Here is a 97,466-nt window from a genome sequence, read left to right as displayed (position 1 = left end):
TGGGTATCTCTCTCCGTGGGGGTTTCGGGCAGGTTTCCCACCCCGCCTCGATACGCCGCCTTCAACACACCGTCGTCACCCAATCTCCCGCATAGCTCGCCGGCCCTGGGCCAAGTCCCGTTCGACGCTGAGGCGGTGCGCGCTGATGATCCCCTGCTCCGCCAGGGCCAAGCGGCGAGCGAGACTCGGTGAGTTGCAGGAAATCGGCCCTTTCACCGGCAGCGGGACGACCTCGCCGGCGCGACTGAGCGACCACGTCGTGTCGGCCCCCTGCGTCGGTACGATGGCGCGATGGGCCGTCAGGTCCCTGGGCGCTTTGGGCCGGCCATAGGTATCGAGATAGGCCGGTGCCGCAAACAGTCCGTTTCCGACTTCCGCCACCTTACGCATGATGAGCGAGGTTTCGCGAGGTTCCTCAATGCTCACCGCGAGGTCGTAGTTGCCGCCCACCAAGTCGATCGTGCTGGGTTTCAGATCGACATGAACCCGGATGTGCTCATGGCGCGCGGAGAAGTCCGTGACGATCCTGGATAGGTGATGCAGGACCCAGAAATCCGGCGGAGCGGCGATCTTGAGCAGTCCGCTCGGCCCCTTCGTCTCCGCCACCAGATCGTCGAAGGCCTGTTGTGCCTCTTCGACCAGGCGGGTCGCCTGGGTGAAGTAGGCCTCTCCGTACGACGTCAGAACGAGCCGGCGCGTGGTGCGGTCGAGAAGGCGCAGGCCGACCATCTGTTCGAACATGGAGATCCGCCGTGAGAGCGACGAGATCGGCATTCCCAGCGCTGCGGCCGCCTGACTGAAGCTTTTCCGTTTGGCCACTTCCACGAACAGGGCCATGTCACGCAGCATCTGAGAGTTTTGCATGCTTCCGACGCGTGCTCCTAACCGCCACCGTGTGACCCTGCCTGCACCGCGCTGCCAGGGCCTAGGCATGCAGTGCGAGAGATCTTGCCCTCTCATTTGGCGGCCGGCGCATCTCTCCTCGGTGGGAGGACGCGCGGAGACGGCCACACCTCTGGGTAGCTCCAGATAGCTGGAAACCTATACCTAAGGGAGGTCTGAAATCGTAGAGCGAAGAATTATTTTCAAATACTCAACGGAAAAATGTTTTTCAATTGCGAGCGTCATTATCTCGAGCGACGCAGAATTCTCATTCGATTGCAAGTGATTCTCCTATGTTGTTGATTTTTGTTAATTGTGCGGAACACCTATTCTGTAGGGCTATGAGCCGTTGGTGTCATGTGCCGCCTGATCTTCCTTCACGGACACGCGGGATCGCGGCACGACGTCGTCCGTGAAGGAGTGCCTTTCATATTCGAAATTTCTGGCGCGCATGAGGGGTGTGCAGCTCGGCACTGGACAGGCTGCCGCCCTTGCGGGAGGGGCTGCGACTGAAAGATTGTGCGCAATCTTAAGGCGCGTGCAAAGCCTGTCTCTACTCTTGCGACAGGTGGTTTGAGCCAGATCCATATGTCCGGGCTCGAACTGCTCTTCGTCGCTGCCGATGCGACGTGGCGAAGCCAGGCTGCGAAAGTCCTCGATCGTAAACCAAGTGATTTCGGGCTCACCCTGCGGCCGGAGGCACGGGGAAAGGCGGGAACCTTGCTCCGTACGGCCTTCGAGATACGCGAGCGCGCCCATGCCTCGTGGTGCCGTGAGCCGGAAAAGGCTCCGCTCAATGAGGTTTTCCCGGCGTCCCATTCCCGGTTGAACGCGCCTGAGAGCATGCCCCGCCGTGTGAAGGGCATGGTCGATCGCTGCGGCCACGTCGCCCCCCTACTCCGCAGTGATGGCCCGCGCGGCGATGAGATGGTCGGCGGCGATGTCGAGCTTCGACGCGGCGCTTCCCCTGCAAACGTGACCGACACTCGGACCAGGTCGATTCGGCATGACATTGTTCCGTTTGTCGCCTAAGCGGAAGCGTAGCCATTGGCACGCGATCCCCTGCCATGCCGATCCGGCGCGAGCACCGCTTCTTCTATCCGATCGATTGGCCGCAACTCTCTGCGGTCATCCGCTTCGGCCGCGCCCAGGGCCGGTGCGAGGGGTGCGGGCGCCCTCATGCCGTACGGTATTTCACCTCGGCGACGGGCGGTGGTGGGACGAGGGGGCGGCCTCCTGGCGCGACGGTGCGGGGCGGCCCGTTGGTCTCACCGCCGGCGACGACATCCTCGGGACCGTCCGGACGACGCGGGTAGTGCTCGCCGCCGCCCATCGGAACCATGACACGGCCGACAACCGCCCCGGCAATCTCGCAGCCTTTTGCCAACGCTGCCACATGCTGCACGACCGGCCGGAGCATCGGCGACGGCGATGGCTGACGCTGTTTCGGCGGAAGGCCCTGGGCGACCTGTTCCGCGGTCCTTACGAGTAAGGCCGCTGTATCGTGCCCTGCGAGGGCCGCGACGTCGATCCTGCCTCAGCGTGCCAACACGCGTGCGGCGTCTTTCGTCGTCGCCACTGCACAGCTGCCTTGCCGCCGCCGGAAGCGGATGCGATCGGGAGAGGCGGACGGGCCACTTCCCTGCTACGAGGCTTGCTCGAACTCCTTTCGTGAAACGAGCGGGTGAGACAGATGAAGGACGCCGCCTCTCTCGCGCAGCATGCGCATCAGGTTCTCGATGACGCGGAGATCGCGGGTCTGCCCAACCGGTACCGGGGCAAGGTTCGGGACAATTACGATCTGCCCGACGGCCGCCGGATCCTGATCGCCACCGACCGGATCAGCGCCTTCGATCGACCGCTCGCCGCCATTCCGTTCAAGGGGCAGGTGCTGACGCAGACCGCGCGCTTCTGGTTCGAGCGGACTGCCGACCTCTGCCCGAACCACGTCCTCGCCTATCCCGACCCGAACGTCGTCGTCGGCCGACGGCTCGACATCCTGCCGGTCGAGATCGTGGTGCGCGGCTATCTCGCGGGCACCACCTCCACCTCGATCCTGACCCGCTACCGGCGCGGCGAGCGCGAGATGTACGGCCACCGCCTGCCCGAAGGCCTGCGCCCGAACGAGCGCTTGGCGGAAGCCATCATCACGCCGACCACGAAGGCCTCGGACGGGGCGCATGACGAACCGCTCAGCGAGGCAGCGATTGTGGAGCAGGGTCTGCTGACCGCCGCCCAGTGGCGCACCGTCTCGGAGGCGGCCCTGGCGCTGTTCGCCCGCGGCCAGGCGCTCGCGGCCGAGCGCGGCCTCATCCTCGCCGACACGAAATACGAGTTCGGGACCGATGCCGAGGGGCGGATCGTGCTCGCCGACGAGGTCCACACCCCGGACAGCAGCCGCTACTGGTTCGCGGAGAGCTATCCCGAGCGGCTCGCGGCCGGGACCGCGCCGGAAAGCTTCGACAAGGACTATGTCCGCAATTGGGTCGTGGCGCGCTGCGACCCCTACCGCGACGCCATTCCGGAGATCCCCTCCGAGGTCGTGCTCGGCGCCGCTGCCGTCTACATCCGCGCTTACGAGACCATCACCGGCGAGACCTTCGTCCTGCCCGACACGGCCGAGATGCCGCTCGACCGCATCCGGCGCAATCTCACGACCTATCTGAGCGACGGCGCGTGACAGCACGGGCTGCCGAGCGGCCTCGGCCGCCGGCCTGCCGACGTTCCTGCATATCCCGAATTGCCGGGGCGTGACCGGTATCGATGCCGGCGCCCGGAACATTCCGTGCGAGCCGACGCTACTTCTATGGGATACGCGCCGGGCCCGTGCGGGCCGGAGCTGCCTTCACGGACCCGGCCGGAACGCATCTGGAGCGGCGCAGCTTGAGCCATCGCGACATCATCGTCATCGGCGGATCCTCCGGCGCCACGACGCCGATCAAGGCGATCCTCGGCAGCCTGCCACGAGACCTTCCCGCTGCTGTCTTCATCGTGGTCCACGTCCCGTCCCGCAGCCTCGGGTTCCTCGCCACCATCTCGGCCGCAGCGGTGCATCTGCCCGTCCATGCGGCGGTCGATGGTTTGGCGATCCAGAGCGGTCACATCTATCTCGGCGTGCCCGATCATCACCTCATCCTGTCGGAAGACCGCATCCGGCTCGGATGCGGCCCGCGCGAGAATCTTGCCCGACCGGCCATCGACCCGCTGTTCCGGTCGGCTGCCGCCGCTTTCGGGCCCCGCGTCATCGGTATCCTTCTGAGCGGGATGCTCAACGACGGCGTATCCGGCCTCCAGGCGATCAAACGCTGCGGCGGCGTCACGCTCGTGCAGGATCCCGATGAGGCGATCGCCGATGAGATGCCGCGCAATGCGCTCTCGAACACGGAAGTCGATTTCATCCTGCCGGCGGCCCGCATGGCCGATGTTCTGCCCGAACTCGTGCGCCAGCCGGCGGGGCCGCCCCGGCCCGTACCTGCCGACATCACTCTGGAAGTCGAGATCGCCGCCGGTGGACGGATCGACAGTGAGATCCTGCGGCCCATCGCCAAACCCGTCGCCCTCTCCTGCCCCGCCTGCGGCGGCGTCCTGTCCGAAATCGTGGATGGAGCGCCGTTGCGCTTCCGGTGTCAGGTGGGCCATGCCTACAGCGCCGAGGTGCTTGCTAAGAAACAGGAAGATGCCGTCGACGAAGCCCTGCGCGTGGCCCTGCGCATCGTCGAGGAGCGGGCCGAACTCGTTCGGCGCATGGCCGAGGATGGCCGCCAAGCGGGGCGGATGGCGGTGAGCGAGATGTACGAAGCCCGCGAGGCCGAATACCGTCGCTATGCCGATACGATTCGACAGGCCATCCTCCACTCGCTACCGCCATCGGAGCCATCGGATCGCGGTCGCGGCTGACGCTGACGGAACCGGACGAGAAGCGACAGGGAGCCTCTGCGGCAGCGGGTCATGATGACATCCTCAGAGGATCCTGAGTTTCGCGAGGGCAAGCCGATCGTCGTCGCCCTGTGTGCATCGGCAGCGAACACGTCATCGCTGCTTCACCTTCTCGGGAAGCTTCCGCCGCAACCGAATACGGCGTTCATCGTCGTCTTCCAGCATCGGGAGGTGCTCGACGTCGATGCGTTCGGTCGCGCCCTCCGGGAGGCAGGGCACGAGTTGAGCAGGATCGAGCAGGATATGCCCCTCCTGGCCGGGCGCACCTATCTGCCCGACCCCAATGTGATCGTGAGCATCGAGAGGGACCATTTTCAGCTGAGACTCGCCGAGCAACGGTTCGGTGAACGGGGCACCATCGACAGCTTCCTCGTATCCCTGGTCCGCGACATCGACGGCCGCAGCATCTCGGTGGTGCTCGCCGGCACCGGATCGGACGGAACCCTCGGCTTCAAGGCGGTGAAGGAAGCCGGCGGCATCGCCTTCGCTGAGGAAACGGAGGAATCCCGGTCCGGCGAACTCGCCACGAGCAACATCCCCGCTGCCCTGGCGGATGCGGTCCTGCCGGTTGATCGATTGGCGGAGCGGATCGGCGCCAGCATCCGTCAGCTGTCGTCGGGCGATGTGTCGGCTTCGTCCCTCGAAGAGTCGGAACTCTCGGATGTCCTTGCCAACATCGCCGCCGTCCTGCGCAACAAGACGGGACACGATTTCCACGGCTACAAGGCCGGCACGTTCATGCGCCGGATCCAACGGCGGATGCAGGTCGCGCAGATCAGCGACGGCCAGGCTTACGTCGAGTATCTGCGGACGCAGCCCGGAGAGGCTCAGGAGCTCTTCAACGATCTCCTGATCGGCGTGACACAATTCTTCCGCGATGCGAAGGAGTTCGAGCGCCTGGAGCGCAACGTCATCCCGAAGCTGTTCCAGAACAAGACCCGCAACGACCAAGTGCGGGTCTGGGTCATTGGTTGTTCGACCGGAGAAGAGGCCTATTCCTTCGGTATCCTGCTGCGCGAGCATATGGCGACGCTCGAGGAAGTGCCGCAGGTTCAGATCTTCGCCACCGATCTCGACGGGCGGGCGCTCGCCGCCGCCCGGGCGGCGCGCTACAGCGATGCAGTCATCCGCGATGTCGGCCCGGAACGGCTCGCGCGGTGGTTCGTGCGGGAGGGCAACACCTACTGCATCGTCAAGGAGGTGCGGGAGATGTGCATCTTCTCCCAGCACAGCATCATCAAGGATCCGCCGTTCTCACGCCTCGACCTGATCTCGTGCCGCAACCTGCTGATCTATCTCGATGCCGAGTTGCAGAGCCGCGTCATCCCGGTCTTCCACTTCGCCCTGCGGTCGGAGGGCGTGCTGTTCCTCGGCAATTCCGAGAACGTCTCGCGTCACACGAACCTCTTCGCCCCGATCGAGAATCGTTCGCGCATCTTCCGCCGACTGGAGACGCATAGCCGGATCCTCCCCGACTTTCCCTTCACCGTCGCCTCTCCGCGTCTCGAGAACCGCCCGACATCCCATCTGCCGGCCCGCATGCTCGAGCCGTCCCTCGCCCAGCGCGCGGAACGTTTCGTGGAGCGCTACACGCCGGCCTATGTGATCGTCGACGACGCTCACATGGTGATGCACTTCTCTGGACGGAGCGGCCGCTACATCCATCCGGCCGGCGGAGCGGCCACCCTCAACCTCCTGCAACTGGTGCATCCGGATCTGCGCCTCGACCTGCGATCCGCGCTGGCGCGGGCCACGGAAGAGGACGACACGATCCATCTCGCCAATCGACGGGTCGAGCAGGACGGTCAGATCCTGATGCTCGATCTCATCGTCGAACCCGTGAGGGATGTCGGCAACGCCGCCCGCAGCTTCTTCGTGCTGTTCAAGGAGGGCGGATCGCCTGTCGCGGAGCCCGTCACGACCTCGACGGCGTCCCGAGACCAATACGATCGTATCCAGCAGCTCGAGACGGAGCTGCGCGAGACAAAGGACCGCCTGCAGGCGGTCGCCGAAGAAGCGGAAAGCACGAACGAGGAACTGAAAGCCTCGAACGAGGAATATCAGTCCCTCAACGAGGAGCTGCAATCCGCTAACGAAGAGTTGCAGACCTCGAAGGAAGAGCTGCAATCTGTCAACGAAGAGCTGACGACCGTCAACGGTGAGCTTGGGTTACGTGTGCAGGAACTCGGGCGCATCAACAGCGACCTCAAGAATTTCCTCGAAAGCACGCAGATCGCGACGGTCTTCCTCGACAACGAGTTGCGTGTCATGCGGTTTACGCCGGCTTCGGTCGAGCTGTTCCATTTGGTCGAGTCGGATGCCGGGCGCCCCATTGCCCACATTAAATCCCGCATCGCCTATGACGAACTGCAGGACGATGCCCGGCGTGTCTTGCGGACGCTGAACAGTTCGGAGCGCGAGATCGAGAATGCCGATACCGGCACGCGCTACATGGTCCGCATTCTGCCCTATCGCAGCGTCGATAATTTCATCGCCGGCATCGTCATCACCTTCGTCGACATCACGGCGCGCAAACAGGCGGAGGCGGCCCTGCGCGAGAGCGAGGAGCGCTTCCGGCAATTCGCCGACGCGTCCTCCGATGTGCTCTGGATCCGGAACGCGAAGACCCTGGATTTCGAATATGCGGGTCCGGCCTTCGAGACGCTCTACGGCGCGTCGCTGAGCAATGCAGGCCAGAACGACCTCCGGTCCTGGCTGAAATTGGTCTCGGAAAAGGACCGCAAGGAAGTGCTCGATGCCTTCCGGCGAGTCAGGGCGGGTGCGCGCGTCTCCCATACCTTCCGCATTCGGCGCCCGAGCGACGGCGAGGAGCGCTGGCTCGCCAATGCCGATTTTCCGCTCTTCGACGACAAGGGCCAGGTTCACCGCATCGGCGGCATCACCTCCGACGTCACCGACGCGAAACTCGCCGCAGAACGCCAGGACGTGCTCGTCAGGGAACTCCAGCACCGGTCCCGCAACCTGCTCGGCGTCGTCACTTCCCTGGCCACCCGCACCATCGGCCGGGGGGCGCCGGTGGAAAACTTCACCACCCGGCTGAATGCCCTCGGACGAGCCCAGTCGCTGCTGAGCCGCTCGGGCAACGACACCGTGGAGGTGAGCGCCCTGGTGCGGGCCGAACTCGCCGCCTATGCCGGAAGCAATCTCAAACGCATCACCATTGCCGGGCCGAAGGTGCTGCTGACATCGGCACAGGTGCAGAATTTCGCCCTCGCCCTGCATGAGCTGACCACGAACGCGGTCAAGTACGGTGCCCTGAAGGACGAGTCGGGCCGGCTCTCCATTACCTGGGAACGGCTCGCGGCCGGCAACCGGGGAAAGCGCATGGCGCTCAACTGGGTCGAGAGCGACGTTGAGATTGAACCGAACGGAACGGAGCGGCGCGGCTATGGTCGCGAACTGATCGAAAACGCCCTCGCCTACGCCTTACAAGGCCGAACGGAATACGTTCTGGGTTCCGATGGTGTGCGGTGCAGAATTGAACTTCCGCTGAAGTAACTTACGACAAGCCGCATCGGCGGAAAATCATCTAGAAGGTCGGGCACCGTACGGCGGGAGTCGTCATGAATCCTTCCGATCTGCCTCTGACCGGCTGCCGCATCCTTGTCGTCGAGGACGAGTACCTGATTGCGATCGAGATGGAGAGATGGCTGCAGGAGGCCGGGGCCGTCGTGGCCGGGCCGGTTTCCAAGGCGGTGCAGGCTCTGGCTCTGATTGAGAAAGCAAAGCCCGATGCGGCGGTGCTCGACGTGCATCTCAGCGATGATCTGGTCTATTCCGTTGCGGATCAACTCAGCGCACTCGGCGTGCCATACCTGTTCGCGACGGGTGAGGTGAGGATTGCGGGGCTGTCCGATTACCGCTCGCATCCGGTTCTGGGCAAACCGATCCTCGATACGGAGTTCGTCAGGGCGGTGAGCCGATTGGTGGCCCATTGAGCCTCCCGGCGCCGATCCGAAGATCCCCCGGCGGGATGATGAACGCCGAGACGGCATTGCTGTACAGAGTACCTGTGTGGTCTAGCCTTCCCGAATGCCGCACACGCAAAGTAAACCTGCTGGAAACATCTCAAACTGATCCGGAACCTGGTGGGAGGCACCTATGAACCGGCCACGGCTGAACTCAGTGCAAGCGAAAATCGAGCGGACGTCTCAGCTTGCTTCGGAGATTCGAGCGATCGTCGAGCGCACGAAGATGATGATCGCCACGTCGCGGGCTATTCTTTCGGATCAGGCTCCACGACCCGATGCTTTTGCCGGTTCTGTTGCCCGATCCTTCAAGACGACTCCGCCGGATGCCCTCTGCGCAGCTTTCGACGCGTTGCTCGAAGCCGCTCAACAAGCCGAGAAGGCCGACGACCCTGAACTTTTCGCGCTGGTCGAGCAGGCTCTCCTCCACGCCGGCGACAAGGTCGAACAAGCGGCGGTGATCCTGTCTCGCCGGGAGATGCCGGTGCAGTGAGAAGGTTTCAATTGATGCCGCGGGCGCGCCGCCAGGCGCGGATGGCACGAAGCCGCTCTTCATAGGCTGAGCGAAGCATCGTGTTCGCCTCCCCCTTCAGTTCGAGCCGTGTGCCGTCATCATCCGAAGCGGAGGGGCCGAACTGCATCACGATCTCATGCCGCCAGCACGCATCGGCCAGGGCAAGCTCGATATCTGTCCGGATTACTTCATCATCGTCCATTGGATTTGATCTCTAGTCTGTCATGTCTTCAATCGGCATGCATTCCAGCATTTCTAAGTCCCAGGTCTCCCCAAGCTCAAACTGCACGGGCCTTCCCACGCACTCCTATTTGACCGGAATAAAGTAAACGCCGAGTGAGTATGGCTCATTAACTAACTTAAGTTTGCCGTAACATTTCCAGACGAGATTCGAGCGGTGCATGCACAACCTGCGCCTGTCAGGGTCTTCGTTTCAAGCATACTGATATGGAAATAAGGATACCGCGCCTGCTCAGAGGCAGGCTTTCTGCCGAGCCACGGCCGATCCGGCGAGCGTGTGGCGCATCATGTCGCAGTTCTCGAAATCGGTCCCGCGCGGTTTCATAGGTCTTGGCCGTTCCCCTTCGCGTAAGACCCAGGGTGATCGTCCTGTCCGTGCCCATCGCGGTGTGCCGACATGAGGAGGGTATGCTCGATACAGGGATCTACGACCATCTCCTGCGGACGGCGGCGCTGATTTCGGAGCCCCTGCACGCCGGCATCGCCGCGCTGGGGCCGATAGATGTCACGCCCGGGCCCCATGACAGCGTCGCAGAGCGCCTGTTCGTCGAGGTCGTCAACCAGCAACTCTCGACCAGGGCGGCGCTGGCCATTTGGAGCCGGATCGAGGCGGCGGCCGCGGCGGCGGAGCGGACACCGCGCGACCTGTTCGTGCCGGGCCATGAATCGGTGCTGCGCGGCTGCGGCGTGTCGGCGAACAAGATCCGGGCCCTGCACGCCATCCGCGAGGCCGAGGCGTCCGACCTGCTCGGGCCGGAACTGGCCGCCCTGCCCCACGCGGAACGTTCGGCCGTGCTGTGCCGCATCCGCGGGGTCGGCCAGTGGACCGCGGACATGGTGGGCATCTTCCACTTCCTCGATCCGGACATCTGGCCGGCCGGCGACGTGGCCGCCGTCAGCGTGCTGCGCCGACTGACGGGGATTGCGAATACGGTGGAGGTAGCGGCGCGCTTTGCCCCGTATCGCTCGATCCTCGCCCGCTACATGTGGCGCAGCCGGGGGTGATGCGCCGAACACCCCTCTCCATTGCTAAGCTAAAGATAAATACGATGACACCAAACATGAATAGCGATATGGTTAGAGCTGCTTTGATGTTTGGGTTCTCCGTGAGTGAAATTGAAACAGCACAGTCATTGTGCAAATATGGACCTGTTTTAAAAATTTTCAAAAATGGGCGTCCCTGTGTGTTGAAGAGAACAGGATTTCCACGCTCGTCTGGCCCCGCAATTGCTGATTGGCTTCATGGTCTCGTGAGCCGTGGGGTTCGGTGTGTCGCACCTTTGGATGGTTTTGCCGAGAATCCCCGCCGTTTGCCTGAAGATAAGTGGCCTGGAGATTGGGTTGTATATCCGTTTATAGAAGGAAGATCCTATAGCGGATCCAAGTATGATTTATACAAAGCGGGTGAGCTGCTAGGCGACTTGCATGCAAATGTTTCAGAGTCCGCTGTAGATATGATCAGTGAGCCAAAACTTCCGATACGCGATCTTAACTGGGTCAAGTCTCACCTCGAAATGGCGATGCGGACATGCGAGACTAAGATTAAAGAATTTTTAGCATGGTCTGAACGCGTTCACCGCATTGTTGCAATTCACGAAGAGTGTCGCTTAAATCTTGAAAAACTGGAACTTGTAACTGTTCCTTGTTCTTGGGATTATAAGGCTAGTAATCTTGTATTTGACTCAAAAAATGTTCCTTATTTAATCGATCCAGATCATGCTGGGCGCATTCCGAGGATATATGATCTGGCTATATCGCTCATGCTGTTTCATAACGATCATCAATCGTCACCCGGCAGAATATTCCTGCCCGGAGAGTGGTTTATATTCTGCTCTGGTTATATGTCTAAAGTTGCTTTAGGCCAAGATGAGATGAGTTCGTGGGATTCAGTTTTGGTTTGTGCTTGGGTCGATCAAGCATTGTGGTTACTTGCGCATTGGCCGGAAGGGTGGGATGACGAAAGAGAGGCCCGTTATCTAGGGTCTCTATCATGGTTCAATCCTGATGAGTACAATATTCTACCATCGATGCGGAATTTTGGCGACCTAACGGCAAAGGAGAGGATGAATGTACTGAGTTATTTTATTGATCTGGATGGAAAAATCAACTCTTTGCCAAAAAAGCCTTTGCCGCGGAGAATGATACTTAGATATATTGCTGACAGACTACCATCTTATGGTCATTTGACGGAAAGTGCTGTAAACGATACACTTTCGCAATGGCATACATTTGGAGAACCAGCGCTCTTGCGAAGAGAATTGTGCGAGGCGGGGATTTTGATGAGAGATAGGGGCGGACTAAGTTATTATAAGCCCACGGTAACAGAGATTGAGCAGGTCGCCACTTAAATTCGCCGAGGCAGGCTGATGATACCGTGCCCGTCGCCATCGCTCCGGTTTGAGAGCGATCAGTCGGTGTCGGAAGCGAAGAAGGGCCGGAAATTTTCCAGCCAGCCCCGCAGCCAGATCTCGCAGGCCTGCTGGGCCGCCTCCGCCTCCTGGGCATGGCCCCAGATGTCCTCGACGAGCGGACTCCACCACGTCCACAGACGATTCGAGCCGTCATACTCGACCACGGCGACTTCGACTGCGCCCACCCGCCCGGTGAAGCGGCGCAGGGGCACCTCGGAGAGACCTGCCTGCGTCCAGATGATCTTGCTCGTCGACATGGTCGCTCAACGCCGGAAGCGCGGGCCTCGTTCGACCGGCTTGCTTCGACCGGCTTGCACAGCTTCGGACGGCGGACGGACTTGACGGATGAGAACAAGTCCGGCATGCGCGCGTTGTCCACCCGTCGCTGCCACGTGCGCTTCGGGTGGCTCAACAGGAACTTCCGAACCCTATGCCCGACGACAGTAGTCGATCGACCACGCCGCCTTCGGCCGCCTGCGTGCTCTGCGCCTGATCGTCTGATCCGGCTCACCCGCGACCGGCCTTTGGCGGCTGGTCCGACAAGAGGTGAGCCATGACTGACTCCACCACCATCTCCCGGCGCGCCCGCTCCCGTGCGGCGAAGTCCGGCCGCAACAGCAGCGTCGTTCTCGTCGTAGCGCTGATGATGGCGCTCGTCTTCGTCCCCGTGCTGGCCCTCCATGCCGCCGCTCTCTCGGGGGCGGTCGCCGCCGACGGCGAGGCGCGTCCCGACGAGGTCGCGACCGCTGTGACCCATAAGAAGGTCCCCGGTTAGGCGAGCCCCTCGCCGCACCGGTTTCAGGGCGAGCATCGCAACAAAGACCGAGCGCCGATCCCGGTCCTGCAAGGGACCGGGATCGGCGCTCGTGATTTCATTGGCCGACTTTCGCTGAGTGGCGCCGAGTGCGCCGTGAGGGTCGCCGAAGGTTTCCTAATTTCCAGACGGCTCCTCGGAAGGTGGAACCCATCTTCGTTCATGGACGAGGACCGTGCTCTGTCCGTTGCTGGTGTTCGTTGATGTTGTTCATGGCATTCCGCATAGCGGAGACGAGAAGGCTTTCTTCCGGCTGGCGATATCGAACAACACCGCCGGTTGAGCGTGCGCGCCTTCCCGTTGGCACCGAGCCCGAAAAGGCCTGTTCCGAGGCCGCTCTGCTTTCGTCCGCGCCTGGTATGGCGTAAGGCCGCGCCTGCCCCCTCGGCGCTCCTCCCCTTACGGCACTCTTCCAGGCATCGCGGACGCATGATTCGTCTCGAAAAGATCGGCAAGCAGAACGGTCGCCAGATCGTCTTCATCGAGGCATCGGCCGCCCTGCAGAAGGGAGAGAAGGCCGGGCTCGTCGGCCCGAACGGCGCCGGCAAGACCACGCTGTTTCGCATGATGACGGGGCAGGAGCAGCCGGACGAGGGGCAGGTCTCGACCGATCGCGGCATCACCATCGGGTATTTCAGCCAGGATGTCGGGGAAATGGCCGGCCGCTCGGTCGTCGCCGAGGTGATGGACGGCGCCGGCCCGGTCTCGACCGTCGCCGCCGAGTTGAAGGTGCTGGAGGCTGCGCTGGCCGACCCCGACCGGGCCGACGAGATGGAGACCCTGATCGAGCGCTACGGAGAGGTGCAGGCGCGCTTCGAGGAGCTCGACGGTTACGCCCTCGAAGGCCGGGCCTACGAGGTGCTGTCGGGCCTCGGCTTCTCGCAGGAGATGATGGACGGCGATGTCGGCCGGCTCTCGGGCGGCTGGAAGATGCGCGTGGCGCTGGCCCGCATCCTGCTGATGCGCCCCGACGTGATGCTGCTCGACGAGCCGAGCAACCATCTCGACCTCGAGAGCCTGATCTGGCTCGAATCCTTCCTCAAGGGCTATGACGGCGCCCTGCTGATGACATCGCACGACCGCGAGTTCATGAACCGGATCGTGTCGAAGGTCATCGAGATCGACGGCGGCACGCTGACGACCTATTCGGGCGATTACGTCTTCTACGAGCAGCAGCGCGCGCTGAACGAGCAGCATCAGCAGGCTCAGTTCGAGCGTCAGCAGGCGATGCTGGCCAAGGAGATCAAGTTCATCGAGCGCTTCAAGGCGCGGGCGAGCCATGCCGCTCAGGTGCAGAGCCGGGTGAAGAAGCTCGACAAGATCGAGCGGGTTGAGCCGCCCCGCCGTCGCCAGACCGTCGCCTTCGAGTTCCAGCCGGCTCCACGTTCCGGAGACGACGTGGCGATGCTGAAGGGCGTGCACAAGCGTTACGGCAGCCGCATCATCTACGAAGGCCTCGACTTCTCGATCCGCCGCAAGGAACGGTGGTGCGTGATGGGCGTGAATGGCGCCGGCAAGTCGACGCTGCTCAAGCTGGTGACCGGCACCGCTCAGCCGGATGAAGGCAGCGTCGCCGTCGGCGGCAGTGTCAAGCTCGGCTATTTCGCCCAGCACGCCATGGATCTGCTCGACGGCGATCTGACGATCTTCGAGGATCTGGAGAGCAGCTTCCCTCAGGCGGGGCAGGGCTCGCTGCGGGCGCTGGCGGGCTGCTTCGGCTTTTCCGGCGACGATGTGGAGAAGCCCTGCCGCGTGCTGTCGGGCGGTGAGAAGGCGCGGCTGGTCATGGCCAAGATGCTCTACGATCCGCCGAACTTCCTCGTCCTCGACGAGCCCACCAACCACCTCGACATCGCCACCAAGGAGATGCTGATCGGTGCGCTCTCGGGCTACGAGGGGACGATGCTGTTCGTCTCCCACGACCGGCATTTCCTCTCGGCCCTGTCGAACCGGGTGCTCGAGGTCACCGGCGACGGCATCCGCCAATATGGCGGCGGCTACACCGAATATGTCGCGAGCACCGGCCAGGAGGCGCCCGGCCTGCGCAGCTGACCCGCTGCCGCTACGGATCGAGCGCGAGATCGTCGTAGCGAGTGACGAGGCCCGGCGGCGCGGTGCAACGCCAGGCCAAAAGCAGCCCGCAGCGGAGGGTTTCCTCCTCGCACGCATCGAGGTTGAGGCTCGTCCAGCCGCGGGCCCCCCAGGCGCCCGGTGCCGCCTCGAACGCCATCGGCTCGGCCTCGATCCGTTCCGCCTGCCGCTCCGGTGTCAGCCGGAGGACGACGCGCGCCTCGTCGGTCCACAAGGTGGCGAGGACTCGTCCGCCGACCCGAAAGTCGGGATGGCCCTGATGCGCGCCCTCGCCCACCTCCGGCAGCATCAGGGCGAGGGTGCGCACATCCTCGGGCAGACAGCTCAAGGCAGCGACCCGGCCCGACTCGACGGCGGTTGCCAGGTGGCACCGGGATGCTCGCGCACGTCGCCATTCCTCGTGCCGGTATCGGAATCGCTGATCCACTCGCCGGGCTCGGCGATGTCGACAACCTCCTCCTCGGGATAAGCCGCCTCGACGAACAGACGCGCCTCTCCCTCGGCAGCGGCCCGCACCGTGATCAGCGGGCGCTCGCCTCCCGCGCCGCGCACCCGCGCGATGAACAATTTCGTCACGGCCCGCTCCTTCTCTGCAGCTGAAACGTCAACTGAAACGATCAACGCGCTCCGCGCTGGAGGGATCACCGGTACCGCCCAGGATTCGGCATGGTCGGCTGTGCCGATATTCCGTCGGTGCAACAATCGAACGGATCTGATCGCCCAATCTCTCCGCGACAGGTCGAGCCGTGTCGCGGCAAGCTTGGGATATGAAAAAGAGAGGTAGTGACTATCTTTATATTCAGGTTGCCTCGAAAATAGCGATGAGAGTGGGATAATTATTCATTAGCAAATTCATTACATACAGTGCTTTGATCTCGCTGCATCTCGCCCGGGCTTCCGATGTCAAAATCCCTGTATCGACAGGAGGCGCTTGCCGGGCTCGCACCGCCCGATCGGCTCGACGAGATGGTGCGGGTCACCTCTCCTCTCGGATGGGCCGCCTTGAGCGCGGCTCTGGTCATCGTCGGCGGCTGCCTCGGCTGGTCGATCTTCGGCAGCTATCGGACCACCGTCAGCGGTCAGGGGCTGCTGGTCCCGGCCGACGGCGCCTTCGTCAGCGTCCATGCGCCCAAGGCGGGCTGGATCGAGAGCTATCGTCAGCGCGGCGACACCGTGAAGAAGGGCGATCTGCTGGCCCGGCTCAGTGCGCCGGAGGACGCCGCCCGGCTCGCCGATGTGGACGGGCGGGTGACCCAGCTCTCGCTTCAGCGCACGGCGCTCGCCGCCCGGCTCGAGGATCACATCGCCAAGGAGACGACTGCGGCGGAGCGCAAGCGCGAGGCGTTGCAGGAGACCATCGAGCTCGGAGAGGCGCGGGTGCGCGAGCTGACCGCGCTGCTGGGGCAGCGCGAGCAGCTGCTCACCAAGGGGCTGACCCAGTCGGACCGGGTGATCGAGGCCCGTGAGCGGCTGTTCGCGGCCCGTGAATCGATCTCCCGGGCTCGCACCGATCTGCTCTCCCTCGATGCCGCGCTCCTGTCCCTCCGCCACCGCTCCGACCAGGAACTCGCGGCCTTCGATCGCCAACTCCGCGACGCCGAGGGGCAGCGCAGCCAAGCGCATCTGAGTGAAACCCTTGCGACCACCATCGTCGCGCGCGCCGACGGCATCGTCACGACCAACGAGGCCGGCGATCAGGCCCTGGTGGCGGCCGGGCAGAAGCTGATGGTGATCGAGCAGGGCGGGCCGCGGCTCGATGCCCTGCTCTACGTCCCGGCCGACAGCGGCAAGGAGGTCAAGCTCGGCATGGAGGTGCGGCTCTCGCCCTCCGTCGCCAAGAAGGAAGAGTACGGAACGCTCATCGGCACCGTGATCCAGGTCGACGAGAGCCCCGAGAACGAGAGCGCCATCGCCCACCGCCTCGGTAACCCGGATCTCGCCCGCCTCTTCACCCGCAACGGCCCGCCGCTCCAGCTCGTGGTGCGGCTCAAGCCCGGCGAGAGCGGACCCAACAGCTATGCCTGGACGTCCCGGCGCGGCGCGGAGGTCGCCCTCGCCTCGACGACCCTGGTGGTGGGACAGGTCACGGTGAAATCCGGCCGCCCGATCAGCCTGTTCATTCCGGCCCTGCGCCGCTTCGCCGGGGTGTGAGTACGGGGATGAGCCGCAAGACCAAGCTGCGCTTCCCGCGCACGGCCCGTGTCCGGGTGCCGACGATCCTTCAGATGGAGGCGGTCGAGTGCGGCGCGGCCTGCCTCGCGATGGTGCTCGCCCATTACGGCCGGTGGGTGCCGCTCGAGGAGTTGCGCGTCGCCTGCGGCGTCTCCCGGGATGGCAGCAAGGCCAAGAACATCGTCAGGGCGGCGCGCCGCTACGGCCTGGACGCCGAGGGTTGGCGCACCGATCCGAACAAGCTCGCCGAGAAGCCGCTGCCGGCGATCCTGTTCTGGGAGTTCAACCACTTCGTGGTGCTGGAAGGGATAAGCCGCAGCGGCGTTCATCTGAACGATCCGGTTTCCGGCCCCCGCACGGTCACGCACGAGGAATTCGACCGCGCCTTCACGGGTGTGATGCTGACCATGGTTCCGGGCCCCGCCTTCGAGCGGTCCGGCACCCGCCCGAATGTCTGGCGCTCGGTGCGCGACGGGCTGGCCAATTCCGGTGGCGCCGTGTCCTTCCTCGTGCTTGCCGGGGTGGCGGCTTTGGCCCCCGGCGTGTTCGTGCCGGCGGCGACCAAGATCTTCGTCGACGACATCCTGCTCGATCACCTGACCGACTGGATCAGGCCGCTGCTCCTCGGCCTCGTCTTCGCGGCCCTGCTGAGCGCGACGCTCGGCTGGCTGCAGGGTTACTTCCTGGCACGGCTCAAGTGGAAGCTCGGGGTGTCGCTCGGGCTTCGCCTGATGTGGCACCTGTTGCGGCTCTCGCCGAGCTTCTTCGCCCAGCGCTATGCAGGCGACGTGGCAAGCCGGCTGGCCACAACGGAGCGGGCTTGCGACCTGATCGGCAGCCAGGTCTCGGCGATGCTGGTGACCGGGCTCGCGACCCTCTTCTACGGCGCCCTGATGGCCCTCTACGATCCGGTTCTGGCCGCGATCGGATTGGGACTGGCCGTGATCAACGTCGCGTTCGTCCGCCTCGTCGCACGGCGCCAGGAGAACGCGGCGCGCGGGGTGATGCGCGAGCAGGCGGCGCTCGGCAGCCTGTCGATCAACGGCATCCAATCGATCGAAACCTTCAAGGCGACCGCTACCGAGGACGACTTCCTCAACCGTTGGGCCCATGCTCAGGCCCGCACCATGAACGCGCTGTATCGGATGCAGGTGCCGCTCCAGCTGCTCGGCCTGATCCCCTCCGTGCTCGGTGCCCTGACCATGGCGGCGATCCTCGGCGTCGGCGGCCTGCGCGTCATGGACGGGCTCATGACCGTCGGCACGCTCGCGGCGTTCCAAGCGGTGCTGGGGAGCTTTCTCGGGCAGGTGAGCGGCCTCGTGGGAGTCGCCTCGGGCATGCGCGAATTGCGGGTCGCGATGGAGCGCGTCGACGACGTGCTGCGCCATCCCATCGACCGCCACGCCCTCTCCGGTCCCGGCCTCGCGGCGGCCAACGATGACGCGGCCGTGCCGCTCCGGCGCCTGTCGGGTGCGATGGCGATCGAGAACGTCGTCTTCGGCTACAATCCCCTCGACGCGGCGCTGGTCGAGGATTTCTCGCTCACCGTCGTGCCGGGCGCCCGCATCGCCCTGGTCGGCCCATCGGGCAGCGGCAAATCCACCATCGCCCGCCTCCTCGTCGGCCTCGCCGAACCCTGGGCGGGCAGCATCCGCTTCGACGGCCTGCCCACGGCGTCGATCCCGGAGGGCGTGCGCTGCGCCTCGATCGCCTATGTCGATCAGGGCATCGTGCTGATGGAGGGAAGCGTGCGCGACAACCTCACCCTGTGGGACCCCCGGGTGAGCGATGGGGCAATGGTCGCGGCGGCCCGCGATGCCGGACTTCACGAAACCATCGCGGCGCGCCCCGGCGGCTACGATGCGCCGGTCAGCGAGGGCGGTGCCAACTGGTCGGGCGGGCAGGCGCAGCGCCTGGAAATCGCCCGGGCCCTGGCGCTCGAACCCAGCATCCTCGTTCTCGATGAGGCGACGAGTGCCCTCGACGCCGTGACCGAGGCGCAGATCCTCGACAATCTGCGCCGTCGCGATTGCACCATCGTCCTCGTGACCCACCGCCTCAGCGCGATCCGCGACTGCGACGAGATTCTGGTGCTCGACCGCGGCCGGATCGTCGAACGCGGAACGCATGACAGCCTCTATGGTCAATCCGGCACCTATGCGGAGCTGATCCGTGCTGCATGAGTCTCCCGTGCGGATCGCCGGCACCGCCATGGATGCTGGCGCTCCGCTGATCCTGGCGGGTCAGGGCCTGCGCGTGGTGGCCGGTGCGGCCGATCTCTATGTCGAGCGTCCCGGTCTGGCCGGCCGCCGCCGACACTTCGTCACCCTGGCGGCGGGCGAGATCGCGCTTCCCCTCCTCGGCAGCGACGGGACGATCCGCCTCCTGGCCTTCCCGGCCCCGGAGGCACAGCTCTCGACCGTCGCGACGGACGCCCTGATGAAGCGGCTCGATACCGCTGCGCCGGATGCGATCGCCGAGGTCGAGGTCTGGGTCGAGCGGAGCATCCGGGCCGTCGCCGAGGCGATGCCGGGGCGGCCGGCCGTTCTCGACGAGGGTGATGTCTCCCTCGATCCGGGCGTCACGGTACGGCCCGACCGAGGGCTGCTCTGGGTGACGGTGAGCGAGGGAAGCCTGCACACCGACATTCCGGGCTCTGCTTCCTGCCGGCCGGGTGACCCGCCCCTCGCGGTTACCGCCTCGAGTGCCGGCCTTTCGACGGAAGAGGGTGCGCGCATCCTCACCCGGTCGAGCGCGGCGCTGGCGGCCGAGGGAAGCCTTTCGTCGGCAATCCTCGCTCATCAGGCCCGGCTCGCTCAGGGTTTGGCGGCTTCCGACGCCGCGATCGACGCGAACGAGGCCGCGCTGATCGGGGGCAAGGCGGCGCGCGACCACGCTCTGCTCGCCGCCACCGTGGCCCCGGTGGTGACGGCCGACGACGACGGCGGAGCGGGCGAAGGCTCCCTTGCCGCCGCCTTCCGCGCCGTCGCCGAGGCATGCGCCGCCACCCTGCCCGACGCGCCGCCGCCGGATCCCAGGCACGAGACACAGTCCATCGAGCGACAGCTTGCCGGCCTCGCCGCCTGGGCCGGGCTGCGGCCGCGCCGTATCCGCCTCAAGCCGGGATGGTGGCGCTGGGGCGGTCAGCCGCTGCTCGGCTTTCGCGGCAGCGACGGGTCCCCGGTCGCCTTGATCGCCGGGACCGGCTGGCGGGGCGGCTACCGCATCCGCGAGGGAGGACGTCTGCGCAGGGTCGGCTCTCGTGAGGCTGCGGAGCTGGCCGAGCACGGCTACGTTCTGCAACGCCGCCTGCCCGATACCCCCATCGATGGTCGCGGTCTCCTCCGCTTCGCCTTCCCACTCGCCCTGCCGGCTCTTCTCGCCGTGCTGGGGATCGGGCTCGTCGGCAGCTTGCTCGGCCTCGCGATGCCGATTGCCACCGAGATCCTGTTCGAGACGGTGATTCCGGCAGCCTCGCGTCCGGAACTGGTTCAGCTCGTCGCCGGCATCGCAGCGCTCGGGCTCGGCGGGATCGTGTTCGAGCTCGTCCGCGGCTTCCTGCTCCTGCGACTCACCACTCTGCTCGACACCGATCTGGAAGGCGCGCTGTGGGACCGGCTGCTCCGCCTGCCCGTCGGTTTCTTCCGCGGCTATTCCACCGGCGATCTCGCTCTCCGCGCAGCGGCGATCAACCAGATGCGCGACGCGGTCGGCGGCACGGTGATCGGCACCCTGCTCTCCGCCGTGTTCTCGGTCTCCAGCCTCGCCCTGATCCTGTACTACGAATGGCGCCTCGCCCTGGTGGCGGTCGCCCTCGTCCTCTGCGAGCTTGCGGTCATCACGGCGGTGAACCTGCGTCTGCTCGACTGGAAACGGCGCATTCTGGCGACGGAGGGGCGTCTTCAGGCGCTCTCCCTCCAGCTCATCCAGGGCATCGCCAAGCTCAAGGTGGCCGGCGCGGAGGCGCGCGGCTTCGCCCGTTGGGCGCCGCTGTTCATCGAGCGGCGGGCACTCGAATTGCGTCAGAGCAGTCTCTCGGCCAAGTTTTCGGCTTTCTCGGCCGCCTTCGGCATCGCTGCCACCGCCCTGATGATCGGCATCGTCGGCCTTGGCGGTATCGAGATCGGAGTCGGCCGTTTCGTCGCGTTCAACGCGGCCTATGGACAGTTCATGGCCGCGACCCTCGCGCTCGGCGGTGCCCTTCCCGCCCTGCTCTCCCTGCGCCCGCTCTACGAGCGGGCCGCCCCCTTGCTCGAAGCCACCCCCGAAAACCTCGAATCGCGCGGAGCGGTCCGTGCCCTGCGCGGCGGCATCGAACTGGCCGACATCGTCTTCCGCTACCAAGCCGAGGGTCCGGCGGTCCTCGATGGCGTGTCGATCCATGCACGGCCCGGGGAGTTCGTCGGCATCGTCGGCACCTCCGGCTCGGGCAAATCGACCCTGATGCGCGTCCTGCTCGGCTTCGAGCGCCCGGAGCGCGGCTCAGTGCTGTTCGACGACCAGAACCTGACCAGCCTCGATCTGCGATCGGTGCGCCGGCAGATGGGGGTGGTGCTTCAATCGAGCCGCACGACCGGCGGAACGCTGATGGAGAACATCCTCAACGGTGCGCCCCTGACCGAAGCCGATGCATGGGAGGCCGCGCGGGTCGCCGGCCTCGACGGCGACATCCGGGCGATGCCGATGGGCCTGCATACCTATGTCGGTGAGGATGGCGGCCTTCTCTCGGGCGGCCAGCGTCAGCGCCTCCTGATCGCCCGCGCGGTCGTGCGGCACCCCCGCATCCTGCTGTTCGACGAGGCGACGAGCGCCCTCGACAACCGCACGCAACAGGTCGTTTCCGAAGAGCTGGGGCGGCTCGATGCCACCCGCATCGTCATCGCCCACCGTCTCTCGACCGTGCAGAACGCCGACCGGATCTACGTGCTCGATGCCGGGCGGATCGCGGAACAGGGCAGCTATCGCGAATTGCTGGCGCGTGACGGCGTGTTCGCGGCGTTGGCACGCCGTCAGATCGCCTGATCCGGTGACCTCGACCGGAGCCGGTCGATTGCTGCATCCGTAGGAGGTGAAACCCTGCCCGATGATCGGTGGGGATCGTGTGCCTCCTCAGGACAGGCCGGTCAGTGAAGCAGGTTCGACCCCGCCAAACGAAGACGAGCCGTTTCACAGTCCGCAGAAAACTCAGTCAACAGGTTTCTACTAAATTAAGCATCGGACGCGCAATCCGAGGGCAGTGCTCGTGTACGCGATCACTGAAAGATCTAAGTAATACCTGCGGCCTAGAAATACCCCGCGACGCATCGGAAGCGTCGGAACAGGAGCATGCCATGAGTGCAGTGGACATGAAACTCGACGATGCCGTTCTCGACACCGTCCAGGGCGGCGCCGGCGATGGTGGACATTGGGATCACAGCGGCAAGGTTTCGATGTACGTGACGCCGGTCGCTGGCAACGCCATCATGCCGGCCGGTGAAAACAGAAGCTCCGTGCGTAAGAACGAGCAGGGCGTGTATGTGAAATGGGATCGTGCGCTCGGGCACGAGGTTCCTGCTCCGAAACTGCGTTCCCTGACGTAAGGTCCTGGCCGAGACGGACGGCGCTGCCGAGCGAGAGCTCAGGAGAGAGCATCGTTTGCGCATCGCGGGAATAGGCTGGATCGACGCCGTAGAGCCTTCCTCGGTGTCGTCCGCCTTTCCATGGTTGAAGCGATCTCTCCGATAGGTCCGATGTCTGACGGTCGGCGCCCCGCTGGTTTGCCCCGACCATTCCATGAGGCCATCATTTCCGGAGTAGACTCCGCGGTTCAGGGATCACGCCCGAGAAACGGAATTTCTTTAGTAAAGTCATTGCACACATGATGGAGCGTGCGGCCAAGTCCGCAGCCCTTCACAGATGCTCGCAGATGTCCGAACTTCCTTCGCACCCGCTCCAACGGCCGTTGCCTGACTCCGCGGCCGCAGGAGGCGACCGGACGATCCCGGGCGAGTCGCGCACGATTCCCCTCTGGTTGCTTCTCGTGGGACGGGCCGCGGTTCACCGGCACTGGCATCTCCTTCTCGTCGCGGGCCTCGTCTGCGCCGTCCTGGGGGGCGTGGTGGTGGTGGATGCGCTCGATGGGGCTCTGCACGTCCCGGATCGCTGGTTCGGGATCCTGCTCCTGGCCGACGGTGCGGGTTCGCTCGCGGCGGGCATCGCTGCCGTGGGAGCCGCACGCCGGCTACGCCTCCTCAAGGGGGCCGTACTGCTGGTGATGGCGGTTCTGATCGTCATGGCCACGCGGCACAGCGTCTTCCTGCTCGCCATGATCTTCGGTACCGCCTTCCTGATCGACGGCACGATCCGGATGGTCATCGCGTATCTGCTGAGATTTCCCGGATGGCGCGCCTCCGCCGCGCTCGGTGCGTTCGGCATCATGTTCGGCCTGTTCCATCTCCAGCCCTGGCCGACTTGGTATGCGGGCACCGTCGGATATTGCATCGGGATGTTCCTCATCCTGAACGGTGCCAGACTCGCCCTGGCCGGTCTGCGCACACGGCGCCTATCGGTCGGGGTGTCTCCGGCCGCCGCATCGACGCTCGACAGCCTCACCGTCTACGCCTGGACTCCGACGGGACACGCCTCGACACCGGCCAGGCAGAGGCTCGTCCGCCGCTACGTCGCGGCCGTCGATGCCCGCGGCGTCCTGTCGACGGGGCATGCGGCTCTCGAACAGGGATCGGATCTCTACATCAGCCACTATCCGGCGGTGGAAATCGATCGGTCGATGACCAATCTGCGATCGCAACTGCGTGCCGGCTCGCAGAACGACGTGCCCGGCCGCTTCTTGACCTCCTACAGGGCTGAGGCCGACGATTGGTGCGAGGCGACCGTCGCGGTGACGCTCTCCGGTATCGACGCGACCCGGCTGCGAGCCTTCTGGCAATCCTATCGCCAGGATACGACCTACAATTTCATCGGTCGGAACTGCTCCACCGCTGTCGCTCGCGCATTGGATGCGGCGGTGGAAGGCGTGTTCGCACGCTCCGGCCATCCCTGGCGGCGCCTCGCCGTTGCCGTGACAACGCCCGAGTTCTGGGCGGCGGCGGTGCTGCGGAACGGTGCCGCCAGCATGACGTGGACGCCCGGGCTCGTCCTCGATTACAGCCGCGCTTTGAGCGTGCTCGTCGATCCCGTCGCGTCGCATTCGACCATGGCGTGGGCCAGCGTCGGGCGGCGCTTCATCCGCCACCCGCGCATCGGATCGTTGATCGGATGGTTCAGGATGGCCAAGCGCCGGCCGGTGCAGGGCGCGGGGTCGACCGAGGCGTGACGAACGGGCTCACGCTCGCGCCGACATGGCTCGCCTTCTGGGCTTGCCGGATCCGCGTTCTCGAGCACGGGCCCGATGCGGTCAGTGCGATTTGGCCGCGAGATCGGCAGCGATGGCCTGCATCACCGCGAGGGTATCGGTCTCGTCCTGCTCGGCGCCGTGATCGCTGAGCTTCACGATGACGGTGCCGGTGTTGCGGTTGACGTAGACATATTGTCCGTAGACACCGATCGCCGAAATGTCGTCCTCGTCCCCGTCCGGGGCGTGCCACCACTGGGCCGAGTAGCGCCAGCCATCGACCGATCGGCGGGCAGGCGTCGAGATCCGCTCGATCCAGCGCATCGGAACGATGCGGGCTTCGCCCGCGCGCCCCTGATCGGCCACGAGGAGGCCGAGGCGCGCGAAGTCCCGGGCTGTCGCGTTGATGCAGCAGAACGCTTTCTCGACACCGCCCGGCCGGTCGAGATTCCAGGTCGCATCGGCCTGAGCCCCAATCGGCTTCCAGATCCGCTCCGACAGCAGATCCGCCAGGGGCTTCCCCTCGACCCGGGCCAGGATCAGGCCGAGCACCTCGGTATCGATGCTGCGGTAGCGGCCCTCGCTGCCGGGTTTGAAGGCGAGATGCGCGTTGTCCCGGACGAAGGCGGTGATGTCCCGCGTCAGGTACATTCCGGCCGTGCCGGTCAGAGGATGGCTGGGATCGTAATTCTCCGGCACCGCGATCCCGCTCGTCATGTCGAGCAGATTGCGCACGGTGATCTGACTGAAGACCCCGGGATGACGCAGCTCGGGCAACAGCATCGACACCTTGTCGGTCTCGGACAGCTTGCCCCGCGCGACCGCCGATCCGACCAGAAGCGAGACGATGGATTTCGCGACCGACCAGGATGGGAAGAGCGTCGCCTCATCCCGGCCGGAACGATACCATTCGTGGATCAGCACACCGTCCTGCGCCACGAGAAAGGCATTGGTGTGCGTGGCATCCAGCACCGTCCCGAGCGGGATCGTCTTCCCCTTCCAGACAACGCGGTCGAGGATCGGTCGGGACCTGAACGGAAGTTCGCGGGCCTTCGTCGGCGCCTGCACCACCCGGCTCGGAAACCAGGACCCCACGGCGGAGGGTTTGACGATGGCGAGGGCAGCGAGGGTGATCGGGTTGGGGATGTCGAGGAGCGCCACCGAGATCCAGGCGCCACCCGCCGCCAGCGCCCCACCGATGGCCGTCGAGGCCGCCCAGCGGCGACTGCGCTTGCGGGACGACGAAGGATCGGGAACGGCGGAGGAGGTCGACATGCACGAGGGATGTCACATCAGATCTTGAAGAATTGCTTGACGTCGGTCGCTGATGGCGAGGTTCGAAGCTCCGAGCGACCGTGGGACAAGTTTACAGCCTAAAGTTCATAGAGTTCAAAGCACAAACAGATCCGAGTGCTGTTGAAAATTTGGAAGCGGTTCCGCTCCGCAAGCCGTCGCTTGAAGGAGACGTTCACGGATTTCCCGGAAGATCGGCCGGAACATAGCGCACCGGTGGATGCCGGGATCGCGATGCCGCTCCCACGCCAGGATCCTTTTGTTGTCATGAACTCCTTCCTTATCCTCGGCTTCGCGATCTGTGCGGAGGTGACCGCGACCCTCGCCCTCAAGGCGGCGGACGGCTTCACCCGACCGGGGCCGACCGTGATCGTGGCGCTCGGCTACGGCACCGCGCTCTGGTTGATGTCGACCAGCATGGACATGCTGCCGATCGGCGTCGTCTATGCGATCTGGTCCGGGGTCGGCATGGTGGGTGCGGCACTCGGCGGTGCCCTGCTTTATGGCGAGCCCCTCAACGCGACTTTGTTGACCGGCATCGGTGTGATCGCCGTGGGCGTGACGATCCTGGCCATCGGACAGGGTCAGCATTGAAGGAGCAGGCGCGTCCGTAACGGGCGCGGCAGCTCGCTTCCCGGCCTCGCGAGGCGACGCCGAACGAACCAGGGCTCCGCCCGATCCGAAGAGGTCACGCGGATCGGGATCACCTTTTTCAGAGCACACGACGCGGCGATGGCTGGGTGGGTCGACCGCGTCGCCGCAAGGACAAGCGACACGCCGACAACGTCTACGGTGCGAGAGCCCGAGGACAGGTGTGTCGCGCCCGTGTCATCGTCCCGCGCATTGCCCGCAAGGGCGCCGAGAGCAGCGGGACGCTCGGCCGTCACCGCTGGGTGCTGGATGGTGGAGCGCACCATGCTTGGTTCACCCCGTTCGCCGCCCGCCCACCTGTCATGAGCGACTTCTCCGATTTACCCTCAGGGTAGACCAGGCAGTGCCGTTTAGCGCTCTTAGAGCCTGTTCGAGCCATTTTTCCCAGTATTGATGACGGCCATCGTGCCGAGGATCTGCGCCATCGACTCCTAATCTTCCGCAAAACTTCTTCCGGCGGAGGAATGTCTTGGGATCGACTGTTCCGAGGGGCTTCGAGACTCGCTGCGCGAGCGCCTCAACATGAGGATGGTCGGATTGGCCCAGCAAGGGAGTGCGAACAGGCCCTTACACACCGGCACGCCATAGATCGGCCGTGATCGCTCCCGACCTCTCTGCAGCTGCGGAGGTGGTGCGATGCTCCTTGTATGGCAGAGTCGTGCAAGCATCGGGGTGCGGGCGGCGCTGGTTGCGCTTCATCTCGCGACCGGGGCCGTCGCCCCGGCCTCCGCCGCGTCTCCGGCCGAGGACGCGGCCTTTCTCGATGCCCTGACCTGGGGCATCACAGGTTCCAGCTTCACGGAGCTGCGTGAGAAGGGACGCGATCGCTGGCTCAGGGAGCAGCTCCATCCGCCTCTCGAACCTCGGCTGCCACCGGACGCTGCGAGGCAAATCGCTGCTCTGCGACCGCAGGAACCCCTCGTCGAACGCGTGCGGGCTCTCGAACTCCAGGCGAAGGCCGCAAGTGCCGAGCCGGATCCGGAAGCGAAGAAGATCGCCCAGCAGGCGTATCAGAGCAGCCTCAACGCCGCCGCGCGGGATGCCGCCGCCGCGACGCTGCTGCGCTTCCTCTACAGTTCCGACCAAGTGCGTGAGCGCCTGACATGGTTCTGGTTCAACCGCTTCAACGTCCACCAGGGCAAAGCGAACCTGCGCGGATGGATCGACGACTACATCGACACTGCGATCCGTCCGCATGCCCTGGGGCATTTTCGCGATCTGCTTGCGGCGACTTTGCGCCATCCGGCGATGCTGCGCTACCTCGATAATGCGGAGAACTCGGTCGGCCATCTCAACGAGAATTATGCGCGCGAGATCATGGAGCTGCACACCATGGGTGTCGGCTCGGGCTATACGCAAGGCGATGTCGAGGCCCTCGCACGCATCCTGACCGGTGTCGGCGTGGAGACCCGCGCGGAAGACCCGAAGCTGAAGCCCGAGCGAAAGGCCGACCTGATCCGCGACGGGCTGTTCATCTTCAACCCGAATCGGCACGATTACGGCGACAAGCTCTTCCTCGGCCATGTCATCCGCGGCCGCGGCTTCGGTGAGGTCGAGGAGGCGCTCGACATCCTCGGCCACCATCCGGCTACGGCGCGGAACGTATCGGCCGCGCTCGCCACCTACTTCACCGGAACCGAGCCCTCGGAAGCCCAGCGACAACGGCTCGCCGCAGTCTTTACGCGCAGCGACGGCGATATCGCGGCAGTGATGGAGGCTCTGATCCGCTCCCCCGACCTCACGGCCGGTCTCAGCACGCAGATCAAGGATCCGATCCGCTATCTGCTCTCGGCCCTGCGCCTCGCCTATGACGGACGCGTGATCCTCAATACGGGTCCGATCCAGAACTGGCTCAATCGCCTCGGCGAAGGGTTGTTCAACCGCTCGACGCCGGACGGTTATCCGCTCCTGCCCGCTTCCTGGACCGGGCCGGGCCAGATGACCACGCGCTTCGAGATCGCCCGGCAGATCGGCGCGGGACCGGCCGGTTTGTTCCGACCACCGGGAGCGGATGCCGTCGAAGAGCCCGCTTTCCCGCTTCTGCTGAACGCCCTCTACTTTTCGACGCTCGTCACCACGCTGAGCGAGCCGACCCGCGCCGTCCTCGCACGCGCAGTCTCGCCCCAGGATTGGAACACGCTGTTCCTGTCGTCTCCCGAGTTCATGCGCTGAGGAGGGGCCCATGGATTACCCGGCTCTCGCCGATCCCTTGGACCGTCGCAGGCTTTTGCGTACCGGCCTCGGGCTCGGCCTTTCCACGGTCGCCGGTCGCGTCTGGGCCGCACCGCAGGCCGATGCCCGCCTTCTCGTCATCTTTTTGCGGGGAGCCTACGATGCCGCCAATGTCGTGATTCCGGTCGGAAGCGACTTCTATTATCAGGCCCGCCCTCACCTTGCCGTGGCTCGCCCCAACCCGCAGGACCCGGCCGCTGCGCTGCCGCTCGATGGGGATTGGGGGCTGCATCCGGCCCTGCGTGAGACCATTCTGCCGCTCTTCGCCAAGGGGCAGGCGGCCTTCGTGCCTTTCGCAGGCAGCGACGATCTTACCCGCAGCCATTTCGAGACCCAGGATACGATTGAGCTCGGCCAGGGTACCGGCGCGGGCCGCGACTACAATTCCGGCTTCATGGGCCGGCTCGCCGCCGAACTGACCCGGGCGCGGCCGGTGAGCTTCACCGAGCAGATGCCGCTGGTGTTTCGCGGGGCGGAGGCCGTCCCGAACGTGGCGATCAACGCTGTCGGCAAGCCCGGCATCGATGCGCGGCAGGCGTCACTGATCACGGCGATGTACCGGGACAGCGCCCTGCGCCCCGCCGTCGAAGAGGGGTTTCGCGTGCGCGACGAGGTCTACCACGCGATTTCCGATCATCAGGCCCAGGCCGACCGGGGCGCGGTCTCCCCGAAGGGCTTCGAGCTGTCGGCCCGGCGCATCGGCCGGCTCATGCGCGATGGGTTCAATCTCGGCTTCGTCGATGTCGGCGGCTGGGACACGCATGTGAATCAGGGGGCGGCGAGCGGCTATCTCGCCGACCGCCTGAGCGAACTCGGCCGGGGTCTTGCCGGCTTCGTCCAGGAAATCGGGACTGGGTGGAACGACACCGTCGTGGTCGTGCTCTCCGAGTTCGGCCGCACCTTCCGGGAGAATGGCAGCCGGGGAACCGATCATGGCCATGGCAGCGTCTATTGGGTGCTCGGCGGCGCCGTGAAGGGCGGCCATATCGCGGGGCCACAAGTCCGGATCGACGAGGCCCGCCTGTTTCAGAACCGCGACTATCCGGTGCTCACCGATCACCGGGCGCTGCTCGCAGATCTGTTCGGCCGGCTTTACGGTCTCGGCCCGGCGAGCCTCCGGCGCATCTTCGCTCAGGTCGAGCCGAGCCGGCTCGGCCTCCTGTAGGGTGATGCGACGGGTGAGACGGCATCCGCTTGATCAGAGCGGGTTCCGTCTCGGCCAGCCCGCGCGGCGTGTGAGCGAGGCCGCCATCGCCGCCCCGAAGGGATCGAGCGGATTTGGTATGATTCTCCGAAGCACGGCGTGCGGGCGCCTTCATCGGCGTGTCCGCAGGCTGTGCCGCCGGCTTCGCGCGCGCCTTTAGCCTATCCGACGAAAATCTCCCGGCATCGTAGGATGCCGGGAGCGTTGTCGTCGAAGTGAGTCGGTCGCCCTACAGGCCTCATCGCGGACCGCTGGGGCCCGCTCAGAAGGCGGCCTGCCTTACCGGCTCCTGGACGGGCGTCTTGATCCACTGGACGGCACCGGGGACGGCGAAACCGCCCTGGCGGTGGACGGACAGGTCATCGGTCGCGAGACCACGGGTTTCCAGGGCGAGCGCGCCGACCGTCTTGGTGCCGTGGATGGCGACCATCTCGTCGGCGGTCGCGGAGATCGTGCCGAGAGACATGAACGCCAGGGCGGCGACGGTGGCGAGCGAAACGATTTTCTTGGACATCGGAATCAGCCTCTTTCGTTGCGGCGGGATTTCCGTCGCTTCGTGAGGCTGAATGTGTTGAGACAGGTGCCATGAATCAAATGGATCAATTTCATAATGCGCATCGATCACGTGCATCTTTCGCGGCTGGATCTCAATTTGCTCGTGGCCCTCGACGCTCTGCTGACGGAGCGCAGCGTCACCCGAGCGGCGGGGCGGATCGGCATCAGCCAATCGGCGATGAGCCACGCCCTGGCGCGACTGCGTGCGACCTTCTCGGATGAGTTGCTGACCCGGAGCGCGGACGGCATGCGGCCGACGCCGCGGGCGCTCACCCTCTCGGCACCGGTTCAGGCCGCACTCTCCCAGATTCAGCAGATCACCGCTTCGCCGGCCGCCTTCGACCCGGCCACGGCCGATCTCACCTTCACCCTCGGCATTCCCGATTCGACCGAGGTGCTGCTGATGCCGACCCTGATCGCGCATCTGCAGGCGGTCGCGCCGGGGGTGAAGCTGCTGCTGCACACGATCGACCGCAACCGCATCCTCGACGACCTCGATACCGGACGCGTCGATCTCGGCATCGGCGTGTTCGAACAGGGCCAGACGCACCACAAGCGCCGCATCCTCAACAAGGAAAGCTATCTCTGCATCTTCAATTCCGAGCTCTTGGGAGTGTCGGCCCCCATCTCGCTCGACGACTATCTCCGCTTTCCCCACCTGCTGACGAGCCTCGTGGAGAGTGCCCACGGCGTGGTGGACGACGCCCTCGCCAAGATCGACCGCACCCGGGTCATCGCGCTGACCTCACCGCGTTTTGCGGTGATGCCCTTCGTCGTGCGTCAGGCGCCGGTGATCGCCACCATGCATGCGCGGCTGGCGCGCTTCTTTGCCGAGAGCATGGACCTGACCGTGAGCCCGGCCCCCATCGCCTTGCCGGATGTCGCCATCTCGATGATCTGGCACTCCTCCAACGACGATGTGCCCAGCCAACGCTGGCTCAGGGACACCATCGTGAAGCTGCGTAAATCCGATCAGCGGCCACGGATCGGGACGGTGGAGACATGAGGTGTTCGGCCTCGTGCAACCGGCGCTCCGGCTCCCGATGTCGCGCGAAACCATTCCCATTTGATCCGGGTCGATACGGTGGCGGCCCGGTTCGCCGATCGGCGGCATCGCCGAGATCCAGGACATGCTTGATTTCTGCGGCAAGCACGGCATCACCCCCGATATCGAGATGATCCCGAGCGATCAGATCGAGAGCACCTATAGCCGCATGCTGAAGAGCGACGTGAAGTATCGCTTCGTCATCGAGATCGCGGGCTTGCCCAAAGCCGCTTGATCCATCGTGATTCCGTTTCGGAGGAGTGCCCATGATCACCTTCACCCGCGCCGGTTTCCTGGCCGGCCTCGTCGCCATCGCCCTCGCGGGACCGGTTCCTGCACCGGCGGCGGAGGCGCCGACGGTCTTCGCCGCCGCGAGCCTGAAGAACGCCCTCGACGAGATCGCCGGACGCTATGCCCAGGAGGGCAAGCCGGCGCCGAAGGTGTCGTATGCGGCCTCGAACACGCTCGCCAAGCAGATTGAGCAGGGCGCACCCGCCGACCTGTTCTTCTCGGCCGATCTCGATTGGATGGACTATCTCGCCAAGAAGGATCTCATCCAGCCGGATAGCCGGGTCAGCCTTCTGGCCAACAGCATCGTGCTGATCGCGTCCAAGGAGGCGAAGGTCGAGGTGAAGATGGGGCCGGGCCTCGATCTCACGGCGGCGCTCGGCTCCGGCAAGCTCGCCATGGGCAATGTCGATGCGGTGCCGGCCGGCAAGTACGGCAAGGCGGCGCTGGAGAAGCTTGGCGGCTGGGCGGGAGTGAAGGACAGGATCGCGCAGGCCGAGAGCGTGCGCGCCGCCCTGCTCCTCGTTTCGCGGGGCGAGGCGCCGCTCGGCATCGTCTACGCCACCGATGCGGCGGCGGACGCGAATGTGAAGGTCGTCGCCACCTTCCCGGCCGATAGCCACCCGGCGATCGTCTACCCGGTCGCGATCACCAAGGATTCACGCAACCCGGACGCCTCCGCTCTTCTGAGTTATCTGCGCGGTCCTACCGCCAAGGCCGCCTTCGAGAGGCAGGGCTTCACCGTTCTGAACCGCTCGACCACTGCCGCGCAGTAAAGAGATCCGCGCATCGTCCCGCAAACCGAATTTGGGACGATGCGCAATCAGGTCAGGCAGTGCCGCGCGCCTCGGGATCGTCATCGCGACGGAGCTGCCGTTCGCGGACGAGATCGACCGGCGGCTCGCCGAGCGGGAAGACGAGCGGGAAGACGAGTTAAGGGCGATTGTCTCGGCGGCCACGTCTCGTACGAGACGTCAGGCACCCGCGTCGCCGCAACCTTCTATCGCCGAAGTGTTCCGGGCGAACGGCATTATACCTCGTTCGTTCCGCATCATTGATGGGATCGATGTGGATGACCTCGCCGGCACGCTCGCAGAGCTGGATCGCGCCTGAAAAGGCTTAGAAGATGGCAAGGGCCCCGGCTTTCCTGCCGGGGACTTTCTTCCGTTAGCGATGGCAATGCTCTAGCGATTTGAGCAATTGGGCCATCAGTCAGCCACCTGCTGGCCCCACCAAAACGATAAGGCACCTGTGCGGCAGCGGCTAGGCTTCGATTTTCATTGATCTCGCATCAGCGTCGCCTTCTTGGGCGCTGAGATCGCCATACCACTTCTACCACAATGCTGCACAAACTAGCAGCTAAGTGGTTGTGATCAAACGAAAAAAAATCAAGTGGCGGAGAGGGGGGGATTCGAACCCCCGATGGGCTTGCACCCATGCCGCATTTCGAGTGCGGTGCATTCAACCGCTCTGCCACCTCTCCGCAGAGGTGTCTCATCGACGAGATGCGCCCTAGCATGGGGAATGCGCTGCCACAAGCCGGCTTCGCGTCGGTTGTGCGAGTTTGAGGGATGGGCTCTTGCGGACGGGCGGGGCTGCGGTGTTGATGCCACGCATGTCCGACCTGTTCGCCTCCGCCGGTCTTGAGACGGGCGCGCCCCGCCCGCTCGCGGATCGCTTGCGCCCTCGCCGCCTCTCCGAGGTCGTCGGTCAGGAGCACCTGACGGGTCCGGACGGTGCGCTCACGCGCCTGCTCGCTTCGCGCTCCCTCGGCTCGCTGGTGTTCTGGGGGCCGCCCGGCACCGGGAAGACCACCGTGGCTCGGTTGCTTGCCCACGAGACCGCGCTGCATTTCGAGCAGATCTCCGCCATCTTCTCCGGCATCGCCGATCTGCGAAAGGTGTTCGAAGCGGCGCGCAAGCGGCGATCGACGGGCCAGGGCACACTGCTCTTCGTCGACGAGATCCACCGCTTCAACCGGGCGCAGCTCGATGCCTTTCTGCCGGTGATGGAGGACGGGACTGTCACCCTCGTCGGGGCGACGACGGAAAACCCCTCCTTCGAACTCAACGCCGCCCTGCTCTCACGGGCTCGGGTGCTGCTGTTCCGCGCCCTCGATGCGAGCGCGCTCGCCCGGTTGCTGACCCGCGCCGAGGAGCTGGAGGAGCACCCTCTCCCCCTCGACGAAGAGGCGCGTGCCGCGTTGGTCCGCATGGCCGATGGGGATGGGCGGGCGGCTCTCACACTCGCGGAAGAAGTCTGGCGCTCGGCCCGGCCGGGGGAGATCCTCGACGCGGAGAAGCTTCAGACCCTCGTCCAGCGCCGGGCACCGATCTACGACAAGGCCCAGGAAGGACACTACAACCTCATCTCGGCGCTGCATAAGACCGTGCGCGGGTCCGACCCTGACGCTGCGCTCTACTATCTCTGCCGCATGCTCGATGCGGGCGAGGACCGGCTGTTCATCGCCCGGCGCCTCGTGCGGATGGCGGTGGAGGATATCGGGCTGGCCGACCCCCAGGCTCTCGTCGTCGCCAACGCCGCGAAGGAGGCTTTCGACTTCCTCGGTTCGCCCGAGGGGGAGTTGGCCCTGGCTCAGGTCACGGTCTATCTAGCCTGCGCCCCGAAATCGAATGCGGTCTACACCGCCTACAAGGCGGCGACGCGGGTCGCCAAGGCCGCCGGGTCGCTCGCCCCGCCGCGCACCATCCTCAACGCCCCCACGGGGTTGATGAAGCGGATCGGCTACGGCGAGGGGTACCGCTACGACCATGACGAGCCCGACGCCTTCTCCGGCCAGGATTACTGGCCCGAAGCACTCGGGCGTCAGCACTTCTACGAGCCGACCGACCGGGGCATGGAGACGCGCTACGCCGAGCGGCTCGCCTATTGGGAGCGGCTGCGGCGCGAGAGGCAGGGCGAAGAATAGTCTCCGCGCTCCGCTCCGACGACACTGGGAAGGACCCTCACCGACCATGCAAGCCTACACCACGCTCGCCGCCACCTTCGCTCGCCTCGGCGCCCTGGAGGACGCAAGCGGCATCCTCGGCTGGGATACCCAGACCCAGATGCCGGACGGCGCGTCGGAGGCTCGCGGTGAGCAGCTGGCCGTGCTGAAGGTTCTCGCCCACGAGATCCTGACCGATCCCCGCACCGGCGAACGCCTCGCGGCCGCCGAGGCCGAGGGTGAGCTCGGTGAGTGGGAGCGGGCGAACCTGCAGGAGATGCGCCGGGCTTACGCGCATGCGGCCGCCGTGCCGGGCGACCTCGTGGCGGCGGCGTCGAAGGCGGCCACGCGGTGCGAGATGGTCTGGCGGGACGCCCGGCGCGATTCCGACTTCGCGCGGCTGCGTCCGCATCTGGAGGAGGTGCTGCGGCTGCAGCGTCTGGTCGGGGAAGCCAAGGGCACCGCTCTGGGGCTCGACTCCTACGATGCGCTTCTCGACGGTTACGATCCCGGCATGCGCCGGGCGCGCATCGACCCGTTGTTCGCGGAGCTGCGCGCCGTGTTGCCGGATCTCGTCGTCGCGGTGCGGGAACGGCAGGCGGCGGAGGCCCCTCCCCTGCCCCTGCCGGGTCCGTTCCCGGTCGGCATCCAGCGGGAGATCGGCCTGCGGCTGATGCGGGCGGTCGGGTTCGATTTCGAGCGCGGGCGTCTCGATGTCAGCCTGCACCCGTTCTGCGGCGGAGCCACCGACGATGTGCGCATCACCACCCGCTACGACGAGGCGAGTGCCACCGGCGCGCTGATGGGCGTGCTGCACGAGACCGGTCATGCGCTCTACGAGCAGGGTCGTCCGGCCGCCTGGCGCCATCAGCCGGTGGGGCAGGCCCGGGGCATGAGCCTGCACGAGAGCCAATCGCTTCTGGTCGAGATGCAGGCCTGCCGCTCCAGAGAGTTCTGCACCTTCCTCGCGCCGGTCCTGCGTGAGGCGTTCGGCGGCGAGGGGCCGGCCTGGGAGGCGCGGAACCTCCACCGCCTCTACACCCGGGTCGAGCCGGGCTTCATCCGGGTCGATGCCGACGAGGTGACCTACCCCGCCCATATCCTGCTGCGCTACCGCCTCGAGACGGCGATGATCGCGGGTGATCTCGCGGTGGCCGATCTGCCGGGCGCCTTCAACGAGGGGATGAAGGAGCTGCTGGGGCTCACCGTGCCCGACGACCGGCGCGGTTGCCTTCAGGACATCCACTGGCCCGGCGGCAGCTTCGGTTACTTCCCGACCTATACGCTGGGGGCGATCGCCGCCGCGCAGCTCTTCGCGGCCGCCACGTCCCGGCATCCGGGCATCCGCCCGGCTTTGGCCGAGGGCGACTTCTCGCAGCTGCGCGGATGGCTGCGGGAGAACGTCCACGCCCGGGGCAGCCTGTTGGAGACGGACGACCTGCTCACCGCCGCGACCGGCCGGCCGCTCGACACGGCCGATTTCCTCAATCACCTGCGGCGGCGCTATCTCGGCGAGGCCTGACGCGGCGGGGGGCATGCGGCGTTTGGGGATTGCCTTGGCCGTCCGGGCGCCTTAACGGGGCCGCCCTCCCCCCGGCAGAACCAAGCGACACCCTCCCCATGGCGGCCTGCGGCCTCGATTTCGGCACGTCCAACACTACCCTCGGGATCGGCACCGTCGGCCGCCCGCATCTGGTCCCGCTCGAGGGCACCCACCGCACCCTGCCGAGCGCGATCTTCTTCGCGCCCGGACGGGAGGCCCAGATCGGCCGCGCCGCCATCGAGGCCTATGTCGAGGGGACGCCCGGCCGGCTGATGCGGGCGCTGAAATCCGTGCTCGGCTCGCCGCTGATCGAGGAGACCACGCCGGTCGGCCGCGAGCGCATCCGCTTCCGCGATGTGATCGCCCGCTACCTGACGATGGTGAAGGCACGCGGCGAGGCCGAGGCCGGCACGGACCTCGATACGGTGGTGCATGGCCGCCCGGTGCATTTCGTCGACAACGATCCGGCTGGCGACCGCAAGGCGGAGGACACCCTCCGCCAGATCGCCGAAAGCATCGGTTTCCGCCACGTGCGCTTCCAGTATGAGCCCATCGCCGCGGCCCTCGACTACGAGCGGACGGTCACCAGCGAGGAAATCGCGCTGATCGCCGATATCGGCGGCGGCACCTCGGACTTCTCGATCGTGCGGCTCTCGCCCGAGCGGCATAGCCGCGACGAGCGGGCCGAGGACATCCTCGCCAATGACGGCGTGCGCATCGGCGGCACCGATTTCGACCGCACTCTCAGCCTTGGCGCGGTGATGCCGCTGCTCGGCCTCGGCAGCCCGATGAAGCGGGCGGATCTCGCGGTGCCGAACGCCTATTTCCACGACCTCGCCACGTGGTCGAGCATCAACCGCCTCTACAATCCGAAGACCCTGCGGGAGATCGACGAGGTGGTGCGCGACGCGGCCCGGCCCGAGCTGGTCTCGCGGCTGCGCACGGTGGTGGAGGCGGAACGCGGGCATTCGCTGGCGATGGCCGTCGAGGGCGCCAAGATCGCTGCCTCCGACGAAGGCACCGGTACGGTGGATCTCGATTGGGTCGAGCCGGGCCTCTCGGCCGGCCTGGACCGGACTCGGCTCGCCGGGCATACCAACGATCTGGCGCGGCGCATGTCCCAGCGGATCGGGCGGTGTCTCGATCAGGCCGGCCTCTCGCCCGAACGCATCGACGCCCTGTTCCTCACCGGCGGCTCCACCGGCCTGCCCCATGTCCGTGCGGCCCTCACCGCCTGCGTCCCGTCGGCCCGGGTCGTCGATGGCGACACCTTCGGCTCCGTCGGGCTCGGGCTCACCCTCGAAGCGGCCCGGCTCGCGGGCTGACGCGGAAGGCGGGCATCGCGGAGCTTGGGGACGCGACGGCGACCCAGCCGGCCCCGGCAGCTCGCGCCATCGGGCGGTGAACCCGACAGGAGATTTCGCGAGCAATCGATCGCGGCGCTTTGCGCCGTCATCTCAGGATGATAGCAGCGGGGCATGAAGGGACGTCCTCCACATCGCGGATCCGGTGCCAGACGCGGGCCCGGCGGGCCGAAGCCCGGCGGCTTTTCGAAGCGGCCCGGCACCGGCCCGCGCAGCTCCGCCCTCGATGCCGCGCAGCGCGCCGCCCGCAATCGCGGCGAGGAGGCCGGCGAGCGCTCGCCCTGGGCCGATGTCGAGGCTCAGGACAACGCGCCGCGTCCGAAGCGTGCGTCGAAGCCCGCCGCGCCGAAGCCGGCGGCCGCAGCACCGCGCGCACGCACCAAACCGCCTGCGGAGACGGCAGCGCGGGCCAAAGCGCCGCCGGCCGAGGCTGCCCCGTCCGGGCCGACGCGCCGGGAGCAGCGCGAGGCCGCCTCCGCCACCCTGGCGAGCGGCGTGCAGACGCTGACCGTGTCCCCGGACGAGGCCGGGATGCGGATCGACCGTTTCTTAGGCGCGCGTTTTCCCCAGCTGCCCTTCACCCGCGTGCAGAGTATCGTTCGCAAGGGCGAGCTGCGGGTCGATGGCAAGCGGGCCAAGCCGAGCGACCGCCTGGAGCCGGGTTCGAGCGTGCGGGTGCCGCCGCTCAAGCTCGACCAGCCCACCGACCGCCCGCGCAGCCCGAACAAGGTCGCCGGGGATGCCGAATTCCTCCGTTCGCTGATCCTCTACGAGGATGCGGACATGATGATTCTCAACAAGCCGTTCGGCCTCGCCGTGCAGGGCGGATCCGGCACCGTGCGCCACGTCGATGGCTTGCTGGAGGCTCTGACCGGCCCGGACGGGCAGCGCCCGCGCCTCGTCCACCGCCTGGACAAAGACACTGCCGGCTGCCTCATCATCGCCAAGACCCGGCTCGCCGCCGCGACCCTGGCCAAGAGCTTCCGGTCGCGCGCCGCGCGCAAGATCTACTGGGCGCTGGTGGCGGGGGTGCCGCGCACCCGCCAGGGCCGGGTCTCGACCTATCTCGTCAAGGACGAGCCGACGGATGCCGATGCGCGGATGCGGGTCGCCAAGCACGGCGACGACGGGGCGAGCCACGCCCTGACCTATTACGCCACCGTCGATCAGGCGGCGCAGAAGCTCGCTTGGCTCTCACTGAAGCCGGTGACGGGCCGCACGCACCAGCTCCGGGCCCATGCCGCGCACATCGGCCATCCGATCGTGGGCGATCCGAAATATTTCGACGTGGAGAACTGGGAGCTGCCCGGCGGGATCCAGAACCGGCTGCACCTCTTGGCCCGCCGCATCGTGATCCCGCATCCCCGCACCGGCCAACCTGTCGATGTCAGCGCACCGCTGCCGCCGCACATGGCGCAGAGCTGGAACCTGCTCGGTTTCGACGCCGCGCGCTACGATCCGATCGTCGAGGCACCCGAAGCGTGATCCGGCTCGGGCCCTGCTTCACGAAAGCGAGGCCCGTCTCGGAAAAACGATTCTCCGCCATAGCTGTCGAGGGGTAAGCCTGTCGCGTGGACGGGGAGCCGGCGAGATGGTCTTATCCGCCCGCTCACAACGATGCCGCTGCAACGAGGTCAGGATCCCATGAGGACCGTCACGCTGGTGTCCGTCGCGCTCATCGGCCTGTGCTGCGCCGCAGCGCCGGCCGGGGCAGCTCCTCCGCCGGGAGCGCCGGCCCAGCCGCAGCCGCAGCCGCAGACGTCCACCCCCGCCCCGGCTCAGCCGAATGCGGTCGCGCAGCGGCCCCAGAATCCGGGCCAGCGCGCGGCCGAGCGGCGGCGGCGCTCCTCCTACGCCGCGTGCAACCGCGAATCGCATCGGCGCAAGCTTTCCGGCGGCGCGCGTCGCCGCTTCCTCGTCCGTTGCCGCCTCGGCTATGAAAGGCGGGCATCCCCGAATGCGGCACCGGCGCGCAAGCCGTGAGTCGTGAGGCCTTATCCCCGTGGTGAAGCTCGTCGTCTTCGATGTCGACGGCACCCTCGTCGACAGTCAGCACCTGATCGTCGAGGCGCAGCGGCGGGCTTTTTCCGAACACGACCTGCCGGTGCCGCCGCGTAAGGAGGCGCTGTCGGTCGTTGGGCTGTCGCTGCCGGACGCGTTCCGGCGCCTCGTCGGCGAGGCGGGCCCGATCGAGTCGCTGTCTCACAGCTATCGGCAGGCCTTCCAGGCGCTTCGGATCGATCCCGATTACGAGGAGCCGCTGTTTCCCGGCATGGCCGAACTGGTGGAGCGGCTGCATCGCCGGGAGGATATCCAACTCGGCATCGCCACCGGTAAATCGCGGCGGGGCGTCGATCATCTCATCGACAAGCACGGCTGGGACCGCTGGTTCGCCACGATCCAGACCGCCGACGACGCCCCTTCCAAGCCGGATCCGACGATGCTGCAGCAGGCCATGCGGGAGGCCGGGGCCGAACCGTCGATGACCATCATGATCGGCGACACGACCTACGACATGATGATGGCCAAGGGCGCGGGCGTCGCCGCCGTCGGCGTCGGCTGGGGCTATCATTCGCCCGGCGCCCTGTTCGGGGCCGGCGCGGTCACGGTGGTCGATTCGGCAACCTCTCTCGGCGACCTGTTCTCCGGCTCGCTCGATGCGTCGCGGACCGGATCGATGACGGAACGGCTCGGCTTCTCCTGAGGGAGAAGGACCGCGGCATCGCGATCCGGGCTCGCACCCGGGCGCGCGAAATCCTATCTGGAAGACATGACCATCTCAGGCGACGACGTGACCCGCGACTGGCTGGGGGAGCCCGGCGACGATCCGAACCCGGATCCCATCCGCGCGGCCCGCGCGAGCACTGCGCCTACGCTCCCCAAGCGCTTCTACGCGGAAGCCGGCATCGCCCCGGTCGAGGGCGGCTTCCGCCTCGTTCTCGACGGCCGCGGCGCCAACACACCGGGCCGCCGCCCCCTCGCGGTGCCGAACGCCGTCCTGGGTGAGGCTCTGGCTGCGGAGTGGGCGGCACAGGAAACGGTGATCGACCCGCGCACCATGCCGCTGACCCGTCTCGTCAACACCACCATCGACGGCGTGGTGGATCGTCGGGCGGAGGTCGCGGCCGACCTCGCCGCCTATGCCGGCACGGATCTGATCGTCTACCGTGCGGGCACGCCGGAGCGCCTCGTCGCGGAACAAGCGGCGGCCTGGGACCCGTTGGTGGCCTGGGCTGCAGAACGGCTCGGAGCGCGGCTGTTTCTCGCCGAAGGCGTCATGCATGTGGAGCAGCCGGAGGGCTCGGTCGAAGCCTTGCGGGTAGCGGTGGAAGCTGTGGACGATCCGTTCCGCCTCGCAGCTCTGCACGCGATGACGACTCTCACGGGTTCGCTGGTCATCGCCTTGGCGGTCCTGCAAGGGCGTCTCGGCGCGGACGAAGCGTGGGCGGCGGCCCATGTCGATGAGGCCTTCCAAGCCGGTGTCTGGGGGCGCGACGCCGAGGCGGAGGCGCGGCTCGCCTATCGACGGATGGAATTCGATGCGGCAGCTTCGGTGGCACAAAGTCTGACCTAGCAGAGGCGCATCGAAATTGTGCTGTTCTGCGCGGTGCCGATACGGCTTGCTTATTTTTATACCAAGTAAAAATAGCAGAATGTTATAAATCTGGAGTGTTACTCGATTGCACTATCGGATCCGCGATGTGCCCTTCACTTTCGGCGTTGTCCGATTTTGGAGACGAACGTGCCTACCTTTTCTATCACTGCGCGCCGGATCACCCTTGCGACTGTCGCAGCCGTGCTTTCACTGAGCATGGCTGCCTGCGCGACCAAGCCCGCACCGGTCGAACCGACGCCTCTCGTCAAGAAGGGCTGATCGCATCCGCCGCGGCGATGGCGGCTTGAACAACGGCTCCGGCCTCCGGGCCGGGCCACCGGCGACTCGCTCCGAGGCCGAGCCAGCGGCATGGCCGTGACCGCCTTCCCTGAAAGGACGAGTGGCCGGATTCTCCCGAGCCGTTTCCGAGGGCGGAAACGCGTGCTAAGGGCGATCGATCGGTGCAAGGTCAAGCTGTTTACGCTCTGACCTGCATTCAAAAAACGATTTTGACCGCCAGGGAGTCTCGCCAGCACCATGAAGGATATTCTGGAGAAGCTTGAGGAACGTCGCGCCCAGGCCCGTCTCGGCGGCGGGGAGAGGCGGCTCGAGGCTCAGCACAAGCGCGGCAAGCTCACGGCGCGCGAGCGCATCGAACTCCTGCTCGACCACGGGTCGTTCGAAGAGTTCGACATGTTCGTCCAGCATCGCTCCACCGATTTCGGCATGGAGAATCAGAAAATCCCCGGCGACGGCGTGGTGACCGGCTGGGGCACCGTGAACGGCCGCACGGTCTTCCTGTTCTCGAAGGACTTCACGGTGTTCGGCGGCTCGCTCTCCGAGGCGCATGCGGCCAAGATCGTCAAGGTTCAGGACATGGCGCTGAAGATGCGCGCGCCGATCATCGGCATCTTCGATGCCGGTGGCGCCCGCATCCAAGAGGGCGTGGCGGCACTCGGCGGCTATGGCGAAGTGTTCCGCCGCAACGTGGCCGCCTCGGGCGTAATCCCGCAGATTTCCGTTATTATGGGTCCCTGCGCCGGCGGCGACGTCTATTCTCCGGCCATGACCGACTTCATCTTCATGGTGCGTGACACGAGCTACATGTTCGTGACCGGCCCCGACGTGGTGAAGACCGTCACCAACGAGGTCGTCACCGCCGAGGAGCTGGGCGGGGCCAAGGTTCACACCAGCAAGTCCTCCATCGCCGACGGCTCGTTCGAGAACGATGTCGAGGCGATCCTGCAGATCCGCCGCCTGCTCGACTTCCTCCCCGCCAACAACATCGAGGGTGTGCCGGAGATCGAGAGCTTCGACGACGTCAACCGCCTCGACAAGTCGCTCGACACCCTGATCCCGGACAATCCGAACAAGCCCTACGACATGGGCGAGCTGATCCGCCGCGTGGTCGACGAGGGCGATTTCTTCGAGATCCAGGCGGCCTATGCCCGCAATATCATCACCGGTTTCGGCCGCATCGAGGGGCGTACGGTCGGCTTCGTCGCCAACCAGCCGCTGGTGCTGGCCGGCGTGCTCGATTCGGACGCTTCGCGCAAGGCCGCCCGCTTCGTACGCTTCTGCAACGCCTTCTCGATTCCGATCGTCACCTTCGTCGACGTGCCGGGCTTCCTTCCCGGAACGGCGCAGGAATATGGCGGCCTGATCAAGCACGGCGCCAAGCTCCTCTTCGCCTATAGCCAAGCGACGGTGCCGCTCGTCACCATCATCACCCGCAAGGCCTTCGGCGGCGCCTACGACGTGATGGCCTCCAAGCATGTCGGCGCCGACCTGAACTATGCGTGGCCGACGGCGCAGATCGCGGTGATGGGGGCCAAGGGCGCGGTCGAGATCATCTTCCGCGCGGAGATGGGCGACGAGGGCAAGATCGCCGAGCGCACCAAGGAGTACGAGGACCGCTTCCTCTCGCCCTTCGTGGCGGCGGAGCGCGGCTATATCGACGAGGTGATCATGCCCCACTCCACCCGCAAGCGCATCGCCCGGGCCCTGGGCATGCTGCGCACCAAGGAGATGGAGCAGCCCTGGAAGAAGCACGACAACATCCCGCTCTGATACGGGATCCGCTTGACCGGAGCGGGTTGCGTGTCGGCAAGCCCGCCCGGCGTTTGGGCGAAGCCCCAATCCGCCACCCGAAGGGATCAACCGGATTGGGTCTGAGGCGGGTGCGGGCCGCCCTCCGGGGCGGCCTGTTTATCTGATCGTGACGAGCGTGTCCCTATCCGTGGTTGCCGGCACGGCTGGCGACGAGAGCCGGCCCGCCGGCGACGAGTCGGCGCTTGAGCCGCGCCAGTGCCTCCTGCTGAAGCTCGCTCAACGGGGAGTGGGCTGAGGCGACTTTCGCCAACATGTCGACGAGTTGCATCCGCTCCTCGCCGGTCAGTTTCTCCCGCAGCAGCGGCAGCAAGGGGTCGGCGACCAGGGAGAACGGGCGCCGCTCCTCGGTGTAGCGCCATGCCCGCTCGAAAGTGGCCGAAATCGCCTGGATCTCCAGGGGGTTCTCCATGAATTCCAGGATCCGGGTCTTTTCCGAAGCCGTCACAGGGCTCCCCGTACGGACGATCTGGATCATCAGGATGACGGCGGCGAGCCGGACATCGTTCACCCGCTGGAGCGGCGTGCCGATGATGCTCTCAAACGTCGATTTCGCCCGGCGCTGAAGCCCTTTGGTGTCCTTGTCTATCTCTTGGAGCTGCTTGACCGCGTAATGCGCCCGCAGCAACCAGATCACGACACTGGCGACGACAGCGGCAAGGATGATCAGAATCGGCAAGACGTTTCCCCGCGCCCTCAGATACAGAGAATCGGCGCGAAACCCATCACGATCACACGACGGGGTCAAACCCGACGAGGGGTGACAGCCGACTTTGGGACGACGAAGGAATGAATGAGGGGATGGTGGGCGCGACAGGGATCGAACCTGTGACCCTTCGCGTGTGAAGCGAATGCTCTCCCGCTGAGCTACGCACCCTTACCCTTCGGTGTCGCTTGCGGAAGGCGGCACCGGCGTCGCTGTGGCGACGAAGGGCCGTATACGCTGGGCCCGAGCGCTCGTAAAGCGGCTTCGTTGCGTCGGCGACAGATTCCTGTCGGAGGACAAAGAACGAGACGGATTCCGCTGTTTCCCTGCTTGTTCCGCGTGCCCGGACCGGCTAGGTGAGCGTACCGTACGGTACGGTACGGATTCACCAACCGGATTATGCAGCCGAGCGCCCTCATCAGCAGCGAGCCAGAGCCCGAGACGCCCTCTCCGCGTCAACAGGCGGTGCTGGATGCCGTCCTGGCCTTGATGGTCGATGGCGGCGATCCGCTCACCATGGATGCCGTGGCGCGCCGGGCGAGCTGCTCGAAGGAAACGCTCTACAAGTGGTTCGGTGACCGTGACGGTCTTCTGACCGCGACGGTGCGCTGGCAAGCCTCTCGCGTCCATGCCGGCCGCGACGAGGTGGACGGACTCGATGCGGTGACCCTGCGGGAGAGCCTCCTGGATTTCGCCGAGAGTTGGCTCGCGGTCATCGCCGGCCCCACCTCCGTCGCGCTCAACCGCATCGCCATCGCCGATGCCGGCTCGCGCCGGAGCAGCCTCGGCGGCATCGTGCTGGCCAACGGTCGCTTCGCCATTGGCGAGCGGGTCAAGCCGGTGCTTGAGGCCGGCCGCGCGGCAGGTCTTCTCGCTTTCGATGACAGCGAAGCGGCGTTTCGGACTTTCTTCGGTCTCGTCGGCCGCGATATCCAGATCCGACTTCTCCTCGGCGACGCGCTCGACCTCGACGCTGCCGGGATCCGGAGCGACGCGGCCCGTGCCGTCGAGCAGTTCCTGACCCTGTACGGGCAGGCAAAACCCTGAACCCAACCCCCGACACGAGAGAGGAAGACATCATGCGCGTTTATTACGATCGCGACGCCGACCTGAACCTGATCAAGGGCAAGAAGGTCGTTATCGTCGGCTACGGCAGCCAGGGTCACGCCCACGCGCTCAACCTGCGCGATTCCGGCGTGAAGGACATCGTCATCGCCCTGCGCGAGGGTTCCGCGACCGCCAAGAAGGCGGAGCACGAGGGCTTCAAGGTGATGAACGTCGCCGACGCCGCCAAGTGGGGCGACGTGGTGATGATGCTCACCCCCGACGAGCTGCAGGGCGACATCTACAAGGAGTCGCTTGAGGGCAACATGAAGCAGGGCGCCGCGCTCCTGTTCGCCCACGGCCTCAACGTCCACTTCAACCTGATCGAGCCGCGCAAGGACCTCGACGTGCTGATGGTCGCCCCGAAGGGCCCGGGCCACACCGTCCGCGGCGAGTACCTCAAGGGCGGCGGCGTGCCGACCCTGATCGCCATCGCCCAGGACGCCTCGGGCAATGCCCACGATCTCGGCCTCTCCTACGCCTCGGCCAATGGCGGCGGCCGCGCCGGCATCATCGAGACCACCTTCAAGGAAGAATGCGAGACCGACCTGTTCGGTGAGCAGGCCGTGCTCTGCGGCGGCCTCGTCGAGCTGATCAAGGCCGGCTTCGAGACCCTGGTCGAGGCGGGCTACGCCCCCGAGATGGCCTATTTCGAGTGCCTGCACGAGGTGAAGCTGATCGTCGACCTCATCTACGAGGGCGGCATCGCCAACATGAACTACTCGATCTCGAACACCGCCGAGTACGGCGAGTACGTCACCGGCCCGCGCATCGTCACGCCCGAGACCAAGGCCGAGATGAAGCGCGTCCTCAACGACATCCAGTCGGGCATCTTCACCCGCAACTGGATGCTGGAGAACAAGGTCGGCCAGACCTCGTTCAAGGCCACCCGCGCCAAGCTCGCCGCCCACCCGATCGAGGAGGTCGGTGCCAAGCTCCGCGGCATGATGCCGTGGATCTCCGAGAAGGCCCTGGTCGACAAGACCAAGAACTGATTCTTTTCGGGGTCGGAGGCCGTGCTGTGCTCGGCCTCCACCATTGAGCCAGAAAGGCCGGTTCGCGCGAGCGTAACCGGCCTTTTTCGTGGCCGAGGTTGCGGCCTCGTGCCTTTTCCTTAAACGCTGCCGGACGCGGTCCGAAACAACGGGCCCAGGAGGAGACGCAGATGGCATCGCTTTATTCGGAGGCGCACCGCGCTCTCCAAGAGGAATTCGGGACGACCAAGCTCGCCGTCCGCCTCGATGAGGATTGGGTGCACGAGACGATCCAGCCGGACGAGGCTGCCTTCATCGGCTCGCGCGACATGTTCTTCCTGTCCACCGTCGATCCCGACGGCATGCCGACCGTCTCCTACAAGGGTGGCCCGACCGGTTTCGTGAAGGTGGTCGATGGTTCGACCCTGGTGTTCCCGGGCTTCGATGGCAACGGGATGTTCTACTCGGTCGGCAACATCGCGGGTCAGGCCAAGGTCGGCCTGCTGTTCATCGATTTCGAGACGCCGCACCGCATCCGCGTGCAGGGCCACGCTTCGGTGCTGCGCGACGATCCGCTGATGGCCGAATACACCGAGGCGAAATATCTCGTGAAGGTCGACGTCACGAAGATCTGGGTCAACTGCCCACGCTACATCCACAAGTACAGGAAGCTGGAGCAGAACAAGTACGTCCCCCGCCCTGACCGCGAGACGCCGCTCGCCGCCTGGAAGCGGCTCGACTTGGCCGGCGACGTCATCAGCGACGAAGACAAGGCGCGGGTGGCGAAGGAGGGACGCCTCGAAGTCTCCGAATACGAGGCGATGGTGGCCCGCGGAGAGGCCTGAATTTCTTTATCTGTGCCGGAGCGGTGCCAGAATCAGAAACGCCCGCGCCTCGTCGAGGGGCGCGGGCGTTTTGGGTTTGGCGGGCCCATGCAGGCCCCCAGCAATTCGGGAGCAGGCCGGCGGTGGGTGGTCCCACCGCCGGCCCGGTCTCATATCCCATCCGGTTGATCCCTTCGGGAGGGCGGATTAGGGCTTCGCTCAAACGCCGCGCGGGCTTGCCGAGACGCGACCCGCTCCGATCAAGCGGATGCCCTGTCACATTGCCTTGAGCGGGCCGGCCTCGATCACATCCTCGACCGTGCGCAGACCGGCGCGGGTCGAGTTGACGAGCACCGCCATGTTGCCCGGCGGGTGCTGGTTCTTCCACATCTTGGTATGGGCGGCCGGGATCTTGTCCCAGGGGAACACCTCGCTCATGCAGGGATCGACCCGCCGGTCCATGACGAACTGGTTGGCGGCCGAAGCCTGCTTGAGGTGGGCAAAGTGCGAGCCCTGGATCCGCTTCTGGCGCATCCAGACGTAGCGGGCGTCGAAGGTGATGTTGAAGCCGGTCGTGCCGGCGCAGAACACCACCATGCCGCCGCGCTTCACCACCAGCGACGAGACCGGGAAGGTCGCCTCGCCGGGATGCTCGAACACGATGTCGACGTCGTTGCCCTTGCCGGTGATGTCCCAGATCGCCTTGCCGAACTTCCGGGCTTCCTTGAGCCAGGTGTTGTACTCGGGCGAGTTCACCTTCGGCAGCTGACCCCAGCAGTCGAAGTCCTTGCGGTTGATGACGCCCTTGGCGCCGAGGCTCATCACGTAGTCGCGCTTCGACTCGTCGGAGATCACGGCGATGGCGTTGGCGCCCGACGCCGCGCAGAGCTGCACGCCGAACACGCCGAGGCCGCCGGAGGCGCCCCAGATCAGCACGTTCTGGCCCGGACGCACGGTGTGCGGGGGGTGACCGAACAGCATGCGGTAGGCGGTGGCGAGCGTCAGCGTGTAGCAGGCCGCCTCTTCCCAGGTCAGGTGCTTCGGCCGGGCCATGAGCTGGCGCGACTGCACCCGGCAGAACTGGGCGAAGGAGCCGTCGCCGGTCTCGTAACCCCAGATGCGCTGGGTCGGCGAGAACATCGGATCGCCGCCGTTGCACTCCTCGTCGTCGCCGTCGTCCTGATTGCAGTGGACGATGACCTCGTCGCCGACCTTCCAGCGCTTCACCTTGGCGCCGACCTTCCAGACGATGCCCGACGCGTCCGAACCGGCGATGTGGTACTCGCCCTTGTGCACGTCGAAGGGCGAGATCGGCTCACCGAGGCCGGCCCAGACGCCGTTGTAGTTCACGCCGGCGGCCATGACATAGACCAACACTTCGTCGTCGCCGATGTCCCAGACCGGCAGCACTTCGAGCTGGTGGGACTGCTCCGGCGGCCCATGGCGCTCGCGGCGGATCGCCCAGGCATACATCTTGGCCGGCACGTGACCCAGCGGCGGTATCTCACCGAGCTCGTAAAGGTCCTTGGCTTCCGCCGTCTGCCCGGTCCAGGCCGGCGCTGCGCTTGCAGCCATTGTGGCACTCCCTATCGTGTCCTTGGCTCACGCGAACTGAACCGCGCGACCTTGGCAGACGCTATAAGCACGATGTTTCCAGCCTTCCAAGTGGTCTAAAAGGCAAGGCTTTGTCCTACACGCACAAAAAAGAGGCGCCGGCTAAAGCCGACGCCCCTGTATTCAAAATAACGTTGAGATGATCACTCGGCAGCGGCCTTAGCCGTGTCGATGCCGAGGCCTTTGGCGACGCCGCGGCCGAAATCCTCGTGCACCTTGAACCAGTGGGCGATCATCCGCTCCTGGATGTTGCGCGGGCTGTCGCCCATGGAGGTGACGATGTTCTCGACGAGCCGCTGGCGACCGCCCTCGTCCAAGACCTTGGTCCAGAACAGCCGGGGCTGCCCGTAGAGATCCTCGTCGTCGCCCGGCCAGCCGTAGCGGCCGGCATCGCCGTTGATGCGCAGCGGCGGCTCGCTGAACGACGGATCCTGCTTCGGTCCGCCGAAGGAATTCGGCTCGTAATCGACCTGGGCGCCGTGGTTGCCGTCGGTGCGCATGGCGCCGTCGCGATGATAGGTCTGCACGGCCGCGTTTCTCGGCTGGTTCACCGGAATCTGCTGATAGTTGACCCCGAGCCGGTAGCGATGCGCGTCCGCGTAGGAGAGCACCCGGTTCTGCAGCATCTTGTCCGGCGAGAAGCCGATGCCCGGCACCACGTTCGACGGCTCGAAGGCCGATTGCTCGATCTCGGCGAAATAATTGTCCGGATTGCGGTTCAGCTCCATCTCGCCGATCTCGATCAGCGGATAGTCGCCGTGCGGCCAGACCTTGGTGAGGTCGAACGGATTGATGCGATAGGTGTCGGCCTCCAGCTCCGGCATGATCTGGACCGAGACCCGCCATTTCGGGAAATCGCCCTTCTCGATGGCCGTCGAGAGGTCGGCGGCGGAGTAATCGGGATCCTTGCCGGCGATCTCGTCGGCCTCGTCCGCCGAGAAATTCTGGATGCCCTGCTGGGTGTGGAAGTGGAACTTCACCCAGTAACGCTCGCCCCTGTCGTTCCAGAGCGAGAAGGTGTGCGAGCCGTAGCCGTTCATGAACCGCGCCGATTTCGGCGTGCCGCGATCCGAGTACAGGAACATCACCTGATGGATCGCCTCGGGCGAAAGGCTCCAGAAATCCCACCGCCGCCAATGGGGTTTCAGATGGGTGCGCGGGTCGCGCTTCTGGGTGCGGATGAAGTCGGAGAACTTGATCGCGTCGCGCACGAAGAAGATCGGCGTGTTGTTGCCGACGAGGTCCCAGTTGCCTTCCTCGGTATAGAACTTGAGGGCGAAGCCGCGCGGATCGCGGGCGGTGTCGGCCGAGCCGGATTCGCCGCCCACGGTCGAGAACCGGGCAACCATCGGCACCTCCTTGCCGACCTCGGTCAGTACCTTGGCGCGGGTGTACTCACCGAGCGACTTGGTGAGGCGGAAGGTGCCGTAGGCGCCGTACCCTTTGGCGTGGACCACGCGCTCCGGGATCCTCTCCCGGTTGAAATGGGCCATCTTCTCGATGAGATGATAATCCTGCATCAGCACCGGTCCGCGCGGACCGGCCGTGAGTGAATTCTGGTTGTCGGAAACCGGATTCCCGAAAGCCGTGGTCAGCCGCGGGCTCTGATCCGCCATTGCCTGTGTCTCCCTGCTTCGATGCAACGTCACACCGTCGGCGCAGCCCCCAGCGCCCGCCGGTTGCGCGCGGTGCACGCTCGCTGGCTCAACGTGTGAGGCAAAGGTTGGAGCCATTCGAGGCTGTGGTCCGCGACCACTTTCTCGTGTGACGACGGCTCCATGGGTGCCCGCCGGTTCCGGCGCCGGTCGGTCAAATTTGCCCAAGTCCTGATTGCAACACGTTTCCAGGCGCCATTATCATCCCAAGAAAATTTCTGCTGAAGACGGGATTATTTATCGAATACATGCTCGTGCGAAAGCGCACTTAACTTAAATATCTGCCAACTATCTTTGCTTCATGCCTCAGTTAACGGCAAAAATCAGATAGTGATGGAGAGATATTTTGTCCCGTCTTTTATCCTGCCTCGCGCTCTCGCTCGCCATGCTGGCTACCGCTGCCTTTCCTGCCTCGGCACAGTCCGATGGCGGGCATGACCGCCCCCGTGCAACCAAGGCTGCTCAGCCCGCCAGCAAGCCCGCCCTGCCGAGGAACGCCGCTCCGCATTGGTCGAGCATCTCTCGCGACGGCGGCCACGTGTCGCGTCCCGAGGCGACGCGGACGATTCTGGTCCCGCGCGGTGGCCGGCTCGATGTGGTCCATGTCCCGGTGAGACCCCGGGCATCCGCATCGACCGGTGACGCATTCGGCAACTGAGCAGGTGCCTCGGGGGGCGACATCGTCCGTCGCGGGCAGGCCGGCCGCGCGCCATCCTCTCGCGTCGGTTCAGATCTGCCGGCGCAAATCCACTTCACGGCCGTATCAAGTTTTTCCAGCCGCTCGAGGCACCAACCCCGACCTTTCTCCCAGATGACGTGGCGCGGCCGCTTCGCTACGGTGCCGCCGACATGACGCGCGTGGCGCGTCAAACAACGAATTCTGGTATACGGAGTCGAGCGGGATGAGCGCCCAAGGGAGCGTCGCCGAGATCAAGCGCGATAAGCCGTGGATCATCCGCACCTATGCGGGCCATTCCACCGCGACGGAATCGAACAAACTCTACCGCGGCAACCTCGCCAAGGGCCAGACGGGCCTCTCGGTCGCCTTCGACCTGCCGACGCAGACCGGTTACGATCCCGATCACGAACTCGCCCGCGGCGAGGTCGGCAAGGTCGGCGTCTCGATCGCCCATCTCGGCGACATGCGGACCTTGTTCGACCAGATTCCGCTGGCGCAGATGAACACCTCGATGACGATCAACGCCACGGCGCCGTGGCTGTTGTCGCTCTACCTCGCCGTGGCCGAGGAACAGGGCGCGCCGATCTCGGCGCTGCAGGGCACCACGCAGAACGACATCATCAAGGAATATCTCTCGCGCGGCACCTACGTGTTCCCGCCCGCGCCCTCGCTCCGGCTGACCAAGGACGTGATCCTGTTCACGACCAAGAACGTGCCGAAGTGGAATCCGATGAATGTCTGCTCCTACCACCTGCAGGAGGCGGGGGCGACGCCGGTTCAGGAGCTGTCCTACGCGCTGGCCATCGCCATCGCCGTGCTCGACACGGTGCGCAACGATCCCGATTTCGACGAGGCGAGCTTCCCCGACGTCTTCAGCCGGATCTCGTTCTTCGTGAATGCCGGCATGCGGTTCATCACCGAAATCTGCAAGATGCGGGCCTTCGCCGAGCTGTGGGACGAGATCGCCCAGGAGCGCTACGGCATCACCGACGCCAAGAAGCGCATCTTCCGCTACGGCGTGCAGGTGAACAGCCTCGGCCTGACCGAGCAGCAGCCGGAAAACAACGTCCACCGCATCCTGATCGAGATGCTGGCGGTGACCCTGTCCAAGCGCGCCCGCGCCCGCGCCGTGCAGCTGCCGGCCTGGAACGAGGCCCTCGGCCTGCCCCGGCCCTGGGACCAGCAATGGTCGATGCGGATGCAGCAGATCCTCGCCTTCGAGACCGACCTGCTCGAATACGACGACATCTTCGACGGCTCGACGGTGATCGAATCCCGCGTCGAGGCGCTCAAGGAGCAGACCCGCGCCGAGCTGAAGCGGATCGCCGAACTCGGCGGAGCGGTCTCGGCGGTCGAGGCGGGCGAGCTGAAGCGGGCGCTGGTGGAATCGAACGCCAAGCGCATCTCCGCCATCGAGAAGGGCGAGCAGATCGTCGTCGGCGTCAACAAGTGGCAGCAGGGCGAGCCCTCGCCGCTCACCTCCGGGGACGGGGCGATCTTCACCGTCTCGGAGACGGTGGAGATGGAGGCCGAGGCCCGCATCCGCGAATGGCGCGCCAAGCGCGACGACCGGGCGGTGGGCCAAGCCCTCGCCGACCTCGAACAGGCTGCGCGCTCCGGCGCCAACATCATGCCACCCTCCATCGCCGCGGCGAAGGCGGGCGTGACCACCGGCGAATGGGGCCAGCGCCTGCGCGAGGTGTTCGGCGAATACCGCGCCCCGACCGGCGTCACGCTTCAGACGGTGACCTCCGGCGCGGCGGAGGAGGCCCGCCTGCTCATCGCCGATCTCGGCGAGCGGCTCGGTGAGACGCCGAAGCTCGTGGTCGGCAAGCCCGGCCTCGACGGCCATTCCAACGGCGCCGAGCAGATCGCCCTGCGCGCCCGCGATGTCGGCTTCGACGTGACCTATGACGGCATCCGCCAGACGCCGACCGAGATCGTCGCCAAGGCGAAGGAGCGCGGCGCCCACGTCATCGGCCTGTCGGTTCTCTCCGGCAGCCACGTGCCGCTGGTGCGCGAGGTGAAGGCCAAGCTGCGCGAAGCCGGCCTCGACCACGTGCCGGTCGTCGTCGGCGGCATCATTTCCACCGAGGACGAGCTGGTGCTCAAGAACATGGGCGTCACCGCGGTCTACACCCCCAAGGATTACGAGCTCGACAAGATCATGGTCGGCCTCGCCAAGGTGGTGGAGCGGGCGCTGGACAAGCGCGCCGCCGACAAGGCCGATGCGGAAGCCGGCGTGCCCGGCGCGCCGCGCCGGAACGAAGGCGCCGCACAGGTCTTCTGATCGAGACGAACCGTCCCGCTCCCGATCGGGAGCGGGAACGCCTCATCCGCCTGCTTGACCGGCTGCCGCTGCCGGTGCCAGAACCCGCCGCTTAAAGCGGGATGCGAGATCGCCTCGACCCGGACCTTCTTTCCAGGGACCCGCGCCGATGGCCGCGTTCACCGAGCTCGTCTTTTCCGGCGTCCAGCCGACCGGCAACCTGCATCTCGGCAACTATCTCGGCGCCATCAAGCGCTTCGTCGAGATGCAGCAGCGGGACGCGCAGTGCCTCTACTGCGTGGTCGATCTGCACGCGATCACCCTGTGGCAGGATCCGCAGGCTTTGCGCGGCCAGATCCGCGAGGTGACCGCCGCCTTCCTCGCCGCCGGGATCGACCCGAAGCGGTCCATCGTCTTCAACCAGAGCCAAGTGCCGCAGCACGCGGAACTGGCCTGGATCTTCAATTGCGTCGCCCGCCTCGGCTGGCTCAACCGCATGACGCAGTTCAAGGACAAGGCCGGCAAGGACCGCGAGAACGCCTCCATCGGCCTCTACGACTATCCGGTGCTGATGGCCGCCGACATCCTGGCCTACCGGGCGACGCACGTGCCCGTGGGCGAGGACCAGAAGCAGCATCTCGAACTGACCCGTGACATCGCGCAGAAGTTCAACAACGACTTTTCGCAGTCGATCCTGGCTCACGGCCATGGCGAGCAGTTCTTCCCGATCACCGAGCCGCTGATCGGCGGGCCGGCCGCGCGCGTCATGTCCCTGCGCGACGGCACCAAGAAGATGTCGAAGTCCGATCCGTCGGACTATTCGCGCATCGCGCTCACCGACGACGCCGACGGCATCGCCCAGAAGGTGCGCAAGGCCAAGACCGACCCGGAGCCCCTCCCCTCGGAGGTTGCCGGCCTCGCCGGGCGGCCCGAGGCCGATAACCTCGTCGGCATCTTCGCGGCCCTGCGCGGCATCACCCGCGAGGAGGTGCTGAAGGATTTCGGCGGCGCGCACTTCTCCAGCTTCAAGCCGGCGCTGGTCGATCTCGCGGTGGAGATGCTGGCGCCGATCGGGGCCGAGATGAAGCGGCTCGTCGCCGATCCGGGCTACATCGATTCGGTTCTCGGCGACGGTGCCGAGCGGGCGGCGGCCATCGCCGCGCCGACCCTCGACGCGGTCAAGGACATCGTCGGCTTCGTCCGTCGCGGGCCCTCGCTCAAAGCGGTGTGACGAACCCGGCCGTCACCGCCGCGGCTCGTCCTGCCGCAGGTGGCGGCCGTAGGATTGCTCCTTCTCCTCCCGCTGCTTGATCATGTCGGCATAGGCCTGCCGCATCTCGGGCGAGACGGCCACGCTCTTGCCCTTGGAGGGCTTGCGCTTGGGCGCCTTCTTGAAGGTGTCGGGTGTCTCGGCCATCTGACGTAAATCCCCCCTATCGCAAAACGGACGACCTATACCGCAAGCCGGGGCTTGACCGGAACAGGCCGGTGCCGCTCGGCTACCGGTGCGTCAATCCTGCTGCTAAAAGGCGATGGACCGAGGCCGGGCGAGGATTGCCGGCCGAGACGACGATTTCGAGAAGAGCGATGGAAAAGTTCACGACCCTGGAGGGCGTCGCCGCGCCCATGCGGATCATCAATATCGATACCGACCGCATCATCCCGAAGCAGTATCTCAAGACGATCAAGCGCACCGGGCTCGGCAAGGGCCTGTTCTCCGAGATGCGCTACAACGACGACGGCTCGGAGAATCCCGAATTCATTCTCAACCAGCCAGCCTATCGCAACGCCAAGATCCTGGTGGTAGGCGATAATTTCGGCTGCGGCTCCTCGCGCGAGCACGCCCCCTGGGCGCTGGCCGATTTCGGTATCCGCTGCGTGATCTCCACGAGCTTCGCCGACATCTTCTTCAACAACTGCGCCAAGAACGGCATCCTCGCCATCGTCGTCTCGCCCGAAGATCTGGAGAAGCTGTTCCAGGACGCCGAGCGCGGCGCCAACGCGACGCTGACGATCGATCTGGCGGCTCAAACCATCAAGGGTCCGGACGGCGGCACCCTGCATTTCGACATCGACGAGGGGCGCAAGCACAACCTGCTGAACGGCCTCGACGAGATCGGACTCACCCTCGACCAGAAGGCTGCGGCCATCGAGGCCTACGAGGCGAAGCTCGCCCAGCGCGAATGGGCCTGATGGGCCTCAGCCGCCTTGAGAGCCGGGCCCGACCGCGTTGCAAGCGGGCACGGTTCTAGGCCCTTGTTGAGACGCGCTTTCTCGCGCCGAACCGGTCTCCGCTTCGGCGGAAAGCGCTCTCAGCTCTCGCCCTGCCTCGCAGGGCGAGCACCCGCGCCGCTTCCGCGAACGCCTCCGCCCACAGGTCGAGAACCGGCCGGCGGCGCCCTCCCCCGTCTGTCCTGCGCTTGGTACGCGGCGGCATCGGGATGTGGAGGAAGACCACCGGGTGCCCCTTCTCCAGCGCGCGGAAATAGGAGGCGTTGCAGAGATAGCGGCCGGCATCCCGCGACGGCGCGGCGGCGAGACCGGCCCGTCTCAGCGCCGCGCGGACCGGCAGAGCCGCCGGACTCCACCTTTGGGCCGGCCCCCCGGGATCGAGGGCGAATCGCCGCCCGACCATGCCGCCCGCATCGGGAAACAGCCGGCTTACCCGGTTGACCGCGCGGCTCTCGACGCAGACCCGGCGGCGGCGCGCCGCCACACCGATCATCAGCACGGCGAGTGGTTCCCGCGCCAAGGCCGGGGCGAGGTGTGTCTCGAGGGCGCCGTAGCGTGTGTCGAGCACGAGGCAATCCGGCCGGTGCCCCAGAATCAGACGCAGGCGCGGCAGAGTCGCGAGCCGGCGGGCCAGCCGCCCGCTCGGATTGTCGGGAACGCCGGGAAACGGGCCGAAGCCCGTGATCAGCAGACGGTTCACAACCCGATCAGGGTCGCGATGGCATCGGCTCCGGCGGCGGGCGAATGCGTGCCGGCGGCAACGGATTTCTCCGCCTCGGCGGTGGCCTTGCGGATCTCGGCGCTGCCGACGAGGCGCTGGTGCAGCCGCTCGTGGACCAGGGCCCACATCCACTTCACATCCTGCTCCCGCCGCTTCCGCGCGATCTCGCCGGTCGCGGTCAGCTTGGCGCGGTGATCCTCGATCCGGCTCCACAGGGCGTCGAGGCCCTTGCCGTGCAGGCCTGAGATGGTGACCACCGGCGGCGTCCAGGTGGCGGAAGGCGGCGTCAGGATGTGGAGCGCCGCGCGGTACTCGGACGCCGCGGCATTGGCGCGGCGCTCGCCCTCGCCATCGTCGGCCTTGTTGACCGCGATCATGTCGGCGAGTTCGAGGATGCCCTTCTTGATGCCCTGAAGCTCGTCGCCGGCCCCCGGCAGCATCAGCACGAGGAAGAAATCGGTGAGGTCGGCCACCGCCGTCTCGGACTGGCCGACGCCGACCGTCTCGACGAGGATCACGTCGAAGCCCGCCGCCTCGCACAGCAGCATGGTTTCGCGGGTCTTGGCGGCGACGCCGCCGAGGGTGCCCGAGGAGGGCGAGGGCCGGATGAAGGCGTTGCGGTCGATGGCGAGCCGCGCCATCCGCGTCTTGTCGCCGAGGATCGAACCGCCGGTGCGGGTCGAGGACGGATCGACGGCCAGCACCGCCACCTTGTGCCCGGCTTGCGTGAGGAGCGAGCCGAGGGCGTCGATGGTGGTCGACTTGCCCACCCCCGGCACGCCGGTGATGCCGACCCGGATCGCTCGGCCCGTTTGCGGCAGCACCGCATCGATCAGGTCGCGCACCGCCGCCCGATGATCGGCCCGGCGCGACTCGGCGAGCGTGATGGCGCGGGCCAGGGCCGCTCGGTCGCCGGCCAGAAGACGCTCGCGGATGTGATCCATGTCGGGGAGGGTCGCGCTCATGGCCCCTTCATGCCGGGGCCGGGGCCGGGCGTCGAGTGCTCAAAATCCCATTCGTGCCCCGCCACGGCCAAGATCCTACGCGAAGGAGGGACGCCCCGTGCCGGCTTGCCACCGCCACGGGATTTTCCGGGGACCATAACGGCCATGCAGCCTTCCGACGCGACCCGCCGCTCCCTCCTGCGCCTGATGGGCCTTGCCGGAGCGGCCGGCCTTTCCCCCGCCCTCTCCGGCTGCGTCATGGACGGCCTCGCCACCGGCGCGGTGGCCGAGACGCAATCGGCGCTCGATGTGAGCCCGGTCCTCCTCGTCGCCACCACCCGCCGCCCGGCCTCCGGCAACCCGCCGAAGCCGCCCTATTTCGGCTCGGAACGCGGCCGGGGCCTCAGCTTCGCGGAGGCGCGCATGGCGGCACCGGACCGGTCCCTGATCGGCAAGGTGTCGTCGGTGATCGGCAGCGATTGGGGCATCCGCTCCGTCGGCGAGGTGACCACCGGGCCGGGATCGGCGGCGGCCTTCGCCCAGGCCGCCTTCGGCCGCGACGTGCTGATCTATGTCCACGGCTACCGCGAGAGCTTCGAATCCGCCGCGATCAGCGCCGCGATGCTCTCCGACGGAATCCGCTTCAGGGGCGCCTCGGCCCTGTTCACCTGGCCCTCGGCCGCCGCCACCTTCGATTACGGCTACGACCGCGAGAGCGCCCTGTGGTCCCGCGACGCCTTCGAGGATCTGCTGAAGACCCTCGCCACGACGCCGAGCGGCGGGCGCATCCATATCGTCGCCCATTCCATGGGCACGCTCCTGACCCTCGAAACCCTGCGCATGTTGCGGGTCGAGGCCGGCGAGGCGGCCGTCGCCCGGATCGGCGCGGTGGTTCTGGCCGCGCCCGACATCGACATCGACCTCTTTGCCAACGGCGTCGAGCGCCTGGGGCCGGACGCCAAGCGCATCACCGTCATCTCGGCGACCAACGACCGGGCCCTCGAGATCTCCGGGGCCATCGCGGGGGGCGTGGTCCGCGCCGGCGCCGCCGACCGCAAGCGCCTGGAGGAACTGGGCGTGCGCGTCGCCGATGCCTCGGATTACGGCGGCGGCCTGTTCAACCACGACCTGTTCCTGTCGAACAGCGAGGTGCAGGGTGTGGTGAAGCGGGCCATCGCCCGCGGCAGCAGCGGCACGTAGCCGTCGAACCGAGGCCGACGGGACGTTCAGCGGGCGGTTCGCGCGGCCAGAGCGCGAAACTCGCCCGTGGCCCATCGACGAATCCGGTGCCGGCAGCCTACAAGCGCCGCCGAACCCGGCCAAACCGGTCGCGGTTCCCCGCGGGACGCGGCGCGTCGGCGCGTGGCTCTTTATCCCTCTCCGAGGATGTTCCCGATGTTCACGCTCGAGATCGACGGCACGGCGATCGCGGTCATCAACGGCGACGAGGCGACCGCCCGCGACCTGTTCACCTGCGACGGCTTCAAGGAAGACATCCGCAGCCTCACCACCGCCGGCAAGCCGATCTGGAACGGCACCTCGGAACTCGTCATCCGCAAGGCCTCGGAGGACGAGATCGAGGAGTTCGAGGACGCGCTGGCCGCCGATGACGGCGAGGGCGATTTCGAGGCCGACGACCATCACGCCGCCGATGCCGCCAGCGGCGCGGATGACGAGGAAGAGGACGAGGCCGACATCGTCTTCCTCGTGGACATCGACGACGAGGACGACGAGACCCTCGACGCCTGAGCGATCCGGCCCACGGCCGCTCAAGATACGCTCCTCCCCGAGAGGGGAGGAGCCGCGAATAGGCATATGCGCCGGACAGGGCGCACCCGCTCTCCCTCCCCCGACCGGGGAGGGAGACGATACCTCAGCCTTCCCGCACCACCTGCATCGACGTTCCCGCCGACTCGGCCTCGCGCATCGGCTCGCAGCGCCCGCCGAGATGGTGGGACAGGAACACCTCCGCGCGCGCGAAGAAGGCCAGCCGGTTGGCCGGGCGGACGAGCCCGTGCCCCTCGTCCGGGAAGAGCAGATAGGTGACCGGGATGCCGCCCTTCTCCATCGCGGCCACCATCTGGTCGGACTCGGCCTGCTTGACCCGCGGGTCGTTGGCGCCCTGCACGATCAGCAGCGGCGCCCGGATGCGCTCCGCGACATAGACCGGCGAGCGCTCCCGGATCAGCGCCATTCCCTCCTCCGTGTCCGGGTCGCCGATGGCGCGGTGGAGTTGCGCCCGCATCGCCTCCCAATAGGGTGGGATCGTCCGCACCAGGGTTTCGAGATTGGCCGGGCCGACCAGATCGATGCCGCAGGCGTAAGCCTCCGGGTTGCGGGCCAGCGCCATCAGCGTGGCGTAGCCGCCGTAGCTGCCGCCCATGATCGCGATGCGGGCCGGATCGGCCACGCCCTGCGACACCGCCCAGGCCACGGCGTCGCTGAGGTCGTCGTCCATGCGCCGACCCCACTCGCCGTCGCCCGCATTGAGGAAGGCCTTCCCGAATCCGGTGGAGGAGCGGAAGTTGACGCTGAGCGCCGAATAGCCCCGGTTGGCGAGCCATTGATGGATGCCGTCGAAGCCGAAGCTGTCGCGGGCCCAGGGGCCGCCATGGACCAGCAGCACGAGGGGGCCGGGCGCCCGCGCGTCGAGCGGGCGGGTGAGGTAGGAGACGAGGTCGAGCCCGTCGCGGGAGCGGATGATCGTCGGGCTCATCGGCGCCAGGGGAGCGCCGTCGAGTTCGGGCCGGGCGCTGCCGAGGGAGCGGAGCGTCTTGGCACGCCGGTCGTAGATCGCCGCTTCGCCGATGCGCGTGTCGGCGCGGGCGACGACGATCCAGAGCGTATCGGCCTCGTCGCGGCTCGCCGGAAACCAGTCTCCGAGCTCCTGCGTCTCGAGGAAGGCGAAGTCGTCCGCGAAGCGCGGGTCGAGCACGTGCCAGCTCTTGCGGGCATGGGTGACGGAATAGGCCACCGGCTCGTGGGTCTCGGCGTCCAGAAGCACGGCGCCGATATCCGCCTCGTCATGCGCGGCCAGGACGCGGGTCTCGCCCGTGGCGAGATCGATGCGGGTCAGGGCGGCGGTGTCGCGGCCGCGGCTGTCGCGACAGAACAGGGCGGTGCCGGCGGCGTCGAGGTTGTCCGCCCCCGAGACCCGCGCATCCTCCGGCGGGAAGGTCAGCCAGGATGTCCAGCCGTCGCCCTCGCGGGCGAGCAGCTCGCTCGACCCGTCCGGGTGATTACGGATGGCGAAACGCACCGCGTAATGGTCGTCGATCAGGAAGCCGGCGAAGCCCGGATTCTCGGCGACGAGGTGGCGCTCGCCGGTGGCGAGGTCGATGGTGTGCAGATCGTGGAAGCGTGGGTCGCGGTCGTTGATCGCGACGAGGATGCGGTCGCGCACGATCCGGCTGAGGCCGACGATGGCCGCGGCAATGCCGGGGATCGGCGTCAGGTCGCGGCGCTCGTTGGTCGTCAGATCGACGGCGTAGAGGTGATGGTTCTCGTCGCCGTCGGCGTCCTGCACGTAGAGCAGGTGTCGGCCGTCATAGGCGAATGCATAGGCGTCGATGCCGCGCCGCGTGTCCGTCGTGACGGGGATGGCGGCCTCGAGATCGTCGATCGGTGCCGACCAGACGTTGAGCACGCCCTCGAAGGGCGCCACCCAGCCGAGGCGGCGCCCGTCCGGGCTGATCTGATGGCCGTACCGCGTCGGATTCCCGAACAGATGCTCGCGTGGAATCAGATCGACCATGATGTGTCCTCGGCGTTCGGCCCCCTCCGTCAGGGCGGCGGGCTCGTCCGGCGAGGAAACTACAGCGGGATCAGCCGAGCACCACCACCCGCGCGCCGACCTCGACGCGATTGAACAGGTCGATGGCATCTTGGTTGATCATTCGGATGCAACCGGAGGACACGCTCTTGCCGATGGATTGCGGCTCCAGCGTGCCGTGGATGCGGAACAGCGTGTCCTTGTTGTTCTGCCACAGATACATGGCGCGGGCGCCGAGCGGATTGCGGGTGCCGCCGGGCACGCCCAGGCCGCTCTGCAGCTTGTCGACCTGGCTGGCGAGATCGGGCCGCCGGGCGATCATCTCCTTGGGCGGATACCAATCCGGCCAAGCCTGCTTCGAGTTGATGGTCGCGGTGCCCGACCATGAGAAGCCCTGCTTGCCGACACCGACCCCGTAGCGCCGCGCCCGGCCGTTGGGCAGGACGAAGTAGAGGAAGTGCGCCTTGGGATCGACCACGATGGTGCCCGGAGGCTCGGTGGTGCGGAAATCGACTTCCTGACGCAGATAGGTCTGGTTGAACTTCTTGTAGGGAATCGCCGCGACCGGGAACGGTTCGTTGGTGATGGCCGCATAGGCGCGGGCGTAATCGATCGGGCCGTTATCCGGCTCCTGCGGCGGCACCGGATAGCCGGCCTGCTGCTGACGCGGGGTCTGGTTCGGCGCCTCGGCGGCGGGCTGCTCGCCGTAGCGCTGGGCACGGCGCCGGGCGTAGGCCTCCGCGTCGAGGTCGCCCTCGGCATCCGGTACCGGGCGGCCGTTGCTGACCCGGCCGTTATAGGGAACGTATTGTCCGCCGCGGCGGCGGAACAGGTTGCCGTTGGTGTCCTGGTAGAGGCGGTCGTCGTCGAACCCGTCGAAGGTTTGGGCGAGGACACGGCCCGGCAGGATGGCCAACCCGAGGCTGGTCGCGGCCCCGAGAAGAAGCGTACGGCGGTTCTGACTAGACATGGATCGCTCGATCGAATGGGCCGGACCGGGAGCGTCTCCGAAATGCGGGACGACGGTCACGATCGTCCGGGCCGGCTGAACTGCCCCGCTTGCTCCCTAGCAAGGAAGTGAACGGGCGTCAGGGCCGGACCGGATGGTCACCGGCCTTGCACCGACAAGTGTGCGAACATTGTGTCCAATAGGTTACACGCGCGGCCGCCATGCGTTCGAAGCGCGGCTTTAACGATTTCGCAAAAAATGTGCGGATGGCGTGGCGAATTGTGGCGAGCGGCGATTGCATTGGGAGGGCCGATCCCTAGATCAAGCCTGACCGTTCGGCCCCGACCACGGACCCCTCCCCTTGCGCGCTTCGCTTCTCCGCCTCTCGCTCGGAACCCTCTGCCTCGCCCTCTTGCCACTTGGCGGCGCCGAGGCTGCCGGCAAGTCTTCGTCTTCACGTTCGGCGGAACCCTCCGCCGCGCAGACTGTCGTGACCGGCCCGAAAACCGCATGGACCGCCGCCGAGCCCGCCAATTGCAGCCGGGTGCGGCGCAAGCTCTGGCAGGCCGATGAGGGTTGGTTGGTGAAGACGGTCACCGTCTGCCACTGAACCTGGACGCCACAAGCCACAGCCAATTCCGGGGCGCCGGCGCGGCGCCCCTCGAAGCCGGCTGCGTAAACCGCTAGAACCCCGCGCTCCGGGCGGCCATGACGGCCATCCAGGTTTGGGTGAGTGGCGTTCCCAGTGATCCGCGTCCTTCACACGGGCGACTGGCATATCGGCCAGACCCTGCGCGGCTTCTCCCGTGAGCGCGAGCACGACGCCGTGTTCGCCTGCCTGGAGCGCATCGTCGTCGAGCGCGAGGTCGATGCCCTCGTGGTGGCGGGCGATGTGTTCGACAGCCAGAATCCATCCGGCGAATCGCAGGCGCGCTTCTACGCGCTGATGGCGCGGCTCCACGCGGCGCGCCCGGCCATGACCATCGTCATCACCGCCGGCAATCACGACGCCGCCGGACGGCTGGAAGCGCCGCGCCCCCTGCTCGAAGCCATCGGCGTCCACGTGGTCGGCAATGTCCGCCGCCGGGACGGAGCCATCGACCTCGACCGACATCTCGTGCCTGTGCGCACCGCCGATGGCGAGGTGGCGGCGCAGGTGCTGGCCGTGTCCTATCCCACCGCCGCCTGCCTGCCGCCCCTCTCCTCTCTCGGCAAGGAGGGGCGCGTCGGCGAGACCTCCCCCATCGTGCGGGCGGTGCGCGACCTCTACGGCCAGCTCTTCGAGGCGGCCCGGCCGCGCCTCGCCGGCCTGCCGCTCCTCGTCACCGGGCACCTGCACGTGGCGGGCGGCCTCGAATCGGAGGGCGCGGAGCGGCGCATCCTCGTCGGCGGCGAACACGCCGTGCCGGCGGATGTGTTCCCGGAGGAGGCGCGCTACGTCGCCCTCGGCCATCTGCACCGGGCGCAGGGGCTCGGCGGCGGGCAGGTGCGCTATTGCGGATCGCTGATCCCGCTCTCGGCGGCGGAGCAGCCCTATCGCCACGGCGTCACCCTGGTCACCCTCGGCACAGGCGCGGCGGAGATCGAGCATATCGAGATCGCCCGTCCCCTGCCCTTCCTGCGTCTGCCTGCCTCGGGCGACATGCCCCTCGCCGATCTCGGCGACCATCTCGCCGCCCTCGCCCTCGACCCCGACTTGCCTCCGGAGGCCCGGCCCTACATCCAGATCCGCCTGTCCCGGGAGGGCTTGCTGCCGGGCTACCGGGCCGAGGTCGACCGCATCGCCGAAGGGTTCCCGGTGCGCGTGGTGGATGTGCGGGTGACGGTGCCGGCGCGGGCGGCAATCGAGATCGCCGAGACGGCGGCCCCGCCGCCCCGGCTGTCCGAGCGCGACCCGGAGGAGCTGTTCCGCCTCGCCTACCGCGCCAAGTGGGACGAGGATCCCGAGCCCGCCCATCTCGAGGTGTTCCATCGCGCCCGAGCCGAGGCCTGAGGGGCACGGAATGCGCATCCTCGCGATCCGTGGCGAGAATCTCGCGAGCCTCGCCGCGCCCTTCTCGGTCGATCTCGCCGCCGAGCCCCTCGGGGCCACCGGGCTCTTCGCCATCACCGGCGAGACCGGGGCCGGCAAGTCGACGATTCTCGACGCCCTCTGCCTCGCCCTCTACGGCCGCTATCCCCGCGTCGCGGTCGGGCGCCGGGAGGACGTGCCCGATCCCGGTGGCGAGGCGCTGAGCGCCAGCGACGGCCGGGCAATCCTGCGCCGGGGCGCGGGCGCCGGCTTCGCCGAGGTCGATTTCATCGGCCAGGACGGCGTCGCTTACCGGGTCGGCTGGGAGGCCTATCGCGCCCGCAACAAGGCCACGGGCAAACTCCAAGCGGAACGGCGTCGGCTGCACCGGCTCGACGACGGCAGCGCGGTGGCCTCCGGCAAGACCCAGGTCCTCGAAAAGGTCATCGCGCTGACCGACCTGAATTTCGATCAGTTCCGGCGCACGGTGCTGCTGGCGCAGGGCGAGTTCGATGCGTTTCTCCTCGCCGCCGAGAGCGAGCGGGCGGAGTTGCTGGAGAAGATCACCGGTACGGCGGTCTATTCGGAGATCTCGAAGCGTGTCCATGCCGGCTACGAGGAGCATCGCCGCGCCGTCGAGGCTTTGGAACTGCGCCGGAGCGAGATCGGCCTGCTCGACGAGGAGAGCCTGAAGGCCCGCAGCGACGAGCGCGACGGTCTTCTTGCTCAGGTCGAGGCGTGGCGCGCCGAGCAGGAGGCGGTGAGCCGCACCCTCGAAACGGCACGCCGCGTCGAGGCCGCCCGCGTGGCCTTGACCCAGGCCGAGCAGCGTGTGGCCTCGGCGCAGGAGATGGCAGAGGCCGCCGCTCCGCATCGCGAACGGCTGACCGAACTCGACGCAGTCGAGCCCCTGCGGGGACGCGCCGAAGCGCTCGGCGAAGCTGCCCGCGACCGCGCGGCGGCCCAGGCTCAGACCGAGGCGGTCGCGGCCCGAGTCGGGGCGGCGAAGGCTGCTGCCGCAGCGGCCGAGGCCGAACGAGCGCGGGCCGGCGCGGCGGACGAGGCCGCAGAGGTCGTCTTCAAAAGCTTCGGTCCACTCTGGGATCGGGCGGCCGAACTCGACACCACCATCATCCATGCCGAGCGAGAGGAAGCCGACGCCACCGAGATGCTGCGGGCCGCGCAGGAAGCCTCAGCAACGGCCAAAGCTGCGCTGGCTGCGCTCGAGCGCCGCCTCGCGGAGGCATCCGAGTCCCGCGATCAAGCCGCCGTGCAGTTGGAGGCGGATCGCGCCCACGCTGTTCTCGCCGAGCGCGGTGCCGAATTCGGCCAGAGGATCCGCGAGCGTGCCGGCCTGCATGAACAGGCGAAACGCGCTGAAGCCGAGGGCGCGGTGCGGCGGGCCGAGATCGCCGCGTGCGGGGTCGAAGCAGAATCCGGCACCACCCGGTTGACCGAGGCGCGCGCCCAGCGCGAGGCGTTGGCAGCGCAGCGGGCCGAGCGCGAGGCGGCGCTCGATGGCCTCGGTGAAGCGGAGACACAGGCGCGCGCCGCCGCCCTCGACGATCTGCTCGATGCCCTGCGCGAGGCCTATGCCGTCGCGGGACGCCACGGCGCGGCGGTCGCCGACCGCCAGGGCGCCGAGCAGGCGGGGTCGGAGGCCGATGCTGCCTTCGCTGAGGCCTCGTCCCGCTGCGAGGCCGCCGAGGCCGCCCTGCATGAGGCCGCGATCCGGCGCGCCGAAATCGCGCCGCTCGCCGAACTGGCCCAGGAGAGCGCCTCGCGGGAGGCCGCGCGGCTGCGGAGCCTGCTGGTGGCGGGCCAAGCCTGTCCCGTCTGCGGCAGTGCCGATCACCCTCATACCCATGGCGCGGACGGCGCGCTCGACCGGCTCGCCGAGGAGATGCGGGCCCGGCGCACCGCGCTCGATGCGGAGATCGCCGCTCACCAAGCGGCACGGGACCGGGCCCGCAGCGATGCCGCCGCCGCCGATGGCCGGCGCGCGGCGGCGAAGGCTCATGCCGTCAACGCCGCCGCCGCCGAGGATGCGGCGTCCGCCCGCTACCGGACATTGCTGCCTCGCTTGACCGAGACGCTGACAGCGGCGAAGCTTGCAGCGGTTCTCCCGCAATCGCCCGTCGCGGAGCTTCTGGCCGCGACCGGCACCGCGGCCCGGGCCGAACGCGATGCGGCGCTTCGAGCTCTTTCCACGGTTCGGGAGCTGCGTGCCGAGATCGACGGCCTGATCCGCGCCCGTGACGAGGCGAGCGCCCGGATCGAGGCCGAAGCCGGCCGCCTCGACCTCCTCGGCCGCCGCCGGACCGAGGCGAGCCTCGCCGCCGAGCGGGCCGCGAGCACGGAGGCCGTCCTTCACCAGCGCATCGCCGACCTGTCCCGCGACCTCGCACCGGCCCTGAATGCCGCCGATCTCGCCCTCGCGGATCTCGACCGGGACGCGGAGGGCTGCGCGCGCCGGATCGAGCTTCTGGGTGAGGCCTATGCCACTTTGCGCACCCGACACGCTGCCTTGGACAGCCGGATCGCCGCCCTTGCCCCGGAGCGCGCTGCGGCGGCGACGCAGCTCGACGGCGCGGAGCGACAGGCAGGCCGGGCCATCGAGGCCCTTGCCGAGCGAACCGCCCGTCTCGAGCAGGCACGGGAGGCACGTGCGCAGCTCCTCGGCGGCGAGGCGACAGGCCCCCATCGCACCCGCGTGAACAACGAGCGCCACGCCGCCCGCGACGCACTCAAGACGGCGCAGGCGGCCCATGCCGAGGCCGCGAGCCGGCTGACCGCTGCCGTGACCGAGGCCGCCGCCGCCGCCGCGTCACTGGAACGCGCCTCCGTCCGTCACGAGGCCGCCGAACTTGCCTTCACGCAGGCCTGCGGCGCACGCGGGCGCGAGGCGGTGAGCGCCCTGCTCGAAGTCCCGCCGGAGACCCGGAACACCCTGAGGGAACAGCTCGACCGGATTAGCCGGGAAGAAGCGGAAGCCCGCACGGCGCTGGCCACCCGCCGGGCCGATCTCGATGCGCTGCTGACCGGTGTCGAGATCGACGTGGAAGCCGCCCGGAGCGAGGCGACCCGTCTGGCGGCAGCGATGGGCGAGGCGCAGCAGCGCCTGGGCGCCCTTGACGCCGAACTGCGCCGGGACGAGGCAGCCCGTGCCCGTTCCATCGATCTCGCCGTCGAGATCGAAGCGGCGCGCGCCGTATTCGCGACTTGGTACAAAGTGGAGGAGGCCATCGGCTCGGCGGGCGGCGACCGCTTCCGCCGCTTCGCCCAGGGCGTTACCCTGGATCACCTCGTGCATCTCGCCAACGATCAGCTGCGCGCCCTGAGCCCACGCTATCGGCTTGCCCGCAGCGCGGAGGCCGATCTCGCCCTCCACGTCGTGGATCGCGACATGGGCGACGAGCGCCGGGCCACGCGCAGCCTCTCGGGAGGTGAGCGCTTCCTGGTGTCGCTGGCATTGGCGCTCGCCCTGTCCGGGCTGGAGGGGCGGCAATCCTTCGTCGATACCCTGTTCATCGACGAGGGCTTCGGCTCCCTCGATGCCGAGACCCTCGATCTCGCCGTGGATGCCCTGGAAGCTTTGCAGGGCCGGGGCCGCAAGGTCGGCGTCATCACCCACGTGGCCGGGATGATGGAGCGGATCGCGATCCAGATCCGCGTCGAGAAGTGCGGCAGCGGCCGCAGCGTGGTCCGGGTGGTGGATCGCGGCGTCGCCGTTCCCTGAGGCGCGATGCCGATGCTGCAATCATAGGCAGCGCTGCATCCATCCGTGGCAGCGCGGCTACGCTCCGCCGAGGCGCCTCGGCGATCTGCGGCCGATCATCCGTCAACAAGTTGGCACGGCCGCTGCATGAGAGCTGTCGCTGCCCTTGTGGCGGCGGGCGGGGCAACGGCGCCCCGCGATGCGGACGGTGCGTGTCCGGACAACTTCCCCCGCATTGACGGCCTCGCCCCTCCGCGCGGCCGGCTGCCAAGTCTCACGAGCACGCCGATGGCTTCCTTCAAGACCGTCATGAAGTCGGGTCACCCCCCGACGCTGTTCGCAGCCTTCCTGTATTTCGATTTCTGCTTCGCGATCTGGGTGCTCAACGGCGCCATGGGCCCGTTCATCACGGAGACCTACAAGCTCACCCCGGCCCAGACCGGCTTCATGATCTCGCTGCCGATCCTGGCCGGCGCGATCATGCGCTTTCCCCTCGGAGTGCTGGCTCAGTATATCGGCCGCAAGAACGCGGCGCTCACCGAGATGAGCGTCATCGTCCTGGCGATGGCCTACGGCTTCTTCTTCGTCTCGTCCTACAACGACGTGCTCGCCATGGGCGTGCTGCTCGGCATCGCCGGCGCCTCCTTCGGCGTGGCGCTCTCCCTCGGTTCGGGCTGGTTTCCGCCGGAGCACAAGGGGCTGGCCATGGGCATCGCCGGCGCCGGCAATTCGGGCACCGTGCTTGCCGTGCTGTTCGCGCCGCCGCTGGCCCAGGCCTATGGCTGGCAGGCGGTCTACGGCTTCGCCGGCCTCGTCATGATCGTGCCGCTCGTCGTGATGATCCTGCTCGCCAAGGAGCCGCCGGATTGCCACGGCCAGTCCTTCAAGGAGCATGTCTCCTGCCTGTTCACCAAGGACGGCTGGGCCTTCTCCCTGATCTACATCATCACCTTTGGCGGCTTCATCGGCCTCTCGAACTTCCTGCCGACCTTCTTCTACGAGCAGTTCAGCGTGACGAAGGTCGAGGCCGGGCGGCTGACCATGCTCGCCGCGCTGATGGGCTCGGGCATCCGGATCCTCGGCGGCTATTTCGCCGACCGGATGGGCGGCATCCTCGTGCTCTCCCTGGTGCTGCTCGCCGCCATCGGCTCGTTCCTGGCCCTCACCGCCACGCCGTCGCTCGCCGTCACCACGCTGCTGTTCATGCTCTGCTTCGCCGCGCTCGGTGCCGGCAACGGTGCCCTGTTCCAGCTCGTGCCGCTGCGGTGGCCGACCAACACGGCGGTGGCCGGCTCGATGATCGGCGAGGTCGGGGCCCTCGGCGGCGCGATCCTGCCCAACGTCATGGGCTTCTCGAAGCAATATACCGGCGGCTTCGCCACGGGCTTCGTGGTTTACGCCCTCTTCACCGGTCTGGTTCTCGGCTGCCTGTTCCTCTGGCAGCGCAAATGGGTCGGCACCTGGGTGGGCCCCCGCGGCAAGGTGCTGGATCCCGCGGGCGAGACGCTCGGCGAGGCGGAAGGCGCGCGCGTCGCCCCTGCGACCGCCTGAGCCAAGCTCCAACATGTCACGGATCGGGAGCCCGCGCGGCTCCCTTTCTGTTCGTGGCAGGTCTGTTCGTGGCAAGTCTGTTCGTGGCAAGTCTGTTCGTGGCAAGCGCATCCGCCGAAGCCATGTCGGCGGATGCGACCGGGGCCGGACCGGCTCTCAGAACCCGTCCCGGGTGACGGTCGCGAAGGTGAGCAGATCCACGCGCGCCGCGCCGGCCCGCAGCAGAACCCGCGCCGCGGCATTCCCGGTGGCGCCGGTGGTGCTGACATCGTCGATGAGCAGGAGGCGCCGGCCCTGGATCCGCGCCCGCGACCCCTCCGGCACACGGAAGGCGCCCTGTAGGTTCTCGGCACGCTGGACGCGGGTGAGGCCGACCTGGGGGCGGGTCGCCTTCACGCGCGCGAGCGCACGGATGTCGCAGTGTCGCCCGGCGTACCGGCCGATGTCGCGCGCCAGCAGCGCCGACTGGTTGAAGCGTCGACGCCACAACCGCGTGCCGTGAAGCGGAACGGGCACGAGCAGATCCGCCTCGTCCAGCACGTCATGTCCGGCGGAGGCCATCATGCGGGCCATGACCCGGGCAAGATCGAGGCGATCGTTGTATTTAAGCCGGTGAACGAGATCGCGTGCCGTGCCGTCATAAACCGCAACCGCGCGGGCCCGGCCGAAAACCGGCGGTTCGGCAATGGCGGCGGGCGACAGCAGCGGGCCGATGCCGAGATCGAGGGCGAACGGCGTCCCGAGGCGCTTGCAATAGGGACGCTCGATCAGGCGAAAGCCGCTCCAGCACTGGGCGCAGAGGGCGTGGGGTTCACCGGTCGCGGCGCCGCAGCTGACGCATGTCGGCGGGTAGATCAGACCGATGGCGACCGAGGCGACGGAGCGGAGGCCCTGTGCGAGCCCTCTGCCAGCTCTTTCGCTGAGGAATTTCGTGCCAAAGGCGGGACGGTCTGACGTGAGCATTGCCGCCGGCTCCCCGGCGGCCGACCTCAGTGAGCGTCGCCGCTCGTCTGACCGTTGCCCTGGGCCGCCTTGTCCTTCTTGTTTGCCCGGTGGTGCCCGATGGCGCAACCGGCGGCGGCGCCCGCGACGCCGTGCCCGGCCATGTGCCCGGCAACGCCACCCACCACGGCCCCCTTCAGGCAGCCCTTGGCCTCTGCAGCGCTGGCCAGGGCCAAGGCGGTCAGGATCAGGGCGGTGCGGATCAAAATCCGTGTCATCGTCGATCTCCTCGGTCAGGCGACAAAGTCGGGGGGCAAAACGGAGGCGCCCGGAATCCGTTCCAGGACAATTTGCCACCGAAGGACCGTTCGGCGAGCGGACTTGCCGTCCAGTTGCCGCCCGGCGCCACGCCCCGCGCGCAGACTTTCACCGAGGAGTGGTCGTGGCCGCTCTTTTGCCCTGGCCGCACCGTCGCCGAAGCCCCATTTGCCCAATCCGATGAACGAATCTGCACCCCTGTTTGATCCCGCCCTGATCCGACGACGCATCGCGCGTGCGCGGCGCGCGGGTTTCGCCGACTTCCTGCTCGGCCGCATCCTCGACGATCTGGAGGACCGGCTGGCGACGGTGACCCGTCCTTTCGCCCTGGCCCTCGATCTCGGGACGCCGCTTCCCGAACTGGCGGAGCGGCTGAGAGCGAGCGGGCGCGTGGAGCGTCTGGTCCGCCTCAGCCCGGTCGCGGAAGGGGGCGAAGGGGTGGTCGGCGAGCCCGAGACGCTGCCGTTCGGTCCGGCGGCGAGGTTCGACCTCGTCGTCTCGGCTCTGGCGTTGCAGCACGTCAACGACCTGCCGGGTGCGCTGGTGCAGGTGCGGCGGGCGCTGAAACCCGACGGCCTGTTCCTGGCCGGCCTTCTCGGCGGAGCGACTCTGACCGAGCTGCGCCAAGCCTTTCTGCAAGCCGAGAGCGAGACCGAAGGAGGCGCGAGCCCACGCGTCGCTCCCTTCGCGGAGCTGCGCGATCTCGGCGGCCTGCTTCAGCGGGCGGGTTTCGCCCTGCCGGTTGTCGATGCGGACACGGTCACCGTGCGTTACGGCGATCCGTTCTCGCTGATGCGGGATCTGCGGGCCATGGGCCTCACGAACGCGCTCCATGACCGCCGCCGAACCCCGCTGCGCCGGGCGACGCTGATGCGGGCGGCCGAGATCTATGCCGAGCGTTTTTCCGACGCGGACGGGCGGCTGCGCGCGACCTTCGAGATCCTGTGGCTCTCCGGCTGGGCCCCCCATGAGAGTCAGCAGAAGCCGCTGAAACCGGGCAGCGCCAAGGTCCGCCTCGCCGAAGCCCTCGGCACCGCCGAACACAGGCTGCCGCGCCAGGGAGAGAGCTGATGAAGGAACCGGGCTCGCATCATCCGATCACCATCACGCCCCATGTCGGAATTGTCCGCGTGCATCTGGACGGTCGGATTATCGCCGAGACGGAGCGGGCGCTGGAACTGCGTGAGGCGGGTTACGAGCCGGTGCTCTACATTCCCCATGACGATGTCGAGGCGCGGGTGCTCGCGCCGAATCCGCGACGGACGCACTGCCCCTACAAGGGCGAAGCGTCCTATTTCGATCTCTGCGCCGGCGGCGAGCCGCAGCGCGCGGCGGCGTGGTCCTATCCAAATCCGTTCCCGGCCGTGGCGCGCATCCGCGGCCACCTCGCCTTCTATCGCGACCGGGTCGAGATCATCGAAGCCTGACGTCTCGTACCAGATCCGTTCGATCCCTTCGGGATGGCGGATGTGGGCTTCGCTCAAACGCCGCGCGGGCTTGCCGAGACGCAACCCGCTTCGATCGAGCGGATGCCGTATCAGCCCTCCACCTGCGACCAGAATCCACTTTTCCGCCCGTGTGCCTTCCGAAGGGCCGCGACGTAATCCTCGTGGTTCGGCGTCAGATCTCCGGGCCGCAGCTCCCGAGCGAGTTCGCCGAGGCGCGTGAGATGGCGGGCGCCATGGCCATAGGCCGGTGAGCGGGCGCGCTCCAGGATGTCGCCGATCAGCGCGCGATAGAGCAGGCTGGCGGCGAGCGGGTGGTCGGGCTCCAGCGCCTCGGCGGCGGGCGCCAGCAGCTCCCAGATGCGGCCCGACCATTCACCGCGCCGGTCGAGCACCAGCCGCGCGGCACGATCCAGGTTGGGCCAGCGAATCAGGAAGTAGAGGCCGCTATGCGGGTCCTTGCGGCTCGCCGCATGGGCGAAGGCGCGCTCCAGCGCCTCGTCATCCTCGAAATCGGGCAGGCGGGCGAGGTAGTCGCGCAGGATCTGCGGGTCGAGGCTCCGTTCGAAGCGCGCCCAGCGCAGGGCCTGCGCCTCCTCCTTACGCCCGAGAGCGTCGAGGATGCGAATCTCGACCGCTTCGCGCTCGCGCTCCGGCCCATCGGGATCGATGGCGCCGGCGATCAGATCCTGGCGCGTCACCACGACCGTGCCGGGCTTCTGCTTGCGGCGGATCCAATCGAGGGCCTCCTCGGCGCGGCCGGCCCTGAGCAGCCGTTCGGCGACGGCGGGCAGATCGGGTCGCTCCGGCGACAGGTCGCGCTCGATGGCGATGAAGGCATCCGCATCGTTGCGGGCATCGGCGATGACTTGGCGCAGGCGGCTGAGGCGCAGGCGGTGATAGCGCCGTTCCCAATCCTGTCCGGGTGCCGCGACGGCGCCGGCCTTCCTGGCCACCGGCGGCGGCAGGGCGGCAAGCGCCTCGACCAGGCTGGCATCCAGGGAGTCGAGCGCCTCCTTCGTCAGTTTCGGCAGAAGATCGACGAGAAGGGCGCTGACGAGGCCGAAGCCGTCACGGTCGAGACCGTCGATGGCCCGGGTCGCGAAGCGCAGAGCCGCCTCCGGGGGCAGCGCCGCGGCGAGGCCCGCCGCCGCCTCGGCCGCCGCTTCGTAGACGGCATGCACCTGGCCACTGGAATCGTCGACACGCTCCAGCGTCGCGTCGGCCCCCTGAAGGAAGCGAAGCAGACGGTCGAGCGCCATCGACGGATCGAGGGGCTTCAGGTCGGTGAGGATGGTGGCGAGCGTGGCGTCGAGGTCGGCGGCGAAGGCCCTGCGCTTCTGCCAGTCGATGAAGCCGCGCGCCTTCTCCAGGGCGCCGAGACGCCGATCAACCATCGCCGCCACGGTATCGGGGCCTTGCAAGGCCGCGAGCGCCGCGCTCACCCGCTTCTTGAAGGCGGCGCTCTGGCCGACCTCTTCGAGAATCAGCGCGATCAGCCGCTCCTGGCTGAGGGCGGCGAGGCTGTCCGCCGTCGGCGTCGTGCTGCGGGACTTTCGCGCCTTGACGGCCGGCGGCTTGTCGCCCGTCTCGCCGGCCCCTTTCACGCGTCGCGCCATCGCCTCGTCCCAGTGCCGGCCCCCGGCACCGGTCAGGGGCCGAGCAGATCGATCAGGAAGGGAATCAGCGGCAGATCGGCCGGTGGCATCGGCAGGTCACGCAGGGCGCCCGGGCGCACCCAGCGGAGCACCTGCGCCTCGCGCGATTGCGGAAGCCCTTCCCACCGCCGGCAGATGTAGAGCGGCATCAGCAGGTGGAAATCCGGGTAAGGGTGGCTCGCGAAGGTGAGCGGTGCGAGGCAGGGCTCCTTCACCGCGATACCGAGTTCCTCGTCGAGTTCGCGGATCAGGGTCTCCTCCGGCCGTTCGCCGGATTCGACCTTGCCGCCGGGAAATTCCCACAGCCCGGCCAGGGCCTTTCCTTCCGGGCGCTGGGCCATCAGCACCCGGCCGTCGGGATCGACCAGAGCCGCCGCGACGACGAGCACGAGTTTCAGGGGCATCGCGCTCATCGGCTGATCGCGAAAACCGCCTCGACTTCCGCCGAGGTCTCGATGATGCCGGCCTCGACCGGCACGGCGCTCCGCCCGCGCGGCGCCGCGGCCTTCGCGAGGCCGTAGGGCATCGGCCGGGGCGCCTCCGCCCGAGGCGGCGCGTCGATCGAGAGAACGGAGCCGAGCTTGACGCCGGTCGCCTCGGCGATGCGTTCGGCCTGCGCCTTGGCATCCTTGACGGCGGCGACCTGCACCGCCGAATCCGTCGCGGCCGGGTCACGCAGGCCGAAACCGATGGATTCGATGCGGTTGGCACCGGAATCGAGGGCCCGGCGCATCAAATCGCCGAGCTTGCCCATATCCGAGAGGCGCACCCGCACGCGGTTGCCGGCCGTGTAGCCGTCATCGCGCTCGGTCACAGTGCCATCGGGCTGGCGAACCGACCGGGTCCGGGGCTGGAGGCTGATCGACGAGGTGCCGATATCGGCTTCGGCCACACCCATATCCTTGGCCGTCGCGATGATGCCCTTCGCGGTCCGGCTCGCCGCGTCGAGGGCGGCGGCCGGCGTCGCCCCACGGCTTTCGACACCGATCTCCACCGAAGCGAAATCCGGCGCCATCTCCTGCGAGGCGCGGCCGATCACACGGATGCGGCCGGCGGCATCGTCCGCCACCGCCGGCGTGACCGCGAGGGCGAGCAGCAGGGCCGGGGCAGCGAACGAGCGTGTTCTCACGAGCGGTAATCTCCGTTGATGGCGACGTAGGCCTTGGTGAGATCGCAGGTCCAGACGCGGGCCTGGCCTTGGCCGAGGCCGAGCTCCACCCGCACCGTGATCTCGGGCTTGCGCATCACCGCCGTGGCGGCCTCCTCGCTGTAATCGGGGTCGCGGGCGCCGTGCACCGCGACCCGCACATCGCCGAACCAGATCGCGAGGCGGTCGCGGTCGGCGGGTTCGCCGGCCTTGCCGACCGCCATCACCACGCGGCCCCAATTGGCGTCCTCGCCGGCCACGGCTGTCTTCACAAGCGGGGAATTGGCGATCGACATGGCGATGCGGTGGGCGGAGGCATCGCTCTCGGCGCCCTCCACCTCGACGGTGACCAGCTTGTTGGCGCCCTCCCCGTCCCGGGCGACGAGTTGCGCCAGCTCCACCAGCAGGTCGTTCAGCGCCGCGCGGAAGGCTGCGATCCGGGCATCGTCGTCACGCGTGACCGGCGCGTTGCCGGCGGCGCCGGTGGCGAACAGCAGCAGCGTGTCGGAGGTGGAGGTGTCGCCATCGACCGTCACACAGTTGAAGGAGGTCTTCGTTCCCTCGGAGAGCAGCGCCTGCAGCACGTCCTGCGGCAGGGCCGCATCGGTGAAGACGAAGGAGAGCATGGTCGCCATGTCGGGGGCGATCATGCCCGCGCCCTTGGCGATGCCGTTGATGGTGACCGGCACGCCATCGATCTCGACGCGGCGGGTCGCCAGCTTCGGAAAGGTGTCGGTGGTCATGATGGCCCTGGCCGCCTGCGCCCAGGCCTCGGCACCGCCCTCCGCCCGCGCGGCGCAATCGGCCAGGACACCCTCGAACTTGCGCGCGTCCAGCGGCTCGCCGATCACGCCGGTCGAGGCGATCATCACGGCCTCCGGGGCGCAGCCCGCCGCCTGACCGGCGATCTCGGCGGTGAGCGCCACCGCCTCACGGCCCTTCAGGCCGGTGAAAGCATTGGCGTTGCCGGAATTGACCACCAGCGCCCGCGCGCCCTTGCCGGTCTTCAGCGCGTCGCGGCACCAATCCACCGGCGCGGAGGGGCAGCGGGACCGGGTGAAGACACCGGCGGCCTGGGTGCCCTCGGCGAGCGCGACATAGAGCACGTCGGTGCGGTTCTTGTAGCGGATGCCGGCCTGGGCGGTGGCGAGGCGCACACCGGCGATGTCCGGCAGAGACGGCGTCGTGGCCGGCGCCAGGGGCGAGATTTCCGTGGATGACATCGGTTGTCGGCTCCGTCTCGTACCCGCACTCACCATCGTAGCGTGGCCGCGTCGGGAGGGGCGCCCTCGCACGCGGACGCGACATCGGCATGAAGCTCGACGCTGCGGGCCGTTCTCTTGCGCCGGCGCGGGCTCGCGTCAACACGTCGCTCGCGCTCCGATGGCCGAAAACCGATGCTCCCGCGCCGCACAGCCTGTCGCTTCACACGTCCCAGTCGAGCACTCGTTCGCTTGAATGTGTTCGGCGAATTGCCTAGTCTAGGATGATGCAGCGCAAACAAGACCGGGAAGAAGTGACGTTCGACCGTGGCCGCGCTTGTGCAAGCGAGGACTTGGGCTCCGCTGTGGTGGCGCGAAGCTGCTACGGTGTGCAAGTTCTGATCGCCGGCCGCCGCAAGCAATGGCGCGACGAGATCAACGGGCAGCTCCGCCGGGCCGGATACAGCGCGACTTCCGTCGATTCCGCCGTGGATGCCCTCACCGTCCTGGTGCTCGGTCTGCCGATCGACGTCCTCGTCACCGATGCGGAGTTGCACGGCTCCCTGGGATTCGACCAGCTCGCCGCCGAGGCGCGGGCGCTGCGGCCCAATCTCGGCATCGTCGTCGCCTGCGACGCGGCCATCGGCGACTGCGCCGATCTCGTTCCGCCGGATGCCCTCATGGTGCCTTATCCGGGCAGCGAGGAGGCTGTTGCGACCACCGTCCGCGAGGCCCTGGCCGCCCGCGCCGCCTGAACGAACGTCCCTGCCGCGACGATCAGGCCCGTACCCTCACACCGGGGCGGCATGGCAGCCTCAGGAACGGAGGACATGACGCCATGACGATTCGCCGCCGGGACTGTCTCGCGATGCTCGCCGTTCTGGCTGCGGGCCCTGCTCGGGCCGGAGAGGCCGCGGCCTTCTCCTTCGACAGGCCGGAGGGCGGTCCGCTCGCGCTGTCGGCCTATGCCGGCAAGCCGATCCTGATCGTCAACACCGCCACCGCCTGTGGCTACGCTCCGCAATTCGCCGGCCTCCAGGGGCTGTGGACCCGCTTCGGCGAGCGAGGCCTGACGGTCATCGCGGTCCCTTCCCCCGATTTCGGCAATCAGGAGCCCCTGGACGGGGCGGCCATCGCGGAAGCCGCCCGGAAGAACCACGGCGTCACCTTCCCGGTCGCCGACAAGACCCATGTGCGCGGTCCCGCCCCGCACCCGTTCTACCGCTGGGCCGCCGAGCAGAAGCCGGGTCAGACCCCGCAATGGAACTTCCACAAATATCTGGTCGGCCGTGACGGCAGCCTGCGCGCCGCCTTCGCCACGCAGATCGATCCGAGCGATCCGCGCATCGTCAGCGCCATCGTCGCCGAACTCGGGCAGGCTTAGAACCGGGGCGCTCCCTGTCTCACCGCCCCGGAATCTCGGCGGGCGGCAGCAATCCCCGCTCGATGCGGGCCGGCGGGACCGGGCGGCGCGCATGCGAGGCGCGCGGGCGGTCGTCCCGCTCCATCATGCGCGGCGGGGCGGACGGATAGTTCGAGGCAAACGGATTCGGCGGCACGCCCTGGGCGAGGCAGGGGCCGGCGCTCAAGCAGAGCGCGGCGGCAAGGAGGGCGGTCGGACGCATGGTTCGGCCAATTTCCGGATCAGGGGATCTCGCGCCAGCATAGGGCGGCTCCCCACATGGCGACAGGCCGCATCGTCGCTCGCGGCCGGAAAGGCGCCGCATGGAACCGCACAGCTTCGAACGGGACGGCATCGTCTACGAGGTCCGCTTCGAGAGGACGCAAGAGGGCTGGATCGCCCGCATCCGTCCCGAGGACAGCGCCGAGGCGCATATCCTCGCCTTTCCGAATGGGCCCGGCTTCGATCCCGAAGACGTGCGCGGCTCGCTGATCGCGGGCTGCGAAGCGGCGGTCGCGCAGATCCCGAGACGGGCGCCGACACGGCACTGAGACCGGCGTGAAACGGAACCTCCGGCATCGAAAGCGGTTCGGGCACCAGCATGTGCGCGCAATCGCGCCTGAAACGAGCAGGATGTTTTCGATGACCGAGGTGACCTACCACATCGTCGAGCATGACGGCGGCTACGCCTACAAGGTCGGCGATGTCTTTTCTGAGCCCTTCCCGAGCCGGCAGGAGGCTCTGCAGGCCGCGCAGGCCGCCGCCGCCGAGCAGCAGGTGCCGGGCTCGACCGAGGGCATCCGCTACCAGGACGGTCGCGGCCAGTGGCATGACGAGACTGCGCAGGGCAACGACCGGCCGGTGGCCAAGGTCGAGGACAAGTAGCACGTCGCCGTTCCCGGCGCCGCTCGGGCTCATCCGTCGAGGGTGACGAGGCCGATGTTGCCGCCCGCTGCGGCGGTGTTGACGGTGAGCGTCCGCTCCGTGGCGAAGCGGATCAGGTAATGCGGGCCGCCGGCCTTCGGGCCGGTGCCGGACAGACCGGTGCCGCCGAAGGGCTGGCTGCCGACCACGGCCCCGATCATGGTGCGGTTCACGTAGACATTGCCGTGGGGCAGCGCCGCGGCGATCCGTTCGACGCTCTCCTCGATCCGCGACTGGATCCCAAGCGTCAATCCGTAGCCGCCGGCCCGGATCTCTTCCACCACCCGCGCCAGGGCATCCGCCCGGTAGCGCACCACATGCAGGATCGGCCCGAACACCTCCTCCCGGAGATCGGCGACGCCGCCGATCTCGAAGAGATGAGGCGCCACATACAATCCCTGCGGTGCCACACCCGCGACATGCACACGGGCCTCCGCCGTCATCCTGGCGATATGCGCGTCGAGCCGGGCCTTGGCGGCTCCGTCGATCACCGGCCCGAGATCGGTCGAGAGGTGGCGCGGATCGCCGACCTGCAACTCCCGTGCGGCCCCCGCGACCGCCGCGATCATCCGGTCCGCCACATCTTCCTGCACGAGCAGCAGCCGGAGGGCCGAGCAGCGCTGACCGGCTGAGCGGAAGGCCGAGGTCACCACGTCGTCGGCCACCTGCTCGGGCAGGGCGGTGGCATCCACGATCATGGCGTTGATGCCGCCGGTCTCGGCGATCAGCGGCAGGATCGCCCCGTCCCGCGCGGCGAGCGACCGGTTGATTGCCCGCGCGGTCGCCGTGGAGCCGGTGAAGACGACCCCGGCGAGCGCCGGATGCGCGATCAGCGCGGCCCCGGTCTCGGGCCCGCCGGGCGTCAGCTGAAGCGCGCCCGCCGGCACGCCGGCCGCGTGAAGCAGGCGCACGGCGAGAGCCGCCACCAACGGCGTCTGAGGGGCCGGCTTGGCGACGACCGCATTGCCGGCCATCAGCGCCGCGGCGACCTGACCGGTGAAGATGGCGAGGGGGAAATTCCAGGGCGAGATCGCGACGAAGACGCCACGGCCGGCCAGACTAAGGCTGTTCGCCTCGCCCGCCGGACCCGGCAAGGCCTGGAGTCGGCGGAACAGACGCCGCCCCTCGGCCGCGTAGTAGCGCAGGAAGTCGATCGCCTCGCGCCATTCGGCCAGTGCGTCGTCGAGGGTTTTTCCGGCTTCGATCTGAAGCAGGTGCAGCAGGCGTCCGCGCTCCCGCATAAAGGCTTCCGCCGCGCGGTCGAGGCAGGCGGCGCGTTCCTGGGCGGGCATCGCGGTCCAGGCGGGAAAGCCCGTTGCGGCGGTTTCCATGGCGCGGGCGGCAACGGCGGCATCCGCTTCCGTCACGGTGCCGAGCTTGGTCCCGTCGATGGGGCTGATCACCGGGCGTGACGGTCCGGCACAAGCGATGCCGTCGAGGATCGGCGCGGCTTCGGCCAGGCCGGCTGCGGCGGTGATTTCCGCAGTCAGCCGCCGGAGCGCCGCGCCGTCCCCGAAGGCGAGCCCGGGTGAGTTGAGGCGCTCCGGCCCGAACAGGTCGCCGGGCCGTGCGATCTCCGGGTGGCGGGCGAGGGCCGGCGTTCCGATCAGGGCCTGGGGACGCGTGAGCAGCGACGGGACCGGCACCGAGGGATCGGCGGCGCGGGCGACGAAGGAGGAATTCGCCCCGTTCTCCAGCAGGCGACGCACGAGATAGGCGAGCAATTCGCGGTGGCCGCCGACCGGCGCGTAGACCCGCTGACCGAGACCGGGCATCCGCTCGGCGAGCCTCTGGTAGAGCGCCTCTCCCATGCCGTGCAGGCGCTGGAATTCGAAGCCGGCCTCCTCCGTCACCGGGCGTTCGAGCAGACCCGCGAGACCGAGCACGCTCGCGACCGTCAGCGCGTTGTGGGTAGCGAATTGCGGGTAGAGATACGGGCGGTGGCCCAGCAACCGGCGCGCGGCGGCGAGATAGTTCAGGTCCGTCATCGCCTTACGGGTGAAGACCGGATAATCGGAAGCGCCCTGGATTTGGGCGAGCTTCACTTCCGTGTCCCAGTAGGCGCCCTTGACGAGACGCACCATCAGCCGTCGCTCGTGATGGGCGGCGAGCGCCGCAACATGATCGATCACCGGCAGGCAGCGTTTCGAATAGGCCTGGACAGCGAGGCCGAAGCCGTCCCACCCCTTCAGCGCCGGATCGGCCAGGATCGCGGCGAACACCTCCAGGGACAGTTCGAGCCGCTCGGCCTCCTCCGCGTCGAGGGTGAAGTTGAGGTCATGGGCGCGGGCGCTCCGGGCGAGATCCAGTGCCACCGGCACCAGTTCGGACATCACCCGTTCACGCTGGGTCGGCGTGTAGCGCGGATGGAGGGCCGAGAGCTTCACGGAGATGCCGGGCCGGGCGGGGAGAGGCGCGTTACCGGCCTCGCGGCCGATGCGCTGGATCGCCATGGCGTAGGCGTGGCGATAGCCGTCGGCGTCCTCGGCCGTGCGGGCGCCCTCGCCCAGCATGTCGAAGGAGTAGCGCAGCCGCCGCGCGGCCCCGGAACCGGCCCGCTTGAGCGCGGCGTCGATCTCCTCCGCCAGAACGAACTGGCCCCCGATCACCCGCATCGCCTGAGAGGCCGCCGCCCGCACCGCCGGCCGGCCGAGCCGGCGCACGAGGCTGCCCAGGGTGACCTCCGGCGTATCCTGCGGGCCGACGAGGCGAGCACCGAGACCGAGCGCCCAGGACGCCGCCTGGGCGAGCCCCTTGTCCGAGCGCGGGGCGTGATGGGCGAAATCGCCCTCGCGCAGCTTGTCGGCGATGAGCCGGTCGGCGGTGGCCGGATCAGGCACCCGCAGCAACGCCTCGGCGAGGCTCATCAGCGCGAGGCCCTCTCGGGTCGTCAGCGCGTATTCCCGCAGCAGGGTCTCGATGGCGCCGTGACCGGCATCGGCCCGGATCGCGCCGATCAGGTCCGAGGCGAGGGCATCGATGGCCGCCGCCGTCGCGCCTGTTTCGGTGGCCTCTCGCAGCAGGATTTCGGCAAGGGCAGCGTCGTCCTGGGCATAGGGGGCATCGAAGCGGGGAGCGGAGCGGATGGGTGCGGCGCCGATTTCCGTTGCGACCATCGCGATCCCCCCGCCTCCGTCGGCCGCCAACGCGGCCCTCCTGTCAGAACGGCCGGCGGGCGGTTGCGGTTACGGTGGACAGGCGACGCAGGATCCAGACCGGATCAGGGTCTCAGAGTCGGGGGGCTGATGTCCAGTGGCGGCGTTTCCGGCCGGGGCGGCGCCGGCTCGGCCTCGATGCGGGCGCGGCGGGCGGCCTCCTCCGCTTCGCGCTGGCGGGCTTGGCGGGCCGCCTCCTCGGCGGCCTGCTGCGCCTTGATCCGGGCCTGCCGCGCGGCCTCCTCGGCGGCGGCGCGGGCAGCGTCCATCTCGATCCGGGCGCGGCGGCGCTGGCGCTCGCTCTGGTCGGCATCGAACAGCTCGATCTTCTCCAGCTCCCTTTGCAGCACAAGGGCGGCGAGCCCCGTCGTCAGGGGGGCCGTGTCGAGCCGCCGCTCGGGTGCTGCAAGCGGGCCGGCAAAGCCGAGCTGAACCGAGGGAGCCGCGCCGGACCAGCCCTTCGGCGCCGCCGACGCCGTCAGGGCTCCGCGGGCATCGACGATCCTGGTACGCAGATCGACCTGGATCGTGCCGTTCCAGCGCGCCTGTCCGAGGTCGAGGCTGAGGGGCGCGGTGCGGAGCGTCCCGCCCGAGAGGGTGAAGGCGGCGGAGACCGGCGCCTTCGTGCGCAGCGGCGCCGCCGAAAGCTGCTCCGCGACGAGGGTTTGCAGTCGGCCCTCGCGCAGGGGATCGTCCTCGGCCAGCGCTTTGGTGAGGGCCCGGTCGAGACCGCTCGCATCGGCTCCGGGAAGCGTGAGGTCGGCCAAGCGGATCTCGCCGCTTCCCGACAGCCCCTCCGCCAACGCGGCGAGGCTCGCGCCGCTGGCGCCGAAGCGGAGTGCCGCCGAGAGGCGGCCCTTCACCGAGCCGGAGCCGATCAAGCCGGCGAGGTCGGCATCGTCGAGGGTGCCCTCACCCGAGACCGAGGCCGTGCCGCCCGACTGCGCCAGTGTCAGGCTGCCGCCGATCCGACCACCACTCAGACCGGCGGCGAGATCGCGCAGCACGAGGGAATCGCCCTCGCGCGACAGGGTCAGGCTCGCCGCCTCGGCCACGAGGCCGCGGCCGAGTTCCAGCTGCCCCACCTTGAGGGCGAGACTGGCTCTCGGCTGAGCCGGCGCCGGAGCGAAGCGGCCGTTGGCGTCCGTCGGCATCAGAGTCGCGGCGGAAAGCGCCGGCAGCGAGAGACGGCCGAGCGTGACGCTCCCAGTCAGCGTGCTGGCGGCAGCCCAATCGAGGGCGGCGGACAGATCGGTGTCGGCGGCCCGGCCGGAGACATCGGCATGCAGGGCCGCGTTCCGCCGCGACAGCACGAAGGCGAGGGAGGCGGGAAGCGGTCCGGTGGCCGGCCCGGCGCTGCCGGCAAGGACGAGGAAAGGCGCGAGGTCAGGCGTCTCGATGCGGATCTCGCCGCCCGTCGGCGGCCCATCGCGGGTGTCGAGCAGGATCGGGCGCGGTGTCGACAGGGTGAGGCCGGCGAGGTTGCCCTCGATGCCGAGCGACAGCGGTGGGATCGTCCCCGCCTCGGCTGCCGGCCGCGTTCCGGTCATGTGCAGGCGTCCGGGCTGACGCAGGGCCGCGATGTCGTCGCGACGAAACCAGCGGCCGGTCCTCTCGGTCGCCAGGGTTGCGTCGAGGCGGTCGATCCGGCCGAGATGCGTCAACAGCGCCAGATCGAGATTGCCCCCGCCTGCCCGTCCCTTTGCGGTCGCGCGCAGGGAATCTGCCTCGCCCGCTTCCCGCTCCAGGGTCAGGTCGAGGGTGAGCCCGTTCTCGCGAAAACTCTGCGGCACGAGGCGGGCCTCCGGCAGGAAGCCGCGTTCCAGGAGGGCCAGCAACGGTGCGGCCCTGGCCGCCGAAACGCGTCCCTCGATTCGCCCCGATCCATCGGGGGCGATCCGGCCGGCGAGTTGCGCATTCGCCCCGGCAAGATCGGTGACGTCGAGCCCATCGACCACGAGGCTCGCGCCGTCCGATTGCAGGCTCACCGCGATGGTGCCGTTGCCGGAATTCGGGCCGGACGGTCCGTAGCGTACGTCGCGCGCCTTCAGGGTCAGGCCGAGATCGAGCCGGTTGAGCCCCGCCATCAGCTGGCCGACCGGGGGCAGTTCGGCGATGTCGAGGCCGCTCGCGCCGATCTGCGCGTCGAGGCGCCCGCGCCCGTCCGCCTCCGCCCTGGCGTAGCGGGCATTGCCGGTCAGGCGGGCATCGCCGAGCGCGAGGCGCAGGTTGCGCACCGACAGGTCCGCTCCCGCCGCCGACAGATCGGTGCCGAGATCGAGGGCGCGTCCGTCGAGAATGACCGCAAGGCTCTCCGCCGCTCCGATCCGGCCGAGATAGCGCCCGAGGCCCTCGGAATTGCGCGCGGCGATCTCGACATGCCCGGAGAAGCGGGGCGCCCCCGACAGTTCGGCCTCCCCGGTCGCCGCCACCCTCGCCTCGCCGGGGGCGGTGCCCTCGAAGCGGCGCAGCACGAGGCCGCCGGTCCGGTCGAAGGTGCCGCGCAGGGCGACATTCGCCCAGTCGTCGAGGCCCAGCGCCATGCTCTCCGCGGCGAGGTCGAGATCGAGCATCAGCGGCGGGGTCAGGGCGCCGGAGGTCAGTCCCTGATCCAGAAGCGCCCGCCCCCCGGACGACAACAGGAGCCCGTCGAGATCGAGGCGGCGGGTGCGCAGGGTCAGGCCGAGCCGGGCCTCGCGCAGGTCGAGGCGGCCGCTCCCCGAGAGGCGCGCCGCCTTGCCGCCGGGGTTGAGTTCGAGATCGACCGTCTTCGCCTCGACGACCGCTCCATGAGAGATGAACTTGGCGGCCATCGTGAAGGGCAACGTCGCGCCGGCCGGCTGCACCGGGGGGCCGACAGTGAGCCGCGCCGACCCTTCCGCCTCTGGCACGAGACCGCGTTGCGGCGTCTGTCCAAAAGCGGCTTCCACGGGCTTGAAGGCGAGCCGCGCATCCACTTCCAGCCGGGGCACGGTGTCGCCGCCGCCGGTCAGCTTGAGCGAGAACCCACCCTCCGGTCCGGCGGCACTCGTGACCAAATGGAACGGGCTGCCCTTCGCCGTTCCCTCCATCAGCCACGGTCCGGCAAGGGCGGGAGCCCTCAGGCGCAGATTCTCCGCCCTCACCTGTTCCTGTGGCGCCTCGCCCCTGCGCAGGGTGGCGACGGACAGGCGGCGAATGGTCAGGTCATCGATGACGATGTCGCGGCGGAACGCCTGCGCGCCCTCCGGCAGCAGCAACGCTTCGTCCGAGACCGGCAAGGTGAGGGCGGCGTCCTCGATCGAGGTCTGGATGAAGCGCACCTCGCCCTTCAGCAGCGGCGCCAGGGCGATCTCGGCCTCGACGGAGCGGGCATCGATGGCCGGTCCGTCCCCGGTGCCGAGCCGCAGCCGGCCGAGCCGCAGATGCGGCGAAGGCAGGAAACGCAGATCGACGGTGCCCTCGCTGCGGGCTCCGGCGCCGAGGGAATCGGCCAGGGTACGATCGATCAGCGCGCGATGGGCCGACCAGTCGATGAAGGGCGGCACGACCAGCGCCGCCACGAGGACCAGCACGACGGCGCCCGCAAGCGCGGTCAGGAAATCACGCACCGTTATCGCTTCCGCCTGGCCTGCGGGCCGCAGGATTCACCTCGAGTTCGGTAAGCCGATCCACCGAGTGGAGGCGGAGACGGATTTCGCACAACTCGTTCAGGCGGCCATAGCACAGACGAAGGTCGGCTCGCATCCCACGCTTAAGCTTGGACGAGGCTCAGCGACGGGGGCCGTAAGCCGGGCCGGTCGGCGGCGGAACGTTGAGCGGCGCCCGCTGGATCTGGTTGCGGACGGCGCTGTTCTCCAAGGTCTGCCGTTGCTCGAAGTTGCGGATCTGGTTCCGCGTCTCGAAATTCTCGTTCATCCGCGTCGTGGCCCCCCGGTTGCCGGGGCTCTGCGCCAGGGCCGGCGCGGCGGCGGCGAGCAGGGTCAGGAGGGCGAGTAACGGGGCGCGCATGGCCTCGTGTCCTTTATCTCGATCCGTTTTCACTTCCCGTGTGACGCGTAAGAGGGGGCCTCGGTTCCGGATCGGGGCTCGACGGCGTTCGCCTTTTGGTCCAGGGATGCAGCCATGATACACGAGCCCGACGCGTCCCGGCCGCGCCCGTCCGACGACGGCGCCCCCGCTCCCGTCTCCATCGCCGCCCGCGCCATGGCCGCGCTGAGGCCCGACGGAGCCTCCTACCTCTCCGGCCTGAACCCGGAACAGCGCCGCGCCGTCGAGGCGACGGAGGGACCCGTGCTCGTGCTCGCGGGCGCCGGCACCGGCAAGACCCGTGTGCTGACGACGCGCATCGCTCACCTGATCGCCACCGGCAAGGCACGGCCCTACGACATCCTCTCGGTGACCTTCACCAACAAGGCCGCGCGGGAGATGAAACACCGCATCGGCCAGTTGATCGGCCCGGCGGGCGAGGGCATGCCCTGGCTCGGCACCTTCCACGCCATCGGCACCAAGATCCTGCGCCGTCACGCCGAGTTGGTCGGGCTCAAATCCGACTTCACCATCCTCGGCACCGACGACCAGCTGCGCCTGATGAAGCAGGTCATCGCCGACCAGAACATCGACGAGAAGCGCTGGCCGGCCCGGTCGCTGGCCCACACCATCGATGGCTGGAAGAACCGGGGCCTCGGCCCCGAGCAGGTGCCCCCCGGCGAGGCACAGGCCTTCGCCTTCGGCAAGGGCGGCCAGCTCTATGCCGCCTATCAGGCCCGGCTCGCCACCCTCAACGCGGTCGATTTCGGCGATCTTCTGCTGCTCTGCCTCAAGCTCTGGCGCGACAACCCGGACATCCTGGCCAATTACCAGGACCGGTTCCGCTACATCCTGGTCGACGAGTATCAGGATACCAACGTCGCCCAGTATCTCTGGCTCCGCCTGCTGGCCCAGGCGCGCAAGAACGTGGCCTGCGTCGGCGACGACGACCAGTCGATCTATGGCTGGCGCGGCGCCGAGGTCGATAACATCCTGCGCTTCGAGCATGACTTTCCCGGCGCGACCGTGGTGCGGCTGGAGCGCAATTACCGCTCCACCGGCCATATCCTCGCCGCCGCCTCCGGGCTGATCGCCAGGAACGAGGGCCGGCTCGGCAAGACGCTCCGCACGGAGGACGCGGCGGGCGAGCCCGTGACCGTGACCGGCGCCTGGGATTCGGAGGAAGAGGCACGCCAGATCGCCGAGTCGATCGAATCGCTCCAGCGCAAGGGCCATCCTCTCTCCGAGATCGCGGTGCTGGTGCGGATCTCGGCGCAGATGCGCGAGATCGAGGACCGCTTCGTGCAGGTCGGCCTACCCTACCGGGTCATCGGCGGCCCGCGCTTCTACGAGCGGGCCGAGATTCGCGATGCGCTGGCCTATCTCCGCGTCACCATGAACGGGGCCGACGACCTCGCCTTCGAGCGCATCTTCAACACGCCGAAGCGGGGCCTGGGCGACGCGACGTTGCAGACGCTGCACGCCTATGCCCGCGCCGACCGGATCCCGCTGCTCGCCGCGGCGCGGAAGCTGATCGAGACCGACGAGCTGAAGCCCCGCGCCCGCTCGATGCTGCGCGGCCTCGTCGAGAGCTTTTCCCGCTGGACCCGGCTGGTAGAGGCCAAGCCCCACCCGGAGGTCGCGCAGACGATCCTGGAGGAATCCGGCTACACCGAGATGTGGCAGAAGGACCGCTCCGCCGATGCCGCCGGGCGGCTCGAAAACCTCAAGGAATTCGTCCGCTCGATGGAGGAATTCCCGGATATGGCGGGCTTCCTCGAACACGTCTCCCTGGTGATGGAAGCCAGCGAGGCGGAGGGGGCCGACCGCGTCTCGCTGATGACGCTCCATGCCGCCAAGGGACTCGAATTCGATACCGTGTTCCTCCCCGGCTGGGAGGACGGCCTGTTCCCGAACCAGCGCGCCATCGACGAGAGCGGGCGGGCCGGCCTCGAGGAGGAGCGGCGGCTCGCCCATGTCGGGCTCACCCGTGCCCGCAAGCGCGCCAAGCTGTCCTTCGCGGTCAACCGGCGCATCCACGGGCTGTGGTCCTCGACCATTCCCTCCCGCTTCATCGACGAGTTGCCGCCTCATGCCGTCGATGTGATCGAGGCGCCCGCCCATTTCTCGGCCGGAGCCTCGCGCTTCGACCGCAACCCGGCGCCGTTCGGCTCGTCCTACGGCACGCCGGGCTGGCAGCGGGCCCAGGCCAACACCGCCGGCGGCTTCGGCAGCGGGCGCGGCGGCGGACGCTCGGGCGGGCCGCGGGAGATCGAGGGCGAACTGGTTGCCAAATCCACCGCGACACCCTCCGCCTTTTCCGGCGGCCAGCGCGTCTTCCACACCAAGTTCGGCCCCGGCACCGTCGCGGGCGTTGACGGCAACAAGCTGACCGTTGACTTCGACAAGGCCGGCCGGAAGATGGTGCTCGACAGCTTCCTCCAGCCCGGCTGAAGCGTCCCGCCGGCCCGCCTGCGAGGTGAGCCGGCCGCCCGCTCGCCCGAGGAGGGCGACGCCCACGATGGCCCATGCAGGATCGTCCCGATCCGCGACCGCCGCCGAGAGGCGCGAGGGTTCATCGCTTCTTCGTCCGCCCGTCACGCCCCCGTCGCCGGCACCTGCGACGCTGAAGGCCCGCAAGAAGCGTTGCCGTAAAGACGCGCTCCACAGCCTTCTCGTCGTGTCGCGGAACCGACTCGGGACAATTGGCTTTGCTCTTGCGTGTCGATGATCGAAGATCGGCGGTGTCTTCGCCGAATCGAAGGAGTGTTCGCACAGTCGAGACCGGTTGAAAAAGCGAGTTTACGAGCGTCACGCACGAGTCAAGGTGGAGTGTTGATCCATGAAGAGACGACGCGCACGGCTTGAACTGGTTGAGGACCGACCGATCCGGATGCATCGGACCCGCTTCGACGAGGAACGTAACCCCGCACCGATCCAACCGCTCACGGACAAACAAGGTCAATACCTCGACGCCCTCGCGTCATCTTCACAAGTCATCGTTCTAGGGCCCGCCGGAACCGGCAAGACTTTCATCGCCGGCACCCGCGCCGCCGACCTGCTCCGCCAGCGGCGGATCGCCAAGGTCGTCATCACCCGACCCAACGTTCCCTCCGGCCGCTCGCTCGGCTTCTTCCCCGGCACGCTGGAAGAGAAGATCGCGCCCTGGGTCGCGCCGCTCACCGAGACCATGAAGGAGCGCATGGGCGCCGCCGCCTTCGACATCGCGGTGAAGGCCGGCGACATCGAGGTGGTGCCGTTCGAGGTGATGCGCGGACGCACCTTCAAGAACTGCCTCGTGATCCTCGACGAGGCACAGAACACCACCACCGCCGAAATCAAGATGTTCCTGACCCGCATCGGCGACGATTGCCAAGTGATCATCAACGGCGACGTCTCGCAGACCGATCTGCGTGAGACTTCCGGCCTGCGCACGGTCATCCACCTCGTGAAGAGCCGGCTGATGGCGATCCCGATCGTGGAATTCACCCTCGACGACATCGTCCGCTCCGGGATCTGCGCGGAATGGGTGCGGGCCTTCGAGGAGGCGAGTCTGTGAGGCGCCTGCGGCGGTGCCGGTCCGGCGCCGCCGCAAGTCCTGGGGTTACGCACGCGGTGACGGAGTACGCCCAAAGTTCAGGCAATCAGCCGCGAAACAGGGCTTGCTGTTCAGCCAAAGTCTATCGTCGCAATCATACCGGATTTAAGCTCTCATCGTGAGAGCCTGTTCCCACTCACTTGCTGGGCAAGTCCTGCCATCCTCATGCTGAGGCGCCGAGCGACAGATCGGCCTCGAAGCACACCGGAACCGGCGATCCCAGGGGATTCCTCCGCCGGGAGAAGGGTTGAGGGCTGCTTCGAGACTGCTGGCGCAGTGCCTCAATGAGGCCTGTCATGGCTGCCGAAGCGGATTGCTCGAACAGGCACCGAGATGCCCGCACCGGCGGGTGTTGATGACCCCTCCGGTCTTCGCGAGATTTCGCGGCATCGGCCGCGTTCCGGTGCATCGGGATGAGGGCGAGGCCATAGCGTTCGCGTCTCAATCGGCTCTTCACGCCGCCGCGACGCCCTTCGCGCGGAGGGGGCCCACGCTCTTGCCGTCGAGACGTTGGCGCAGGCGCTCGACATCCTCAAGATTGTTCGAGGTGAGGTCCGTCACGTCCCCCTCGACCAGCGCATCGACGTGGCGGCAGCGGCGACGGTGCGTGCCGGCCGGGCAGGAACAGCGCAGATAAGGGCCGTCCGCCTGTTCCTCGAACGCGAGAACGTAGCGGTTGCCGGTGCTGCCGCGCATGGCGAAGCGCAGCTCCCCCTTCGGACGACGATCGACGATGCCGGAGGCCCTGATGGCCCGGGCGGAGGTGGAGCGGGTGAAGTCCCGTCGCGGCGTCGCGGCGGCTTGAATCGGCGTCAGGCCGAGGCCGCGGGCGAGGTCGGCAATGTCGGTCGCGCCGGTCTCGCGCAGGGCGGCGAGGGCGATCTCGGCGCAGGCATAGGCATCCTCGCCCGCATCGTGGTGCTCGAAGCGGATCCCGAGGCGCGCGGCGACCTTCGCGAGGCCGTGGCCGGCCGGATCGGGAAAGATGCGCCGGGCGATCTGCAGCGTGCAATGGCCCATCATCTCCGGCACCGGCTCGCCCCAGGCCGTGAGCGAGGCGGCGAGCACGCCCATGTCGAAGCCGGCATTGTGGGCGAGCAGCAGCCGGCCGCCGAGGTCCGGCGCGAATTCGGCGAAGACTTCGGGGAAGCTCGGCGCGTCGCGCACATCCGCCGGCAGGATGCCGTGGATGCGGATGTTGCCGGGGGAAAACCGCATCTGCGGCGGGCGGATCAGACGGGATTCGCGCCGCACCACGCGGCCCCCCTCGATCCAGGCGAGCCCGACCGCGCAGGCGCTGTCGCGCCGCTCGTTGGCGGTCTCGAAATCGATCGCGACGACGCTCATGGACGTCAGATTAGGGGGCGGCCCTCCCATCCTGCAACCCGTTCCCGCGCAGGCAACTCATCCCGCAAAAGTCGCGGCCGGGTCGAGGCGACGGGAGTGCGGCGATCAGGCCAGCGGCATCGGCCGCGTTCCCACCGCCATGCCGCGCACCGAACGGCAGGTCGTGCCGGGACCATACACCTAATCCGGTGTGCCGAGCCGGCGGTCGAAGAGTGCGCGCACCGTCCGCCGCTCCTCGTCGAGGCGGGCGGTGAGCGCCTTCGCGTCGGGCAGGTTCGCGGCGCGCGCAAGTCGGGCCAGGGCGACGGCAGAGGCTTCTGTCGGGTCCCCCTCGACCATCAGGCGCTGCCACTGATGCCCGTCGTCGAGGTGGCGGTAGGCACTCCCCAAACGCTCCGCCTCGTCGGCCTCGATCAGGCCCGCCTCCGCCGCCTGGGCGAACACCTCCGCCGCGTCGCGGCCGATCAGGCCGGGATGGGTCCGAGCGTGGCCGAGAACCATGGCCTGGGCCAGGAAGTCGAGGTCGAGCAGCCCGCCGGGGCTGAGCTTCAGGTCGAGGGGGCCGTGATCGCCCTTCTCCCGCTCGACCGTGGCGCGCATCTCGCGGACGGAACGGCGCACCGTCTCCCAGTCTCGTGCTTGCATCAGGGCGCTACGGATCGTCTCCTGAGCCTCCGCGGCGAGGCTCGGGTCTCCGGCGATCACGCGGGCGCGGGTGAGCGCCATATGCTCCCACAGGTCGGCGTCTTCCCGCTGATAGGCGCGGAAGCTGCGAAACTGCGTCGCCACCGCTCCCTGGCCACCGCCGGGTCGCAGGCGCAGATCCACCTCGTAGAGCAGGCCGCGCCGGGTCGGCGCGGTCAGGGCCGCGACGAGGCGCTGGGTCAGCCGGTTATAGGCGACAGCGGCATCGAGGGGCTTCGGCCCGGCGCTGATGCGGTTCTCCGGGTCGAAATCGTAGAGCACGACGAGGTCGAGATCGGATTCGGCCGTCAGTTGGCGCGAGCCGAGGCGACCGTAGCCGAGCACGACCATGCGCCCCCGCGGAACCGCGCCGTGATCCGTGAAGAACGCGCGGGAGGTCGCCTCCAGTGCCGTGGCGACGGCGGCGTCGGCGATGGCCGAGAAGGCTTCGCCCGCCGCGCGCGGCGTCAGGATGCCGGAGAGCAGCCGCGCCCCGGCCAGGAAGCGCAATTGCCGGGCGGCGTCGCGGCTGCGGTCGAGGAAGATCTCGTGGCTGTCGGGCTTGCCGAGCAAGGCGCGGTAATGCGCGGCGATGGCAGGGGGATCGACGGCAGGGTCGACGAATTCGGGATCGATCACCGCGTCGAGCACGTGGGGCGAGAAGGCGACGGTGCCCGCAAGACGCGGCGCGCTGCCGAGCAGGTCGGCGAAGAGCAGCCGCAGCTGCTCGTGCTCGCGCAGGATCGTCAGAAGCTCCACCGCCGCCGGCATACGGCCGAAGGCGCGGTCGAGATTGGCCAGGGCCGCATCCGGGTCCGGCGTGCCAGCGAGTGCCTGGAGCAGGGCCGGCACGAGTTCGGTCAGCACCTCGCGGGCACGGGCGCTGCGCACGGCCGCGCGCCGGCCGAAATGCCAGCCGCGCACGGTGTCGGAGACGCGCTCGGGATCGCGGAAGCCGAGCCTGCGCAGGGTGGCGAGCGTGGACGGATCGTCGGCGGCGCCACTGAAGACGAGATCGCCGACCTCCGAGGAGAGATCGGGCCCGGCCTCGAACAGCAGGGCGTAATGGGCCTGCACCCGGCGGGCATGGCCGAGCAGGGCCGCCTCGAAACCGGCGAGGTCCGGGAAGCCGGCGAACCGCGCGAAGTCTTCCAGCTCGGCCCGGTCGGTCGGCAGGCGCTGGGTCTGCTCGTCGCGCACCATCTGCAGGCGGTGCTCGACCGTGCGGAGGAAGGCATAGGCCGCGCTCAGCTCGTCCCGCGCCTCGGCGGAGATCCAACCGTCCTCGTGCAGGCTCGCCAGCATCGGTACGGTGGAGCGCCCGCGCAGGCTCGGCCGGCGGCCGCCGAAGACCAGCTGCTGGGTCTGCACGAAGAACTCGATCTCGCGGATGCCGCCGCGTCCGAGCTTGATGTCGTGGCCGGCCACCGCCAGCGCCTCGTGCCCGCGCACGGCGTGGATCTGGCGCTTCATGGCGTGCACGTCGGCAATCGCCGCGAAGTCGAAATACTTGCGCCAGATGAAGGGCGTCAGGTCGGCCAGGAAGCGTTCGCCGGCCGGGATGTCGCCGGCGATGGCCCGCGCCTTGATGAAGGCCGCCCGCTCCCAGTTCTGGCCGGTGGTCTCGTAATAGACGTAGGCCGAGGCGAGGTTCATGGCCGTGGGGGTCGAACCGGGATCGGGGCGCAGCCGATAGTCGACTCGGTGGACATAGCCATCGCGGGTGCGCTCCTGCAGCAGCTTGGCGACCCCTTGCGCGAGCTTGGTGAAGAACGGCGTCGGCTCCAGCCCCTCCTTCAGCGGTGCGACCTCGGGATCGAAGAAGACGATCAGGTCGATGTCGCTCGAATAGTTGAGCTCGCGCCCGCCGAGCTTGCCGAGCCCCAGCACCACGAGGCCGGACCCGGCCTGGGGATCCTCCCTCTCCACTGGATGGAAGCGGCCGGCGGAGGCCGCCTGCAGGAGCATGGCATCGACCGCCGCCGCGACGGAGGCGTCGGCGAAGTCGGACAGCGCGGCGGTCACCCGCTCCAGCGGCCAGAGCCCGCCGATATCCGCGAGGGCGACCAGCAGGGCGTGCTCGGCCCGGTTCCGGCGCAGGAGTTTGCCAACCGCGTCGAGATCGGGCGCGGCGCCCTCCCCGCCCCGGCCGGCCGCCCGCTGGCTCGCGATCAGCCGGGCATCGGCGGCCTCCGGCGCCTCCTGAAACAGCCGGGCGAGGCGGTTCGGATCGCGGGAGGCCAGGGACCAGAGGAAGGTGGAGTGGTCGGCAAGCGCCAGCAGGAGGTCGGCGGCCGGTCCCTCGCGCAGGGCTTCGGGCAAGGCGTCGGCGATCTCGCCGAGACGCCGCCGTGCCGTTTCCGGGTCGGACAGGGGCGGGGCCTGCACCAGCCGCTGGATCAGGGAAGCGGTGCCGTCATGGGCAATCTGCCCCTTATCGCGCCTGCCCATGCCGTCCCTTCATCGATTCGCAGCGTCAGCGATGCCGTCGATTGGCGGCTCTGCCCATCAAACGCGCAAATCGATCTCTGCCAAGAGGGCCCGTGGCAGAGGTAGAGGCCTGACCTGGGCTTCAGGCAGCCCTGAGCGTGGCGACGAAGGTGCGGACGGTGTCGGCGAGGATGTCGCACTCCCCCGCGAGATGCTCGGCGGCGTCGAGGCCGGCGGTGGCGGCGGTGCCGGGGATCTCGGCCGCGCGGGCGAGGCCGTCGAGATTGCCGGAGACGGCCTCGGTGCGCAGGGCCGCGCGGCCGGCATTGCCGGCGATGTCGTCGGTGGTTCTCACTTGGCCCTCGACGGCGTCGGCCACCGAGCGCGTGATGCTGCCGAGTTCCTCGATCGTCACGCCGATCCGGTCAATGGCGGCGACGGCCTGCCCCGTCTGCTGCTGAACGGCGAGAATCTGCGCCTCGATCTCCTGCGTGGCGCGGGCGGTGCGGGTCGCGAGCGCCTTGACCTCACCCGCCACGACGCCGAAGCCGCGTCCCGCCGCGCCGGCCCGCGAGGCTTCGATGGTGGCATTCAGGGCCAGCAAATTGGTCTGCTCGGCGATGGTACCGATCAGGAGGACGATCTGATTGATGCGCTGGACGGCCTCGGCCAGGGCGCGCATGGTGTCGTTGGTCTGCCCCGCTTCCTGCGCAGCCCGGCCCGCCACCTCGGCGGCCCGCGCCATGTGGCTGCCGATCTCATGCGCCGTGGCGGAGAGCGTGCTGGCGGCGGCGGCGACGCCTTGAACGTCGGCGGCAGTCTCCTGCGAGGCCGAGAACAGGACACTGGTCTGCTGGGCGGCGGCGCCGGCGGCGGCGGAGAGTTCCTGAGAGGCGATCCGCACCCGGTTGGCGGACCCGGCCGCCTGTTGCACCAAACGGTCCACGCTGCTCTCGAAGCGTTCGGCCAGATCGGTTGCGGTCCGGCGGCGGGCGGCGCGCGCCTCCGACTCGGCCGCGCTCTGGCGGGCATGCGCCTCGTTCTCGGCGGCACGGGCGGCTTCGGCGGCCGCGACCGAGCGGGACGAGACCGTGAAGAGCGAGGCGAGCTGCAGGCTGAGCCATACTAGCACCGCGGTCTCGACCACCACGATCACCGCATGGAGCACGACCCGGCTGAGATTGGCTCCGTCGGGATAGACGGCGGCGGGAAGGAGCAGGTTCAGGCCGAGGTGATGCAAAGCGATCGTCCCGGCCGCGGTGAGCAGCACCCGCCAGTCGCAATAGGCCGACAACACCGCCAAGGCGGCGAAGAAATACATATGCAGATCGAGCTGCCAAGCATGTCCCTCCGCCGCTTTGAGCAGCAGCGATACCGTGCCGATCACCGCCACCGCCACGGTGAGGCGCGTCGCAGGCCGTCCCCGTGCAGCCGCCGGGTCGCGGTCGCCGCCACGGCCAGAATCAGGCCCAGGATGACCTGCGGCACGATCGGATTCCCCACGGCGCAGGCCACGCCGGCATTGAACGGAACGTGCAGCCAGAGCAGCGCGATCAGGCCACGACCGACCGAGCGGCGCAGGCCATCGAGATCGCGCAGGGGGGCGGATGTCATCGTAGTCGCTCTCGGGAAGGCGTGCAGAGGCCGAAGCCTCTCGGATCGAACAGAATGAGGGCCCCGGCCGCCCGAAGGCGTTCGGGGAAGCCGGGATCAGAGGATTGAGTGACGACGAGGCCCGACAGGCGGCCGAGACCCAGGACGGCCCCGCCCGCGTCGGCCGCCGCGCCCAGGGTCCGCTCCTCACTCCACCAGGGCGGAAACAGGACAGCGACCGGCCTGTCGGGCGCGGCGACCGGGCCGTTGAACCAGAGGGCGCCGATCAGGGTTGCGGCGAGCAAGGCAACCGGGAGCATCACCGCGTTCGCAGTTATCGCGCCCGAGCCACCACTCACATCTGAACACGCCATGCGCTATAGATGCAAGGAACGGGTTAAATGCTCGTTACATGGATGTCACGGGCCTCGCCGGGCACGGTGCTATTGGCCGGTCCTTGAGCAACGGCGTTCGAGATTTTGAAGAAGAGGCATCGCTTGAAATGGCCAAGCTTCCGTCTTCGATGCCTTGAGGCGGACTTTTTTTCCGGCTCGTCCGTCCTCTCAGATGTATTCCGGGAGCGAAGCCGCGTGCTTGCCGTTAAACTCCTGCAGCGAACGGAGTGCCACTTTTCCAGAGATGTGCCCGCACGCCCCCTGCGACCGAGGACAAGACGGATCGATGACCATCCCACATTTGATACCCATTGCCGAAGCGGCAGCTTTCACGCTGGGCTGCGCGGTGATCGGCAGCCGTCGGTTCGACCCCCAGAGGCTGGGCGCGGCCCTGGCCTGCGCGACCGTGGCGCTGCTGCTGATCCTGCTGATCGCCTCGCTGCCCTACAGCCCGCAGGCAGGCTTGGCCGATCCGGACGGCGCCCGCAATTTCCTGAATTGAACGGCGAAGTGTCTTTCACAAAACTCCCGCTGCGCCGTCGCGACCGAAGGGGAAGCGGTGCGTCCTCGGGGTATGCGTCCGGTGATGGCCGGGCTGGACGGCGTCGCGCACCCGGCTGAAGCCTGACTTTAATGCTGGCGTTAAGGTCAGCGGGTCGGGGCGATGCGGGTTGAGGTACTGGAGGGGGTCGAACGGCGGCGGCGCTGGTCGTTCGAGGACAAGGCGCGGATCGTCGAAGCCTCGTACGAGGCTGGCGTGTCGGTGTGCTCGGTGGCGCGCCGGCACGGGATCGCCCAAGGTCTGCTGTTCACCTGGCGACGCCAAGCTCGGCAAGGCCGTTTGGGCGGGGACGGGCAGGCCCCGGTCTTCGTGCCCGTCGCGATCACCCTGGAGCCGTCGCCGGCAGTTCCGGCCCTGCAGCCGGATGATCCGAGTGTTGCGGGCCAGCCCCGTCGAGCGCGGCGCAAGACGGGGATCATGGAGATCGATCTCGGCGGTGGTCGGCGTCTCAAGGTCGACCGGGACGTCGATGCGGCGGCGCTGCGTCGGGTGCTCGATGCCCTGGAGGGCCGATGATCCCGCTGCCGGCCAACGTCCGGGTCTGGCTGGCCACCGGCCACACCGACATGCGCAAAGGCTTCTCCAGCCTGGGGCTGATCGTCCAGGAGACGCTGAAGCGCGATCCCCATGGCGGGCACCTGTTCGTGTTCCGCGGCCGGCGCGGCGACCTGATCAAGGTGATCTGGCACGATGGCCAGGGCGCGTGCCTCTACACCAAGCGGCTCGACCGCGGCCGCTTCCTGTGGCCCTCGGTGGCGGATGGAGCCGTGACGATCTCGACGGCGCAGCTCGGTTACCTGCTCTCGGGCATCGATTGGCGCATGCCGCAGGAGACGTGGCGTCCTGGTGCGGTCGGCTGAGGATAACGCGTTACAAAGGCTGAGCGATATGCTCTTCTCTAAGGCGTGCCGAACGCGCCCGAGCCCCCGCCGCTTCCCACCGATCTCGCTGCCGCCCACGCCATGATCCTGGCCGAGCGCGCGGCGCGGCTCGTGTCCGAGATCGCGGTCGAACGGCTGAAGCTGGAGGTCGCCCGGCTGCGACGGGAACGCTTCGGGGCCTCCTCGGAACGCAGTGCCCGGATCGATCAGCTCGAACTCACGCTGGAGGATCTGGAGGAGACCCTGGCCGAGACCGAGGCGCAGGCGACGGCCGAGCCCGAAGCGGGTGCCACCACGGCGTTCTCCCGGCGCAAGCCCGCCCGCCGGCCCCTGCCCGAACATCTGCCGCGCGAGCGCGTCGTCCATCCCGGACCGACCACCTGCGCCTGCTGCGGCGGGACGCGGCTTCGCCCGATCGGCGAGGACAGCACCGAGACCCTGGAGCGGATCCCGGCCCGCTGGGTGGTGATCCAGCACGTGCGCGAGCGCTTCTCCTGCCGCGACTGTGAGACCCTCGCGCAGAATCCGGCTCCCTTCCATCCGATCCCGCGGGGCCGGGCTGGGCCGAACCTCCTGGCCGAGGTGATGATGGCCAAGTTCGGCCTTCACCTGCCGCTGCACCGCCAGAGCCAGCGCTTCGCCCACGAGGGCGTACCGATCGACGTCTCGACGCTCGCCGGCTGGGTCGGGGCCGTCACCACCGCCCTGTCGCCCCTGGTCGCCCGGATCGAGGCCCATGTCCGGGGAGCCGAGCGCCTGCATCTCGACGATACGCCGGTGCCGGTCCTGGCCAAGGGCAAGACCCGCACGGGCCGGCTCTGGACGGTGGTGCGCGACGACCGGCCCT

82 protein-coding genes, 2 tRNA genes and 3 pseudogenes are annotated in these 97,466 nt (G+C 67.8%); 55 read left to right on the top strand and 32 right to left on the bottom strand.

The window, feature by feature from the left end:
- Positions 1–75: 75 nt before the first annotated feature.
- Positions 76–837, bottom strand: a complete 762-nt coding sequence (locus MZTS_RS05605) for a LysR family transcriptional regulator (protein WP_246482004.1) — start codon at positions 835–837, stop codon at positions 76–78.
- 618 nt (positions 838–1,455) lie between these two features.
- Here MZTS_RS05605 and MZTS_RS05600 point away from each other — a divergent pair.
- The 7 genes and pseudogenes from MZTS_RS05600 (at position 1,456) to MZTS_RS05575 (ending at position 9,300) form a co-directional block, all read left to right on the top strand.
- Positions 1,456–1,914 carry a hypothetical protein gene (locus tag MZTS_RS05600; protein ID WP_192282414.1) on the top strand — a complete coding sequence of 153 codons (459 nt, stop codon included), beginning with the start codon at positions 1,456–1,458 and terminating at the stop codon, positions 1,912–1,914.
- A gap of 35 nt (positions 1,915–1,949) precedes the next feature.
- Positions 1,950–2,374: pseudogene (locus MZTS_RS25120) on the top strand (hypothetical protein).
- Between the two features lie 201 nt (positions 2,375–2,575).
- Positions 2,576–3,562 carry a phosphoribosylaminoimidazolesuccinocarboxamide synthase gene (locus tag MZTS_RS05595; RefSeq protein WP_192282413.1) on the top strand — a complete coding sequence of 329 codons (987 nt, stop codon included), beginning with the start codon at positions 2,576–2,578 and terminating at the stop codon, positions 3,560–3,562.
- Between the two features lie 203 nt (positions 3,563–3,765).
- The gene (locus MZTS_RS05590; protein WP_192282425.1) at positions 3,766–4,779 is read left to right on the top strand and encodes a chemotaxis protein CheB; all 1,014 of its coding nucleotides are present in this window, start codon (positions 3,766–3,768) and stop codon (positions 4,777–4,779) included.
- Between the two features lie 51 nt (positions 4,780–4,830).
- A complete protein-coding gene (locus MZTS_RS05585; RefSeq protein WP_192282412.1) occupies positions 4,831–8,337 on the top strand; it encodes a CheR family methyltransferase in 3,507 nt (1,168 codons plus the stop codon).
- 65 nt (positions 8,338–8,402) lie between these two features.
- Positions 8,403–8,777: a response regulator gene (locus MZTS_RS05580; RefSeq protein WP_192282410.1), complete on the top strand. Its 375-nt coding sequence runs from the start codon at positions 8,403–8,405 to the stop codon at positions 8,775–8,777.
- A gap of 163 nt (positions 8,778–8,940) precedes the next feature.
- Entirely contained in the window at positions 8,941–9,300 is a 360-nt protein-coding gene (locus tag MZTS_RS05575; RefSeq protein ID WP_192282408.1) for a hypothetical protein, read from the top strand.
- A 7-nt stretch (positions 9,301–9,307) separates the two neighbouring features.
- Here the strand turns inward: MZTS_RS05575 and MZTS_RS05570 are convergent, their stop codons facing one another.
- Entirely contained in the window at positions 9,308–9,523 is a 216-nt protein-coding gene (locus tag MZTS_RS05570; protein ID WP_192282406.1) for a hypothetical protein, read from the bottom strand.
- Positions 9,524–9,969: 446 nt separating this feature from the next.
- Between MZTS_RS05570 and MZTS_RS05565 the strand changes: the two genes are divergently transcribed.
- Positions 9,970–10,566 (top strand): DNA-3-methyladenine glycosylase family protein, encoded by a 597-nt coding sequence (locus MZTS_RS05565; RefSeq protein ID WP_192282424.1) that lies wholly within the window; start codon positions 9,970–9,972, stop codon positions 10,564–10,566.
- A 56-nt stretch (positions 10,567–10,622) separates the two neighbouring features.
- Positions 10,623–11,909: a DUF2087 domain-containing protein gene (locus tag MZTS_RS05560; RefSeq protein WP_192282404.1), complete on the top strand. Its 1,287-nt coding sequence runs from the start codon at positions 10,623–10,625 to the stop codon at positions 11,907–11,909.
- A 59-nt stretch (positions 11,910–11,968) separates the two neighbouring features.
- Here MZTS_RS05560 and MZTS_RS05555 read toward each other — a convergent pair whose 3' ends face one another.
- Entirely contained in the window at positions 11,969–12,229 is a 261-nt protein-coding gene (locus MZTS_RS05555; protein ID WP_009865223.1) for a hypothetical protein, read from the bottom strand.
- 296 nt (positions 12,230–12,525) lie between these two features.
- On the opposite strand from MZTS_RS05555, the gene MZTS_RS05550 reads away from it, so the two are divergent.
- Together MZTS_RS05550 and MZTS_RS05545 are read left to right on the top strand one after the other, a co-directional pair.
- Entirely contained in the window at positions 12,526–12,747 is a 222-nt protein-coding gene (locus tag MZTS_RS05550; RefSeq protein ID WP_009865224.1) for a hypothetical protein, read from the top strand.
- Positions 12,748–13,215: 468 nt separating this feature from the next.
- Positions 13,216–14,838, top strand: coding sequence for an ABC-F family ATP-binding cassette domain-containing protein (locus tag MZTS_RS05545; RefSeq protein WP_192282402.1), 1,623 nt, complete (start codon positions 13,216–13,218; stop codon positions 14,836–14,838).
- 10 nt (positions 14,839–14,848) lie between these two features.
- Here the strand turns inward: MZTS_RS05545 and MZTS_RS05540 are convergent, their stop codons facing one another.
- Complete coding sequence (locus MZTS_RS05540; protein ID WP_192282400.1) at positions 14,849–15,205, bottom strand: MmcQ/YjbR family DNA-binding protein; 357 nt, start codon at positions 15,203–15,205, stop codon at positions 14,849–14,851.
- A complete protein-coding gene (locus MZTS_RS05535) occupies positions 15,202–15,453 on the bottom strand; it encodes a hypothetical protein (RefSeq protein ID WP_192282398.1) in 252 nt (83 codons plus the stop codon). Before MZTS_RS05535 ends, MZTS_RS05540 begins: the two co-directional genes overlap by 4 nt.
- Before the next feature lie 324 nt (positions 15,454–15,777).
- Between MZTS_RS05535 and MZTS_RS05530 the strand changes: the two genes are divergently transcribed.
- The 5 genes from MZTS_RS05530 to MZTS_RS05510 all read left to right on the top strand — a co-directional run bounded on the left by MZTS_RS05530 (position 15,778) and on the right by MZTS_RS05510 (position 24,361).
- Positions 15,778–17,028, top strand: a complete 1,251-nt coding sequence (locus MZTS_RS05530; RefSeq protein ID WP_192282396.1) for an NHLP bacteriocin system secretion protein — start codon at positions 15,778–15,780, stop codon at positions 17,026–17,028.
- An 8-nt stretch (positions 17,029–17,036) separates the two neighbouring features.
- Positions 17,037–19,232 carry an NHLP family bacteriocin export ABC transporter peptidase/permease/ATPase subunit gene (locus MZTS_RS05525; RefSeq protein WP_192282394.1) on the top strand — a complete coding sequence of 732 codons (2,196 nt, stop codon included), beginning with the start codon at positions 17,037–17,039 and terminating at the stop codon, positions 19,230–19,232.
- Complete coding sequence (locus MZTS_RS05520) at positions 19,222–22,071, top strand: NHLP bacteriocin export ABC transporter permease/ATPase subunit (RefSeq protein WP_192282392.1); 2,850 nt, start codon at positions 19,222–19,224, stop codon at positions 22,069–22,071. Before MZTS_RS05525 ends, MZTS_RS05520 begins: the two co-directional genes overlap by 11 nt.
- Positions 22,072–22,379: 308 nt before the next feature.
- Positions 22,380–22,628, top strand: a complete 249-nt coding sequence (locus tag MZTS_RS05515) for a hypothetical protein (protein WP_192282390.1) — start codon at positions 22,380–22,382, stop codon at positions 22,626–22,628.
- A 278-nt stretch (positions 22,629–22,906) separates the two neighbouring features.
- Positions 22,907–24,361 carry a lipoprotein N-acyltransferase Lnb domain-containing protein gene (locus MZTS_RS05510; protein ID WP_246482003.1) on the top strand — a complete coding sequence of 485 codons (1,455 nt, stop codon included), beginning with the start codon at positions 22,907–22,909 and terminating at the stop codon, positions 24,359–24,361.
- Positions 24,362–24,442: 81 nt separating this feature from the next.
- On the opposite strand, the gene MZTS_RS05505 is transcribed toward MZTS_RS05510, so the two are convergent.
- The gene (locus tag MZTS_RS05505) at positions 24,443–25,654 is read right to left on the bottom strand and encodes a serine hydrolase domain-containing protein (protein ID WP_009865089.1); all 1,212 of its coding nucleotides are present in this window, start codon (positions 25,652–25,654) and stop codon (positions 24,443–24,445) included.
- 180 nt (positions 25,655–25,834) lie between these two features.
- Between MZTS_RS05505 and MZTS_RS05500 the strand changes: the two genes are divergently transcribed.
- From MZTS_RS05500 to MZTS_RS05485, 4 genes and pseudogenes are all read left to right on the top strand, one after another.
- On the top strand, positions 25,835–26,266 hold the full coding sequence (locus MZTS_RS05500) for a DMT family transporter (RefSeq protein WP_246482002.1): 432 nt from the start codon (positions 25,835–25,837) through the stop codon (positions 26,264–26,266).
- A 149-nt stretch (positions 26,267–26,415) separates the two neighbouring features.
- A pseudogene (locus MZTS_RS05495) lies at positions 26,416–26,619 on the top strand (IS5/IS1182 family transposase); the annotation flags it as partial.
- 340 nt (positions 26,620–26,959) lie between these two features.
- Positions 26,960–28,495 carry a DUF1800 domain-containing protein gene (locus MZTS_RS05490; RefSeq protein ID WP_192282388.1) on the top strand — a complete coding sequence of 512 codons (1,536 nt, stop codon included), beginning with the start codon at positions 26,960–26,962 and terminating at the stop codon, positions 28,493–28,495.
- Between the two features lie 37 nt (positions 28,496–28,532).
- Positions 28,533–29,720 (top strand): DUF1501 domain-containing protein, encoded by a 1,188-nt coding sequence (locus MZTS_RS05485; RefSeq protein ID WP_192282419.1) that lies wholly within the window; start codon positions 28,533–28,535, stop codon positions 29,718–29,720.
- A 301-nt stretch (positions 29,721–30,021) separates the two neighbouring features.
- Here MZTS_RS05485 and MZTS_RS05480 read toward each other — a convergent pair whose 3' ends face one another.
- Positions 30,022–30,390 (bottom strand): hypothetical protein, encoded by a 369-nt coding sequence (locus tag MZTS_RS05480; protein WP_246482011.1) that lies wholly within the window; start codon positions 30,388–30,390, stop codon positions 30,022–30,024.
- Here MZTS_RS05480 and MZTS_RS05475 point away from each other — a divergent pair.
- From MZTS_RS05475 to MZTS_RS05460, 4 genes and pseudogenes are all read left to right on the top strand, one after another.
- Positions 30,370–31,320, top strand: coding sequence for a LysR family transcriptional regulator (locus MZTS_RS05475; protein ID WP_192282386.1), 951 nt, complete (start codon positions 30,370–30,372; stop codon positions 31,318–31,320). The two genes, MZTS_RS05480 and MZTS_RS05475, sit on opposite strands and share 21 nt — an antisense overlap.
- Before the next feature lie 88 nt (positions 31,321–31,408).
- Positions 31,409–31,594 (top strand): annotated as a pseudogene (locus MZTS_RS05470) (NAD(P)-dependent alcohol dehydrogenase); the annotation flags it as partial.
- 31 nt (positions 31,595–31,625) lie between these two features.
- Positions 31,626–32,423 carry a molybdate ABC transporter substrate-binding protein gene (gene modA / locus MZTS_RS05465; RefSeq protein ID WP_192282384.1) on the top strand — a complete coding sequence of 266 codons (798 nt, stop codon included), beginning with the start codon at positions 31,626–31,628 and terminating at the stop codon, positions 32,421–32,423.
- Positions 32,424–32,454: 31 nt separating this feature from the next.
- Positions 32,455–32,760, top strand: a complete 306-nt coding sequence (locus tag MZTS_RS05460) for a hypothetical protein (protein ID WP_192282382.1) — start codon at positions 32,455–32,457, stop codon at positions 32,758–32,760.
- A gap of 280 nt (positions 32,761–33,040) precedes the next feature.
- On the opposite strand, the gene MZTS_RS05455 is transcribed toward MZTS_RS05460, so the two are convergent.
- A tRNA-Ser gene (locus MZTS_RS05455) sits at positions 33,041–33,130 on the bottom strand.
- 132 nt (positions 33,131–33,262) lie between these two features.
- On the opposite strand from MZTS_RS05455, the gene MZTS_RS05450 reads away from it, so the two are divergent.
- The 8 genes from MZTS_RS05450 (at position 33,263) to MZTS_RS05415 (ending at position 43,166) form a co-directional block, all read left to right on the top strand.
- Positions 33,263–34,576, top strand: coding sequence for a replication-associated recombination protein A (locus MZTS_RS05450; RefSeq protein ID WP_192282380.1), 1,314 nt, complete (start codon positions 33,263–33,265; stop codon positions 34,574–34,576).
- A 46-nt stretch (positions 34,577–34,622) separates the two neighbouring features.
- Positions 34,623–36,116, top strand: a complete 1,494-nt coding sequence (locus MZTS_RS05445; protein WP_192282378.1) for a carboxypeptidase M32 — start codon at positions 34,623–34,625, stop codon at positions 36,114–36,116.
- Between the two features lie 98 nt (positions 36,117–36,214).
- Positions 36,215–37,462, top strand: coding sequence for an Hsp70 family protein (locus MZTS_RS05440; RefSeq protein ID WP_192282376.1), 1,248 nt, complete (start codon positions 36,215–36,217; stop codon positions 37,460–37,462).
- A 153-nt stretch (positions 37,463–37,615) separates the two neighbouring features.
- The gene (locus MZTS_RS05435) at positions 37,616–38,986 is read left to right on the top strand and encodes an RluA family pseudouridine synthase (protein ID WP_009866814.1); all 1,371 of its coding nucleotides are present in this window, start codon (positions 37,616–37,618) and stop codon (positions 38,984–38,986) included.
- A gap of 159 nt (positions 38,987–39,145) precedes the next feature.
- Positions 39,146–39,484: a hypothetical protein gene (locus MZTS_RS05430; RefSeq protein ID WP_009866813.1), complete on the top strand. Its 339-nt coding sequence runs from the start codon at positions 39,146–39,148 to the stop codon at positions 39,482–39,484.
- 19 nt (positions 39,485–39,503) lie between these two features.
- The gene (locus MZTS_RS05425) at positions 39,504–40,205 is read left to right on the top strand and encodes an HAD-IA family hydrolase (RefSeq protein ID WP_009866812.1); all 702 of its coding nucleotides are present in this window, start codon (positions 39,504–39,506) and stop codon (positions 40,203–40,205) included.
- 66 nt (positions 40,206–40,271) lie between these two features.
- Positions 40,272–41,075 (top strand): ATP12 family chaperone protein, encoded by an 804-nt coding sequence (locus tag MZTS_RS05420; protein WP_192282374.1) that lies wholly within the window; start codon positions 40,272–40,274, stop codon positions 41,073–41,075.
- Positions 41,076–41,633: 558 nt separating this feature from the next.
- Positions 41,634–43,166 (top strand): acyl-CoA carboxylase subunit beta, encoded by a 1,533-nt coding sequence (locus MZTS_RS05415; protein ID WP_192282372.1) that lies wholly within the window; start codon positions 41,634–41,636, stop codon positions 43,164–43,166.
- A 163-nt stretch (positions 43,167–43,329) separates the two neighbouring features.
- On the opposite strand, the gene MZTS_RS05410 is transcribed toward MZTS_RS05415, so the two are convergent.
- Both MZTS_RS05410 and MZTS_RS05405 read right to left on the bottom strand, forming a co-directional pair.
- On the bottom strand, positions 43,330–43,884 hold the full coding sequence (locus tag MZTS_RS05410) for a tellurite resistance TerB family protein (protein WP_009863509.1): 555 nt from the start codon (positions 43,882–43,884) through the stop codon (positions 43,330–43,332).
- A gap of 123 nt (positions 43,885–44,007) precedes the next feature.
- Positions 44,008–44,082, bottom strand: a tRNA-Val gene (locus MZTS_RS05405).
- A 228-nt stretch (positions 44,083–44,310) separates the two neighbouring features.
- Here MZTS_RS05405 and MZTS_RS05400 point away from each other — a divergent pair.
- The 3 genes from MZTS_RS05400 (at position 44,311) to MZTS_RS05390 (ending at position 46,834) form a co-directional block, all read left to right on the top strand.
- Positions 44,311–44,958, top strand: a complete 648-nt coding sequence (locus MZTS_RS05400) for a TetR/AcrR family transcriptional regulator (protein WP_009862478.1) — start codon at positions 44,311–44,313, stop codon at positions 44,956–44,958.
- Positions 44,959–44,990: 32 nt separating this feature from the next.
- A complete protein-coding gene (ilvC, locus tag MZTS_RS05395; RefSeq protein WP_012452298.1) occupies positions 44,991–46,010 on the top strand; it encodes a ketol-acid reductoisomerase in 1,020 nt (339 codons plus the stop codon).
- A 170-nt stretch (positions 46,011–46,180) separates the two neighbouring features.
- Positions 46,181–46,834: a pyridoxamine 5'-phosphate oxidase family protein gene (locus tag MZTS_RS05390; RefSeq protein ID WP_192282369.1), complete on the top strand. Its 654-nt coding sequence runs from the start codon at positions 46,181–46,183 to the stop codon at positions 46,832–46,834.
- Between the two features lie 255 nt (positions 46,835–47,089).
- On the opposite strand, the gene ccrA is transcribed toward MZTS_RS05390, so the two are convergent.
- Complete coding sequence (ccrA, locus tag MZTS_RS05385; RefSeq protein WP_192282367.1) at positions 47,090–48,388, bottom strand: crotonyl-CoA carboxylase/reductase; 1,299 nt, start codon at positions 48,386–48,388, stop codon at positions 47,090–47,092.
- 182 nt (positions 48,389–48,570) lie between these two features.
- Positions 48,571–50,043 (bottom strand): catalase, encoded by a 1,473-nt coding sequence (locus MZTS_RS05380; protein ID WP_192282365.1) that lies wholly within the window; start codon positions 50,041–50,043, stop codon positions 48,571–48,573.
- A 941-nt stretch (positions 50,044–50,984) separates the two neighbouring features.
- Here MZTS_RS05380 and MZTS_RS05375 point away from each other — a divergent pair.
- Both MZTS_RS05375 and trpS read left to right on the top strand, forming a co-directional pair.
- The gene (locus tag MZTS_RS05375; protein WP_192282363.1) at positions 50,985–53,051 is read left to right on the top strand and encodes a protein meaA; all 2,067 of its coding nucleotides are present in this window, start codon (positions 50,985–50,987) and stop codon (positions 53,049–53,051) included.
- A 148-nt stretch (positions 53,052–53,199) separates the two neighbouring features.
- A complete protein-coding gene (trpS, locus tag MZTS_RS05370) occupies positions 53,200–54,261 on the top strand; it encodes a tryptophan--tRNA ligase (protein ID WP_192282361.1) in 1,062 nt (353 codons plus the stop codon).
- Positions 54,262–54,273: 12 nt separating this feature from the next.
- On the opposite strand, the gene MZTS_RS05365 is transcribed toward trpS, so the two are convergent.
- On the bottom strand, positions 54,274–54,447 hold the full coding sequence (locus MZTS_RS05365; protein ID WP_192282359.1) for a hypothetical protein: 174 nt from the start codon (positions 54,445–54,447) through the stop codon (positions 54,274–54,276).
- 170 nt (positions 54,448–54,617) lie between these two features.
- Between MZTS_RS05365 and leuD the strand changes: the two genes are divergently transcribed.
- Positions 54,618–55,223 (top strand): 3-isopropylmalate dehydratase small subunit, encoded by a 606-nt coding sequence (leuD, locus tag MZTS_RS05360; RefSeq protein WP_192282357.1) that lies wholly within the window; start codon positions 54,618–54,620, stop codon positions 55,221–55,223.
- Between the two features lie 55 nt (positions 55,224–55,278).
- On the opposite strand, the gene MZTS_RS05355 is transcribed toward leuD, so the two are convergent.
- Both MZTS_RS05355 and meaB read right to left on the bottom strand, forming a co-directional pair.
- The gene (locus MZTS_RS05355) at positions 55,279–55,962 is read right to left on the bottom strand and encodes a pyroglutamyl-peptidase I family protein (protein WP_192282355.1); all 684 of its coding nucleotides are present in this window, start codon (positions 55,960–55,962) and stop codon (positions 55,279–55,281) included.
- Positions 55,959–56,948, bottom strand: a complete 990-nt coding sequence (gene meaB, locus MZTS_RS05350) for a methylmalonyl Co-A mutase-associated GTPase MeaB (RefSeq protein WP_192282353.1) — start codon at positions 56,946–56,948, stop codon at positions 55,959–55,961. Before meaB ends, MZTS_RS05355 begins: the two co-directional genes overlap by 4 nt.
- A 144-nt stretch (positions 56,949–57,092) precedes the next feature.
- On the opposite strand from meaB, the gene MZTS_RS05345 reads away from it, so the two are divergent.
- Entirely contained in the window at positions 57,093–58,127 is a 1,035-nt protein-coding gene (locus MZTS_RS05345) for an alpha/beta hydrolase (protein ID WP_009864751.1), read from the top strand.
- Between the two features lie 195 nt (positions 58,128–58,322).
- The gene (locus MZTS_RS05340; protein WP_009864752.1) at positions 58,323–58,676 is read left to right on the top strand and encodes a hypothetical protein; all 354 of its coding nucleotides are present in this window, start codon (positions 58,323–58,325) and stop codon (positions 58,674–58,676) included.
- A 124-nt stretch (positions 58,677–58,800) separates the two neighbouring features.
- On the opposite strand, the gene MZTS_RS05335 is transcribed toward MZTS_RS05340, so the two are convergent.
- On the bottom strand, positions 58,801–60,681 hold the full coding sequence (locus tag MZTS_RS05335; protein ID WP_192282351.1) for a S9 family peptidase: 1,881 nt from the start codon (positions 60,679–60,681) through the stop codon (positions 58,801–58,803).
- 70 nt (positions 60,682–60,751) lie between these two features.
- On the bottom strand, positions 60,752–61,669 hold the full coding sequence (locus tag MZTS_RS05330) for a L,D-transpeptidase (RefSeq protein WP_192282349.1): 918 nt from the start codon (positions 61,667–61,669) through the stop codon (positions 60,752–60,754).
- Between the two features lie 724 nt (positions 61,670–62,393).
- Between MZTS_RS05330 and MZTS_RS05325 the strand changes: the two genes are divergently transcribed.
- From MZTS_RS05325 to MZTS_RS05315, 3 genes are all read left to right on the top strand, one after another.
- Positions 62,394–63,641 (top strand): exonuclease SbcCD subunit D C-terminal domain-containing protein, encoded by a 1,248-nt coding sequence (locus MZTS_RS05325; RefSeq protein WP_192282347.1) that lies wholly within the window; start codon positions 62,394–62,396, stop codon positions 63,639–63,641.
- A 10-nt stretch (positions 63,642–63,651) separates the two neighbouring features.
- Positions 63,652–67,398, top strand: a complete 3,747-nt coding sequence (locus tag MZTS_RS05320) for an AAA family ATPase (protein ID WP_192282345.1) — start codon at positions 63,652–63,654, stop codon at positions 67,396–67,398.
- 267 nt (positions 67,399–67,665) lie between these two features.
- Positions 67,666–68,928 (top strand): MFS transporter, encoded by a 1,263-nt coding sequence (locus MZTS_RS05315; RefSeq protein ID WP_009864530.1) that lies wholly within the window; start codon positions 67,666–67,668, stop codon positions 68,926–68,928.
- Between the two features lie 156 nt (positions 68,929–69,084).
- Here the strand turns inward: MZTS_RS05315 and MZTS_RS05310 are convergent, their stop codons facing one another.
- Both MZTS_RS05310 and MZTS_RS05305 read right to left on the bottom strand, forming a co-directional pair.
- The gene (locus MZTS_RS05310; protein WP_246482001.1) at positions 69,085–69,891 is read right to left on the bottom strand and encodes a ComF family protein; all 807 of its coding nucleotides are present in this window, start codon (positions 69,889–69,891) and stop codon (positions 69,085–69,087) included.
- A gap of 26 nt (positions 69,892–69,917) precedes the next feature.
- Positions 69,918–70,148 carry a hypothetical protein gene (locus tag MZTS_RS05305; protein WP_192282343.1) on the bottom strand — a complete coding sequence of 77 codons (231 nt, stop codon included), beginning with the start codon at positions 70,146–70,148 and terminating at the stop codon, positions 69,918–69,920.
- Between the two features lie 220 nt (positions 70,149–70,368).
- Between MZTS_RS05305 and MZTS_RS05300 the strand changes: the two genes are divergently transcribed.
- Both MZTS_RS05300 and MZTS_RS05295 read left to right on the top strand, forming a co-directional pair.
- Positions 70,369–71,259 (top strand): methyltransferase domain-containing protein, encoded by an 891-nt coding sequence (locus MZTS_RS05300; protein WP_192282342.1) that lies wholly within the window; start codon positions 70,369–70,371, stop codon positions 71,257–71,259.
- Positions 71,259–71,615 carry a DUF427 domain-containing protein gene (locus MZTS_RS05295; RefSeq protein ID WP_192282341.1) on the top strand — a complete coding sequence of 119 codons (357 nt, stop codon included), beginning with the start codon at positions 71,259–71,261 and terminating at the stop codon, positions 71,613–71,615. The genes MZTS_RS05300 and MZTS_RS05295 overlap by 1 nt, the downstream gene beginning before the upstream one ends.
- A 110-nt stretch (positions 71,616–71,725) precedes the next feature.
- Here MZTS_RS05295 and MZTS_RS05290 read toward each other — a convergent pair whose 3' ends face one another.
- The 4 genes from MZTS_RS05290 to argJ are packed head-to-tail and all read right to left on the bottom strand — an operon-like array spanning position 71,726 to position 75,661.
- Positions 71,726–73,252 (bottom strand): DUF6880 family protein, encoded by a 1,527-nt coding sequence (locus MZTS_RS05290; protein WP_192282340.1) that lies wholly within the window; start codon positions 73,250–73,252, stop codon positions 71,726–71,728.
- 32 nt (positions 73,253–73,284) lie between these two features.
- On the bottom strand, positions 73,285–73,704 hold the full coding sequence (locus MZTS_RS05285) for a (deoxy)nucleoside triphosphate pyrophosphohydrolase (RefSeq protein WP_192282339.1): 420 nt from the start codon (positions 73,702–73,704) through the stop codon (positions 73,285–73,287).
- Positions 73,701–74,420: an SIMPL domain-containing protein gene (locus tag MZTS_RS05280; protein WP_192282338.1), complete on the bottom strand. Its 720-nt coding sequence runs from the start codon at positions 74,418–74,420 to the stop codon at positions 73,701–73,703. Before MZTS_RS05280 ends, MZTS_RS05285 begins: the two co-directional genes overlap by 4 nt.
- On the bottom strand, positions 74,417–75,661 hold the full coding sequence (gene argJ / locus MZTS_RS05275; RefSeq protein WP_192282337.1) for a bifunctional glutamate N-acetyltransferase/amino-acid acetyltransferase ArgJ: 1,245 nt from the start codon (positions 75,659–75,661) through the stop codon (positions 74,417–74,419). The genes MZTS_RS05280 and argJ overlap by 4 nt, the downstream gene beginning before the upstream one ends.
- 263 nt (positions 75,662–75,924) lie before the next feature.
- Between argJ and MZTS_RS05270 the strand changes: the two genes are divergently transcribed.
- Both MZTS_RS05270 and MZTS_RS05265 read left to right on the top strand, forming a co-directional pair.
- Entirely contained in the window at positions 75,925–76,395 is a 471-nt protein-coding gene (locus MZTS_RS05270; RefSeq protein ID WP_192282335.1) for a response regulator, read from the top strand.
- An 83-nt stretch (positions 76,396–76,478) separates the two neighbouring features.
- Positions 76,479–77,024, top strand: a complete 546-nt coding sequence (locus tag MZTS_RS05265) for a glutathione peroxidase (protein WP_192282333.1) — start codon at positions 76,479–76,481, stop codon at positions 77,022–77,024.
- Between the two features lie 19 nt (positions 77,025–77,043).
- Here MZTS_RS05265 and MZTS_RS05260 read toward each other — a convergent pair whose 3' ends face one another.
- Complete coding sequence (locus tag MZTS_RS05260) at positions 77,044–77,265, bottom strand: hypothetical protein (protein WP_192282331.1); 222 nt, start codon at positions 77,263–77,265, stop codon at positions 77,044–77,046.
- A gap of 100 nt (positions 77,266–77,365) precedes the next feature.
- On the opposite strand from MZTS_RS05260, the gene MZTS_RS05255 reads away from it, so the two are divergent.
- Together MZTS_RS05255 and MZTS_RS05250 are read left to right on the top strand one after the other, a co-directional pair.
- Positions 77,366–77,593, top strand: a complete 228-nt coding sequence (locus MZTS_RS05255; protein ID WP_009863274.1) for a hypothetical protein — start codon at positions 77,366–77,368, stop codon at positions 77,591–77,593.
- A 91-nt stretch (positions 77,594–77,684) separates the two neighbouring features.
- Positions 77,685–77,927 (top strand): DUF2188 domain-containing protein, encoded by a 243-nt coding sequence (locus tag MZTS_RS05250; RefSeq protein ID WP_192282330.1) that lies wholly within the window; start codon positions 77,685–77,687, stop codon positions 77,925–77,927.
- A 29-nt stretch (positions 77,928–77,956) separates the two neighbouring features.
- Here the strand turns inward: MZTS_RS05250 and putA are convergent, their stop codons facing one another.
- The 3 genes from putA to MZTS_RS05235 form a co-directional block, all read right to left on the bottom strand.
- Entirely contained in the window at positions 77,957–81,082 is a 3,126-nt protein-coding gene (putA, locus tag MZTS_RS05245; protein ID WP_192282329.1) for a bifunctional proline dehydrogenase/L-glutamate gamma-semialdehyde dehydrogenase PutA, read from the bottom strand.
- Positions 81,083–81,186: 104 nt separating this feature from the next.
- Positions 81,187–84,711 carry an AsmA family protein gene (locus tag MZTS_RS05240; RefSeq protein ID WP_192282328.1) on the bottom strand — a complete coding sequence of 1,175 codons (3,525 nt, stop codon included), beginning with the start codon at positions 84,709–84,711 and terminating at the stop codon, positions 81,187–81,189.
- 160 nt (positions 84,712–84,871) lie between these two features.
- Complete coding sequence (locus MZTS_RS05235; RefSeq protein WP_192282327.1) at positions 84,872–85,111, bottom strand: hypothetical protein; 240 nt, start codon at positions 85,109–85,111, stop codon at positions 84,872–84,874.
- 114 nt (positions 85,112–85,225) lie between these two features.
- Here MZTS_RS05235 and MZTS_RS05230 point away from each other — a divergent pair, with 114 nt between their 5' ends.
- Together MZTS_RS05230 and MZTS_RS05225 are read left to right on the top strand one after the other, a co-directional pair.
- Positions 85,226–87,583 carry an ATP-dependent helicase gene (locus tag MZTS_RS05230; protein ID WP_192282326.1) on the top strand — a complete coding sequence of 786 codons (2,358 nt, stop codon included), beginning with the start codon at positions 85,226–85,228 and terminating at the stop codon, positions 87,581–87,583.
- 388 nt (positions 87,584–87,971) lie between these two features.
- Complete coding sequence (locus MZTS_RS05225) at positions 87,972–88,688, top strand: PhoH family protein (protein WP_192282325.1); 717 nt, start codon at positions 87,972–87,974, stop codon at positions 88,686–88,688.
- A gap of 492 nt (positions 88,689–89,180) precedes the next feature.
- Here the strand turns inward: MZTS_RS05225 and MZTS_RS05220 are convergent, their stop codons facing one another.
- The 5 genes from MZTS_RS05220 to MZTS_RS05200 form a co-directional block, all read right to left on the bottom strand.
- On the bottom strand, positions 89,181–90,074 hold the full coding sequence (locus MZTS_RS05220) for a 3'-5' exonuclease (RefSeq protein WP_192282324.1): 894 nt from the start codon (positions 90,072–90,074) through the stop codon (positions 89,181–89,183).
- A 180-nt stretch (positions 90,075–90,254) separates the two neighbouring features.
- The gene (locus tag MZTS_RS05215) at positions 90,255–93,209 is read right to left on the bottom strand and encodes a bifunctional [glutamine synthetase] adenylyltransferase/[glutamine synthetase]-adenylyl-L-tyrosine phosphorylase (protein ID WP_192282322.1); all 2,955 of its coding nucleotides are present in this window, start codon (positions 93,207–93,209) and stop codon (positions 90,255–90,257) included.
- Between the two features lie 121 nt (positions 93,210–93,330).
- Positions 93,331–94,587 carry a methyl-accepting chemotaxis protein gene (locus tag MZTS_RS25585; protein WP_192282320.1) on the bottom strand — a complete coding sequence of 419 codons (1,257 nt, stop codon included), beginning with the start codon at positions 94,585–94,587 and terminating at the stop codon, positions 93,331–93,333.
- The gene (locus MZTS_RS05205) at positions 94,572–94,802 is read right to left on the bottom strand and encodes a hypothetical protein (RefSeq protein ID WP_192282318.1); all 231 of its coding nucleotides are present in this window, start codon (positions 94,800–94,802) and stop codon (positions 94,572–94,574) included. The genes MZTS_RS25585 and MZTS_RS05205 overlap by 16 nt, the downstream gene beginning before the upstream one ends.
- Positions 94,799–95,101 (bottom strand): hypothetical protein, encoded by a 303-nt coding sequence (locus MZTS_RS05200; protein ID WP_192282315.1) that lies wholly within the window; start codon positions 95,099–95,101, stop codon positions 94,799–94,801. The genes MZTS_RS05205 and MZTS_RS05200 overlap by 4 nt, the downstream gene beginning before the upstream one ends.
- 361 nt (positions 95,102–95,462) lie before the next feature.
- Between MZTS_RS05200 and MZTS_RS05195 the strand changes: the two genes are divergently transcribed.
- The 4 genes from MZTS_RS05195 to tnpC all read left to right on the top strand — a co-directional run.
- Complete coding sequence (locus MZTS_RS05195; RefSeq protein WP_192282314.1) at positions 95,463–95,678, top strand: hypothetical protein; 216 nt, start codon at positions 95,463–95,465, stop codon at positions 95,676–95,678.
- A gap of 162 nt (positions 95,679–95,840) precedes the next feature.
- Positions 95,841–96,254, top strand: coding sequence for an IS66-like element accessory protein TnpA (tnpA, locus tag MZTS_RS05190; RefSeq protein ID WP_009866613.1), 414 nt, complete (start codon positions 95,841–95,843; stop codon positions 96,252–96,254).
- Entirely contained in the window at positions 96,251–96,598 is a 348-nt protein-coding gene (tnpB, locus tag MZTS_RS05185; protein WP_192282312.1) for an IS66 family insertion sequence element accessory protein TnpB, read from the top strand. The genes tnpA and tnpB overlap by 4 nt, the downstream gene beginning before the upstream one ends.
- A 102-nt stretch (positions 96,599–96,700) precedes the next feature.
- On the top strand, positions 96,701–97,466 hold a 766-nt coding region (gene tnpC, locus MZTS_RS05180; RefSeq protein WP_192282416.1), incomplete at its 3' end, for an IS66 family transposase.

The sequence above is a fragment of the Methylorubrum zatmanii genome (genome assembly GCF_014845115.1).
Classification (GTDB): Bacteria; Pseudomonadota; Alphaproteobacteria; order Rhizobiales; family Beijerinckiaceae; genus Methylobacterium; species Methylobacterium zatmanii.
The sequence above is the reverse complement of the archived record's forward strand: the minus strand, read 5'-3'. Positions and strand labels throughout refer to the sequence as shown.

Excerpts from the sequence above, each read along its gene's own strand:
- MZTS_RS05295 (WP_192282341.1), top strand. The coding sequence starts at position 71,259 with ATGAAGGAACCGGGCTCGCATCATCCGATCACCATCACGCCCCATGTC.
- MZTS_RS05250 (WP_192282330.1), top strand. The coding sequence starts at position 77,685 with ATGACCGAGGTGACCTACCACATCGTCGAGCATGACGGCGGCTACGCC.
- MZTS_RS05260 (WP_192282331.1), bottom strand. The coding sequence starts at position 77,265 with ATGCGTCCGACCGCCCTCCTTGCCGCCGCGCTCTGCTTGAGCGCCGGC.
- MZTS_RS05490 (WP_192282388.1), top strand. The coding sequence starts at position 26,960 with ATGCTCCTTGTATGGCAGAGTCGTGCAAGCATCGGGGTGCGGGCGGCG.
- MZTS_RS05525 (WP_192282394.1), top strand. The coding sequence starts at position 17,037 with ATGAGCCGCAAGACCAAGCTGCGCTTCCCGCGCACGGCCCGTGTCCGG.
- MZTS_RS05230 (WP_192282326.1), top strand. The coding sequence starts at position 85,226 with ATGATACACGAGCCCGACGCGTCCCGGCCGCGCCCGTCCGACGACGGC.
- MZTS_RS05225 (WP_192282325.1), top strand. The coding sequence starts at position 87,972 with ATGAAGAGACGACGCGCACGGCTTGAACTGGTTGAGGACCGACCGATC.
- MZTS_RS05560 (WP_192282404.1), top strand. The coding sequence starts at position 10,623 with ATGAATAGCGATATGGTTAGAGCTGCTTTGATGTTTGGGTTCTCCGTG.
- MZTS_RS05505 (WP_009865089.1), bottom strand. The coding sequence starts at position 25,654 with ATGTCGACCTCCTCCGCCGTTCCCGATCCTTCGTCGTCCCGCAAGCGC.
- MZTS_RS05205 (WP_192282318.1), bottom strand. The coding sequence starts at position 94,802 with ATGACATCCGCCCCCCTGCGCGATCTCGATGGCCTGCGCCGCTCGGTC.
- MZTS_RS05310 (WP_246482001.1), bottom strand. The coding sequence starts at position 69,891 with ATGCTCACGTCAGACCGTCCCGCCTTTGGCACGAAATTCCTCAGCGAA.
- MZTS_RS05200 (WP_192282315.1), bottom strand. The coding sequence starts at position 95,101 with ATGCTCCCGGTTGCCTTGCTCGCCGCAACCCTGATCGGCGCCCTCTGG.
- MZTS_RS05380 (WP_192282365.1), bottom strand. The coding sequence starts at position 50,043 with ATGGCGGATCAGAGCCCGCGGCTGACCACGGCTTTCGGGAATCCGGTT.
- MZTS_RS05290 (WP_192282340.1), bottom strand. The coding sequence starts at position 73,252 with ATGGCGCGACGCGTGAAAGGGGCCGGCGAGACGGGCGACAAGCCGCCG.
- putA (WP_192282329.1), bottom strand. The coding sequence starts at position 81,082 with ATGGTCGCAACGGAAATCGGCGCCGCACCCATCCGCTCCGCTCCCCGC.
- MZTS_RS05330 (WP_192282349.1), bottom strand. The coding sequence starts at position 61,669 with ATGTCTAGTCAGAACCGCCGTACGCTTCTTCTCGGGGCCGCGACCAGC.
- MZTS_RS05445 (WP_192282378.1), top strand. The coding sequence starts at position 34,623 with ATGCAAGCCTACACCACGCTCGCCGCCACCTTCGCTCGCCTCGGCGCC.
- MZTS_RS05605 (WP_246482004.1), bottom strand. The coding sequence starts at position 837 with ATGGCCCTGTTCGTGGAAGTGGCCAAACGGAAAAGCTTCAGTCAGGCG.
- MZTS_RS05335 (WP_192282351.1), bottom strand. The coding sequence starts at position 60,681 with ATGGTCGATCTGATTCCACGCGAGCATCTGTTCGGGAATCCGACGCGG.
- MZTS_RS05375 (WP_192282363.1), top strand. The coding sequence starts at position 50,985 with ATGAGCGCCCAAGGGAGCGTCGCCGAGATCAAGCGCGATAAGCCGTGG.
- MZTS_RS05510 (WP_246482003.1), top strand. The coding sequence starts at position 22,907 with ATGATGGAGCGTGCGGCCAAGTCCGCAGCCCTTCACAGATGCTCGCAG.
- trpS (WP_192282361.1), top strand. The coding sequence starts at position 53,200 with ATGGCCGCGTTCACCGAGCTCGTCTTTTCCGGCGTCCAGCCGACCGGC.
- ccrA (WP_192282367.1), bottom strand. The coding sequence starts at position 48,388 with ATGGCTGCAAGCGCAGCGCCGGCCTGGACCGGGCAGACGGCGGAAGCC.
- MZTS_RS05550 (WP_009865224.1), top strand. The coding sequence starts at position 12,526 with ATGACTGACTCCACCACCATCTCCCGGCGCGCCCGCTCCCGTGCGGCG.
- MZTS_RS05435 (WP_009866814.1), top strand. The coding sequence starts at position 37,616 with ATGAAGGGACGTCCTCCACATCGCGGATCCGGTGCCAGACGCGGGCCC.
- MZTS_RS05255 (WP_009863274.1), top strand. The coding sequence starts at position 77,366 with ATGGAACCGCACAGCTTCGAACGGGACGGCATCGTCTACGAGGTCCGC.
- MZTS_RS05420 (WP_192282374.1), top strand. The coding sequence starts at position 40,272 with ATGACCATCTCAGGCGACGACGTGACCCGCGACTGGCTGGGGGAGCCC.
- tnpA (WP_009866613.1), top strand. The coding sequence starts at position 95,841 with ATGCGGGTTGAGGTACTGGAGGGGGTCGAACGGCGGCGGCGCTGGTCG.
- MZTS_RS05305 (WP_192282343.1), bottom strand. The coding sequence starts at position 70,148 with ATGACACGGATTTTGATCCGCACCGCCCTGATCCTGACCGCCTTGGCC.
- MZTS_RS05285 (WP_192282339.1), bottom strand. The coding sequence starts at position 73,704 with ATGAGCGCGATGCCCCTGAAACTCGTGCTCGTCGTCGCGGCGGCTCTG.
- meaB (WP_192282353.1), bottom strand. The coding sequence starts at position 56,948 with ATGAGCGCGACCCTCCCCGACATGGATCACATCCGCGAGCGTCTTCTG.
- MZTS_RS05390 (WP_192282369.1), top strand. The coding sequence starts at position 46,181 with ATGGCATCGCTTTATTCGGAGGCGCACCGCGCTCTCCAAGAGGAATTC.
- MZTS_RS05450 (WP_192282380.1), top strand. The coding sequence starts at position 33,263 with ATGTCCGACCTGTTCGCCTCCGCCGGTCTTGAGACGGGCGCGCCCCGC.
- MZTS_RS05415 (WP_192282372.1), top strand. The coding sequence starts at position 41,634 with ATGAAGGATATTCTGGAGAAGCTTGAGGAACGTCGCGCCCAGGCCCGT.
- MZTS_RS05570 (WP_192282406.1), bottom strand. The coding sequence starts at position 9,523 with ATGGACGATGATGAAGTAATCCGGACAGATATCGAGCTTGCCCTGGCC.
- MZTS_RS05400 (WP_009862478.1), top strand. The coding sequence starts at position 44,311 with ATGCAGCCGAGCGCCCTCATCAGCAGCGAGCCAGAGCCCGAGACGCCC.
- tnpB (WP_192282312.1), top strand. The coding sequence starts at position 96,251 with ATGATCCCGCTGCCGGCCAACGTCCGGGTCTGGCTGGCCACCGGCCAC.
- MZTS_RS05270 (WP_192282335.1), top strand. The coding sequence starts at position 75,925 with ATGATGCAGCGCAAACAAGACCGGGAAGAAGTGACGTTCGACCGTGGC.
- MZTS_RS05365 (WP_192282359.1), bottom strand. The coding sequence starts at position 54,447 with ATGGCCGAGACACCCGACACCTTCAAGAAGGCGCCCAAGCGCAAGCCC.
- MZTS_RS05195 (WP_192282314.1), top strand. The coding sequence starts at position 95,463 with ATGACCATCCCACATTTGATACCCATTGCCGAAGCGGCAGCTTTCACG.
- MZTS_RS05220 (WP_192282324.1), bottom strand. The coding sequence starts at position 90,074 with ATGAGCGTCGTCGCGATCGATTTCGAGACCGCCAACGAGCGGCGCGAC.
- MZTS_RS05580 (WP_192282410.1), top strand. The coding sequence starts at position 8,403 with ATGAATCCTTCCGATCTGCCTCTGACCGGCTGCCGCATCCTTGTCGTC.
- MZTS_RS05235 (WP_192282327.1), bottom strand. The coding sequence starts at position 85,111 with ATGCGCGCCCCGTTACTCGCCCTCCTGACCCTGCTCGCCGCCGCCGCG.
- MZTS_RS05475 (WP_192282386.1), top strand. The coding sequence starts at position 30,370 with ATGCGCATCGATCACGTGCATCTTTCGCGGCTGGATCTCAATTTGCTC.
- MZTS_RS05555 (WP_009865223.1), bottom strand. The coding sequence starts at position 12,229 with ATGTCGACGAGCAAGATCATCTGGACGCAGGCAGGTCTCTCCGAGGTG.
- MZTS_RS05585 (WP_192282412.1), top strand. The coding sequence starts at position 4,831 with ATGATGACATCCTCAGAGGATCCTGAGTTTCGCGAGGGCAAGCCGATC.
- MZTS_RS05515 (WP_192282390.1), top strand. The coding sequence starts at position 22,380 with ATGAGTGCAGTGGACATGAAACTCGACGATGCCGTTCTCGACACCGTC.
- leuD (WP_192282357.1), top strand. The coding sequence starts at position 54,618 with ATGGAAAAGTTCACGACCCTGGAGGGCGTCGCCGCGCCCATGCGGATC.
- MZTS_RS05575 (WP_192282408.1), top strand. The coding sequence starts at position 8,941 with ATGAACCGGCCACGGCTGAACTCAGTGCAAGCGAAAATCGAGCGGACG.
- MZTS_RS05300 (WP_192282342.1), top strand. The coding sequence starts at position 70,369 with ATGAACGAATCTGCACCCCTGTTTGATCCCGCCCTGATCCGACGACGC.
- MZTS_RS05430 (WP_009866813.1), top strand. The coding sequence starts at position 39,146 with ATGAGGACCGTCACGCTGGTGTCCGTCGCGCTCATCGGCCTGTGCTGC.
- MZTS_RS05315 (WP_009864530.1), top strand. The coding sequence starts at position 67,666 with ATGGCTTCCTTCAAGACCGTCATGAAGTCGGGTCACCCCCCGACGCTG.
- ilvC (WP_012452298.1), top strand. The coding sequence starts at position 44,991 with ATGCGCGTTTATTACGATCGCGACGCCGACCTGAACCTGATCAAGGGC.
- modA (WP_192282384.1), top strand. The coding sequence starts at position 31,626 with ATGATCACCTTCACCCGCGCCGGTTTCCTGGCCGGCCTCGTCGCCATC.
- MZTS_RS05565 (WP_192282424.1), top strand. The coding sequence starts at position 9,970 with ATGCTCGATACAGGGATCTACGACCATCTCCTGCGGACGGCGGCGCTG.
- MZTS_RS05215 (WP_192282322.1), bottom strand. The coding sequence starts at position 93,209 with ATGGGCAGGCGCGATAAGGGGCAGATTGCCCATGACGGCACCGCTTCC.
- MZTS_RS05320 (WP_192282345.1), top strand. The coding sequence starts at position 63,652 with ATGCGCATCCTCGCGATCCGTGGCGAGAATCTCGCGAGCCTCGCCGCG.
- MZTS_RS05340 (WP_009864752.1), top strand. The coding sequence starts at position 58,323 with ATGTTCACGCTCGAGATCGACGGCACGGCGATCGCGGTCATCAACGGC.
- MZTS_RS05345 (WP_009864751.1), top strand. The coding sequence starts at position 57,093 with ATGCAGCCTTCCGACGCGACCCGCCGCTCCCTCCTGCGCCTGATGGGC.
- argJ (WP_192282337.1), bottom strand. The coding sequence starts at position 75,661 with ATGTCATCCACGGAAATCTCGCCCCTGGCGCCGGCCACGACGCCGTCT.
- MZTS_RS05595 (WP_192282413.1), top strand. The coding sequence starts at position 2,576 with ATGAAGGACGCCGCCTCTCTCGCGCAGCATGCGCATCAGGTTCTCGAT.
- MZTS_RS05530 (WP_192282396.1), top strand. The coding sequence starts at position 15,778 with ATGTCAAAATCCCTGTATCGACAGGAGGCGCTTGCCGGGCTCGCACCG.
- MZTS_RS05440 (WP_192282376.1), top strand. The coding sequence starts at position 36,215 with ATGGCGGCCTGCGGCCTCGATTTCGGCACGTCCAACACTACCCTCGGG.
- MZTS_RS05480 (WP_246482011.1), bottom strand. The coding sequence starts at position 30,390 with ATGCACGTGATCGATGCGCATTATGAAATTGATCCATTTGATTCATGG.
- MZTS_RS05545 (WP_192282402.1), top strand. The coding sequence starts at position 13,216 with ATGATTCGTCTCGAAAAGATCGGCAAGCAGAACGGTCGCCAGATCGTC.
- MZTS_RS05265 (WP_192282333.1), top strand. The coding sequence starts at position 76,479 with ATGACGATTCGCCGCCGGGACTGTCTCGCGATGCTCGCCGTTCTGGCT.